119 protein-coding genes and 2 riboswitches (1 of these 121 running past the window's edge) are annotated in these 115,343 nt (G+C 42.3%); of the genes, 93 read left to right on the forward strand and 26 right to left on the reverse strand.

All coding sequences use genetic code 11. The features are described 5' to 3' along the window. Positions 1-150: 150 nt before the first annotated feature. Complete coding sequence (locus ACY8DT_RS08270; protein WP_462419834.1) at positions 151-459, forward strand: DUF3784 domain-containing protein; 309 nt, start codon at positions 151-153, stop codon at positions 457-459. A 302-nt stretch (positions 460-761) separates the two neighbouring features. Then, complete coding sequence (locus tag ACY8DT_RS08275; RefSeq protein ID WP_462419835.1) at positions 762-1,154, forward strand: hypothetical protein; 393 nt, start codon at positions 762-764, stop codon at positions 1,152-1,154. Between the two features lie 3 nt (positions 1,155-1,157). Here the strand turns inward: ACY8DT_RS08275 and ACY8DT_RS08280 are convergent, their stop codons facing one another. Beyond that, complete coding sequence (locus ACY8DT_RS08280; RefSeq protein WP_462422246.1) at positions 1,158-2,333, reverse strand: Bcr/CflA family efflux MFS transporter; 1,176 nt, start codon at positions 2,331-2,333, stop codon at positions 1,158-1,160. 314 nt (positions 2,334-2,647) lie between these two features. On the opposite strand from ACY8DT_RS08280, the gene ACY8DT_RS08285 reads away from it, so the two are divergent. From ACY8DT_RS08285 to gcvPB, 4 genes are all read left to right on the forward strand, one after another. Beyond that, positions 2,648-3,334, forward strand: coding sequence for a deoxynucleoside kinase (locus ACY8DT_RS08285; protein WP_462419836.1), 687 nt, complete (start codon positions 2,648-2,650; stop codon positions 3,332-3,334). A gap of 45 nt (positions 3,335-3,379) precedes the next feature. Further along, positions 3,380-3,481, forward strand: a complete 102-nt coding sequence (locus ACY8DT_RS14080) for a YlcI/YnfO family protein (protein ID WP_510177639.1) — start codon at positions 3,380-3,382, stop codon at positions 3,479-3,481. Positions 3,482-3,738: 257 nt separating this feature from the next. Then, complete coding sequence (gcvPA, locus tag ACY8DT_RS08290) at positions 3,739-5,091, forward strand: aminomethyl-transferring glycine dehydrogenase subunit GcvPA (RefSeq protein ID WP_462419837.1); 1,353 nt, start codon at positions 3,739-3,741, stop codon at positions 5,089-5,091. Further along, a complete protein-coding gene (gcvPB, locus tag ACY8DT_RS08295; protein ID WP_462419838.1) occupies positions 5,084-6,547 on the forward strand; it encodes an aminomethyl-transferring glycine dehydrogenase subunit GcvPB in 1,464 nt (487 codons plus the stop codon). The genes gcvPA and gcvPB overlap by 8 nt, the downstream gene beginning before the upstream one ends. A gap of 299 nt (positions 6,548-6,846) precedes the next feature. Here gcvPB and ACY8DT_RS08300 read toward each other — a convergent pair whose 3' ends face one another. Further along, positions 6,847-7,281, reverse strand: coding sequence for a DUF1801 domain-containing protein (locus tag ACY8DT_RS08300; RefSeq protein ID WP_462419839.1), 435 nt, complete (start codon positions 7,279-7,281; stop codon positions 6,847-6,849). Between the two features lie 127 nt (positions 7,282-7,408). Between ACY8DT_RS08300 and ACY8DT_RS08305 the strand changes: the two genes are divergently transcribed. Genes ACY8DT_RS08305 through tatC form a run of 4 tightly spaced genes read left to right on the forward strand, consistent with a single transcriptional unit; the run spans position 7,409 to position 10,618 of the window. Then, positions 7,409-8,242, forward strand: coding sequence for a hypothetical protein (locus tag ACY8DT_RS08305; protein WP_462419840.1), 834 nt, complete (start codon positions 7,409-7,411; stop codon positions 8,240-8,242). Positions 8,243-8,290: 48 nt separating this feature from the next. After that, complete coding sequence (locus ACY8DT_RS08310) at positions 8,291-8,722, forward strand: RDD family protein (protein WP_462419841.1); 432 nt, start codon at positions 8,291-8,293, stop codon at positions 8,720-8,722. Between the two features lie 24 nt (positions 8,723-8,746). Beyond that, entirely contained in the window at positions 8,747-9,751 is a 1,005-nt protein-coding gene (locus ACY8DT_RS08315) for an acrylyl-CoA reductase family protein (RefSeq protein ID WP_462419842.1), read from the forward strand. A 45-nt stretch (positions 9,752-9,796) separates the two neighbouring features. Then, positions 9,797-10,618 carry a twin-arginine translocase subunit TatC gene (tatC, locus tag ACY8DT_RS08320; protein ID WP_462419843.1) on the forward strand — a complete coding sequence of 274 codons (822 nt, stop codon included), beginning with the start codon at positions 9,797-9,799 and terminating at the stop codon, positions 10,616-10,618. A 437-nt stretch (positions 10,619-11,055) separates the two neighbouring features. Here tatC and trhO read toward each other — a convergent pair whose 3' ends face one another. Next, positions 11,056-12,039 (reverse strand): oxygen-dependent tRNA uridine(34) hydroxylase TrhO, encoded by a 984-nt coding sequence (trhO, locus tag ACY8DT_RS08325; protein WP_462419844.1) that lies wholly within the window; start codon positions 12,037-12,039, stop codon positions 11,056-11,058. Positions 12,040-12,234: 195 nt separating this feature from the next. On the opposite strand from trhO, the gene queC reads away from it, so the two are divergent. The 4 genes from queC to queF all read left to right on the forward strand — a co-directional run bounded on the left by queC (position 12,235) and on the right by queF (position 14,678). After that, entirely contained in the window at positions 12,235-12,915 is a 681-nt protein-coding gene (gene queC / locus ACY8DT_RS08330; protein WP_462419845.1) for a 7-cyano-7-deazaguanine synthase QueC, read from the forward strand. Then, complete coding sequence (gene queD, locus ACY8DT_RS08335; protein ID WP_462422247.1) at positions 12,893-13,306, forward strand: 6-carboxytetrahydropterin synthase QueD; 414 nt, start codon at positions 12,893-12,895, stop codon at positions 13,304-13,306. The genes queC and queD overlap by 23 nt, the downstream gene beginning before the upstream one ends. Beyond that, on the forward strand, positions 13,306-14,025 hold the full coding sequence (gene queE, locus ACY8DT_RS08340) for a 7-carboxy-7-deazaguanine synthase QueE (protein WP_462419846.1): 720 nt from the start codon (positions 13,306-13,308) through the stop codon (positions 14,023-14,025). The genes queD and queE overlap by 1 nt, the downstream gene beginning before the upstream one ends. 52 nt (positions 14,026-14,077) lie before the next feature. After that, a riboswitch (PreQ1 riboswitch) is annotated at positions 14,078-14,125 on the forward strand. A gap of 64 nt (positions 14,126-14,189) precedes the next feature. Then, complete coding sequence (queF, locus tag ACY8DT_RS08345; protein ID WP_462419847.1) at positions 14,190-14,678, forward strand: preQ(1) synthase; 489 nt, start codon at positions 14,190-14,192, stop codon at positions 14,676-14,678. A gap of 59 nt (positions 14,679-14,737) precedes the next feature. Here queF and ACY8DT_RS08350 read toward each other — a convergent pair whose 3' ends face one another. Then, entirely contained in the window at positions 14,738-15,022 is a 285-nt protein-coding gene (locus ACY8DT_RS08350) for a hypothetical protein (protein WP_462419848.1), read from the reverse strand. Positions 15,023-15,130: 108 nt separating this feature from the next. On the opposite strand from ACY8DT_RS08350, the gene ACY8DT_RS08355 reads away from it, so the two are divergent. From ACY8DT_RS08355 to ACY8DT_RS08370, 4 genes are all read left to right on the forward strand, one after another. Beyond that, complete coding sequence (locus tag ACY8DT_RS08355; RefSeq protein ID WP_462419849.1) at positions 15,131-15,640, forward strand: GNAT family N-acetyltransferase; 510 nt, start codon at positions 15,131-15,133, stop codon at positions 15,638-15,640. A 104-nt stretch (positions 15,641-15,744) separates the two neighbouring features. Then, positions 15,745-16,917 (forward strand): dicarboxylate/amino acid:cation symporter, encoded by a 1,173-nt coding sequence (locus ACY8DT_RS08360; protein WP_462419850.1) that lies wholly within the window; start codon positions 15,745-15,747, stop codon positions 16,915-16,917. A gap of 127 nt (positions 16,918-17,044) precedes the next feature. After that, a complete protein-coding gene (locus tag ACY8DT_RS08365; protein WP_462419851.1) occupies positions 17,045-18,187 on the forward strand; it encodes an MFS transporter in 1,143 nt (380 codons plus the stop codon). A gap of 19 nt (positions 18,188-18,206) precedes the next feature. After that, positions 18,207-19,097, forward strand: coding sequence for a Rossmann-fold NAD(P)-binding domain-containing protein (locus ACY8DT_RS08370; RefSeq protein ID WP_462419852.1), 891 nt, complete (start codon positions 18,207-18,209; stop codon positions 19,095-19,097). A 46-nt stretch (positions 19,098-19,143) separates the two neighbouring features. Here the strand turns inward: ACY8DT_RS08370 and ACY8DT_RS08375 are convergent, their stop codons facing one another. After that, a complete protein-coding gene (locus ACY8DT_RS08375; RefSeq protein WP_462419853.1) occupies positions 19,144-20,088 on the reverse strand; it encodes a CHAP domain-containing protein in 945 nt (314 codons plus the stop codon). Positions 20,089-20,352: 264 nt separating this feature from the next. On the opposite strand from ACY8DT_RS08375, the gene ACY8DT_RS08380 reads away from it, so the two are divergent. The 6 genes from ACY8DT_RS08380 (at position 20,353) to ACY8DT_RS08405 (ending at position 26,359) form a co-directional block, all read left to right on the forward strand. Then, positions 20,353-20,964 (forward strand): Bax inhibitor-1/YccA family protein, encoded by a 612-nt coding sequence (locus ACY8DT_RS08380; protein ID WP_462419854.1) that lies wholly within the window; start codon positions 20,353-20,355, stop codon positions 20,962-20,964. Between the two features lie 47 nt (positions 20,965-21,011). Further along, a complete protein-coding gene (locus tag ACY8DT_RS08385) occupies positions 21,012-21,731 on the forward strand; it encodes a YebC/PmpR family DNA-binding transcriptional regulator (RefSeq protein WP_462419855.1) in 720 nt (239 codons plus the stop codon). 64 nt (positions 21,732-21,795) lie between these two features. Next, entirely contained in the window at positions 21,796-22,569 is a 774-nt protein-coding gene (locus ACY8DT_RS08390; protein WP_462419856.1) for an SDR family NAD(P)-dependent oxidoreductase, read from the forward strand. Positions 22,570-23,083: 514 nt separating this feature from the next. Next, entirely contained in the window at positions 23,084-23,470 is a 387-nt protein-coding gene (locus ACY8DT_RS08395) for a GntR family transcriptional regulator (protein WP_462419857.1), read from the forward strand. Further along, entirely contained in the window at positions 23,467-24,372 is a 906-nt protein-coding gene (locus ACY8DT_RS08400) for an ABC transporter ATP-binding protein (RefSeq protein WP_462419858.1), read from the forward strand. The genes ACY8DT_RS08395 and ACY8DT_RS08400 overlap by 4 nt, the downstream gene beginning before the upstream one ends. Further along, positions 24,344-26,359 carry an ABC transporter permease gene (locus tag ACY8DT_RS08405; protein ID WP_462419859.1) on the forward strand — a complete coding sequence of 672 codons (2,016 nt, stop codon included), beginning with the start codon at positions 24,344-24,346 and terminating at the stop codon, positions 26,357-26,359. The genes ACY8DT_RS08400 and ACY8DT_RS08405 overlap by 29 nt, the downstream gene beginning before the upstream one ends. Positions 26,360-26,399: 40 nt before the next feature. On the opposite strand, the gene ACY8DT_RS08410 is transcribed toward ACY8DT_RS08405, so the two are convergent. After that, positions 26,400-27,086: an LrgB family protein gene (locus ACY8DT_RS08410; protein ID WP_462419860.1), complete on the reverse strand. Its 687-nt coding sequence runs from the start codon at positions 27,084-27,086 to the stop codon at positions 26,400-26,402. 5 nt (positions 27,087-27,091) lie between these two features. Continuing rightward, positions 27,092-27,451 carry a CidA/LrgA family protein gene (locus ACY8DT_RS08415; RefSeq protein WP_462419861.1) on the reverse strand — a complete coding sequence of 120 codons (360 nt, stop codon included), beginning with the start codon at positions 27,449-27,451 and terminating at the stop codon, positions 27,092-27,094. Positions 27,452-27,594: 143 nt separating this feature from the next. Here ACY8DT_RS08415 and ACY8DT_RS08420 point away from each other — a divergent pair, with 143 nt between their 5' ends. Next, a complete protein-coding gene (locus tag ACY8DT_RS08420) occupies positions 27,595-28,131 on the forward strand; it encodes a ribonuclease FAU-1 family protein (RefSeq protein WP_462419862.1) in 537 nt (178 codons plus the stop codon). 68 nt (positions 28,132-28,199) lie between these two features. Here the strand turns inward: ACY8DT_RS08420 and ACY8DT_RS08425 are convergent, their stop codons facing one another. Next, positions 28,200-29,081 (reverse strand): SDR family oxidoreductase, encoded by an 882-nt coding sequence (locus tag ACY8DT_RS08425; protein ID WP_462419863.1) that lies wholly within the window; start codon positions 29,079-29,081, stop codon positions 28,200-28,202. A gap of 113 nt (positions 29,082-29,194) precedes the next feature. Here ACY8DT_RS08425 and ACY8DT_RS08430 point away from each other — a divergent pair, with 113 nt between their 5' ends. Both ACY8DT_RS08430 and ACY8DT_RS08435 read left to right on the forward strand, forming a co-directional pair. Next, on the forward strand, positions 29,195-30,067 hold the full coding sequence (locus ACY8DT_RS08430) for a LysR family transcriptional regulator (protein ID WP_462419864.1): 873 nt from the start codon (positions 29,195-29,197) through the stop codon (positions 30,065-30,067). Between the two features lie 88 nt (positions 30,068-30,155). Further along, entirely contained in the window at positions 30,156-30,641 is a 486-nt protein-coding gene (locus ACY8DT_RS08435) for a DUF456 domain-containing protein (RefSeq protein ID WP_462419865.1), read from the forward strand. A 48-nt stretch (positions 30,642-30,689) separates the two neighbouring features. On the opposite strand, the gene ACY8DT_RS08440 is transcribed toward ACY8DT_RS08435, so the two are convergent. Genes ACY8DT_RS08440 through ACY8DT_RS08455 form a run of 4 tightly spaced genes read right to left on the reverse strand, consistent with a single transcriptional unit; the run spans position 30,690 to position 34,628 of the window. Next, positions 30,690-31,781 (reverse strand): ABC transporter ATP-binding protein, encoded by a 1,092-nt coding sequence (locus ACY8DT_RS08440; protein WP_462419866.1) that lies wholly within the window; start codon positions 31,779-31,781, stop codon positions 30,690-30,692. Next, positions 31,759-32,772, reverse strand: a complete 1,014-nt coding sequence (locus tag ACY8DT_RS08445; protein WP_462419867.1) for an ABC transporter ATP-binding protein — start codon at positions 32,770-32,772, stop codon at positions 31,759-31,761. The genes ACY8DT_RS08440 and ACY8DT_RS08445 overlap by 23 nt, the downstream gene beginning before the upstream one ends. A 16-nt stretch (positions 32,773-32,788) precedes the next feature. Next, positions 32,789-33,709: an ABC transporter permease gene (locus ACY8DT_RS08450; protein ID WP_462419868.1), complete on the reverse strand. Its 921-nt coding sequence runs from the start codon at positions 33,707-33,709 to the stop codon at positions 32,789-32,791. Positions 33,710-33,719: 10 nt separating this feature from the next. Next, on the reverse strand, positions 33,720-34,628 hold the full coding sequence (locus ACY8DT_RS08455; protein ID WP_462419869.1) for an ABC transporter permease: 909 nt from the start codon (positions 34,626-34,628) through the stop codon (positions 33,720-33,722). A gap of 268 nt (positions 34,629-34,896) precedes the next feature. Between ACY8DT_RS08455 and ACY8DT_RS08460 the strand changes: the two genes are divergently transcribed. From ACY8DT_RS08460 to ACY8DT_RS08490, 7 genes are all read left to right on the forward strand, one after another. After that, positions 34,897-36,579: a glutathione ABC transporter substrate-binding protein gene (locus ACY8DT_RS08460; protein ID WP_462419870.1), complete on the forward strand. Its 1,683-nt coding sequence runs from the start codon at positions 34,897-34,899 to the stop codon at positions 36,577-36,579. A gap of 21 nt (positions 36,580-36,600) precedes the next feature. Then, on the forward strand, positions 36,601-38,283 hold the full coding sequence (locus tag ACY8DT_RS08465; protein ID WP_462419871.1) for a glutathione ABC transporter substrate-binding protein: 1,683 nt from the start codon (positions 36,601-36,603) through the stop codon (positions 38,281-38,283). A 141-nt stretch (positions 38,284-38,424) separates the two neighbouring features. Further along, positions 38,425-40,116 carry a glutathione ABC transporter substrate-binding protein gene (locus tag ACY8DT_RS08470; protein WP_462419872.1) on the forward strand — a complete coding sequence of 564 codons (1,692 nt, stop codon included), beginning with the start codon at positions 38,425-38,427 and terminating at the stop codon, positions 40,114-40,116. Between the two features lie 153 nt (positions 40,117-40,269). Next, positions 40,270-42,003 carry a glutathione ABC transporter substrate-binding protein gene (locus ACY8DT_RS08475; RefSeq protein WP_462419873.1) on the forward strand — a complete coding sequence of 578 codons (1,734 nt, stop codon included), beginning with the start codon at positions 40,270-40,272 and terminating at the stop codon, positions 42,001-42,003. Positions 42,004-42,120: 117 nt separating this feature from the next. After that, positions 42,121-42,411 carry a hypothetical protein gene (locus ACY8DT_RS08480; protein ID WP_462419874.1) on the forward strand — a complete coding sequence of 97 codons (291 nt, stop codon included), beginning with the start codon at positions 42,121-42,123 and terminating at the stop codon, positions 42,409-42,411. A gap of 46 nt (positions 42,412-42,457) precedes the next feature. Further along, positions 42,458-42,799, forward strand: coding sequence for a hypothetical protein (locus ACY8DT_RS08485; RefSeq protein WP_462419875.1), 342 nt, complete (start codon positions 42,458-42,460; stop codon positions 42,797-42,799). A gap of 33 nt (positions 42,800-42,832) precedes the next feature. Further along, the gene (locus ACY8DT_RS08490; RefSeq protein ID WP_462419876.1) at positions 42,833-43,396 is read left to right on the forward strand and encodes a GNAT family N-acetyltransferase; all 564 of its coding nucleotides are present in this window, start codon (positions 42,833-42,835) and stop codon (positions 43,394-43,396) included. Here ACY8DT_RS08490 and ACY8DT_RS08495 read toward each other — a convergent pair. Together ACY8DT_RS08495 and ACY8DT_RS08500 are read right to left on the reverse strand one after the other, a co-directional pair. After that, complete coding sequence (locus ACY8DT_RS08495; RefSeq protein ID WP_462419877.1) at positions 43,391-43,987, reverse strand: LOG family protein; 597 nt, start codon at positions 43,985-43,987, stop codon at positions 43,391-43,393. The genes ACY8DT_RS08490 and ACY8DT_RS08495 overlap by 6 nt on opposite strands. A 32-nt stretch (positions 43,988-44,019) precedes the next feature. Then, the gene (locus ACY8DT_RS08500) at positions 44,020-45,030 is read right to left on the reverse strand and encodes a hypothetical protein (protein WP_462419878.1); all 1,011 of its coding nucleotides are present in this window, start codon (positions 45,028-45,030) and stop codon (positions 44,020-44,022) included. Between the two features lie 132 nt (positions 45,031-45,162). On the opposite strand from ACY8DT_RS08500, the gene ACY8DT_RS08505 reads away from it, so the two are divergent. Next, positions 45,163-45,873 (forward strand): DUF542 domain-containing protein, encoded by a 711-nt coding sequence (locus ACY8DT_RS08505; RefSeq protein WP_462419879.1) that lies wholly within the window; start codon positions 45,163-45,165, stop codon positions 45,871-45,873. A 52-nt stretch (positions 45,874-45,925) separates the two neighbouring features. On the opposite strand, the gene pnpS is transcribed toward ACY8DT_RS08505, so the two are convergent. After that, positions 45,926-47,716: a two-component system histidine kinase PnpS gene (gene pnpS / locus ACY8DT_RS08510; protein ID WP_462419880.1), complete on the reverse strand. Its 1,791-nt coding sequence runs from the start codon at positions 47,714-47,716 to the stop codon at positions 45,926-45,928. Continuing rightward, entirely contained in the window at positions 47,713-48,408 is a 696-nt protein-coding gene (locus ACY8DT_RS08515) for a response regulator transcription factor (RefSeq protein WP_462419881.1), read from the reverse strand. Before ACY8DT_RS08515 ends, pnpS begins: the two co-directional genes overlap by 4 nt. Positions 48,409-48,603: 195 nt before the next feature. Between ACY8DT_RS08515 and ACY8DT_RS08520 the strand changes: the two genes are divergently transcribed. From ACY8DT_RS08520 to ACY8DT_RS08570, 11 genes are all read left to right on the forward strand, one after another. Further along, positions 48,604-52,275, forward strand: a complete 3,672-nt coding sequence (locus tag ACY8DT_RS08520; RefSeq protein WP_462419882.1) for a nitrate reductase subunit alpha — start codon at positions 48,604-48,606, stop codon at positions 52,273-52,275. Beyond that, positions 52,265-53,818, forward strand: a complete 1,554-nt coding sequence (narH, locus tag ACY8DT_RS08525) for a nitrate reductase subunit beta (RefSeq protein WP_462419883.1) — start codon at positions 52,265-52,267, stop codon at positions 53,816-53,818. The genes ACY8DT_RS08520 and narH overlap by 11 nt, the downstream gene beginning before the upstream one ends. After that, positions 53,811-54,389, forward strand: coding sequence for a nitrate reductase molybdenum cofactor assembly chaperone (gene narJ, locus ACY8DT_RS08530; RefSeq protein WP_462419884.1), 579 nt, complete (start codon positions 53,811-53,813; stop codon positions 54,387-54,389). Before narH ends, narJ begins: the two co-directional genes overlap by 8 nt. Further along, positions 54,382-55,056, forward strand: a complete 675-nt coding sequence (gene narI, locus ACY8DT_RS08535) for a respiratory nitrate reductase subunit gamma (protein ID WP_462419885.1) — start codon at positions 54,382-54,384, stop codon at positions 55,054-55,056. The genes narJ and narI overlap by 8 nt, the downstream gene beginning before the upstream one ends. Positions 55,057-55,086: 30 nt before the next feature. Further along, a complete protein-coding gene (locus tag ACY8DT_RS08540) occupies positions 55,087-55,542 on the forward strand; it encodes a GAF domain-containing protein (RefSeq protein WP_462419886.1) in 456 nt (151 codons plus the stop codon). Beyond that, positions 55,539-56,582, forward strand: a complete 1,044-nt coding sequence (locus ACY8DT_RS08545; RefSeq protein WP_462419887.1) for a sensor histidine kinase — start codon at positions 55,539-55,541, stop codon at positions 56,580-56,582. Before ACY8DT_RS08540 ends, ACY8DT_RS08545 begins: the two co-directional genes overlap by 4 nt. Then, a complete protein-coding gene (locus ACY8DT_RS08550; RefSeq protein ID WP_462419888.1) occupies positions 56,579-57,229 on the forward strand; it encodes a response regulator in 651 nt (216 codons plus the stop codon). Before ACY8DT_RS08545 ends, ACY8DT_RS08550 begins: the two co-directional genes overlap by 4 nt. Positions 57,230-57,248: 19 nt before the next feature. Beyond that, positions 57,249-57,779: a hemerythrin domain-containing protein gene (locus ACY8DT_RS08555; protein WP_462419889.1), complete on the forward strand. Its 531-nt coding sequence runs from the start codon at positions 57,249-57,251 to the stop codon at positions 57,777-57,779. 94 nt (positions 57,780-57,873) lie between these two features. Next, positions 57,874-59,043, forward strand: a complete 1,170-nt coding sequence (locus ACY8DT_RS08560; RefSeq protein WP_462419890.1) for a nitrate/nitrite transporter — start codon at positions 57,874-57,876, stop codon at positions 59,041-59,043. Positions 59,044-59,055: 12 nt separating this feature from the next. Then, positions 59,056-60,060 carry a ThiF family adenylyltransferase gene (locus ACY8DT_RS08565; RefSeq protein WP_462419891.1) on the forward strand — a complete coding sequence of 335 codons (1,005 nt, stop codon included), beginning with the start codon at positions 59,056-59,058 and terminating at the stop codon, positions 60,058-60,060. A gap of 10 nt (positions 60,061-60,070) precedes the next feature. Then, on the forward strand, positions 60,071-60,577 hold the full coding sequence (locus ACY8DT_RS08570) for a MogA/MoaB family molybdenum cofactor biosynthesis protein (protein WP_462419892.1): 507 nt from the start codon (positions 60,071-60,073) through the stop codon (positions 60,575-60,577). 427 nt (positions 60,578-61,004) lie between these two features. Here the strand turns inward: ACY8DT_RS08570 and moaC are convergent, their stop codons facing one another. After that, positions 61,005-61,484: a cyclic pyranopterin monophosphate synthase MoaC gene (moaC, locus tag ACY8DT_RS08575; protein WP_462419893.1), complete on the reverse strand. Its 480-nt coding sequence runs from the start codon at positions 61,482-61,484 to the stop codon at positions 61,005-61,007. Positions 61,485-61,547: 63 nt separating this feature from the next. Between moaC and ACY8DT_RS08580 the strand changes: the two genes are divergently transcribed. The 9 genes from ACY8DT_RS08580 to fakB (ACY8DT_RS08620) are packed head-to-tail and all read left to right on the forward strand — an operon-like array spanning position 61,548 to position 69,631. After that, positions 61,548-62,807 carry a molybdopterin molybdotransferase MoeA gene (locus tag ACY8DT_RS08580; protein WP_462419894.1) on the forward strand — a complete coding sequence of 420 codons (1,260 nt, stop codon included), beginning with the start codon at positions 61,548-61,550 and terminating at the stop codon, positions 62,805-62,807. Then, entirely contained in the window at positions 62,808-63,263 is a 456-nt protein-coding gene (gene mobB, locus ACY8DT_RS08585) for a molybdopterin-guanine dinucleotide biosynthesis protein B (protein ID WP_462419895.1), read from the forward strand. Then, positions 63,260-63,703, forward strand: coding sequence for a molybdenum cofactor biosynthesis protein MoaE (locus ACY8DT_RS08590; RefSeq protein WP_462419896.1), 444 nt, complete (start codon positions 63,260-63,262; stop codon positions 63,701-63,703). The genes mobB and ACY8DT_RS08590 overlap by 4 nt, the downstream gene beginning before the upstream one ends. After that, positions 63,703-63,939, forward strand: coding sequence for a MoaD/ThiS family protein (locus tag ACY8DT_RS08595; RefSeq protein WP_462419897.1), 237 nt, complete (start codon positions 63,703-63,705; stop codon positions 63,937-63,939). Before ACY8DT_RS08590 ends, ACY8DT_RS08595 begins: the two co-directional genes overlap by 1 nt. Beyond that, entirely contained in the window at positions 63,939-64,526 is a 588-nt protein-coding gene (gene mobA, locus ACY8DT_RS08600) for a molybdenum cofactor guanylyltransferase (protein WP_462419898.1), read from the forward strand. The genes ACY8DT_RS08595 and mobA overlap by 1 nt, the downstream gene beginning before the upstream one ends. Further along, complete coding sequence (moaA, locus tag ACY8DT_RS08605; protein WP_462419899.1) at positions 64,523-65,548, forward strand: GTP 3',8-cyclase MoaA; 1,026 nt, start codon at positions 64,523-64,525, stop codon at positions 65,546-65,548. The genes mobA and moaA overlap by 4 nt, the downstream gene beginning before the upstream one ends. Positions 65,549-65,601: 53 nt before the next feature. Further along, complete coding sequence (locus ACY8DT_RS08610) at positions 65,602-67,170, forward strand: ATP-binding cassette domain-containing protein (protein ID WP_462419900.1); 1,569 nt, start codon at positions 65,602-65,604, stop codon at positions 67,168-67,170. After that, complete coding sequence (locus tag ACY8DT_RS08615; RefSeq protein ID WP_462419901.1) at positions 67,170-68,726, forward strand: amino acid ABC transporter ATP-binding/permease protein; 1,557 nt, start codon at positions 67,170-67,172, stop codon at positions 68,724-68,726. The genes ACY8DT_RS08610 and ACY8DT_RS08615 overlap by 1 nt, the downstream gene beginning before the upstream one ends. A 53-nt stretch (positions 68,727-68,779) precedes the next feature. Continuing rightward, positions 68,780-69,631 carry a fatty acid kinase binding subunit FakB gene (gene fakB, locus ACY8DT_RS08620; RefSeq protein ID WP_462419902.1) on the forward strand — a complete coding sequence of 284 codons (852 nt, stop codon included), beginning with the start codon at positions 68,780-68,782 and terminating at the stop codon, positions 69,629-69,631. A 14-nt stretch (positions 69,632-69,645) separates the two neighbouring features. Here the strand turns inward: fakB (ACY8DT_RS08620) and ACY8DT_RS08625 are convergent, their stop codons facing one another. Then, positions 69,646-69,957 carry a MarR family winged helix-turn-helix transcriptional regulator gene (locus ACY8DT_RS08625; RefSeq protein WP_462419903.1) on the reverse strand — a complete coding sequence of 104 codons (312 nt, stop codon included), beginning with the start codon at positions 69,955-69,957 and terminating at the stop codon, positions 69,646-69,648. A 444-nt stretch (positions 69,958-70,401) separates the two neighbouring features. Here ACY8DT_RS08625 and ACY8DT_RS08630 point away from each other — a divergent pair, with 444 nt between their 5' ends. The 3 genes from ACY8DT_RS08630 to ACY8DT_RS08640 all read left to right on the forward strand — a co-directional run bounded on the left by ACY8DT_RS08630 (position 70,402) and on the right by ACY8DT_RS08640 (position 72,556). Further along, on the forward strand, positions 70,402-71,745 hold the full coding sequence (locus tag ACY8DT_RS08630; protein ID WP_462419904.1) for a hemolysin family protein: 1,344 nt from the start codon (positions 70,402-70,404) through the stop codon (positions 71,743-71,745). 197 nt (positions 71,746-71,942) lie between these two features. Continuing rightward, entirely contained in the window at positions 71,943-72,230 is a 288-nt protein-coding gene (locus tag ACY8DT_RS08635) for a hypothetical protein (RefSeq protein ID WP_462419905.1), read from the forward strand. A gap of 11 nt (positions 72,231-72,241) precedes the next feature. Beyond that, a complete protein-coding gene (locus ACY8DT_RS08640; RefSeq protein ID WP_462419906.1) occupies positions 72,242-72,556 on the forward strand; it encodes a hypothetical protein in 315 nt (104 codons plus the stop codon). A 30-nt stretch (positions 72,557-72,586) separates the two neighbouring features. On the opposite strand, the gene ACY8DT_RS08645 is transcribed toward ACY8DT_RS08640, so the two are convergent. Then, entirely contained in the window at positions 72,587-72,844 is a 258-nt protein-coding gene (locus tag ACY8DT_RS08645) for a GlsB/YeaQ/YmgE family stress response membrane protein (RefSeq protein ID WP_462419907.1), read from the reverse strand. Positions 72,845-73,025: 181 nt separating this feature from the next. On the opposite strand from ACY8DT_RS08645, the gene ACY8DT_RS08650 reads away from it, so the two are divergent. The 6 genes from ACY8DT_RS08650 (at position 73,026) to recQ (ending at position 78,694) form a co-directional block, all read left to right on the forward strand. Further along, positions 73,026-73,604 carry an anthranilate synthase component II gene (locus ACY8DT_RS08650; protein WP_462419908.1) on the forward strand — a complete coding sequence of 193 codons (579 nt, stop codon included), beginning with the start codon at positions 73,026-73,028 and terminating at the stop codon, positions 73,602-73,604. Positions 73,605-73,606: 2 nt separating this feature from the next. After that, complete coding sequence (gene pabB / locus ACY8DT_RS08655) at positions 73,607-75,307, forward strand: aminodeoxychorismate synthase component I (protein ID WP_462419909.1); 1,701 nt, start codon at positions 73,607-73,609, stop codon at positions 75,305-75,307. 4 nt (positions 75,308-75,311) lie between these two features. Further along, complete coding sequence (locus ACY8DT_RS08660; protein WP_462419910.1) at positions 75,312-75,521, forward strand: hypothetical protein; 210 nt, start codon at positions 75,312-75,314, stop codon at positions 75,519-75,521. 16 nt (positions 75,522-75,537) lie between these two features. Then, on the forward strand, positions 75,538-75,795 hold the full coding sequence (locus ACY8DT_RS08665; protein ID WP_462419911.1) for a hypothetical protein: 258 nt from the start codon (positions 75,538-75,540) through the stop codon (positions 75,793-75,795). After that, positions 75,792-76,733: a 5-oxoprolinase subunit C family protein gene (locus ACY8DT_RS08670; protein WP_462419912.1), complete on the forward strand. Its 942-nt coding sequence runs from the start codon at positions 75,792-75,794 to the stop codon at positions 76,731-76,733. Before ACY8DT_RS08665 ends, ACY8DT_RS08670 begins: the two co-directional genes overlap by 4 nt. A 134-nt stretch (positions 76,734-76,867) precedes the next feature. Further along, positions 76,868-78,694 carry a DNA helicase RecQ gene (recQ, locus tag ACY8DT_RS08675; protein ID WP_462419913.1) on the forward strand — a complete coding sequence of 609 codons (1,827 nt, stop codon included), beginning with the start codon at positions 76,868-76,870 and terminating at the stop codon, positions 78,692-78,694. A gap of 49 nt (positions 78,695-78,743) precedes the next feature. On the opposite strand, the gene ACY8DT_RS08680 is transcribed toward recQ, so the two are convergent. Further along, positions 78,744-79,604 (reverse strand): DMT family transporter, encoded by an 861-nt coding sequence (locus ACY8DT_RS08680; protein WP_462419914.1) that lies wholly within the window; start codon positions 79,602-79,604, stop codon positions 78,744-78,746. Between the two features lie 384 nt (positions 79,605-79,988). Here ACY8DT_RS08680 and nrdI point away from each other — a divergent pair, with 384 nt between their 5' ends. The 13 genes from nrdI (at position 79,989) to ACY8DT_RS08745 (ending at position 92,440) form a co-directional block, all read left to right on the forward strand. Then, positions 79,989-80,396 (forward strand): class Ib ribonucleoside-diphosphate reductase assembly flavoprotein NrdI, encoded by a 408-nt coding sequence (nrdI, locus tag ACY8DT_RS08685; RefSeq protein WP_462422248.1) that lies wholly within the window; start codon positions 79,989-79,991, stop codon positions 80,394-80,396. Beyond that, positions 80,359-82,464, forward strand: a complete 2,106-nt coding sequence (nrdE, locus tag ACY8DT_RS08690; protein WP_462419915.1) for a class 1b ribonucleoside-diphosphate reductase subunit alpha — start codon at positions 80,359-80,361, stop codon at positions 82,462-82,464. Before nrdI ends, nrdE begins: the two co-directional genes overlap by 38 nt. Positions 82,465-82,484: 20 nt before the next feature. After that, a complete protein-coding gene (gene nrdF / locus ACY8DT_RS08695; RefSeq protein WP_462419916.1) occupies positions 82,485-83,453 on the forward strand; it encodes a class 1b ribonucleoside-diphosphate reductase subunit beta in 969 nt (322 codons plus the stop codon). A 154-nt stretch (positions 83,454-83,607) separates the two neighbouring features. After that, a riboswitch (FMN riboswitch) is annotated at positions 83,608-83,736 on the forward strand. Between the two features lie 122 nt (positions 83,737-83,858). Next, complete coding sequence (gene ribD, locus ACY8DT_RS08700) at positions 83,859-84,896, forward strand: bifunctional diaminohydroxyphosphoribosylaminopyrimidine deaminase/5-amino-6-(5-phosphoribosylamino)uracil reductase RibD (protein ID WP_462419917.1); 1,038 nt, start codon at positions 83,859-83,861, stop codon at positions 84,894-84,896. Continuing rightward, on the forward strand, positions 84,897-85,535 hold the full coding sequence (locus tag ACY8DT_RS08705) for a riboflavin synthase (protein ID WP_462419918.1): 639 nt from the start codon (positions 84,897-84,899) through the stop codon (positions 85,533-85,535). Continuing rightward, positions 85,528-86,715 (forward strand): 3,4-dihydroxy-2-butanone-4-phosphate synthase, encoded by a 1,188-nt coding sequence (ribB, locus tag ACY8DT_RS08710; protein ID WP_462419919.1) that lies wholly within the window; start codon positions 85,528-85,530, stop codon positions 86,713-86,715. The genes ACY8DT_RS08705 and ribB overlap by 8 nt, the downstream gene beginning before the upstream one ends. Beyond that, positions 86,712-87,179, forward strand: a complete 468-nt coding sequence (gene ribH, locus ACY8DT_RS08715; protein ID WP_462419920.1) for a 6,7-dimethyl-8-ribityllumazine synthase — start codon at positions 86,712-86,714, stop codon at positions 87,177-87,179. The genes ribB and ribH overlap by 4 nt, the downstream gene beginning before the upstream one ends. A gap of 67 nt (positions 87,180-87,246) precedes the next feature. Further along, positions 87,247-87,621 (forward strand): FixH family protein, encoded by a 375-nt coding sequence (locus ACY8DT_RS08720; RefSeq protein WP_462419921.1) that lies wholly within the window; start codon positions 87,247-87,249, stop codon positions 87,619-87,621. Positions 87,622-87,697: 76 nt separating this feature from the next. Next, positions 87,698-88,381 (forward strand): SDR family NAD(P)-dependent oxidoreductase, encoded by a 684-nt coding sequence (locus ACY8DT_RS08725; RefSeq protein WP_462419922.1) that lies wholly within the window; start codon positions 87,698-87,700, stop codon positions 88,379-88,381. Between the two features lie 128 nt (positions 88,382-88,509). After that, a complete protein-coding gene (locus ACY8DT_RS08730; RefSeq protein WP_462419923.1) occupies positions 88,510-89,478 on the forward strand; it encodes an ABC transporter permease in 969 nt (322 codons plus the stop codon). Beyond that, positions 89,471-90,430 (forward strand): iron chelate uptake ABC transporter family permease subunit, encoded by a 960-nt coding sequence (locus ACY8DT_RS08735; protein WP_462419924.1) that lies wholly within the window; start codon positions 89,471-89,473, stop codon positions 90,428-90,430. Before ACY8DT_RS08730 ends, ACY8DT_RS08735 begins: the two co-directional genes overlap by 8 nt. Continuing rightward, positions 90,427-91,236, forward strand: coding sequence for an iron ABC transporter ATP-binding protein (locus ACY8DT_RS08740; protein ID WP_462419925.1), 810 nt, complete (start codon positions 90,427-90,429; stop codon positions 91,234-91,236). Before ACY8DT_RS08735 ends, ACY8DT_RS08740 begins: the two co-directional genes overlap by 4 nt. Before the next feature lie 106 nt (positions 91,237-91,342). Beyond that, positions 91,343-92,440 (forward strand): siderophore ABC transporter substrate-binding protein, encoded by a 1,098-nt coding sequence (locus ACY8DT_RS08745; RefSeq protein ID WP_462419926.1) that lies wholly within the window; start codon positions 91,343-91,345, stop codon positions 92,438-92,440. A 213-nt stretch (positions 92,441-92,653) separates the two neighbouring features. Here the strand turns inward: ACY8DT_RS08745 and murB are convergent, their stop codons facing one another. Beyond that, positions 92,654-93,592 (reverse strand): UDP-N-acetylmuramate dehydrogenase, encoded by a 939-nt coding sequence (gene murB / locus ACY8DT_RS08750; protein ID WP_462419927.1) that lies wholly within the window; start codon positions 93,590-93,592, stop codon positions 92,654-92,656. A gap of 172 nt (positions 93,593-93,764) precedes the next feature. Here murB and ACY8DT_RS08755 point away from each other — a divergent pair, with 172 nt between their 5' ends. Then, the gene (locus ACY8DT_RS08755; protein WP_462422249.1) at positions 93,765-94,646 is read left to right on the forward strand and encodes an EMYY motif lipoprotein; all 882 of its coding nucleotides are present in this window, start codon (positions 93,765-93,767) and stop codon (positions 94,644-94,646) included. A gap of 10 nt (positions 94,647-94,656) precedes the next feature. Here ACY8DT_RS08755 and ACY8DT_RS08760 read toward each other — a convergent pair whose 3' ends face one another. Next, positions 94,657-94,896: a hypothetical protein gene (locus ACY8DT_RS08760; protein ID WP_462419928.1), complete on the reverse strand. Its 240-nt coding sequence runs from the start codon at positions 94,894-94,896 to the stop codon at positions 94,657-94,659. Positions 94,897-95,000: 104 nt separating this feature from the next. Here ACY8DT_RS08760 and ytxJ point away from each other — a divergent pair, with 104 nt between their 5' ends. Further along, positions 95,001-95,321 carry a bacillithiol system redox-active protein YtxJ gene (ytxJ, locus tag ACY8DT_RS08765; protein WP_462419929.1) on the forward strand — a complete coding sequence of 107 codons (321 nt, stop codon included), beginning with the start codon at positions 95,001-95,003 and terminating at the stop codon, positions 95,319-95,321. Between the two features lie 28 nt (positions 95,322-95,349). On the opposite strand, the gene ACY8DT_RS08770 is transcribed toward ytxJ, so the two are convergent. Both ACY8DT_RS08770 and ACY8DT_RS08775 read right to left on the reverse strand, forming a co-directional pair. Next, entirely contained in the window at positions 95,350-96,393 is a 1,044-nt protein-coding gene (locus tag ACY8DT_RS08770; protein ID WP_462419930.1) for a GGDEF domain-containing protein, read from the reverse strand. A gap of 38 nt (positions 96,394-96,431) precedes the next feature. Continuing rightward, positions 96,432-97,394, reverse strand: a complete 963-nt coding sequence (locus tag ACY8DT_RS08775; protein WP_462419931.1) for an LCP family glycopolymer transferase — start codon at positions 97,392-97,394, stop codon at positions 96,432-96,434. A gap of 128 nt (positions 97,395-97,522) precedes the next feature. Here ACY8DT_RS08775 and ACY8DT_RS08780 point away from each other — a divergent pair, with 128 nt between their 5' ends. Next, positions 97,523-98,581, forward strand: coding sequence for a glycosyltransferase family 4 protein (locus tag ACY8DT_RS08780; RefSeq protein WP_462419932.1), 1,059 nt, complete (start codon positions 97,523-97,525; stop codon positions 98,579-98,581). On the opposite strand, the gene ACY8DT_RS08785 is transcribed toward ACY8DT_RS08780, so the two are convergent. Together ACY8DT_RS08785 and ACY8DT_RS08790 are read right to left on the reverse strand one after the other, a co-directional pair. Continuing rightward, positions 98,578-99,057, reverse strand: a complete 480-nt coding sequence (locus ACY8DT_RS08785; RefSeq protein ID WP_462419933.1) for a hypothetical protein — start codon at positions 99,055-99,057, stop codon at positions 98,578-98,580. The two genes, ACY8DT_RS08780 and ACY8DT_RS08785, sit on opposite strands and share 4 nt — an antisense overlap. Positions 99,058-99,074: 17 nt before the next feature. Continuing rightward, positions 99,075-99,692, reverse strand: a complete 618-nt coding sequence (locus tag ACY8DT_RS08790; RefSeq protein ID WP_462422250.1) for a YigZ family protein — start codon at positions 99,690-99,692, stop codon at positions 99,075-99,077. A gap of 112 nt (positions 99,693-99,804) precedes the next feature. Between ACY8DT_RS08790 and fakB (ACY8DT_RS08795) the strand changes: the two genes are divergently transcribed. The 13 genes from fakB (ACY8DT_RS08795) to ACY8DT_RS08855 all read left to right on the forward strand — a co-directional run. After that, complete coding sequence (gene fakB, locus ACY8DT_RS08795; protein ID WP_462419934.1) at positions 99,805-100,674, forward strand: fatty acid kinase binding subunit FakB; 870 nt, start codon at positions 99,805-99,807, stop codon at positions 100,672-100,674. A 67-nt stretch (positions 100,675-100,741) separates the two neighbouring features. Further along, entirely contained in the window at positions 100,742-101,992 is a 1,251-nt protein-coding gene (locus ACY8DT_RS08800; RefSeq protein ID WP_462419935.1) for a DEAD/DEAH box helicase family protein, read from the forward strand. Positions 101,993-102,189: 197 nt separating this feature from the next. Further along, positions 102,190-102,663: a ComF family protein gene (locus tag ACY8DT_RS08805; protein ID WP_462419936.1), complete on the forward strand. Its 474-nt coding sequence runs from the start codon at positions 102,190-102,192 to the stop codon at positions 102,661-102,663. Positions 102,664-102,718: 55 nt separating this feature from the next. Next, complete coding sequence (hpf, locus tag ACY8DT_RS08810; RefSeq protein ID WP_462419937.1) at positions 102,719-103,279, forward strand: ribosome hibernation-promoting factor, HPF/YfiA family; 561 nt, start codon at positions 102,719-102,721, stop codon at positions 103,277-103,279. Positions 103,280-103,439: 160 nt separating this feature from the next. After that, a complete protein-coding gene (gene secA / locus ACY8DT_RS08815; RefSeq protein WP_462419938.1) occupies positions 103,440-105,965 on the forward strand; it encodes a preprotein translocase subunit SecA in 2,526 nt (841 codons plus the stop codon). A gap of 14 nt (positions 105,966-105,979) precedes the next feature. Continuing rightward, positions 105,980-107,081, forward strand: a protein-coding gene (gene prfB / locus ACY8DT_RS08820; RefSeq protein WP_462419939.1) for a peptide chain release factor 2 whose coding sequence is annotated in 2 segments (ribosomal slippage) — positions 105,980-106,051 and positions 106,053-107,081 — 1,101 coding nt in all. Because the reading frame shifts where the segments join, the coding sequence is not laid out codon by codon here. Positions 107,082-107,880: 799 nt separating this feature from the next. Beyond that, on the forward strand, positions 107,881-108,585 hold the full coding sequence (locus ACY8DT_RS08825) for a C40 family peptidase (RefSeq protein WP_462419940.1): 705 nt from the start codon (positions 107,881-107,883) through the stop codon (positions 108,583-108,585). A 154-nt stretch (positions 108,586-108,739) separates the two neighbouring features. Beyond that, positions 108,740-109,327, forward strand: a complete 588-nt coding sequence (locus ACY8DT_RS08830) for a TlpA family protein disulfide reductase (protein WP_462419941.1) — start codon at positions 108,740-108,742, stop codon at positions 109,325-109,327. A 1-nt stretch (position 109,328) separates the two neighbouring features. Further along, positions 109,329-109,967 carry a YfbR-like 5'-deoxynucleotidase gene (locus ACY8DT_RS08835; RefSeq protein WP_462419942.1) on the forward strand — a complete coding sequence of 213 codons (639 nt, stop codon included), beginning with the start codon at positions 109,329-109,331 and terminating at the stop codon, positions 109,965-109,967. 3 nt (positions 109,968-109,970) lie between these two features. Then, the gene (locus ACY8DT_RS08840; RefSeq protein WP_052255690.1) at positions 109,971-110,207 is read left to right on the forward strand and encodes a DUF2198 family protein; all 237 of its coding nucleotides are present in this window, start codon (positions 109,971-109,973) and stop codon (positions 110,205-110,207) included. Between the two features lie 80 nt (positions 110,208-110,287). Then, positions 110,288-112,255 (forward strand): excinuclease ABC subunit UvrB, encoded by a 1,968-nt coding sequence (uvrB, locus tag ACY8DT_RS08845; protein ID WP_462419943.1) that lies wholly within the window; start codon positions 110,288-110,290, stop codon positions 112,253-112,255. A 6-nt stretch (positions 112,256-112,261) separates the two neighbouring features. Continuing rightward, on the forward strand, positions 112,262-115,114 hold the full coding sequence (uvrA, locus tag ACY8DT_RS08850; protein ID WP_462419944.1) for an excinuclease ABC subunit UvrA: 2,853 nt from the start codon (positions 112,262-112,264) through the stop codon (positions 115,112-115,114). Further along, positions 115,104-115,343, forward strand: the beginning of a protein-coding gene (locus ACY8DT_RS08855) for a DUF4097 family beta strand repeat-containing protein (RefSeq protein WP_462419945.1). Its footprint extends 957 nt past the window's final position; the window shows 240 of its 1,197 coding nt (coding positions 1-240); its start codon is at positions 115,104-115,106; its stop codon lies beyond the right edge, outside the window. Before uvrA ends, ACY8DT_RS08855 begins: the two co-directional genes overlap by 11 nt.

The raw sequence follows: 115,343 nt of genomic DNA on the forward strand, positions 1-115,343 counted from the left end.
AACAAGCGATATGAATTGAATTAATCACTTGAACTTTCCGGCATTTTTAATGTACACTTCCACGATGGTTAGTACTGCCATGTCGGAATCAATTCCTGACTGGAGAAAAGAGGAATATTTAAGTCAGCAATTATTTTAAGGGGAACCCACATGATAGTCATGATTTTTGTAATAAGCATATTCATTGTCTTGGGAATCTTTCTAGTGAATGGCAAAGGCTCTTTCTTAATCGCAGGATATAATACAATGTCTGCTAAAGAAAAAGAGAAATATGATAAGACTGAACTGTCAAAGTTTATGGGAAAAATGATGTTTGTTCTGGCCTTCAGTATGATTCTCTGGGTACTTAGCGAAGTATACGGTATTGATTGGTTATTTGTTGCTGGTCTTATACTATTTATATTCATTACTTTCTTTATGGTTGTTTATATGAATATAGGACAAAAGTTTAGAAAGTAAGTTAGCGAGTGAATGTCACAACATAAGAATTTCCGAGGTATTTTAAAGCTTCGGATTCATAAAATATTAAAAGGACACCTGTTTGATTCTATAGGTGTCCCTTTTTTTATCGTTCTTACTTAAACATGCAACTTCACGTTCTGACTGCTTTGGTTTTAAGCGTGGCGAATGTGACAGCTGCGAACGATACAATAATCACTCATCCCTGTAAAAATACACCTTTTTAAGCTATACTCTGTAAAAAGGGGTTCCATATGGAAATGATTTGCAGATCACGTGATAAAACATTAGGAGGTGGGACGATGGAGAATAAATTAAATGAAATGGAAATTATCATTCCGAAAGGCTGTGACAATGCACCCAGAAAACAGATTGTCATTGATTTTACAGTCGCTGTACTAACAGGGCAGAGCGATATCATTGAGGAATACGCTCATGAAGACATCATATGGAATCATTTGAAAGAACAAAAAGAAACAGCAGGACTCAATGCCCTGCTGTCTGATCCGAATCATGAAAAAGAGAAAATCGATTCTCTTGAAATTTTTCAAGTCATCACACACGGTAAATTCGCTTCGATAAACGCTGTGATTACTCTATATGATGGTTCGAAAATTGATTTTTGTGACGTCTATACTTTCAGCAGTGCCGCAAAGTCGGGCAAGGTGGAAGAAGTAAAATCATACACATTGTAGAAGTCATTCTTCCACTGCCTCTCTTTTAACAAGCAGATGGAATACAGCAAAGCCTATCAGTACCGTGGAAAATAATATCATTCCCATCGGGACCGCAGATGTTTCATCAATACCGGCGAGCGGTGTGAATACAGCGCCGAGCGTCAATGGGAGCATTCCGAGAACAGCGCTGGCGCTGCCGGCGCGGTGTCCCTGTTTTGACATGCCGAGGGTGAAGGTGCTTGTTATCACCATTCCCATGGTCGTCATGTATATGAAGATCAGTATGACAATGGAAGCGAGCGGCCCTTCGATGATAGTCATGATCAGCAGAATGAAAGTTGTCACGAGTGCAATCGTCACTGCTGTATGAAGCAGTTTCCTTTCAGGAATGATGCCACCGTATCGTCCGATAATGAAGCTTCCTATTATGATGGCCAGGCCGTTTATCCCGAAAAGGATGCTGAATGTCTGCGGCGACACACCATAGATTTCCTGGTATATGAAAGGTGTGCCGGATACATAGGCAAAGCTCCCGCCATGGACGAAGCCGACAACCAGTGCGTAACCGATGAACGAACGGTCTTTAAGTAAATTTCCCATCGTCCTGACTGAAGCGCCAAGAGAGCTCGAAATCCGATTCTCAGGCGGCAGTGTTTCCTTTAACATGAGGGCGGTAATTACAACAATCAAAACACCGATAAAAGCTAAAAAGATAAAAATGCTCTGCCAGTTTGTAAACTCGAAAGAAAGAATCGCCCCGCCTGCTATCGGTGCCATCATCGGGGCGACTGCATTGATTACCATCAACAGAGCAAAGAATTTTGTCAGAGCTTTCCCGCTGAACACATCCCGGACGACCGCTCTTGACAGCACAACCCCTGCTGCAGCTGTGAAACCCTGTACAAAACGAGCGGCGATCAGAGTTGTTATATTGGGGGCGAATGCACATAGCACAGATGCCAGTGCAAACAGGGAAGTGGCTATTAATAAAGGCTTCCTTCTGCCCTGACCGTCACTGACCGGACCGATGACCACCTGACCGATAGCAAGACCGAGCAGACATGAAGTCAGGCTGGCCTGTACCATTGTTGCACTGGTGCCTAAATCCCCGGCAATACCGGGAAAAGCAGGCAGATACATATCAATATTGAGCGGCCCCAAAATAGCAAGCAGACCGAGAAGGAATGCAAGCTGCATCCTCTTTTTCCCTGTAGGGTTATGCAATAATGAATTCTGCTCTTCGTTATAGATAAGACTCCACTTCCAATCATTGTATAAATACTCAAAGGGTATGATTAACCTGTGTAATTATATCAGAAAAATTATCCAGAGGGCAGAGAATTTACTGTGTGAAATGGTATACTGAATAAGAAAAAATCAAAATGAAAATATTAATACAAATATTTGAACACAAGACTCCTTTGCAGAAATATGTGAAGGAGTCCATTTATTGTTCAGATTGAAGGCGTATCTCTTCGAGTACATACTGACGACATATAGGAGGAAAAACATTGATAACATTGGCAGGTACGATAGGCGCAGGCAAGACAGCATGGGGCGGGATAATAGCAGAACATTTTGGCACTGAATTACTGATAGAAAAAGTGGAAGGGAATCCTTTCCTTGCAAAATTTTATGAAGATCCAAAAAGGTACAGCTTCCATCTGCAGGTGTATTTCCTAAACCATAGGTTTAAAGCACTGAAAGAGGCAATGAACCATCCAAACACAGTTCTGGACCGTTCCATTTATGAGGATGCCATGGTATTTGCAAGGTTACAATATGAGAATGGATCCATGGATGAAGCGGAATACAATACTTATTTGGAATTGCATGAAAACATGATGCAGGAAATCCATGATCTGTATAAACAACAGGTCAAAATTAAAAAGTCTCCTGATCTGATGGTGTTTGTCCACGGGTCTTTTGATGAAGCGATAAGGAGAATAAAAAAGCGCGGCAGACCATACGAACAGATTGAAGGTGACCCGGGGCTGTATCAATATTATCAGGAATTGTATGACATTTATGAAAATAAGTTTATAAAAGAATATCAGAAAAAGGAAATTTCACCGGTGTATAATCTGGACATTGATAAATACGAGATTTCCAACCTGTCCGATGTCGAAGAAGTCCTGCAAGGAATTGAAAAAACTCTGAAACAAGAAAGAGGATTCGTGTTTCCGGATAAATTATAATCCGTCTCTCTTTGTGTTATAAAGTAACACAAAAGAGAGGATGTTATGGCTACAATTACGATTCGTGTGAGTGATGAGGAAAAAGAATGGCTTTCTTACATGGCTGATTTTTATGGAATTGCAATATCAGATTATAGCTGGAATTAAAGATGAACGTATAATCGTGCTTGCTGTGCAGGTGGGTCATAGAAAGAATACTTAGAATTTATTGTGTCATTATGCACTTAATTAATCATGAATATTATGTTTTTGACAAAATTTTAAAGATATATCAAATATACTGCTATTTTATTGTGAAAAAATTGTTAATCTCTTCGAAATCATTTATAATGACTAGTGTATGGCATAAACTAATCACATCAGAAATCAAATTATCTTGAATGATAAATAAGGAGGAAATTTTAATGGATTTTCGTTATTTACCAGTTACTGAAACTGATAAAGCAGAAATGCTTGAAAAAATCGGTGCAAAGTCCACTGACGAACTTTTTTCGGATATTCCTGAAAAAGTTAGACTGGACAGAGAATTACAACTTAAAAAACCTACCAGTGAGTATGAATTAAAGCAAGAACTCACAAAAATGGCGGCAAAGAACGCTAACTTGACAGAGTACACATCGTTCTTGGGTGCCGGGGTATATGATCACTTTATCCCATCAGTAGTGGACCACGTTATTTCAAGGCAGGAGTTCTATACTTCTTACACGCCATATCAGCCTGAAATGACGCAAGGTGAGCTACAGGCTATGTTTGAATTCCAAACAATGATTTCTGAGATTACAGCTATGCCTATTGTAAACTCGTCGCTCTATGATGGTGGTACAGCAGTTGTTGAAGCTGTAAACCTGAGTGTCGGCCAAAGTAAGAAAAAGAAAGTACTTATTTCGTCTGCTGTCCATCCTGAGCATCGTCAGTTGGTTAAAACAGCTTCAAAAGGTAAAAACCTTGAAGTAGTGGAAATCGATCTCAAAGATGGTAAGACAGACCTTGACCACTTAGAAAAAGAGCATGACGAAGATACTGCTGCAGTCATCGTTCAATACCCTAACTTCCTGGGCCAGATTGAACCACTTGAAAAAATAAATGAAATTGTTGAAAAACAACCTAAATCTATGTTTGTCGTCTCAAGCAACCCGTTGGCACTTGGCTACTTGACGCCTCCGGGAGAATTCGGAGCTGACATTGTTGTTGGTGATACACAAGTATTCGGTATCCCTGCACAGTTCGGCGGTCCGCACTGTGGTTATTTCGCGACAACTAAAAAATTAATGCGTAAAGTGCCTGGACGTTTCGTTGGTGAAACAGTGGACGAAGATGGCCAGCGCGGTTTCGTATTGGTTCTTCAGACAAGAGAGCAGCATATCAGACGTGAGAAGGCAACTTCAAACATCACATCAAACCAGGCATTGAATGCAGTGGCAAGCTCAGCTGCCATGAGTGCACTTGGTAAGAACGGTGTTAAAGAGATGTCCGAGCTGAACATGCAAAAGGCGAGATATACTAAAAATCAGCTGTCAGAAGCTAACCTTCCAGCTGTATTCAGCGGAGCGTACTTCAATGAGATTGTAGTTAAACTTTCTAAACCGGTATCCGAGGTTAATCAGAAGTTATTTGAAAAAGGATTTGTCGGCGGGTTCGACCTTGGCAGAGTATATCCTGAATTCGAAAATCATATGTTGATAGCTACTACTGAAATCCGTTCTAAAGAACAGATTGATGCATTTGTAAAAGAAATGGGGGATATCAATAATGGCTAATGAGAACTTTCCATTAATTTTTGAACGCAGTAAAGAAGGCAGAAACGGTTACAACCTGCCGGCGCTTGATGTTCCGGAAGTGAACCTGGAAGAAGAAGTTGGCGAAGCGTACGTACGTAAAGTACAAGCTAACCTTCCTGAAGTTGATGAACTGGAATTAATGCGCCACTATACTGGATTATCCAACCGCAACTTCGGTATTTTATCAGGATTCTATCCACTAGGATCATGTACAATGAAATATAACCCGGTAATCAACGAAGATGTTGTCAGATTACCAGGATTCAGTCATATCCACCCTTACCAGGATACAAGCACAATCCAGGGTGCTCTTGAAATGATGTACGATCTTCAGGTACACCTTGAAGAAATTACCGGAATGCATGAAATCACACTGCAGCCGGCTGCCGGTTCACAAGGTGAGTGGACAGCATTGATGATCTTTAAAGCTTTCCACGAAGCTAATGGTGAATCACACCGTAATGAAATCATCGTACCTGACTCCGCTCACGGGACTAACCCTTCATCTGCTGCTGTTGCAGGATTTAAAGTGGTTGAAGTTAAATCAAACGATAAAGGTCTTGTTGACGTTGAAGACTTGAAAAAAGTAGTTAACGAAAACACTGCGGGACTTATGCTGACAAACCCTAACACTTTAGGTCTGTTTGAAACTGAAATTCTTGAAATGTCAGAAATCGTTCATGAAGCGGGCGGTAAAATGTACTATGATGGTGCAAACCTTAACGCGATCATGGGTTACACTCGTCCGGGAGACATGGGCTTCGATGCGGTTCACTTGAACCTGCACAAAACTTTCACTGGCCCTCACGGCGGCGGTGGTCCTGGTTCAGGTCCAATCGGTGTAACGGAAGAACTGAAACCTTACCTGCCTAAACCTGTTGTCACTGAAAAAGACGGCGTCTATGATTTCGACTACGATCTTCCACAGTCAATCGGCATGGTAAAAACTTATTACGGTAACTTCGGAATCAACGTCCGTGCGTACACATACATCCGTACACTGGGTGCAGAAGGACTTAAGAAAGTCTCGGAAGGCGCTGTACTGAATGCCAACTATATCATGCGCGGCCTTGAAGACAAATTTGAGCTTCCGTTCACACAGCACTGTAAACACGAATTTGTAATTTCCGGAAATAAACAGAAGAAACAAGGTGTTTCAACATTGGATATCGCAAAACGTCTGATGGACTTCGATATTCACCCACCTACAGTTTACTTCCCGTTAATTGTGGATGAAGCACTCATGATAGAACCTACTGAAACTGAATCTAAAGAAACTTTGGATCACTTCATAGATACTATGAATCAGATTGCAGATGAAACTGAGAATAATCAGGACATCATCCACAGTGCACCACACAAAACTTCTGTCAAACGCCTGGATGAAACAAGAGCTTCACGTAAGCCTGTTTTACGATGGAATGCAGAAGCATAAAATTACAGATTTAAACTTAGAACCGGAGCATGCTGTCAATGTGCTCCGGTTCTTTTATATCTTAGGGAAAACAGTAAAGTCATTAGATAAATTAAAAACTTTTGATTTAGTGATTATAATCACATAGTCATGGCGGGCTATGTAATGATAATAGAGTTATAAACAAAACATCCAATGATTTTATATATATAGAAGCACCATCTGAAGTCACGAGCAGATGGTGCTTTCTTTATATTAAATTTGATTCTTTACCAGAAATGATCTTCCCGGGGTTCAATGCCCTTGACAGCTTAATGAAATTATTTCAGTTTAGATTCGTATAGTTCTATCCATTCCTCTACAGTTGTTTTTTCTGCCAGCTCTCCCAGCAATTCATACGGCACTTTTTTTGGGTTGGTGAAACGTATGCAGCTCTTTCCCATATTCAATTTGGTGTCCATATGCTTTGGATATTCATTGATGAACCAGTCATACAGCTCAGCATCCCGGTAAATTCCCATGTGATAGACGGCTAAATGCCTTTTTTGTGCGGCGACACCGATAAACGGAAGAGGTGTCTGGTCGACATGATAACCCTCGGGATATGTGGATTTTGGAACTGAGAATCCCGGCATGCCGTGCTGGATATCAACTGTAAATCCTTCAGGTAAATGTTCTTCTATAGTGGCCCATGTTTTTAAAAAGCTGTCTTTCCATTTTCCATCGATATTTTCTACATAATCATCGAATGTCATGATACTCCCCCTAAATTTTCTGTTGGTTTTATTATATACTAATAGTGAGGAATGTTTATTTGAAATTTTACCGCTGATCCATTTAAGAGTGTGGTAACATAACCATAAAACACAGAGGGAGCTACATATGAAACTAAAAAAATTTCGTTTAATGACTGTTCTATTTCTCAGCAGTATCATATTACTGGCCTGCAGCAATCCGTTTGATGAGCTTGCAGATGAAATCAATAATGCGATAGGCGGCGGATCTTCAACTGAAGAATCTGAGAACAATGATGAATCATCCGGAGAAGAAGAGACTGAGGTCCCGGAAGAAGAAACGACGGATGAAGAAGTTGCACAGGAAGAGCCGGATGAAGTACCGGCTGAGGAAACAGACGAAGAACTCGACCCTATGTATGAACAATTCGACTTCAGTCACTTATACGGCGAGGGTGAAGAGACAACCATAGAAGAAGGTGAACATACCGCTGGAGATGATATTGTGCCTGGCCGATACAGTATTACGACAACTTCGGAGTATGGTTCCTATTTAAGAATTTATAATGATGAAGACAGATATGTTGCTGGTGAAGTATTGACGGATGAAGACAGTGCGGCAGATCAAACCAGCTATCCTACAGAATTACTCGTTTATTTGAGTGAGGGGGATACTATAGAAGTCACTGGTGATGAAAGCTTCACGTTGACGCCTGTATCCACGGAATATGAAGATGAACTGCCATCCGGGATGCATGTCGCAGGTCAGAATATTGAAGCGGGAGACTATAGAATTTCAGCAGGAGAGACAGAGCTGGTCGGTTATATAGAAACTTCTCGTGCCGAGGCTTATGTGACATCAAGAAATGCCATAGGCAACCCCGGCGAGGGCGGCAGAGAATCATTTGTCATGACTATCGAAGATGGTGACTTAGTTGAAATCATCGGAGTGGGCAGCGTCAATTTGGAAAAACTGAATTAATTTAATGTATAATGAACAGACGTAGATAAGCATACAGGAGGACAGATTTTGATTTTTCCGGCAAAATTATGGCAGCGGTTTTTTGCCCGTATAATAGACGGACTGATGATCGGCGTGCCAATCGTATTTTTATTGAGTTTTACTGTTGGCTATGATTTTGTCATAGAACCAAGAGCGAATTTCGTATTTAATTTATTCATGTTATTGATTGTAACAGTGTATATGATTTCTCTGCCGGTGAACTGGTATGGCTGGTCGGTTGGAAAAAGGCTGCTGGGTATCAGGATTACGCAGGTGGATGGCCGGGATGTAACATGGCAGATCATGATGAAGAGGGAGCTTTTCATATTAGTTGTCTATATTCTGACATTTGGATTGTTTTTATTACTGTCAGGTGTGATGATGATTACAAGGAAAGATAAGCGTGCCCTTCATGATTTGATGGCAGGCACTAAAGTGAGAGATGAGAATGCTGAGTAATTATATTTAAAGGGGTGGATGAATATGAGCGACTTTGATGCATTGGTAGTAGAAAAGGTGGAGGGCAATCCTGAAATGTCCATAAAGACAATGACGACTGATCAGCTTACAGCAGGGGATGTATTGATTAAAGTCCATTATTCAAGTGTGAATTATAAAGATGCCTTAATTGCGGTGAACGGACAGTTTGCAGAAAAATTTCCAATGATTCCGGGTATAGATTTAGCAGGTGAAGTGGTGGAATCCGTGAGCGAAAAATTTAAACCGGGGGACCAGGTACTTGCTACAAGTTATTATATAGGCACGCGGAATTTCGGTGGATTCAGCCAGATGGCGAGAATTCCCTCAGAATGGCTGGTACCTCTGCCTAAAGGACTGACTTTGAGGGAAGCAATGACTTTGGGCACGGCAGGATTCACTGCAGCGCTGTCAATTGATAAATTGGAACAGAACGGATTGAAACCGGAAGACGGTAAAGTACTCGTAGCCGGTGCAAGTGGCGGAGTCGGCAGTTTATCCGTCAATATGCTGCATGATCTGGGATACCATGTGGAAGCGAGTACCGGACATACTGAAGAAGCACAATATTTAAAATCCATCGGTGCAAAACGGGTGATACACCGTGATGAAATTTTTGATGACAATGAGAAATCCATCCGTAAAAGACAGTGGATTGCAGCGATTGACCCGATCGGTGGCAAAACAACGCAGTTTATTTTAAGCAGTTTGGACTATGGCGGCTTTGTAGCAACATGCGGACTGGTCGGCGGTGTGGACGTGCATACGACAGTCCTACCTTTCATTTCCAGAAGCGTTCAATGGATCGGTGTGGATTCGGTTAAGTATCCGATGGAAGGCAGAAAGAAAATCTGGGACAGGCTGGCAGCGGACTTGAAGCCGTCCAAGCTCACAGATGATATTGTCAACGAAATTACTTTGCAAGATTTGCCCGGCACATTAAGAGAGATGTTAAAAGGGCAGGTCAGAGGAAGAGTCATTGTCAGTTTTAAAGAACCTTCAGATGAATGATGTAAAGCTGGAAATATCCTGTTTCTATGGCAGAGGTGAGTATTTGTGAGTGGAGAAGATAAAAACAAACGAAAACAGACACTGCAGCAGATTACGGATGACGGAATATCAAAAACTAAAAAAAGACACCGTGTGACGGTCGATCAGCCGGATGCCACCCTGGTCGAGCATCTGGATGATCTACGGGGCCTCTTAATAAAATCAGTCGTCATATTCATTATATTTTTCACTCTGATATTTTTAACAATACAGTTCTGGTTCCCTTATTTGACTAAAGGACACGACTTGATCGTACGGGGGCCTTTTGAAGTCATCCGTTTCTACTTGAGAACGGCAGGATCGCTCGGCGTCGGTTTAAGTCTTCCATTCATATGTTATTATTTATGGCAGTTTATGAGACCGGGACTGGTGGAGAAGGAGACGAATTTTCTAAAGTCATATTTTCCTTTGATGATGGGGCTGTTTTTACTCGGAATAGGTTTCGGATATTTTGTTGTCCATCCCATCAGTTACTACTTTCTGATTCAGATGGGACAACAGAACTTTGACGTGCTTGTCACCGCGGATGAGTACATGTCATTTTTGCTGATAACCACTATGCCGTTTGGATTGATATTCCAACTGCCGATCATCGTTTTATTCCTGCATCATATAGAGCTCCTTGATTCGGTAATCATGAAAAACGTGCGGTTATACGTCTATTTTGGGCTGCTTGTCATTACAGCACTCATCGCTCCGCCTGACTTTTTCACACATATGATTACAGTGTCACCTATGATCGTTCTATATGAAATCAGTATTTATCTAGTGAAAATAAAAGAAAACCGGCGACGGAAAAAAGAAGCGAAGATGAAAAGTGAAGAGTAGGCTACGTGTAAGGAGCGGGCCTGCTTTTTGTTTTGAGAATTTATGGTTGCTGTGTAGGCGATGAGGCTGCTCCTCTGAGGAGGGAGTTTTCACATAGGATGTTTTACATCCTATAGATGTTTAGATGGGTCAGAATTTGTCGCCAACTAAACGGTTGAGGACATATAGCGTTTAGATAGCTCAGGATATACCGCCAACTAAACGGCTGGGGACATATAGCGTTTAGATAGCTCAGGATATACCGCCAACTAAACGGCTAAAGACATATAGTGTTTAGATGAGTCAGAATTTGTCGCTAACTAAACGGCAGAGGCGATATAGTGTTTAGATGGGTCAGAATTTGTCGCCAACTAAACGGTCACCACGCGAAACCGCCAGCAAAACTCAGCCCAAAATAAAAAGAGCCTTATCAAGGCTCTTCATCTCAATCATTTGTATTAACCTTTAAAGTCGCCGATCATATCGAAATCAGCAAAATCTGAATTTCTTAATTCTTCAAGACGTGTTTCCACGTATTCTTTTGACAGTTCATTTTTCACGATGTAGCGGTTGCGTGAATTATCTGCGCATTCGAGTGAGCATCCGCCTAAATGGTATGCTTCGTTTTCTTCTGAAGCGATGATCTGGGCGTTGCATTCAGGATTTGCACAGTTTATATATCTTTCACATGGTGTGCCGTCAAAGTGATCTTTTCCTACAATATTGTGTTCAACCTGGTTGACGGGGACTGTCAGTCTTTCATCAAAGACATACATCATACCGTCCCACAGCTGTCCTTTAGCCACAGGGTCTTTACCATATGACGCGATGCCGCCATGGAGCTGTCCAACATCTTCAAATCCTTCACGCTTCAGCCAGCCTGAGAATTTTTCACAGCGTATGCCGCCTGTACAGTAGGTCAACACTTTTTTACCTTCGAACAGTTCACGGTTTTCGCGTACCCATTCAGGTGTGTCTCTGAAAGTATCCACTTCCGGCCGGATGGCGCCTCTAAAATGACCAACGTCATATTCATAAGTGTTGCGTACATCCAGAACGACTGTATCTTCGTTCTGCATTTCTTCATAGAATTCAGCCGGTGACAAGTACTCGCCGGTGATTTCATGAGGGTTGATGTCATCTTCCAGGCTCAAGTTTACAAGCTCGGGACGCGGCCTTACATGCATTTTCTTAAATGCGTGTCCATCTGCTTCGTCCACTTTGAAAGTCATGCCTTTGAATAATGGGTGATTTTCCATGTACTGACGGTATTTGTCAGTATCTTCTACAGTGCCTGATACTGTTCCGTTGATTCCTTCATTGGCGAGTAAGATTCTGCCTTTTAAATTCATATCTTTACAGATTCTCAAATGCTCTTTGCTCAAGCCGTCGGGATCGACGATATCAGTGTAGTAATAATAAAGTAATACTCGATATTCCATTGTCTATTCCACCTATCATTTATAATTGCAGGTTATACCTGATAGTTAATACAGTTTACTATTATATCAAAATGCATAACGTTTATGAAGTCAATTGTATGTAATTATTGTTATATAATTGTGACACGCATGGCTAAATCATGCTGAAACTGTTAGAATTTAATGATTAATGAATATTTAAAGGAACGGTGGATTATGAATCTTAAAAAAGCATTAGTCGTTTTTTCAGGCGGTCAGGACTCTACGACCTGCATGTTTTATGCCATGAAAAATTATGAAGAAGTCGAGCTCGTCACTTTTATGTATGGTCAGAGACACGCGCTGGAAATTGATGTGGCCAAAAATATTGCTGTTGAACACAATTTAAAACATCATGTTCTGGACATGAACCTGCTGTCTCAGCTCAGTCCCAATGCATTGACTTCACACGACATGGCCATCGAAGAAGATGACAAAGGCGTACCGAATACATTTGTACCGGCAAGGAACATGATATTTCTATCATTTGCCGCGGCGCTTGCATACCAGGTTAAAGCGGGGACGATCATGACTGGTGTATGCCAGACTGATTTCAGCGGCTATCCGGACTGCCGCGATATATTCATAAAGTCGATGAATATTACTGCAAATCTTGCGATGGATGAGGACTTTATTATAGAGACACCGCTGATGTGGCTCGATAAAAAAGAAACATGGGCGATGGCGGATGAACTGGGTCAGCTGGACTATGTGAGGGAACACACGCTGACATGTTACGAAGGTGTCATCGGCGACGGCTGCGGGGAGTGTCCAGCCTGCGAACTGAGGAATAAAGGTCTCGATGAATACTTGAATGAAAGAGGGGATGACCATGATGTACCCGATACCGAGTCATGATTACGAATATGAACTGAATAAAGATTTGAACTTTTCCGCTGCACATTTCATACCGGATAAAAGAGCGGGCAAATGCGAGCGGGTTCACGGGCATACATACCATGTGAATATTACAATTGCAGGGGATACACTGGATGAACTTGGTTTTCTGGTGAATTTTTCAGCATTGAAAAATCTCATCATGGAAGCTTTTGATCACAGACTGTTAAATGAACATGAAGCATTCAGTGAGATTCCGCCAACCTCTGAAACACTGGCGAAAGTGATTTATGAAATGGTGGATCAATATATAAAAGAAGAACAGCCGAACGAATTGAAATGCCTGCAGATCATACTGAAAGAAACACCGACAAGCTATGTGGTCTACCGCCCAAAGGAGAACGATAAGTAATGAAAATACCTGTATTGGAAATCTTCGGCCCCACTTTTCAAGGGGAAGGTGCGGTCATCGGTCAAAAGACGATGTTCGTCAGAACTGCCGGATGTGACTACCAGTGCAGCTGGTGTGATTCCAAGTTCACCTGGGACGGCAGTCAGAAAGAAAATATCCGGATGATGAGCGCTGATGATATATTTGAATCACTCGATGCACTGGCTGAAAATAACTATAATCATGTAACGATTTCCGGAGGCAATCCGGTGCTTCTTAAAAACCTTAAAGTTTTCGTTGAGCAGGCCAAGGAAAAAGGAATCAGGCTTGCTGTGGAAACGCAGGGGTCCATGTATCAGGACTGGCTCCAGCTGATCGATGACATCACGATCAGCCCGAAGCCGCCGAGTTCCGGAATGAATACCGATTACGGTAAACTTGAACATATATTCACCAGGCTGGATGAAAGTGAAGCATCATACAACTTGAAAGTGGTCATCTTTGACGAAGAAGACTTCGAATATGCCGCAGATATGCATAAAAGATACCCGGACAAAGCATTTTACCTGCAGGTCGGCAATCCTTATCTCGATGGTGAAAATGTGGATAATCATACGGAAAAACTGCTCAGCCGCTATGAACAGCTGGTTGAAATGACGATGAACGACCAGCGTATGAATAACGTCAGAATCCTGCCGCAGCTTCACACATTATTGTGGAGCAACAAGCAGGGCGTATAGCCGGGCGGCATTGTCATATGCAGAGCGTATATAGTATAATATCAAAGAAGATATGAAAGAGGTTCTTAGCTCCCAACCCTCTATAAAAAACTAAGTCACACATATAAAGTCATGTGCCTTAGAAAAGGACATGACTTTCTTTATTTTAAATAAGGCGGGATAATATGTCAGAAGAAAATACTGAAGATTTAACATTGCTCGGCAATCAGGAGGTCAAATACAGCTTTGATTACGATCCTGATGTTTTGGAGACATTTGACAATAAATTCCCGGGACGGGATTACTTTGTAAAGTTCAACTGTCCGGAATTTACAACGCTCTGTCCGATTACAAATCAGCCGGACTTTGCGACGATTTACATTTCTTATATACCGGATGTCAAGATGGTGGAGTCAAAATCGTTGAAGCTCTACTTGTTCAGCTATAGAAATCACGGCGGTTTCCATGAGTCCAGCGTCAATATGATCATGGATGATCTGATTGAACTGATGGACCCGCGGTATATAGAAGTATGGGGGAAATTCACACCGAGAGGCGGCATCTCAATCGACCCGTACTGCAACTACGGTCGGCCGGCAACCAAATATGAAGTGATGGCTGATAAAAGGCTGATGGAACATGACACGTATCCGGAAACGATAAATAACAGATAAATAAAAGTGCTTAAAGCCGGAGCTTTAAGCACTTTTCCCTTTTCCCATCCCAAGAACTATTATTCAGCTGCAGTTTTACTGCCTTTATTGTAAGTGATCAGTTTGTAAGCGTGATATACGGCTCCGTATAAAACCAGTAACGGTATTATTATAACTACCAGGAAGAAGAAAATCCCCACGATTTCTCCGAATCCTAAGTTGGCAAACATGCCGCCTGTATTTCCTTCCACCAAAGGCGGCAGGAAAGCAAAGTAATATAAGAGGCCGAGAAATGCCAATGTAAATAAATAGAATACCATGTTTGAGATGTGATAAGGGACTGTGTTTTTATCAAATTTGAACATTTTACAAATCCCCTCTACTATAATAGATAATTACATTATACAATAGTCCTGTCAAAAATAATAGACGGATACGTATAAAATATTGTAAAACGATATGGAGTGATGATTATGTTTTTAAGAAAAGCGGAAAAAAGAGACCTGCCATATATTTTGAATATCACAGAAAAGGTCGTCCCGATAATGCAGGCATCGGGCAACACGCAGTGGTCGGATGAATATCCCGATGAAAGAATATTCAGGGAAGATCTTGAAGACCGGTCGCTGTATGTGTACGAAGAAAATAACCTGATAAAAGGCTTTGCGGTGGTCGATAATAAACATCCCTATCCGTACGACGACATTCCATGGGAGCTGACGAGAGCCGATTCCAGAGCACTTCACCGAATGGCTGTGAGTCCGGAATTCCAGGGACAGGGCATCGCCTCCAAAATGATGAAAGAAATCGAAAGCAGATTAATTGCTAAAGGGATCAAAGGCATACATACAGATACATCACTTGAAAATGAAAAGATGCAATACCAATTTGAGAAGAATGGTTATGAATTTAAAGGGCAGTTGAATCTGGATGAAAACCTGGATGACTGGTATGCTGCTTATGAAAAAGTGTTTGAAGTGTAGAGTGGAAAAAGTTACGAAAACCTTTTCATGAATACATGAATTTTTATTTATTTTATAATTGTATAATGTATAATCGACTTAAGCTCTATTAAGGGGGAGAAATTTTGAAGTTAATAATCAGACTTATTGCAGGTATTTTAGTGGGGGTTACTGTTGGTACTTTGTACTATGCTTTCGGGGGCACCTTCTTTGAACTGCTTGCACGTTTATTTGTAACAGGTGAGGCGATTTTAGGATCAATCATATTCTTTACCATTCCATTCATCATTTTGTTCTTTATCGCCTCGGGTATTTCAAGAATAACAGGCGGTTCAGGAAGAGTAGTAGGTGCGACGCTGGGCGTTGCTTACATATCGACCATCGGTGCCGGGCTGCTCGCGTATTTTGTTGCGATATTGGTAATGCCCCGTATTACCGATGGTGGATCCGTACCGGAAGAAGGTACGGAACTGGCTCCATTTTTTGAATTTGAAATTCCGCCGGTAATGGACATTTTATCAGCACTTGTTCTGGCATTTGCGATAGGTATCGTCATTACAGTGACAAAGACGGATACGATGAGGAAATGGGTGGACGACGGCAAGGTGATTACAGAATATATCATTGAAAAAGTAATCATCAATATTTTACCGTTTTATATCGCAGGTGTATTTGCAGGAATGGCCGCAACAGGTACGGTGTTCGATACGCTGGCAGTATTCGGTGTCGTCTTATTAGTTGCAATTCTATTACATTGGGTATGGATTACTGTCCAATATACGATTGCAGGCATTGCAATCGGCAAGAACCCTTTTGTTATGATCAAGACCATGCTGCCGGCTTACTTTACAGCTCTTGGTACGATGAGCAGTGCTGCAACGATTCCGGTGACGCTCAAACGGGTCAAAGAAAATGGCATCCGTAACCGTATTGCCGACTTCGTTGTGCCTCTGTGTGCGAATATACACCTGTCAGGCAGTACGATTACGATCGTCAGCTGTTCGATTGCCGTCATGACAGTATTGCCGGATTACAGTCTGCCGGGATTTTTTGAGATACTGGGAACTATTCTGCTGCTTGGCGTTGTTATGATTGCAGCGCCGGGTGTACCGGGTGGCGCGATTATGGCAGCGAGTGGCGTTTTGATGGCAAACCTCGGATTCAATGAAGCGGCGGTGGCATTCATGATCGCCCTTTATATGGCGCAGGACAGTTTTGGTACTGCGACAAACATCACTGGAGATGGTGCTGTAGCAGCAATCATCGACGCATATGAACAGAAAATTAATAAAGCATAAACACAGAAAAGCTTAAGATAATTCTTAAGCTTTTTCTTTTGTTTTTTACTAAGTTGTTTTGAAATACTTATATCCGTAATTCAGTTATAATGGGATATGTATTTATCATACGGAGAAAGTGGTTTTCATGAGCAGATTATTGTTTGTTGTCGTCTTTATATGTTTTTTGGATTTATTTATAGAATTGCCGATTATTACACCATTCGCTCTTTCTCTCGGAGCAACTGAATATATTGCCGGTGTCATAGTCGCTACATATTCATTCTTCAACCTGATTGGAAACGTTTCGGGCGGATACTTGTCCGATAAAATCGGCCGCAGAAACATTTTGTTGACGGGTATGGCCGTGAATATCGTTGCTTTAATGACATATTCCCTTATCGATTCAGTGGAAGCTCTACTCTTTCTGCGAATCATCCATGGTTTTTCAGCCGGTATGCTGACTCCTGTCGCATTCAGCCTCGTCGCTGACTTATCAAGACGGGAAGCAATGGGTCGTTCGATGGCTTTGACTGGCATATCCATAGGGTCTGCTGCCGTGCTCGGACCTGCGCTCGGTGGTATCATTTCCAGTCTGGCAACTTATCAGACGGTTTATTTCGTGCTCGGTTGTATATATATTGCAGGAATACTGCTGGTGATATTTTTTATTAAAGAAAGTATGAGCAAGGAAGAGAGAGCATCTCATAATGTGACCAGTTACCGGAAATTATTATCACGTCCGTCGCTGATCATTGCCTATATTTCATCATTTACATTGATGGTGGCAAACGGTTCGCTTGCTTTCGGCCTGCCGATAAAGGTGAGTCTGATTGGTCTGGAGGACCATATTACAGGCATGCTGCTCTCCGTTTTCGGTTTAACTGCGATACTTGTTTTTGCGACCCGGATCAATGTAATCTACAGTAAAATCAAATCGATGAAACTGGTTATGTTCGGCATATTCATAGTCAGTATTGCGATGCTGATGCTTCATTTTGCGCCGAGCCAATCATTAGTTCTAGTGGTGATGGTTATTTACGGTGCGGGTTTTGCGCTGATATTTCCATCTATGAATAAAATTATTGCGGAGAATACAGAAATATATGAACGTGGAAAAGCCAACGGCATTTTTTACGCCTTCTTTTCAATAGGTTCGGTCTTCGGATCATATTCTTCAGGTATATTTACGACATATTTTGATATCCCGTTTGTGTTTATAGGAATAATTTTAATGGTAATGCTGATTATTATCGTCGTGATGGATGGAAGATATGTAGCAAAAGAGTGACTTGGGAAGGAATGATTTTTTGAAAAATGTTTTATTGATGGGCATAAGCGGAAGAATAGGAAAGAACTTATACAAAGAATTGAAATCAGAATATAACCTGTTTGCGTTTTCAATCCCGAATCAGAAAGAAGATGTTCCCGGCATCACTTTATTGAAGAAAGATCTGTTCATCCTTCCTGAAGTGGAGGAAGCCCTGAAAGGCATTGACATCGTCATATTTTTTGAAGACCCTATTATGAGACTGAACCGTCTGACGCAGGGAAAGTTTTATGATATCTATTCATTGATAGCGGATAATATTGCACGCGCCTCAAAATTGAACGGCGTGGAACAGGTGATCTATGTTGCTGATGAAATCAGCTCGGGTGAAACCATGAAAATCCTGGGTGCATACGGCACACCTGTAGAAGTGACTGAAACACCTGTTAAAAGGTATGGTAAAAATCTGTCCTATAAGGCATCGGATTATAACAATGTGAGAAGTATTCAAAAGGCGCCGCTGCCTGAAGGGTGGCCGGTAAAAAGAGTTGCTGAATATTATTTTGAATGGCTGAATGAAATCTTATACAATGTAATGAATGTTGTTGCCGAAAATGGTGAATATAAAATCTATCTCTCTCATGTGGAACATCCGATACTCGTCGTAACTTATGATCGAGAGGAAAGTGTCGATGATATCGAACTCTACCAGATTACCGGCGGCATACTGTCCAAAAGACAGCCTAATAAGATCGCCAGGCTGGAGTTCAGAAGACTTGGGAATCAGGAAGAGTTTATCATGGCCCTGCATGATTTTGAACCGAATCTCCCTTGGGGCATATATATATTCACTCAAGCCCCGCTCAATGCCCTGGTCAATAGAATCTATCAGGTTGAAATGATCATAAGCAGGCACGAGTCCAGAGAATGAAAAAAAGAGAGAAATCACATGTATATGCGATTTCTCTCTTTTTATATTAGTGAATGAAATTGTGGTTTGCTGCCTGAGAAGCACTTAGTGTTCTGTGACCTTTGACACCTACGCCAGTGCCGAAGTTCATTTCTGAAATCAGGATTGATCCATCCGGATTGATTCTTTCAACAACACCGACGTGGCCCATTCCCCATGCGTTATTCGTCCATGCATGTGCCTGGATGATTGCACCCACTGAAGGGCTGTTGTTTACACTGTAGCCTGCTGATCTAGCCTGGGCAGCCCAGTTGCTTGCATTGCCCCAGCCGTTTCCGACCGGTTTGCCAAGCTGCTTACGTCGTTCGAATGCATACCATGTGCAGTCTCCCCAGTAGTACCAGTTAGTGCCCCATGATGAAGCACTGCTCGGAGCCGGTGCATTATAGCTTGAACCTGAGTCAGAGCTGCTTGAGCTTGATGCACTTGAGCTGTTATCTGAAGCTGATGAAGCGTTTGAACTTGTGTTTGAGCTTGATGTGTTGCTTGAAGAAGAGTTTGAGCTAAGCTTCAAAGTCTGTCCAGGATGAATGATATGACCTGAAATATTGTTGATGCTCATTAATGTTCTGTAGTTCATTCCGTTGGCACGTGCGATACTGCTTAAAGTATCACCGGATTTTACCGTGTAAGAACCGCCGGTTGAAGTGTTTGAGCTCGTTGATGTTGATGAACTTGTGGAACTGCTGCTTGAACTGCTTGATGTGCTGCTTGAAGAAGAGCTGTTCGAGCTTGAAGAGCCTGAAACTTTCAAGCTTTGATTTACAAGAATCAGGTCAGATGATAAGTTGTTCCATGACTTTAATTGAGATACTGTTACATTGTTATTTTGAGCGATGGACCATAGTGTGTCTCCGCCTTTTACAGTATGTGAAGATGCTTCTGCATCATCAGCAAATGCATATGTAGAAATTGCAGCTGTTGCTGTCAGCGCTGTGATTACCTTTTTCATGAGATGATATCCTCCATAGTATAATGTTAATATATATATATGTGTATGACTGATATGTATGTTTTATGTATGTACTTTCAGTACAGAACTAATAATATCAAAATTCATCTCGAATTTGAGCAATGTAATCAAATTGTAATACAATTTAAATATTAGGGCATTTTTTGTCATAATTGAAATATTTAAGTATATAATTACACAAAATGCATGATTGTGCTCATGCAGGGTATTAAATTTTATAGACATTATTCAGAGGTGAAAAAATTGATAAAAAATCACGGCAAAGTCTGGCTTTTCTTTCTATATTACTGGTTGATATTTGGTGTCGGCACCTACTTTGGACAATTTTTACCTGAAGAATGGCGGCCGACATTATCAATGTCGCTGTTTGCTATTATTATGATTTCATTCTTTGTTAGAGGATTTAACAGATCAGGGCCGATACTCAGCCATATTTATGCGATTCTGATCGGCCTTGTATCATTTGGTACGTTTGAAGGCTTTATCAATCAATTCGATGCGGAGATTTTTTATCAGGTCGTCATGATAGCCGTTGCCGTCTTTATATTTTTTGGTATAATCGGTTATTTTTATTTGAAAGATATATCTTCATGGGGAAAATATTTGTTCATGGCATTACTGATACTGATATTTTCATCGCTGTTAAACTTCTTTATCCAGCTGGACTGGCTGGCATTTGCAATCACAATCGTGGGTCTGTTGCTATATCTCGGATTCACAATGTATGATTTTAACAGGATGAAAAATAACAAGTATAGAAACCCGCGTGTCATGGGCTTCAACTTATTCATAGATTTGATAATCCTGATCAAACGGATACTTCAGCTATACCGCCGTTTTGGAAATAAAAGATGAATGATGTTATATTATAGGAGAATTTTTGAAGAGAGAAGATGAAATAATTGGGTAGAAAATGGAACAATATTAAAGAAAAGAAAGCTCAAAAGGATCAGAATACGAGCCGTATCTATGCAAAGTTCGGTCGCGAAATATATGTTGCTGCACGTAAAGGAGAACCGGATCCGGAAACCAACCAGGCGCTTAAGGCTGTGCTGGACCGTGCACGAACCTATTCTGTGCCGAAACATATTGTGGATAAGGCCGTTGAAAAAGCCAAAGGCGGAGATGACGAAACGTTTGATGAGCTGCGTTATGAAGGTTTCGGCCCGAACGGCTCGATGATCATTGTCGATGCCCTGACGAATAATGTGAACAGGACGGCATCAGACTTAAGAGCTGCATTCGGTAAAAATGGCGGCAACATGGGTGTGAGCGGTTCTGTCAGCTACATGTTCGATTCCGTTTCAGTGTTTGTCTTTACAGGATTCGACAGTGAAGAAGCACTTGTTTATTTAATGGAGAACGATGTGGATGTCAATGATGTCACAACTGAAAATGATTTTACCGTCGTCTATGGTGATACGCACAGTTTCCATGAAATAAAAAGTGCGTTGGATGAAATGGGTGTCGATGAATACGAAGTTGCAGAGCAGTCCATGCTGGCACAGAATGAAGTGGCACTGGGAAGTGATGACCGTGAACAGTTTGAAGAACTGATTGATGCCCTGGATGATCTTGAAGACGTGTCGAATGTATATCACAACGTCAATCTGGAATCATAAAACTGTTGGTATCGTGCCCATAATGGTAACTTAGAATCAAAGACAATGATATGGGGGCGTTATGATGGATTTTGGGTATGAAGGTAAAGTGGTCGTTATTACTGGTTCCAGTAAAGGGATCGGTAGACAGACAGCTGAAGAGATGTTGAAACTGGGAGCTAAAGTGATGCTTGTTGCCAGAGGTGAAGATGCTCTGAAAACGGCACAGCAGGAGCTCAGTGAATACGGTGAAGTTGAATATATCGTTCAGGATGTCACTGGAGCGTCTGCCGGCGGAAACATAATCGATGCGGTCATTGATAAATTTGGCCGTCTGGATGTTCTGGTGAATAATGCTGGAGGAGCCTTTGCCGAAAGTTTTGAAGATGTTGAAGTCAGTGACTGGGAAGATGACCTCAACCTGAAACTTTTATCAGCAGTGAAGATGTCAAAAGCGGCTTTGCCTCATTTGAAAGAGAACGGCGGAGCAATATTGAACCTGACGGCAGTTGCCGGGAAGGCCCCGGAAGCATCGACATTGCCGACTGCAGTTTCAAGAAGCGCAGGCCTCTCCATGACAAAAGCGATGAGCAAAGATTTAGGGAAGTATAATATACGTGTAAATGCAGTATGTATCGGCCTGATTCACAGTGATCAGATTGAGAAGATGTGGCAGGAAAAAGCACCTGAACTTACATGGGAAGAATTTGCGACGACAGGTCATGAAGATATTCCGCTCGGTCGGATCGGAGAGACAAAAGAAGCGGCGAACGTGATTACATTTTTATGTTCAGATCTCGCATCATATATAACAGGAGTAGCCGTAAATATTGACGGTGGTGCGAGTCCGGCACTGTAAATTGAGTTGAATGAGCAAGCCCCCGGGTTAATGATTATTAACCCGGGGGCTTTTTGTCGTGGCTAGAGGCGTTCTCCCGACATGGCGTAGAAACGATGTCGGGGCAGGGGCGTTCTCCCGACATGGCTCGAAAACGATGTCGGGGCAGAGGTGTTCTCCCGACATGGCTTGGAAACGATGTCGGAGCAGAGGCGTTCTCCCGACATGGCTCAGAAACGATGTCGGGGCAGAGGTGTTCTCCCGACATGGCTCGAAAACGATGTCGGGGCAGAGGTGTTCTCCCGACATGGCTTGGAAACGATGTCGGAGCAGAGGTGTTTTCCCGACATGGCGCAAAAACGATGTCGGGGCAGGGGCGTTCTCCCGACATGGCTCGAAAACGATGTCGGGGCAGAGGTGTCTTCCCGACATGGCGTGAAAACGATGTCGGGATGCAATATAATAATTTATTATTGCTATTATATCGTATTAACTGTATTATTATGGCTAATACAGTTTGAACGGAGGGATAATCATGTTTGATATAGATGTGAGAAGCCGTGTGCCAATCTATGAACAGCTCGTTGATAATATCAAGATGATGATTATTCAAAATGTACTTGAAAAAGATGAAAAATTGCCATCAGTCAGAAAGATGGCGCAGGAGATTACAATCAATCCCAATACGATTCAGAAAGCCTACCGTGAACTGGAAAGTGAAGGGTATATTTACTCTTTGCCCGGGAAGGGAAGTTTTGTCAGTGATACGAAAAATACAGTCAGCAGTCAAAAAATCGAAGTGTTGAAAGACAATTTAGAAGATATTGTTAAAGAACTCATCTATCTTCGGGTGCCTGTCGAAAAAATAAAAACATTGGTGGACGAGGCTGAAGCTGAAATGAAGGAGGATGGAGATCAATGAAAGTTAATGTCAGAAATGTAGATAAATCTTTTGGAGCAAAAAAGGCAGTCAGCAATGTGGATCTTGTCATTACACCGGGAACGATGCATGGTCTGCTCGGCTCGAATGGAGCGGGTAAAACCACATTCATGAAAACTCTGATGGGAATTTATAAGACGGACAGTGGAGAAGTGCTGTTTGATGACAAAAATATCTATGAGAATACTGAAATGAAATCGGAAGTCATATTCATACAGGATATCCCTTTCTTTTTTGCATCCGCCACATTGAATAAGATGGCTGAATTTTACCGTGGGATCTACCCGCGGTGGTCAGAAAAAAGATTTCAACAGCTCACCCGTCATTTCAAGCTGAATCCGAATCAGAATTTAAATGCGCTGTCCAAAGGGATGAGGCGTCAGGCATCATTTATTCTCGCCATTTCTTCACGGCCAAAAGTGATGCTTCTTGATGAGCCGTTTGACGGTCTGGATCCGATCATCCGGCAGCAGATTAAAAATATTCTTCTGCAGGATATTGCGGGTCACAATATGACAGTCATCGCCTCCAGCCATAACTTGAGAGAGATGGAGGATATATGCGATTCCGTATCCATTATGCACCATGGCGAGCTGTTGTTTAACAGAGATCTGTCGGAGATAAAAGGCTCCCATTGCAAACTTCAAATAGCATTCAATCAACTGCCGGACGATGAATTTTTTGAAGATATCGGTGCTGTCCACAAAAATGTGAAAGGCCGTATTATTACATGCATCATTAAAGGAGATATTCTGGACGTGGAAAAGAAAATCACAAAATACAATCCTTTGATGTACGATATCCTGCCGCTTACTTTAGAAGAAATATTCACTTATGAAATGGGGGAAAAAGGCTATGAAATATCTAACATCATTGTGGAATAGTACTCTGATACGGCATTTTACGGGCCAGACTTTCTGGATTGCAGTATTATATACAGTGATTTCCCTGGTGGCACTGCCGCTCAGCCTGTGGGTCGCCTCATCGAATATGGGTAATGTGGAAAACATGACAGACTTTGAAAATACTAATATCGTTCAGACATTGATGCAGGTGAATCTTGTTTTAGGTATTATTTTCGCAGTGACACTGGCAATGTTTACAATGAATTTTAAAAATAGTGAAAGTATATCAGATTTCATACACAGTCTGCCCGTCGGAAGAGGTTCAATCTTATCGGCGGTATACATTGTTGGCATATTGCTTATGACTCTGCCGGTTATATTCATATCAATCATACTGATGTTCGAAAGATATATTCTGGTCTTCGATCTATCTTTCGGAGAAATCTTTTTTTGGATGATATATACGGTGATTATAATGATCATTACCTATATATTCGCTGTGTTCACCGGTTTTTTCACGAATAAACTGTTCATACATCTTCAGCTTATCGTAATTTTATTTTTCCTGCCGCTTGCGATGTGGACGGCAATGGTCAGCACTGCAAGCATGATATATGACGGTGTCGCCGTGTACAGCAGCATGAGAGGCGATGATTTGCTGTCGCCGGTGATAAATAATACTTTTCCGATATTTGCGGTTTCACAGAATTTTGACGATTTTTCACTGGTGAAGTCTGTAGTCTGGGCAGTGGTTGGAATAGTGATTATGGCAATCTCATACTTTATATATATGAAGCGCAGAAACGAATATGTGAATTCGAATTTCACTTATTCTTCTGTAAGATATGTCCTTTCTGTAATCATTACAATTCTCGGTATGCTCATTTTAGGCAGTGTGCTTGGATATGTATTATCCGGTAATGACGTTGTGAAAGTAATATCATTTGTACTTGGCTGGCTGGGTTCATATATCATTGTGGAAATGCTTTTTCAAAGTACAGTTAAAATAGATATTAAACTGAAAACGATGATAATTTCAGCCATTAGTGCTGTCATATTTATGGGCGTTTTTTATGCAGGATGGAATTCATATACTTCATATGTACCTGAAGCAGAAGATGTCGACTCGGTCATGGTCTATTCATCGGATGCAGGCTCGTCCTACACCAATTTTGAAAAGCAGGAAATTATGAATGATGACTATTTGACGAATGACGATAGGGAGTTTATCAACGACACGGTAGAGGCTCACCAATTTGCTGCAGGGCGCAGCATGGAGGAGGAAAGACAGGGTTATTACCGGACGCTCGAAGTGGCTTACAAAATGAATGACGGCAGCATGGTATACCGTTCATTTAACCATTACCCTGACAGTGATGAAGCACTTCAGGCTCTGGAGCAGCTGGATTCGGTACAGAATTTGAGAACGACGGATCTCATACTCAACATAGAGGAGCATGAATGGATGACTAATATCATGCTGAGTTCTTTTGCAGGTGATACCGTCTATATCAACGGCGAAGATGATATGAACCGATTTGCCAATGATTATAAGAGCAAATATCAAAATTCTGCAGATGGCAGCCTGGAGCTGATAAACCTTGCATCAGGAAATCTGTTCAACATGGAGATCGAGTATCATCATACCGGGAACCAAAGAGAGTATATTTATGGGCAAGGCAATCTATATAACCCGGCTGTCATTGAAAAAATATCAGAGGAGATGCCGCTCAGTGAATTCCTGGCTTTATATGAAGCTGAAGAAGTTTATGAATATGAGATTGTAAATTCCGATGTATTTTATGATGATTTCAAAAATTCATCGATGGAAGCATTCAACAACAAGTATGATTTGAAATTACTGGAGCCGGAGGAGAGAAAAAATCTGGAAGAGGAGATAGATTCCGGCAATCTGAGTACAGAGAGCGGACGGGTCATCATTTTCAGAAGTCCGTATCATTATCCGGATGAAAATAGTAATGAACTTTCGGCTCAGTACACACATTACATCATCGGAGTCGAATAACTGATAAAAGAGATATGCAAAATTGCATATCTCTTTTATTTCATACGAACCAGGACACCAACCATGGCGTAATGATTGATACCACAAGCGCACTGCTGACCATGGCCACCGTACTGATCGAGCCGGCGAGCTGACTTTCCTTCATCACTTCGGCAGTGCCTATGGCATGGGCGGCGCTGCCCATGCCGAGTCCGCGGCCGAGCTCTGAGTGGATGCCGAACAGCTTAAAGATATATTTATGAACAATCACACCGCTTATACCGGCAATGACTACCATGATCGCTGACAGTGAGGTGATGCCGCCAAGCACTTCAGTAATCACTACGGCTACGGGTGTAGTGACGGACTTTGCGGAAATGGCATATAAGATTTCTTCAGAAAAACCTGCCCAATATGTTAAAAGCAGACCGGATATTACACCGGTAAATGCTCCGGCTGTCGTACCGATCAACAGGGGTGCTGCGAGTTTCACCAATGTTCTCCGCTGTATATAAAGCGGATAGGCCAGGGCGACAACGGCAGGTCCGAGCAGCTGGTTGATCCAGTCCCCGCCGATCATATACTGCTCGTAGGAGAGCTGGAAGATTAAAAGGACGATAATAATAAAGATCGTCGACAATAAAACGGGCAGGGTGAACGGATGCGGCCATTTTCTATGTATATGCAGTGCTAGCTGATACATCAGAATTGTAAGAGCAATAGTTAATATGCCTATCATTACAGTCATTGAACTCACTCCTCTCTATGTTTGAATCGTTCACCGATCAGGCCGGATACCACCATTACCAGTACAGTGCTGAATATGACTATGATAAGTAAAAGAAAGCCTTTACCTGCAAAAATTTTGTAATATACCATCAGTCCTATAAATGCCGGAATGAAAAAGAAAGGGAGATGTTTCACCATGAAGCCGGCACCTTCTTCTATCCATTCAACTTTTAGCAGTCTGGTGAAAAGCAGGATGATCAGCAGGACCATCCCGATGACACTGCCTGGTATTATCAGGTTGAAAGCGTCGGCAATCCATTCGCCGATCCGGTACAGCACATACAACATTACGATTTGAAAGACAATCTTCAAAAACTTGGTCATTTGAATTCACCTCTGGTTATCTACTATGTATATTACATGATTAGTCCGATGGAAAGAATAACAAAGTACAGAGATATTCGATTACGTATCCCTTCACTTTTCTTTTAATAATTATGTATAATGTAAAGAAGGAGATGAGAGCCATGAAAATGAAGTATTTGGATAAACGCGGATGGCGTCGTTTATTGAAATCTACTTATGATGAAAAACTGACTTATTTCAATGGTGAAGAATTTCTAGTCAGTCTCATTGACATGAAAGAAATACGCTCACCTCTCGTCGTTCCAGTTGTCAATAAGGAAGTAAAAGTCGTTGATACAGATTATAAATGGATGCAGATCCTGCCGGGGGACCGGGATTACAGTATTACAGTGATGTATAATGAAAAGTGGGAGACGCTTCAGTACTATTTTGATGTCAACACAGAACATTATCTGGAGCTTGGTAATGCAAGAAGAAAAGATATTTATCTGGATGTACTGGCACTTCCGAACGGCGAATATGAGCTGGTGGATGAAAAAGATATACACCGCGCGCTGAAAAACAACAAGATTACAGAAGCGGATAAAGATAGAGCATACAGCGTTGCGGATCATATTATGAAAGAAATCAATAATGATTTCTCCCAATTTGAGACACTGGCAGAGTACTGTCTGAAGACAATAAGAAAAAGAAGGTAATAAAATTACATATATAAAAAAGACAGACCGGATTAGTCTGTCTTTTAGCTAAAATGAGACGAAGTGAATCAGCTTGAAGTGAAGTCGCCGCCGTTGATATGGAGGACTTCTCCTGTCATATAGCTTGAATCATGTGCAGCGAGGAAGACGTAGCTCGGGCCGAGTTCACTCGGTTGTCCGCGCCGTCCCATCGGTTTATCAGCGCCGTGTTCTTCGACGCCTTCTGCATCAAAAGTGGCAGGTATCAAAGGTGTATATATCGGGCCGGGTGCAACAGCATTGACACGTATTTTTTCAGGCGCAAGGTTTTGAGCGAGTGATCTTGTAAAAGAAGTGATTGCCCCTTTCGTTGAAGAGTAGTCGATGAACACGGGGGAACCTTTAAATGCAGTTACACTCGTTGAGTTTATGATTGTGTCGCCTGCTTCCAAATGCGGGTATACTTCCTGCGTGAGCAATATCATACTGATGATGTTCGTTTCAAAAGTTTCCCTCAAATTTTCTTCTGTAATGCTGAGGAAGTCTTTTTTCGGGAACTGTACATCGGCATCATTGACAAGAATATTGATTGTTCCCAATCTCTCCACGATATCTTTTACGGTATTTTTTCTCACTTCCGATACATTGATGTCACCGCTGTAAAGAAGACATTCCACACTTTCGTTTTCAATCAGTGATTTGGTGTATTCGGCATCTTCTGTTTCTTCCTGAAGATGCAAGATGGCTACATCTGCACCTTCCTTTGCAAAATGTACCGCCACCGAGCGGCCGATTCCAGAGTCACCGCCCGTAATCAAAGCAACTTTACCCTTTAATTTTTCACTGCCTTTATAATCATCAGCGATGATTATCGGTTTCGGATCCATATCTTTTTCAATGCCTGGCTGTTTTTTCTGCGTATATCCTTCGACCTGCTGGTCTGCTTTTTCATAGTCCTTCTCATTATTCATACATAAGCCTCCCTGCTTTAAATGTTATTTACATATACCCTCAATCTGAAGTGTTATTCAAATATCATTAAGTATGATAAGATTTTCTTATAGATGAAAGAAAAGGTGATTCAATGAAAGTTGACGATTATAAACTACTGGTAACACTTAATGAAGCGAAAACATTGAGACAGGCGGCTGAAAGACTCTTCATATCCCAGCCTGCAGTCAGTCAGCGATTGAAATCGATAGAAGAAGAGTGGGGGGTTGATATTTTTATCCGCACAAAACGTGAACTGTTCGTCACTGGTGCGGGCGAAAGAATTATCAGCCATGCATATAAAGTAGTGGAGAATGAAACACTGCTTAAAGAATATCTTGTGGCTCATGAAGGTGCGGTGGAAGGTAATCTTAATATCGGTGTTTCGTCCTTGATCGGAAGTACGATCTTAGCAAGGGTTATCAGGGAATATACGAGATTGTACCCTGATGTCAACGTCAATATTCAAGTAGGTTCTTCACCTCAAATATCTAATGACGCCAAGGACTATCATATATCCATCACCCGGGGCAGACAAATTCTAAATAAGGAAAATGAGGTTTTATTTACCGACAGACATTATTTTGTAGCTCCTAAAAGTTTGGCGGGAGAGGATGATTCACCGGTAATTGAATTTTTTTCAGAACCGATTTATATCCGGGCTATAGAGAAATACTTCGAAGAAAGGTTCAATAGGAAATATGAACCGCAGTTCAGTGTCGACCAGATTGCCACTTGCCGTGCACTTCTTTTGGAAGGTGTAGGTGTGACGGTTCTGCCGGAAATTGTGGTCAAAGATTTTGATGCCAACCTTTTCAATATTGAAGAAGCACTGGTAGATAATGAACCGATTACAAGGGATACATACATTTCATACGATAAAAATGTGGTGGAGCTCCCTCAGGTTAAAGCGTTTATCACTGTAGTCAGAAGCTATATTAAAAATTTTGAAATGAAAATGGAATGAGTGGCTTGTGCTTGCAAATATTTCTGATGTATTGTTAGGATTAATTACCAGTTAAAGTACGTATATTGAAATGAAAAGGAGTATTTTGATGGAGATTTTATGGTGGATACTCATTATTATCAGTTTTGGCCTCGGTTTTGTCGGTGTGATTGCACCCGTCATTCCCTCGGTCGTAATGTTCTGGATTGGGTTTTTAATCTATCACTTTTTAATCAACAGTGAAACACTGACCTGGATGTTCTGGATGGTCGCAGCAGTTCTGACATTGCTTGTCTTTCTCAGTGATTTCATGGCGAACAGCTATTTTGTCAAAAAGTATGGCGGATCCAAAAAGAGTGAAGCTGCCGCAATCATCGGTGTAGTGGTGGGGATGTTCATCTATCCGCCGTTCGGCGTCATTTTTGTGCCTTTCGTCTTTGTTCTGGCACTTGAATTTATACAAACAAGAGATGTTAATGCCGCCTTCAGGGCAGCGCTCGGTTCATTGCTTGCATTTTTTGCGAGCTCTGCATTCAATCTGGTGATATATGTTCTTCTGATCATATGGTTTTTACTGGATGCATTTCTATTTTAAAAGAAAAGGTGATTACAAAATTAAATTTTGTAATCACCTTTTTTAATTTTACTGCCTTACATCTTCTTTGGATGCTGCAGCATCTTCGCTTTCATCATCAAGTACTTTGCGCACATTTTTCATTTCATGGGTCGGCTTGTGTCTGCCTTCCTGAATGTCAATCGCATAATGGCATGCGACATCGTGCTGTCCGGCATAAGTTTCATCTTTATGTTCCAATACAGGAATATCTGTTTTACACTTCTCTGTGGCAAACGGACATCTTGTATGGAATCTGCAGCCTGTCGGCGGATCAATCGGCGAAGGCACATCACCGCGCAGGAAAATACGTTCGCTCTTATTTTTTGGATCCGGCACAGGAATTGCTGAAAGCAGTGCCTTTGTATAAGGATGCTGCGGGTTATCGAAGATGCTCTTCGTATCACCCATTTCAACAATTTTACCGAGATACATTACAATGATCCTGTCGGATATGTGTCTTACGACACCAAGGTCATGTGCGATGAATAAATAAGTCAGTCCCATCTCACGCTGCAGTCTCTGCAACAGGTTCAATACCTGTGCCTGAATGGATACGTCCAGGGCACTCACAGCTTCATCGGCGATGATGAGCTTTGGGTTTACTGCAAGCGCACGTGCGATACCGATGCGCTGCCGCTGACCGCCCGAGAATTCATGAGGGTAACGGTCGATCTGGTGCTTTTGCAGGCCGACTGTTTCCATTATCTCAAGTGCACGTTCAGTTCTTTCCTTTTTAGGTACGACATTCTGTATATCCATTGCTTCAATCAGAGTCATCTTTACAGTTTTCCTTGGATTAAGTGAAGCGAAAGGGTCCTGGAAAATGATCTGCATTTCACTTCGCATATCCCGCATTTCTGATTTACTCAGTGAAAGAATATCTTTGCCTTCGAAAGTGACAGTACCTTCAGTCGGCTCGTCGAGGCGGAGTATTGCACGGCCTGTAGTGGATTTACCACAACCGGACTCTCCGACGACAGAAACCGTCTCACCTTCTTTGATCTCAAAGCTGATATCATCAACAGCTTTGACATTGTTCACAGTACGTCCGAAGAAACCGCCTTTTATCGGGAAGTACTGCTTAAGACCTTTAACTTCAAGAAGAGTGTTCTTTGTCATATACTTTTACCTCCTCTCCATCCCATTCATCAGTGTAGATCCAGCATCTGACTTCGTTGCCGTCTTCCTGGACTTCAAGTTCAGGTAATTCAGCACAGATGTCACTTGCAAATGGACAGCGTGGCGCAAATCTGCAGCCCTCCGGCATCTCATCAGGTGCAGGTACGTTGCCTTTGATGGGAATCAGCTCATCCTGATCCTGGTCATGACGCGGCAGTGAATTTAGCAAGCCAACCGTGTAAGGGTGGCGTGGATTTTCAAATAATGTTTCGACATCTGCAAATTCAACAACTTTACCACAGTACATGACTGCCACGTAGTCACAAGTCTCTGCCACTACACCGAGATCGTGAGTGATCATTACAACACTCATACCGATCTCTTCCTGCAGCTCTTTGATCAGTTCAAGAATTTGTGCCTGGATTGTAACGTCCAGTGCAGTTGTCGGTTCATCAGCAATAAGCAGTTCAGGTTTACATGCAAGTGCCATTGCAATCATGACACGCTGTCTCATACCGCCGGAAAGCTCATATGGATATTGATCCACACGTTTTTCCGGGGAGGGGATGCCGACAAGTTCAAGCATTTCGATAGAACGTTTCGTCCCGGCCTTTTTACCGAGACCCTCGTGTATTTTAAATGACTCTCTCAGCTGCTGACCGATAGTATAGACAGGATTCAGTGAAGTCATCGGTTCCTGGAAAATCATTGATATTTCGTTGCCGCGTATTTTTCTCATACGCGATTCTTTTGCAGTTGTGAGTTCTTCACCTTTAAAGCTGATTGTACCGTCGACGATTTTACCCGGTTCTTCGACCAGTTTTAAAATCGACAATGCCGAGATACTTTTACCTGAACCGGATTCACCGACAATGCCGAGTGTTTTTCCTTTAGGTACAGTAAAGGTAACGCCATCAACTGCTTTTATTTCACTTCCATCAACAAAGAAGGAAGTTTTTAAATTATTTACATCAAGTATGTTTTCTGACATTTTTGTCACTCCCTACCTAGTTTAGGTCCACACGCTTGTTCAGCATTCTGTATGATATATCAACAAGTAAGTTGACGAATACGAAAGTGACAGCAATTACGAGAACTGCACCCTGCACGACAGGGAAGTCCCTTTGTAAGATTGAATCGATGATTAATCGTCCAAGACCATTAATCGCAAATACACTTTCCGTCAATACCGAACCAGCAAGCAAGTAACCGAACTGCAGACCAACAACGGTTACGACTGGAATTAATGCGTTTTTAAGAGCGTGGCGGAAAATTACAACACGTTCTTTGACACCTTTTGCACGCGCAGTACGTATATAATCCTGCGTAATGACATCAAGCATTGAGCTTCGGGTCATACGTGCAACGATTGCCGCCCCTGCAGTGCCGAGTGCAATAACCGGCAGCACTATCTGATCCAGGTTCCCCCAGCCGGTCGGTGCAAACCATCCAAGCTCAATAGAAAACCACTGGATAAGCATGAGGCCCAGCCAGAAGTTTGGCATTGAAAGCCCGAAAAGAGTAAATACCATAAGCGAAACATCCGATACAGAGTAACGCTTTACTGCAGAAACGATACCGACTAGCATACCAAAAACGACAGTGAAGATTGTCGAATAGAGTGCTAATTCCAAAGTGATGAAAAATCTTGCCTGGATATGGCTCATTACAGGAATGTTATCTCTGATAGAAGTACCAAAATCCAGTTGTAATGCACTTGTTAAAAAGTTCCAATACTGTACATACAGAGGATCATTCAATCCTAAACGCTGTTCAATAGCCTTTACAGTTGCTTCAGGCGCACTTTCACCTGCCATGATGACTGCAGGGTTACCTGGAGTGAGGTGCATCAGACTGAACACGAGTATTGAAACCCCGATGAGTACAGGGATCAGTTGTAAAATACGTCTTATAATAAATGTTGTCATGATTTACCTCCTATTTCCTTTGTTTAGGATCAATTGCATCTCTCAATCCATCTCCAAATAAGTTAAATGCAAGTACTACAATTACAATCATCATACCCGGGAAGAAAGTAATGTGGCCTGCCTGATACATATAGTTACGTCCGTCATTCAACATCGCACCCCATTCTGGTGTAGGTGGTTGAACACCAAGACCCAGGAAGGAAAGACCTGCAGCAGAAAGAATTGCAGAAGCGATGAATAATGTTGTGTTGACAATAATCGGTGACATGATGTTCGGTAAGATATGCTGGAAAATAATTTTACCGTCTCTGGCACCAAGTGCACGGATAGCATCGACGTACTCAAGCTTCTTAGTGGTCAGTGTGGAACCGCGTACAATTCTGGCAAACTGAGGTAATGAACCGATAGCGATGGCAATAGTAACGTTAATCGTACTGCCGCCAAGGACGGAAACGATTGCAAGAGCAAGCAGAATGCCAGGGAATGCAAGCAATACGTCCATTATACGCATGACGATAGTATCAAGCCATCCACCATAGTAACCTGCAAGAATGCCAAGTGGCACACCAACAAGTGCTCCCATAAATGTAGCTGCAAAGCCCACACCGAGTGTTATGTACATACCATGAAGTATACGGAAGAAGATATCCCTGCCGAGATGATCCGTTCCAAACCAGTGTGCAGCTGAAGGACCCTCCAGTTTTTCTGTCAGACTCGTAGCATTCGAGCTGACCCCGAGTAAATTGTAGTTAGCGTCTATTGCGCCGAAAATTGACACAAGGAATAGAAAAGCTAATACATAAAAACCGATCAGGGCTGACTTATTCTTTTTAAGCCGTTTGTAAAACTCTTTATAACTCTTAATTCTTGGGTTTACAGGTTTCGTATCCTGAACCCTCTCTTTAGAAGCGACCGCCATTTAAGAGACCCCCTTATCATTGAAATTTAGGAATAGTGTGAAAACTATACTTATAATATAGCTATTAAATAATGATACATACAAGACTGCATAATATCAATGTTAAAAATAGAGAATTAATTCACATACTTAATAGTTTTAAGATAAATAAGGACTAATATTGTACTTATGGAAATAAAAAGACAGTTTACAACCTTTAATTCCTAGTGTTATAATATAGATTAATTCCTAGCGTATTGATAGGGTATTAAAACGGGAGGTTGAAAAAATGAAATACATATTCAGATTATCTTTGTTGGTGCTGTTCGTTGTAATTCTTTCTGCATGTACAGATGACAGTGATGTAGATGAGGAGGCCGAAGGTGGAGCAGCAGAAAATACTGCTGATGAAGGAGGCGGAGATCTTGTCTTGTCTACAGGCAATGATGTCGTTTCTATGGATCCGCATGCGAGCAATGATCTTTATTCAGACCAGGTTAGAAATACAGTATATGAAGGTCTGGTCACTCAGGATGAGAATCTTGAAATCCAGCCTTTACTTGCTGAGAGCTGGGAGCAGGTCGACGATTTGACATGGCAGTTCATTTTGAATGAAGATGTCACTTTCCATGATGGCAGCGAGTTTAGTGCTGAAGTGGTCAAAGCGAATTTGGAACGGGTACAGGATCCGGCAGTGGCTTCGCCGAGACTGAATCTCTTTGATATGATTGAAGAGGTGAATGTCATCGATGATTATACTGTTGAAATTGTAACGGAATATCCTTTTGCACCTCTCCTCAGTCACCTGACTCATGACGGTGCAGGTATGATCAGTAAGGAAGTCATAGATGAAGATTATGAACAAGCACTGGAGAATTCCAATTTTGCATACTCGGTGGATGAGTATTATGAACTGCGGGCTGAAAATTCAGATGAGTTTGAAGAAGTGGCGGATGAGATTTCAGAGGATGTCGGTGCAGTAGTCGATCAAAAACCTGTAGGTACTAATTATGCAGCGTTTGAATCGAGGACACCAGGAGAGCGTACTGTTCTCAAAAGATTCGATGATTATTGGCAGGAACCGATGAATCTGGATACGATCACCTTCAAGATTGTAACAGAAACCGGCTCGAGAATTGCAGAGCTTGAAACTGGTGAGTCACATGTCATCACAGGTTTTGAACCGAACAACCTCCAGAGGATAGAAGATAATCCTGAAACGGAACCTTATACACTCTATAATATAGCGATGGAGTTCATCGGATTTAACACACAAAAAGAACCACTCGATGATGTCAGAGTGAGGCGAGCAATCTCACATGTGGTGGATAGAGAGGAAATCATTGAAGGAATCTACAGCGGTACAGGCAGAATTCCTGAAGGGCCGATAGTTGAAGGCTTAACCGGGCACGATGAAGATGTAGAAAATCTGGAATATGATTTGGAAGAAGCCGAGAGACTGATGGCAGAAGCGGGATATGAAGACGGCTTCGATATTTCTATAATTACCAACGATGCACCTGAACGTGTGGATGCAGCAATTTATCTGCAGGAAGCACTAGAACAGATTAACGTCACGGCGACAGTTGACCAGATGGAGTGGGGCGCTTACCTTGAAGAAGCTTCTACAGGGGATCATGATATATTCCTATTAGGCTGGCCGAATGCAACGGGGGATCCGGACCAGTCACTGTGGCCTTTATTTCATTCAAGCATGTTAGGGGCACAGGGTAATAGAACGTTCTATGATAACCCTGAAGTTGATGAACTTCTCGAAGCGGGACGCCAGGAATCCGACGAGGAAGCACGCGCAGAGATATATGAAGAAGCACAGGAAATCCTGGTGGAAGATGCACCGATGATTTATATGAGACAGGCACTCAGCATGAATGCGCACAGGCAGGAAGTGGAAGGTTTATATATCAGTGATTACAATAAACCGGATTTCAGAAATGTGACTTTAACAGAATAAATTTAATAAAGGAGGGTTCGAATGAAAGATATATTTAGACTATCTTTGTTGACACTGTTCACGGTGGTGCTTGCTGCATGCGCAGATGACAGCGGTGTTAATCAGGCAGCCGAAGGCAGTGAGTCTGAGGAGAGCAGTGACAACACAGGCGGAGACTTGATATTATCAACCGGCAATGATGTTGTGTCACTGGATCCGCATGCCAGTAACGAACTATATTCAGACCAGGTCAGAAATACTATTTACGAAGGTCTGGTGACGCAGAATGAATCGTTCGAAATTCAACCTTTACTTGCTGAAGATTGGGAGCAGGTCGATGATTTAACATGGCAGTTCAACTTAAAAGAAGATGTTATTTTTCATGACGGCAGTAAATTTAACGCAGAAGCAGTTAAAGCGAATCTTGATAGAATTCGGGATCCGGCAGTGGCTTCTCCCAGATTAAATATCTTTGAAATGATTTCAGAAGTGAATGTTATCGATGATCATTCAGTTGAAATTATAACTGAATATCCATTTGCACCGCTTCTTAACCATCTGTCACATGATGGCGGTGGTATGATAAGCAAGCAAGTCATCGATGAAGATTACGAACAGGCTTTACAAAATTCGGAGTCCGACTTTTCAGTGGACGAGTATTATGAATTGCGGGAAAATAAAGATGATAAGTTTGAAGAAGCAGCAGAAGAAATATCAGGAGAGATCGGCGCAGTAGTAGACAGGAATCCTGTGGGAACGAACTACGCACAGTTTGAGTCGAGAGCGCCAGGAGAAAGCATAGTTATAGAAAAGTTTGACGATTACTGGCAGGAACCGATGAATCTGGACACTATCACCTTTAAAATCGTTACAGAAACAGGTTCAAGAATGGCAGAACTTGAAACAGGAGAATCCCATGTAATATTTGGGTACGAACCTGACAGTGTAGAAAGAATTGAGAATAATCCAGAAACGGAAACTTATAATAACTCCAATGTTGCGATTGAATTTATCGGGTTCAATAATCAGAAAGAACCACTGGATGATGTCAGAGTGAGGCAGGCAATAACTCATGCAGTGGACAGAGAAGAGATTATAGAAGGCATCTACAGTGGCATTGGCGAAGTACCGGCCGGCCCTTTAGTAGAAGGTCTGACAGGTCACAATGACGATATAGAGAATTTGGAATATGATTTGGGAAAAGCTGAAAAACTTATGGCAGAAGCAGGCCATGAAGATGGTTTTGAACTCAGCATTATAACGAATGACACACCTCAGAGAGTAGATGCTGCTATTTATTTGCAGGAATCCCTGGCTGACATAAACATAACAGCAACTGTCGAGCAGATGGAATGGGGCGCTTACCTGGAAGAAGCTTCAACCGGTGAACATGATATTTTTCTTTTAGGATGGCCAAATTTTACGGGAGACCCGGATCAGTCACTTTGGCCGTTATTCCACTCGAGTATGATGGGCGACGAGGGTAACAGAGTATTTTATGATAACTCTGAGGTTGACCAATTGCTTGAAGACGGCCGGGAGGAATCGGACGAAGAAATAAGGTCAGATATATATGAGAAGGTGCAGAAAATTTTAATTGAAGACGCACCGATGATTTACATGAACCAGGGAATAAGTATGAATGCCTACCGAAGTGAGGTGGAAGGTTTATATATTGATGATTATATAAAGCCTGACTTCAGAGATGTGACTTTAAATGAATAATTGATATTAAAGCTGTGACAACTCATGCGTGAGGTGTTACAGCATTTTTATTCCTGAGTATTTATCTGAAAATTCTTTATTGATTGAATACGGTGAATAAAGTATCATGTTGATAACCATAAAAAAATGGAGGGGACTGGAATGAAAAATATTTGGACATTATTTTTACTCAGTATTATGGTTATAGTGCTCGCAGCGTGTACGGATGATGACAGCGTCGAGGAAGAAGCGGCAGAGGGGACTGATTCTGATGATCAGACAGAAACTGCTGCCGGAGGGGATTTAACAATAGCAATTCCGAGTGACGCAGTGTCGATGGACCCGCACGGCAGTAACGATGTACCATCTGAACAAGTCAGAGATGAGATTTATGAACCTCTGGTAACGCAGGACGAGAATTTGGAAATTGTACCATTGCTTGCTGAAGAATGGGAAGAGATAGATGAAACAACTTGGCAGTTCACATTGCAGGAAGGTGTATCTTTCCATGACGGCAGTGAATTTAATGCAGAAGTTGTAAAAGCGAATATCGAACGTCTGTTGGACCCGGCAGTAGCCTCGCCAAGATCGTTTCTGCTGGAAATGGTTGAGGAAGTCAATGTCGTGGATGACTATACAGTGGAGTTTGAACTTGAATATCCATATTCACCATTGTTAAACAATCTATCACATGGTGCAGGCAAAATGATCAGTAAAGAGTTGATCGACGCCGATTATGAAAACGCTTTATCAGAAGCCGATGAAGAGATGTCAGTCGATGAATACTACGAACTTCGTGACGAAGGTGGAGATGCTCATGAGGAGGTTGCGAATGCTATCGCAGGAGATGTGAGTGCTTTGATTGAACAAGGGCCGATCGGAACGAATTATATGGAATTCGACTCCAGAAACCCTGGAGAAAGCACAGTATTGACCAAGAATGAAGAATACAGGGACGGGGAAGCGACAATCGACAGCGTGACTTATAAGGTCGTTACTGAAACAGGTTCGAGAATTGCAGAACTGGAAACAGGCGCTTCAGACTTTGTACTCGGTGTTCAATCCAGCAATATCGACCGGGTGGACGGTAATGATGAGATGACATTGGAGCGTAATGAATCGGTATCAATCGACTATATCGGTTTCAATACGGAAAGCGAGCCTTTTGATGATCCGCTGGTCCGTCAGGCAGTGACACATGCATTTGATAAAGAGGCAGTATTGTCCGGCGTTTATAATGATTCCGGCAGACCTGCCGTAGCACCGCTTGCGCCTGATGTTTTAGGCCATTCCGAAGATTTGGAAGGTCTGGATTATGATATGGACAGAGCAAGGGAACTTCTTGAAGAAGCAGGATATGCAGACGGCTTTGATGTCACTTTAATGGTAAATGATGATAATCCCGAGCGTGTGGATATGGCTGTCTTCTTGCAGGAGTCGCTTGCAGATCTCGATATCAATGTGAATGTCGAACAGGTTGAGTGGGGTGCATATTTGGATGCAACAGCAAATGGTGAACACGATATGTTCATCCTGGGCTGGTCAAACTCGACAGGCGACCCGGACAACGGCATAGCTCCGCTGTTCCACTCTGAAAACATGGGTGATACAGGAAACCGTTCATTCTTTGATAATGAGGAATTGGACAGTCTGCTTGATGAAGGTAAACAGGTTACGGATGAAGATGAACGCCAGGAAATATATGAACAGGCACAACAGGTGCTGGTAGACGAGGCACCGGCGATTTTTGTCAGGCACGGCGAAAACTTGAATGCATATAATAATAATGTCGAAGGTATTCACATTGACAGTTACAACATCTTTGATTTCAGAGAAGTCACTTTTACAGAGTAATATTAGTCAAAAGGGGGATAACCCCCTTTTTTTAATTTTCTTATATCTCAATTATGAGATATTTCAAAAGTTTCATTGAAATAAAAAAACTATTAAGGTATATTAAAAAAAGGTTAAGATTTTCATTTAATTTTAATAATAGGAGGTAAATAAATGAAAAATTTTAAATTGTTGTTCATGATGGCAATGATTACAGTTCTTTCTGTAGTTCTGGTTGCCTGTGCAGATGACAGTGATGTAGAACCTGAAGCAGACACTGAAGAAGGCACAGCAACTGAAACTGAAGAAGGTACTGAGGACGCATCAGGGGAAGGGTCCGGCGGGGGAGATCTGGTCATATCTGAAGCAGCAGACATTGTAAGTTTAGACCCTCACGGAAATAACGACGTCCCTTCAAGTAACGTCCGTAATAATATTTATGAAACACTTGTTTACTTAGATGGAGACATGGAAGTTCAGCCGAGACTCGCTACAGAGTGGGAAGAAGTAGATGACACGACTTGGGAGTTTACTCTTAAAGAAGGCGTAACATTCCATGATGGCTCAGAATTTAATGCAGAAGTGGTTGAAGCAAACTTGGACCGTGTTCTTGATCCGGCTGTTGCTTCACCGCGTTTGTTCTTATATGAAATGATCACTGACGTTGAAGCAGTCGATGATTACACAGTGCAAATCACTTTGGAATATCCATTCGCACCTATCTTGGCGCACCTTGCACATGATGGAGGCGGCATGCTCAGTAAAGAGGTCATCGACGCAGACTATGAAGCGGCTTTAGCTGATGCAGGAGAAGAGATGTCCGTTGAAGAATATTATGAGCTTCGTGCCGAAGGCGGAGATGAGCATCAGGAAGTTGCGGATGCAATCACAGAATCCACTGGTAACCATGTAGCTGAAAATGCGATTGGTACTGGTCCGTTTACACTGGAATCACGTTCTTCAGGTGAAGAAGTAGTTCTCGCGAATAATGCAGAGTATCATGATGAAGAAAGTGCAGCACAGCTTGATACTGTTACATTTAAAGTCGTTCCGGAAACAGCGGCACGTATCGCTGAAATTGAAACGGGATCGAGTCACGTTGCCGGTGCAACAGAGCCGACAAACGTTGAACGTATCGAGTCTCACGACGCAATTGAATTAGATCAGACACCATCACTGGGTCTGTCCTATGTCGGCTTTAACGTCGAAAAGGAACCTTTGGATGATCCATTAGTACGTCAGGCGATTTCTCATGCGATTGACCGTGAATCAATCATCGACGGTATCTATGATGGAGTCGGAACACCTGCTGAAGGTCCGCTTGCTCCAGGCGTATTTGGGTACGATGAAAGCGTTGAAGGAATTCAGTATGATTTAGATCGTGCGAAAGAATTGATGGCTGAAGCCGGTCAGGAAGATGGTTTCGAACTTGAAATCCTTACAAATGACGATAATCCACAACGTGTTGATACAGCAATCTACATCCAGGAGGCTCTTGAAGAACTGAACATTGATGTTTCTGTTCAGCAGCTTGAGTGGGGTGCGTATTTAGAAACGACTGCAGCAGGCGATCATGATATGTTCGTACTCGGATGGTCCACTGTAACTGGTGATGCAGACTACGGTATGTATGCACTACTGCATTCATCAATGCATGGTGACCCGGGTAACCGTTCATTCTTATCCAATGATAATGTGGATGAACTGTTAGAAGAGGGGCGTACTGAAACCGACCCGGATGCACGTCAGGAAATCTACAGTGAACTTCAGGCAGGATTAGTAGACGTTGCACCAATGATCTATATCCACCACCAGGATTTCTTAACTGGTATAAGTTCAGATGTTGAAAACTTTGAAATTGATGCATTGGGTATTTATCAGCTGAGAGAAACAACGATCTCAGAATAATCAATGCAAATTTAAACAGATGATGTCATTTCGACATCATCTGTTTTTTTATCTTAAATAAAGAAAAATATCCTTTTAAATGATATAATGACAACATTGGTAAAAGGAGAGTTCATCTTGAAAAGAGCGATTATACTTGTATTGTTGACGGTGTTCTTAAGTGCCTGCAGCAGTGAACCATCTCAGGCGGAAAAAGACTTGGAAGAAGTGAATGAGGATATCAACGAACTTCAGGGAGAGGTACAACAGGTCCGGAGTGAAAATGAAACTGTAGAAAGTGATATCGAAAATAAAGAAAGAGAACTGGAAGAATTATCATTCGATGGGACAGATGCTGACGCTGGTGAAGAGTCAGGTGAAGAAGAGAATACTGAAGGTGAAGAAGAGTCAGCAGAGGAGTCAGAATGATAAATTATCCATGTGACTAATTATATTAATAAGGGAGAATGATAATATGCATGAGAAAAAATTTTCATTAATCGAAGGAAGAACTTTCACAATAGATGAACTGGGTAAGGAAATAGAGGAAATCGTCGATTCAAACCTTGTCAATTTAACTGGTACTAAAGAAAGGGTCGTTGCTCAGAAACCGAGTCCCGACCAGGATTTTGAAACATTTACCATCAAATTCAACCTGGATGACCTCCCTGACTTTGTGGATGTTATTGCAACTACAGAGAAAAAAGAGAACTTTGAAGATTATGACTTTGATAAAGATAAATTAAAAGTCCGTCTGATCAGTTATATCAGACAGGAATCTCCTGATGACAACCAAAGTGAACATGTGAGTGAATAGTTACAAAGTAATTAACAGTGATTGAGGGTCAATATGAAATATATTAAAACAAAGCGATTAATATTACGTGACTGGAAAGAAAGTGACATTCCCAAGTTCATCAAATTGAACGGCGACAAAGATGTTCGCCGCTATTTTCCCAATATCGCGACACCTGAAGAATCAAAAGATTTTGTCTTGAGTGCACAAAGTGATATCGATGCCAGAGGATTTGGCTTGTTTGCTGTCGAGCGCAGAGATACAAATGAATTTATCGGGTTTACAGGTATTCAGGTATGGGAAGAGGAGGGGCCGTTGAAACTTCATTTTTTACCGACCATTGAAATAGGATGGCGCTTTGCAAAGCGGCATTGGAATCAGGGCTTTGCAACTGAAGCGGCTCTCGGAGTTGTTAAATTTGTTGAGCGTAACACTGATATAAAAGAGGTTTATGCCTATACTTCAAGCATCAATTATCCTTCAATCAACGTCATGTTGAAATTGGGGATGAAAAAAGTGCAGAGTTTCGAACATCCTCAGATATTGGAGGGGCATTCACTTAAAACCCAGGTGGTATATAGGAAGGATATTAAAAAAAGGCATCGCTTCAGATTATGAGCGATGTCCTTTTTGTAAGTCTTTATATGTTCTGACTTCTACAGGTTCAAAATTTTTAAATTGATCGATCAGTGATGGAAAATCATTACCAATGAACAATTGTTTCATATATTTTTCATCCAGGTATTCCTCAGAAATCATTTTATCGAACATGGTGAGGAGGGGATCAAAATAGTTTCTCGTATTGATCAGGCCAAGTGGCTTTTCATGAAGTCCGACCTGACCCCATGTATACATCTCGAAAAATTCTTCGAGCGTACCCGCACCGCCCGGCAGGGAAATAATTGCGTCACCCAACTCATTCATTATAGCTTTTCTTTCATGCATCGTTTCCACGACTTCCAATTTATGCAGACGCTGATGAGCAAGCTCCCGGTCAACAAGGAATTGTGGGATGACGCCTGTCACCTTGCCCCCATGGTCCACAGCGCCGTTTGCAACAGCACCCATCATACCGGCAGAACCGCCGCCGTATACCAACTCATAGCCGCCTTCTGCAATGTCTTTACCAAGCTGGTAAGCTGCCTCTTCAAATTCAGGCAGACGTCCTGAGGTTGCACCGCAGAACACAGTAATACTTTTAAACTCCACTGTCCATTCACCCGCAATCTGCTCTTTTCAACTTAAAATTGTTGACGTTTTTTATTAATTTTCTTTTCAAGTTTTTGTTGTTTTTTACTTTTGCGCAAGTTTTTCTCAATGCCTGTTTTGCGTCCGTACTCTTCATAATACTGTTCAGCCTGCCCGCGGTGTTTCTCGAATAATGATTTTTCTGGATTGTCGTCACCGTCTGCCGATGACTCATTTTTAGGAGAGTCGTAATTTACAGTATAATCAAGTGCGCTGTGATGTTTTTTGAAAAGGTCTCCTGGTTCGAACCCCTCTATGTTTTCCTCGTGGTTTTTGACTTTATCGAAGTATAATTGCTGTACGTCCTGTGTCATGTTAATCTCCTTGTCATTTGATTGCTCTGTATCCATTCTAGCATTATTCATATCTTCAGTGTATTCATCATTTTGAATATCCAGACGTTCCTCGTCCTGTTTTGACAGGGAAACACGGCTTAGGGACTGATCTTCTTCATAGAATTTTGCGGCACCCTGATTATCAATATTCGTATCCAGGACAGCTTCTGTCTGAGGATCGATTTTGTTCACTTCCATTATTAAATCGTCGCTCACAGTCATGCCTGCCATTTTTTCTTCGTTGGACATGCCCGGATTGGACTGCATGATTTTAGGCACTTTAGGTTTGTCCGTCTGTTCACTCTCAAGTCTCTTCTCGCGGTGTTTGTTCTTGTCCTTCTCAAATTGTTCGAGCAGCTTGTCCTCTTTTCTTATGCTGCGCTGGTAGGACTGCATATCTTTTTTGTAAGAGCGTTCCTGTCTTTTATCATTGATTTTACTGCCGACTGTACCTACAGCAGATTTACTTGTCTGATACACATTGCTGCTTGTCGTTTTTACAGACTGATAAGCTTCTTCACTTTTATCTTTTACATTGCGATAAGTATTGCTTGAGAAATGTCCCAATTTCTCAATATCGGGATGTTCTTTTATATGTTTTCTTTCGGTGAATAAAGGAATTAATATGATGGGCAGGACATTTAAAAGTGTTTTGATATTTTTATTCATGTATAGACCTCCATGGCATTTATTAATAATTATATAATACCCTGAGATAACTTTCATTAAACTGACTGCAATAGGTTTTAAAATTATAATTATGGTAATAATACTAATAACGAGACAAGGAGGCACCACTTTATGAAAATTATTACATCCGACATGTCATTAAATGAAATTGTCAGCGAAGCGCCAGGAGCAGGAAACATCTTCAGGGAATTGAGAATAGATTTCATCCACAGCGGTGATAAAACTTTGAAAGAAATCGCGCTTGAGAAAAATTTAAACCTTGATAATCTGATTTATGAAATCAATGAACTGGGTCCGACAAACGAGGACGGTATTGATTTGAAATACATGGATGAAAAAAGTGTTTTGACATATATCCAAAGAAAATATCATGACGATTTAAAAGACGAGCTGCCTGTACTTGATGAATATCTGGAACAGGCCGTCAAGCAGAATAAAAAGCAGCAGCCGGAATTGGAAGAGGTCGGGGAATTATTTAAAAATATAAAATCAACTTTCCTGGAGCATATCGACAATGAGGACAATACAGTATTTGAAATGCTTGAAACATACTTGGATGCTCCGAATTCCCATCATTTTGAAGCTGTGAAACCTCATATTACAAGCTTGAAATCAGAGCACGAAAATCTTGCGAAAAACTTTTACGAATTAAGAGCACTGACTAATGATTACACATTGGACAGCAGCGCAACGGCTGAGCTCAGACTTGTCTACCATCGTCTTGAAAAGCTGGAAAAGGATTCATTCAACCATTTCTATCTGGAAAACAATAAACTTTTTGAAGGGATTTACGACAAACAGAAAGCAATATCCGATTTTTAAAAAGGAACCCCTGATCTATAAGAAAAACTTCATTTACAGATCAGGGGTTTAATTATGCTTGCTGGATGGGGAATGTAACTTTGAATGTTGTACCTTCTCCTTCGATACTGCTGACTTCGATATCACCTTGATGGGAATCTACGAGGTGTTTGACTATCGCGAGCCCGAGTCCTGTTCCTCCGGAGTTTCTGGAACGTGCTTTATCAACTCTGTAAAACCGTTCAAATACGCGGGGTACGCTTTCTTCCGGGATGCCGATACCAGTGTCACTGATGTATATACGGACATCGTCCTCGGTCACTTCCATGGAGATGTCAATCTTGCCGCCTTCTGACGTATAGTTTATTGAGTTGGCAATCAGATTCAACAGAATCTGATTGAGCCTGTCGCTGTCACCTTCGATAATGACTTCTTCCGTTGACAAAGGCAAAGTCACTTCCAAAGATTTTTCTGAAATGGATTTGGACAGAGTCTGGGTAATTCTGTGTATAAGAGAAACAAGGTCCACATTGTTTAAATTCAGAGGTGTGACTTTATTTTCAATTCTTGAAAGGTGCAGCAATTCGCGTATCAGACGGTCGAGCCGCTCACTTTCATTGTATATGATCTCAAGAAAAGATCTGGCTGTCGCTTCATCTTTCACTTCTCCGCCGAGCAATGTTTCTGAAAACCCTTTGACCGATGTGACAGGTGTTTTCAACTCATGGGAAACGTTGGCTACAAAATCGCTCCGCATTTTTTCCAATCTTTTAAGGTTGGTGATGTCATGAAGCACAATGATGACACCGCGCTGCTTCCATCCATTTCCGTAAAAAGGACCAAAGTGAGAATCGTATACGTTTTTGGAAAGATTCTCAGAAGTGATCTCCTCATGTATTTTTTCGTTATCTTCAAAGACTTCTGCAATATATTGTCGAAGATTGAGATTGTCACTAAAATCAGTATAATGCTGACCGACAATATGCTGGTTATGCTGCTCTAAAAAACGCTCCATCGCTGAGTTGATCATTAGAATTCGGCCTTCCTGATTAACAAGCATCACACCGCTTACCATATTGGATAATATCGTGGACAGCTGTTGTTCGTTTTCATGAAGTGCACGCATCTGATTTTGCAGGTTTGCTGCCAGCTCATTCACTGAATGGGAGAGCTCTCCGATTTCTCCTGTAACTTCGGTATGTACTCTGCTGCTGTAATCTTTTTCACCCAGACGTTTGGTCACTTTGATAATATCAGTGACCGGCCGTGTAATACTCCTGGACAGTATAGTTGCAGTAAAAGCCGCGATGACCAGGATGATGGCTAAGAAAACAGCCAGTCCGCGCCAGAACACAACCATTGTTTCATTGATGCTGTTCAAGGGGAGGGAAGTTCTGATCATGCCGATGAGTTCCCCGCTGTCATTATGGATAGGGTTGGCGACATACATCATATCTATATCTTCCGTCACGCTGTATCTGACGGATTCACCGATATTCATATCACGGTTCAAAATGTCCTGGATTTCAGGCCGGTCGATATGATTATCCATCGTTGCCGGATCTGACTCAGAGTCCGCCAGAACGACACCTTCCGTGTTGATGACTGTAAAGCGCATATTGACCGGCTCTTTAAAAAGTTCGATTCTGGACTGCAGTGCACCCGAGTCATTTTCGAGTTCTTCTGCATCAATCAGCTGAGCAACCAGTTCAGCATTTTCGTAAAGATGTTCACCCGTCATCTCCTCAAAAGCATTTTCACTGACATTAGCGACAAAGAACCATAAAAATATTAGTAAAGTTAATGTTAATAAGGAGAAAGATAACGTGATCTTAAACCACAATCGATCGATCAGCCGAGTCATTCAGCCGGACCTTCCAATTTATAGCCGAATCCGCGTATCGTCCGGATATATATCGGTTTTTTCGTATCCGTTTCGATTTTTTCACGCAGATGGCTGATATGTACGTCCACTATCCTGGTATCACCATCATATTGAAAATCCCACACACCATTAAGCAGTTGATCCCTGCTTAATACTTTACCTCTATGGTTGGCTAAATATAAAAGTAATTCAAATTCTTTTGGAGTGAGAACGAGCTGCTCACCTTTAAAAAAGACATCATACCTTTCAAGATGTATTTCCAGATCACCGATTTTAATCACCTGCTCGGATTGTTCGACGTCTTCAAATTGGGAACGCCGTAAAATTGCTTTTACACGGGCCACGACTTCACGTGGACTGAATGGCTTGGTCAAATAATCGTCGGCGCCAAGTTCCAAACCTAAAATTTTATCGAATTCATCATCTTTAGCTGTCAGCATAAGGATGGGTGTGTTTACTTTTTCCTGACGCAATGTTTTACATACATCCATACCGTCCATTCCAGGCAGCATTAAATCAAGAACTATCAGATCAGGCTTTTCTTTAAGAGCTGTATCAAGACCTTTGCGGCCGTCTTCTGCTGTTAAAACGTTATAACCTGCCTGCTCTAAATTGAATTTAAGTAAAGTTACAATAGATGGTTCGTCATCGACTACAAGAACTGTGCGCATCTAAGCGCCTCCTTTCAATTTTGAACAGCTTATACCGCTTATATTTTACCATATTGTAATGACTTAATTGACTTTCTTTACATACCCTTAACAATCTAATTTTTCAATGATTAGGACTTTCCCTAATATTATTTTGCAAAATAAAAACAGATAATAAGAGTATCTTGAAAGAAATGTATTTGGAGGAGAACGCTAATGGACAAACTCTTTGGTCTTCATTTCTTTAAACCGACAGAGAAGTTTAACGGGAATTGGTCAATATTGGAAGAAAAAAGTCGTGAATGGGAAAAAATGTATCGGCAGAGATGGAGTCATGACAAAGTCGTCAGAACGACTCATGGTGTTAACTGTACCGGTTCATGTTCATGGAAAGTGTTCGTTAAGAACGGCATCATAACATGGGAAAACCAGCAGACGGACTATCCTTCATGCGGTGCGGACATGCCTGAATATGAGCCGAGGGGCTGTCCCCGCGGTGCATCATTCTCATGGTATGAATACAGCCCGATGCGAATCAAATTTCCATACATGCGCGGAAAATTATGGCGTTTATGGCAGAATGCACTCGAGGAATTCGAAGATCCAATCAAAGCCTGGGGAAGCATCGTAGAAGACCCTGAAAAGGCAAAATTATATAAACAGGCCCGTGGCATGGGCGGCCACGTAAGAGTGACATGGAAAGATGTCACAAAACTTATTGCGGCCCAATTAATTTATACAATTAAAACACACGGACCGGACAGAATCGCAGGTTTTACGCCAATTCCTGCAATGAGCATGCTCAGCTATGCTGCAGGTTCCAGGTTCATCACCCTGCTTGGCGGAGAGATGTTGAGTTTTTACGACTGGTATGCTGACCTTCCGAATGCCTCGCCGCAAATCTGGGGTGACCAGACTGACGTACCTGAATCAGCCGACTGGTATAACTCGAATTACTTAATGATGTGGGGTTCAAACGTGCCTTTGACAAGAACTCCGGATGCCCACTTTATGACTGAAGTACGTTATAAAGGGACGAAAATAGTGTCTGTAGCGCCCGATTATGCTGAAAACGTCAAATTTGCCGATAACTGGCTGGCTCCGAATCCGGGTACGGATGCGGCACTGGCACAGGCGATGACCCACGTGATACTGGACGAATTCTACTATCAGCGCGAAGAACCAATGTTCATGAATTATGCCAAGAAATTTACGGATCTTCCTTTCATGATCATTTTGGATGATTTCAAAGATTCACTGAAGGCAGGACGTTTCCTGAGAGAAAGCGATCTTGGCATCGACAGTGAAAATGCGGACTGGAAACCGGTAATCATAGATGAAAATACCGGTGAAATGATCGCACCTAACGGCACGATGGGGCAGAGATGGGAAGAAGGCAAGAAGTGGAACTTGAATTTAAACCGTGACGACGGCTCTGAAATAGATCCGGCAATGTCAGTTGAAAAATTCGAAGGTGAACAGATCAACATTGAATTTCCATTCTTTGATAACAGCGGCAACGGCACATTCACCCGTCCGATAATGGCGAAGAAAGTGACTTTGGCCGATGGTACAACAAAATACGCTGCAACGATTTATGACTTGATGCTGTCACAGTACGGTGTGAACCGATTTGGCTCTGAGTTTGAAGCCAAAGGCTATGACGATGAAGAATCCGTATACTCACCTGCATGGCAGGAAAAAATCACATCTGTCAAACAATCCATAGTAGTACAGATCGCCCGTGAATTTGCACAAAATGCGGTGGACACTGACGGACGCTCAATGATCATCATGGGTGCCGGCATCAACCACTGGTTCAACTCCGACACCATTTACAGAGCAATTCTGAATCTGGTCATGCTGTGCGGCTGTGTCGGTAAAAACGGCGGCGGCTGGGCTCACTACGTGGGTCAGGAAAAAGTACGTCCGTATGAAGGATGGGGTCATGTTGCATTTGCCAAGGACTGGCAGGGGCCGCCCCGTCAGCAAAACGGGACAAGCTGGTTCTACTTTGCAACTGAGCAGTGGAGATATGAAGAATCCGGCGCGGACACATTACAATCGCCAACTTCTGATGATATAGATTACAAACATCCGGCCGACTACAACGTGTTGGCAGCAAGACTCGGATGGCTGCCGTCGTATCCACAATTCAATAAGAGCAGTCTTGATTTCTATGAGGAAGCGAAAGAAAAGGGTGATGATTCGGATGAAGCGGTCATCGATCTTGCAGTCGAGCAGTTGAAAAATAAAGAAACCAAATTTGCAATCGAAGATCCGACTGCACCTGAAAACCATCCGAAGACATTGTTCGTATGGCGTTCGAATTTAATATCTTCTTCAGCAAAAGGGCAGGAATACTTCATGAAACATCTGCTTGGCACGAAAAGCGGTTTGCTTGCATCTCCGAACGAGGACTTTAAACCGGACGAGGTCGAGTGGGGAGAAGATGTTGAAGGGAAATTAGATTTACTTATTTCAATAGACTTCAGAATGACAGCAACACCAATTTACTCGGACATAGTATTACCTGCTGCCACATGGTACGAGAAGCATGATATTTCAAGTACGGATATGCACCCGTTCATTCATCCGTTCAACCCGGCAGTCGACCCATTATGGGAATCCAAATCAGACTGGAACATATTCCGTGACCTGGCTAAAGGATTTACAAATATGGCAGAAGAACACTTACCGGGTAAATATAAGGATTTAGTCACATCACCTTTGGCGCATGATACAGATCAGGAAATTTCACAGCCTTTAGGTTTGGTGAAGGACTGGTCGAAAGGTGAAATCGAGGCAATTCCAGGCAAGACGATGCCGGCATTCAAAGTTGTCGAGAGAGACTTTACACAAGTGTACGATAAGTTTATTACAGCAGGACCTGGATTCAGAGGAAAAATCGGTGCACATGGTGTATCCTTCGACGTAACCGAGCAGCATGAAGAACTTAAATCTATGAATGGTGTCTACACTGACGGTTCAATTAAAGACGGTCTGCCAAAAATGGATACAGCAAGAAGAGCGGCCGATGTCGTTCTGCATGTTTCATCATGTGCCAACGGTGTGGTATCCCAAAAATCATATGCAGATCTTGAAGAGCAGACGGGTCAGGAGTTACGGGACATTTCGAGTGCACGTGAGAATGAAAAGATCACATTCAATAATATTACTGCCCAGCCGAGAGAAGTGATTCCGACGGCGGTATTCCCAGGGTCCAACAAGCAGGGCAGACGCTACAATCCATTTACGACAAACATTGAAAGAGATGTACCGTTCAGAACTTTGACCGGCAGACAGTCATTCTACATCGACCACAATATGTTCCTTCAATTCGGGGAAGCGTTGCCGGTGTATAAACCGACATTACCGCCGATGGTCTTCGGTTCTAAAGATAAGAAAATCAAAGGTGGAGTGGACTCATTAGTCCTACGGTATTTAACACCGCACGGTAAGTGGAATATTCATTCGACTTATCAGGATAACTTACACATGCTGACACTGTTCAGAGGCGGGCCGACAGTCTGGATATCCAATGTGGATGCTGAAAAGCACGACATTGATGACAACGAATGGCTGGAAGTGTACAACAGAAACGGTGTTGTTGCAGCAAGAGCAGTAGTGTCACACAGAATGCCGGAAGGTACGATGTTCATGTATCACGCTCAGGATAAACACATTGAAGTACCCGGCTCAGAAATTACAGATACACGCGGCGGAAGCCACAACGCACCAACGAGAATTCATATGAAACCTACTCAGATGGTAGGCGGTTATGCACAGATAAGTTACGGATTCAATTATTACGGTCCGATTGGTAACCAAAGGGATGTATACGTAGCTGTAAGAAAAATGAAGGAGGTCAATTGGCTTGAAGATTAAAGCGCAAATTGCAATGGTGATGAACTTGGACAAATGTATTGGATGTCATACGTGCAGTGTAACTTGTAAGAGTACTTGGACGAACAGACCTGGTGCTGAATATATGTGGTTCAACAACGTTGAGACTAAACCGGGGATCGGTTACCCGAAACGCTGGGAAGACCAGGAGCACTACAAGGGCGGATGGAAACTTAAAAATGGCCGCCTGGAACTGAAAAGCGGTACTAAATTATCCAAGATTGCTTTAGGTAAGATTTTCTACAACCCTGACATGCCTGAAATGAAAGAATACTACGAACCTTGGACTTACAATTATCAGGATCTGATCACCAAGGAAGAAAGTGAACACAGTCCGGTTGCCACAGCACGTTCTGTAGTATCCGGTGAGAAAATGGATCTGGAATGGGGACCGAACTGGGAGGATGACCTTGCAGGCGGACATATTACAGGCCCTCAGGACCCTAACATCCAACAGATTGAAGAAGAAATCAAATTCAACTTTGAAAAAACATTCATGATGTACCTGCCTAGACTTTGTGAACACTGTCTGAACCCGAGCTGTGTAGCGAGCTGTCCATCAGGTGCAATGTACAAACGTGACGAAGATGGAATTGTTTTAGTTGACCAGGAAGCATGCCGCGGCTGGAGATATTGTATGACCGGCTGTCCGTACAAGAAAGTATACTTCAACTGGAAAACAAACAAAGCTGAAAAATGTACGTTCTGTTTCCCACGTGTGGAAGCTGGACTGCCGACAGTTTGTTCTGAAACATGTACAGGCAGAATGCGTTATTTAGGCGTTCTTCTCTATGATGCTGACCGTGTGCTTGAAGCGGCATCTGTAGAAGATGAAAAAGACCTTTATGAAGCTCAGCTTGATTTGTTCCTTGACCCTAATGACCCTGAAGTTATTGCACAGGCAGAAAAAGACGGCATCTCCGATGACTGGATTGAAGCGGCACAAAACTCACCGGTTTATAAACTGGCAGTGGAATATAAGCTTGCATTCCCGCTTCACCCGGAATACCGTACAATGCCGATGGTCTGGTATTGTCCACCACTGAGCCCGATCATGAACTATTTTGAAGGTAAAGACTCAATCAAAAATCCGGATGCGATTTTCCCTGCAATCGAAGAGATGAGAATTCCGCTCCAGTATCTTGCAAATATGCTTACAGCAGGCGATGTTGAACCTGTTAAAGCTGCCCTTCAGAAAATGGCGATGATGCGTCAGTATATGAGAGCAATATCAAGCGGTAAAGATTTCGATGAAAGCAGATTAGACCGTGTGGGCATGACAGCGAATGAAACGAAGATGATGTATCGTTTACTTGCAATTGCAAAATACGAAGATCGTTTTGTGATACCGACTTCCCACCGTGAGCAGTATACAGATCCATACCGTGCGCAAGGGTCGACAGGGTACGGCTTTGGCGGAGATGATTGTGATGGCTGTGGTCCGGTAATGGCATCCACTACAAGCAATCAGACCGGCAAAGAGATTTATGAACAGAATTTCTATGGGGGAATTTGGCGTGATTAATCTTGAAGAACTTCATAAATATAAAGGTTCATTTGGATTTTTCTCAAATCAGCTGACTTTTCCAAGTGAAATAGATTTTCATCCAAGGGAGTTTGATGGGGCGTTCGATGCGTCCCATCCCGCTTACCCTTATATCAAGCAATACTGGGAAGATATGCATGACATCAGTCTGGATGATATTCAGCAGGTCTATACACAGACCTTTGATTTTGACAGAGATACCAACCTGTATATGACATATTTTAAATTTGAAGATCAGAAAGAACGGGGCCAGATGCTGGCCAAGCTGAAAGTATTATATGAAATGTTTGGTTTGAAGATGCCTGATAATGAGCTGAGTGACTTCCTGCCTCTTATGCTGGAATTTCTATATGCTGCAGAATGGCGCGGAGACGAACGCGCACAGGAAAGCCTGACACTTTTAATCATGGTGTTGGAAGATGGTACATATCATATGATCCAAGCTTTAGAAAGAAATAAAAGTCCGTACTTCAACTTGATTAAAGGCTTGCGGGAAACTTTTAAAGCATGTGTAGATGAGTCGACGAAAGAGGGCGAGCAAAATGTTTGAGCAATTTTTGTGGGTGATTTTTCCCTATCTATGTATCGCTATTTTTATCGTCGGTCATATTTGGCGGTATAGAATCGACCAATTTGGCTGGACGGCAAAATCAAGTGAATTTATTGAAAAGAAACAATTGATGATTGGAAGCATTATGTTCCACTTTGCAGTAATACCTGTATTTATCGGCCACATTGTAGGTTTGTTCATACCTGCCCACTGGCTGAGTGCAATCGGTGTCACTGATCATATCTACCATTTGGGTGCGCTGTATGTAGGTGGTTTTTTTGGAGTCGTTTTGTTGGTGGGCATGTTTTTACTGACATTCCGCAGAATTACCAATAAGTCGATTCGCCGTTTAAGTTCAGCTTCGGATATGATTGTAAATTTCCTGCTTCTTTTTATAACTTTCATGGGTGTGTATGCTACACTGATAACAAATAATATTGTGACAGATTTCGATTATCGTCAGACGATTTCAGTGTGGGTAAGAGGTCTTGCTACATTTTCACCGGATGCTGCAGTAATGTCAGATGTACCTCTGTCATTTAAAATCCATGTTCTTGCTGCATTCGTAATCTTTGCACTATGGCCTGCAACCCGGCTTGTGCATGCTTGGAGCTTACCGTTCAACTATGTTGGTAGAAGTTATATAGTCTATCGCAGGCACAAATAGGCGATGGATTAAAATTGGTGGGAGATACTTATGAATCAATCAATAAGGGATACATTGCATTACCTAAAAGAAAAATACCACTTTGAAATCATTGCTTTGACTGACACTACCAACAGTCGTGGAAATTTTACATTTAAATGGAAATACGTTTTCGGCAGTGAAAATCAACGCTGGAAAAGGATGGAGCTTAGAAAAGGGGCCGGCGTACCCGGATTGGTATTGAAAACCGGTAAGTCACTGGTGGTGCAGGATGTCAGAGAAATATATGATGATGAGGCATTATTCCGGTTTCCCATCTTATATTTTGAGAAGATAAGGACCTTTATAGCAATGCCAATCTGGAGCGATGATGAAGTGGTTGTAGGGGTGCTTGTTTTAGGTAATAGAAAACCGGGTCAGATCAGCGAATCGGTGTACGAGTCATTAAAAACTGATGTGGAAGAAACATTACGCATAGAAATATTAAAAGAGATGATGGCTATATGAAAACACATGACTTGACGTCGCTCTTAAAAGCGATGTTTCATCAATCAAAAGAGATGATTATATTTGTAGACAGACATGGCGAAATTGTATATATGAATGAAGAAGCACAAATTACATTAGACGAACGAGATTATGACCGCAATCAATTTGTAAATATTTGCGGTCATTGTTTAGGTATGGGCGATGATGCCACTTATGATTGCAGTAACTGCTTTCTAATGTCTAAAGAAAAATTGACATTTCAAGTATATATGCGCACCCGCAGTGGGGAGAAAGTGGCATATGTAGCTAATTTCCAACAGATCGATCATGAAAATAGCATCAGTGTTTTTACTTTGAATCCTTTATCGGAACTTATGAAACAACAGGAATTTGAACATCAGAAACTGCTGACACAAAGAATCATCCAGGCGCAGGAGAATGAAAGAAAAAGGATATCAAGGGATTTACATGACGGTGTGACCCAGGAATTGTTGAATCTGCTGCTGGAGATGAGATTGTTCAAATATACTTCAGACAGAGAAGAACTGGATGAGAAAATAAAAAATTCCGAGGACACGCTCAGCTATCTGTTGGATTATGTGAGAAATATCTCAGTGGAACTAAGACCGGCCAGTCTGGATGATTTAGGCATAGAAGCGGCTTTAAAAACGCATTTTAAATGGACTGAAAAACAATACGGAGTACTGGTGGACTTTGATACCAATCTAAAGCGTCAACGCTATCAGCCTGAAATAGAGACGGTCGTCTACCGTGTGATTCAGGAAGCTGTATTCAATGCTGCAAAGTATTCAGAGAGCGATGAAATATCAGTCAAACTCCAGGAAGTTTTATCATACAACACTGTGCACATCCATTTTGAAATCAAAGATGAGGGTGCAGGCTTTATTATGGAAGATGATCCCAAAGGCTCAGGGCTTGGTTTATTTGGCATGCATGAAAGGATCAGTGGCGTTGACGGTTCGTTGAATATTAACAGTGAACCGGGAATCGGCACTACGGTTGAAGGATTTATACCGGTGGAGGAGAGTATAGTATGAAACTAGTTATTGCAGATGATCATGCTGTCGTCAGAACCGGTTTTACCATGCTGCTCAATTATCAGGAAGATATGGAAGTGATCGGTACTGCAGCAGATGGCACGCAGGCTTTCGAAAAAGTGAAAGAGCTCTCTCCTGACGTCCTTCTGTTAGATTTGAGTATGCCTCCTGGTGAATCCGGGCTGTTTGCGGCAAGTAAAATACATGACGTTTTTCCGGATGTAAAAATTTTGATTCTCACCATGTATGATGATGAGGAGTATATCACCCATACATTTAAAAGTGGTGCATTGGGTTATATATTAAAGAACTCACCGGATGACGAATTGATCCGTGCGATAAGAACAGTTGCCAAAGGAGAAAGATATATCGATCCCGTGCTGATGAATGAATCGTTTGAAAAATTTCTGAGCAATGATGAAACTCTGGAGCATGAAAGAGAACCATTTAACATACTGACCCAGAGAGAATTAGAAATCCTGCCGCTTGTAGCAAGAGGCTACGGCAATAAAGATATTGCTGAAATGCTTTATATTTCGGTTAAAACTGTAGAAGCGCATAAATCCAGAATTATGGATAAGCTCGATTTATCATCGAGACCGGAATTAGTGGAATATGCTGTAAAAAAGAAGCTTTTTGATATTTAATGATAGGTGATGGATATCCGTGGGGACAAATGAATTTAAATTTAAAGTTAAGGCACTTCGTGTTTTAGAAAATGAACATCATTATATCAGGCATCTGATGAATGAATGGTTCCAATTTGTATTGAAGTTTGAGAATGATGATGTATACAGCCGTCTTGAAGGCATGATGGCGATTAAAGAAATCAGAGAAAAACTAAAAGCTTTCCGCATTCCTTTAAAAAAGCACCAGGAAAAAGAAGAAAAGTATTTTTTTCCGATGCTCGGCGTTTATATCGGCTATGAACAAGGTCCGATTTTATCAATAGAAGAAGAGCATGCAGAGATTGATTCCTATATCGATCATTTCCTTCACCATTCTGAACAGGTGTCTACAGAGATGAGTATCAGTACGATGCAGGATATGGTGGGAGATGTTATGGAAGCGTATGAAGTATTGATGGTACATATGGTAAAGGAAGAGGCTGTACTGTTCGATATGGCCGAAAAGATGTTAAAGGAAATTGATGAAGAAGTTTTACTGGAACAAGTGAATACATTAATTGTAGAATAACAGGATTTTTATAGGGATTTCCCTCTTTCAACGCTTTCTGATTCGTTTTATAATAACATTGTAAATAAAATCACAAACTAGTGAGGTTGATCGTATGTCAGAGACTATGGGAAAAAAACAGTTATTTCTTCAAACGTTCAGTTTATTGGTTGGATTTATGGTGTGGACACTGCTCGCACCGCTATTTCCGGAAATTGTGAAGGATATTCCGGAAGCTGCTTCACAGCAGGCGTTAATCATTGCTTTACCAACTATACTGGGCTCTATTTTGAGAATACCGTTCAGTATAATGACGAATAAAATTGGAGCAAGAGTAGTATATTTGGCGAGCTTTATCTTTTTGCTGATTCCGGTCTTCTATTTGAGTATAGCGACGACGACGACTGATTTGATCATTGCGGCTGTATTTTTAGGAATAGGGGGAGCGACCTTCAGTATAGGTGTTACTTCCTTACCTAAATATTATGAAAAGAACAAACACGGTTTCGTCAACGGCGTTTACGGCATGGGTAATATCGGTACAGCGGTAACGAGTTTTGGTGCCCCTGTGCTGGCGGGTGTGTTAGGCGGCTGGCAGGCAGCTGTACAGACTTACCTGATTGTCCTTGCACTATTCGCCCTCTTGCAGTTCTTCCTCGGAGATAAGGGTGAGAAGAAAGTCAATCTGCCGCTTGGTAAACAGTTTAAAGAAGCAATGTCTGATTACAGATTCTATTTCCTGAACTACTGGTACTTCATTACATTCGGGGTATTCGTAGCATTCGGTATTTTCCTGCCGAACTACCTGGTGCAGTTTTTTGAACTGTCCACTGCTGATGCCGGATTCAGAACAGCGGGTTTCATTGTCATTGCGACACTGCTAAGGCCGGTCGGCGGTATGCTTGGAGATAAATTCGATCCGATTACCATGGTAATGGCTTCATTTATCGGACTGACAATTTCAGGGCTGCTGCTGTCATTTACTTATGAAAGTCTCCTCATGTTTACAATCGGCTGTTTACTGACATCGGTATTCGCAGGTATCGGAAACGGTCTTGTGTTTAAGTTCGTACCAATGTACTTCTCGAAGCAGTCTGGAATCGCAAACGGTTTTGTAGCAATGATGGGCGGACTCGGTGGATTTTTCCCGCCACTTGTCATGCAGTCGACTTTCGAAGCGACAGGCACATATATGCTTGCATTCCACCTTCTGACAGGTGCGTGCGTGATCGCTTTGTTTACAATGCTCTACTTGCGTAGTAAAGTTAAGGCAAATAGTATTTAGAGAGTGAAAATGATGAATAGATATTCAAGACAGACTTTATTCAACAAAATAGGAAGTGAAGGACAGCGCCTCATCCAGTCCCGTACGGTACTCATCGTCGGGGTGGGGGCGCTTGGTTCGCTTTCAAGCGAAATGCTTGCGAGAGCCGGTGTCAAGAAGATGATTCTGATTGACCGGGACTATGTCGAAATGTCAAATTTACAGAGGCAGACATTGTATACAGAGGATGACGCCAATGAAAAAGTGCCCAAAGTCATCGCTGCGAAAGAACGTCTCGAACATATCAGGAGTGATATGGAATTAGAGACACATATCGCTCATGCCGACGCCATCTTGATGGAATCTCTTGCAAATAAGGCGGACATCATATTGGACGGTACGGATAATTTCGATACGAGAATGCTGATTAATGACGTGGCATTCAAGCTGAACAAACCATGGGTGAATGCAGCATGTGTGGAAGCATCTTATTCCAGCTGCGGTTTTGTGCCGGGGATGACTCCGTGCTACAGATGTCTCGTGCCGGTGCTGCCGACAACGACATTGACTTGTGATACTGTCGGTGTTATTTCTCCTGCAGTGCACATGGCGGTGTCAGAGCAGGTGACCACAGCATTCAAAATCATGACAGAGCAGTTTGAAGCGCCGTATTATATGCGGATGGGCAACACATGGGACATGGATCACATGAAGTTCAAGATAGACGGTATGAAAGATCCGGAGTGTCCGACATGCGGCACACATGAGTTTCCTGAGCTCAGAGCGGGGAGTAGAGGCCAGATGTCGATGCGTCTATGCGGCAGAGATACGGTACAGTATATAGATGAACGGCTGACGAAGGATACTGTAGTGAAAGCACTCGCGATCCGCGATATAGCCATGAACGAAACACCATATTTTGTCGAGTTCAAGTATGATGACTACCGTATAGTAAGTTTCAATAACGGGCGTTTATTAATCCATGGTGCAGATCAGACGAATAAAGCAAGAACCATAGTGAATCAATTATTCGGATAGGAGAATATACATGAGCATTGTTGAAAGAATTGATCGCGATATTAATGTTGCGGTGATTACTGTAAGTGATACGAGAACTGTAGAAACTGACAAAGGCGGTAAGCTGGTCCAGGAATACCTGGCAGATATCAACACTGTGATTGAAGAAGACAACTACGAAATTGTCAAAGACGACATCGCATCGATTAAAGAAGCCGTGTCCGGAATGCTGGACAAAGGCGTAGATGCGGTTATTACAACAGGCGGCACAGGTATTGCGAAAAGAGATGTGACAATCGAGGCGGTCAGAACATTCTTCGATAAAGAAGTTGAAGGATTCGGAGAGATTTTCCGTATGCTGAGCTACACGGAAGACATCGGTTCAAGAAGTATCCTTTCCAGAGCGGTGGCAGGAACACACGCCAACCAGATAATCATTTCAATGCCAGGTTCAAGCGGTGCAGTGAAGCTGGCAATGGAAAAGTTAGTCGTACCCGAACTGAACCACCTCGTGTTCGAAGTGACTAAAGAAGACTGACATCTAAAAATGGGTCCCTGTCATATGCAAATTATGGTGGGGTTTTTGTATTTTGCTACGTCCTGCCGTGCAGCTGAGCCAGGAATTATCTCTAACTAAACGTTTGAGACAAGCAGCCGTGCAGCTGAGCCAGCAATCGCCTCTAACTAAACGTTTGAGACAAGCAGCCGTGCAGCTGAGCCAGCAATCGCCTCTAACTAAACGTTTGAGACAAGCAGCCGTGCAGCTGAGCCAGCAATCGCCTCTAACTAAACGTTTGTGGCAGTCAGCCGTGCAGCTGAGCAAGATAAAACGGCCAACTGAACGGCTGCGGTAAAACCCTGCTCACACAGCCATGGGAAATTTGCCAAGTGAGCAGAAAAATAAAAAAACTGCTCACTCAGAGACGAAATGTACTCCAGGTGAGCAGGCAGAAATTACTATTCAGTTATTCGGCTGTATAGTCTCCTGACTTGCCGCCGGACTTCGAGATGAGTTTCGTCTCGTGAATGATCATGCCTTTATCGAGTGCCTTACACATGTCGTAGACGGTGAGTGCTGCGGCGCTCGCTGCTGTCAGTGCTTCCATTTCTACACCGGTCTGTCCTTTTGTCTTAACTTCCGTAATGATGTTCAGAAGATAACCTGAATCTGTGTTCCAGCTGAATGAAATATCGACGCCTGACAGTGAGAGCGGATGGCACATCGGTATTATCTGATGAGTATTTTTTGCTGCCATGATTCCTGCGATCTGTGCAACGGACAGGACGTCTCCTTTCTTGATTTTATCTTCGGTAATTGCATCATATATATCTTCAGTGACTTCTACAGAGCTTGATGCTCTCGCGATTCTGGTAGAGACCTCTTTATTTGAGACATCAACCATTTTGGCCCGTCCTTCTTCATTAAAGTGAGTAAAATCTGTCAATTCAACCATCCTTTCTAGTACAATAGATTATAACAGAAAAAGTTTTAGAAAGTAGGAGACTTAATGACTTTAAATAGAAAACCGATTCAAGTGAGCGAAGCAGTGGGACTGGTGCTGGAGAATACAGCGGTAACGGATACGGAAGTCGTATCCTACCTTGAGGCACACGGACGCATTCTGGCAAATGATCTTGTCGCAACGCATGACGTGCCTTTATTTACGAAGTCGGCGATGGACGGTTTCGCCATCAGGGCGAAGGACTCGGAAGGGGCAAGCGGAGATAATCGTGTGCCGTTCAAAGTGGTCGAAGAGGTACCGGCGGGTTCTACGAGTGATTACGAACTGCAGGAAAACGAAGCGTTCAGAATCATGACGGGTGCAGAGATTCCTGAGAGTGCGGATACTGTCGTGATGTTCGAACAGGCTAAAGAAACAGACGATGGATTTACAGTCCGTAAAACTTTTAAACCGGATGATAACATTGCCGTGCAGGGAGAAGAGAGTTCCAAAGGTGATATCATTTTAGAGAAGGGTGCTCTCATCAATCCGGGAACTGTCGCTGTTCTGGCAACATTCGGATACAGCGAAGTTGAAGTATTTAAAAAGCCGGTCGTCGGTGTTTTATCGACAGGCAGTGAGCTCTTGGATGTCGATGACGAGCTGGTCCGGGGTAAAATCAGAAACTCGAATACACCGATGATTCTTGCGCAGCTTAAGAGGGCAGGCGTAGAAGGTAAGAGGTATCACATGCAGAGTGATGATCTGGATACGCTGCATGACAATATAAAACAGATGCTGGAAGAGGTGGATATGATCATTACGACCGGCGGTGTTTCTGTCGGAGATTATGATCTTCTGCCGAAGATCTATGACAAGCTCGGTGCGGATGTACTGTTCAACAAAGTTGCGATGAGACCCGGCAGTGTGACGACAGTCAGCAGGCTGGGTGATAAATTCCTGTTCGGTTTAAGCGGCAATCCATCTGCATGTTATTCAGGATTTGAATTGTTCGTCCGTCCTGCCATACAGGCGATGATGTCTTCTGAAAATGTGCATGCACCGTTTATCGATGCGACACTCGATGAAGATTTTACAAAGCCGAATCCGTTCACGCGCTTCATTCGTGCAGAAGTTCAATATATTAATGGACAGGTGTATGCAAAACCTTCCGGATTCAATAAGTCCAATGCGGTCACTTCGATTGCAAAAAGTAATGGTGTCATCGTCATGCCGGGCGGTACCCGTGGATTTGAAAAAGGTGATGCAGTCAAAGTGATGATGACTGATGTGACTTCAAGTGCTGACCGTTTCGGAGTGGAATAGATGAAGATTCTGCAGGTGACCGGTTTTAAAAACAGCGGTAAGACGACGACCGTGAACCGCATGGTCGAATATTTGAAAGAACAGAATTACAAAGTGGCCGTCATAAAACATCATCATCGTGACGAAGTGCATGACGCGTCGACCGATACGGGGAAATTTATCGAAACCGGCTCGGATTACACAATTTTGAATACACCCGGCACCGTGATGACTGTTGAAAATAAAGAGCCGGATCTGAAACAGCAGATAGACGAATTTTCCGGGCTTGTGGATTTTATTTTGATAGAAGGCTATAAAGAAGAGGGGCATCCTAAAATTTTTATGGAGTATTCTTTCAAAAGCGGTCACACAAATTTAAAAAATATCAGTCTTCCGAATGTGTTAAAGTCTTTTGATATACGTTATGATGAAGAGGCTATCATGACTTGGTTTAAAGAATGGAGTATAGATGAATGAAACAGTTTGAAGTAGTTGAAACACCACTTGAACCGATGGAGTATCACGATTTTGTCTTAAATGAAAAGCAGGGTGCAATCTGTACATTCACCGGGCATGTCAGGGAATGGACAAAAGGCACTCAGACGATATATTTGGAATATGAAGCATATGTTCCAATGGCTGAAAAGATGCTCGCCCAGATCGGCGACGAGATTTCAGAACGCTGGCCGGGAGTGCTGACTTCAATCGGCCACCGTATCGGCAAACTGGATATATCCGACATTGCTGTAGTCATTGTCACCAGCTCACCGCACAGAGCGGACAGCTACAGGGCAAATGAGTACGCAGTCGACCGTTTGAAAGAGATTGTGCCGATATGGAAAAAAGAAATATGGTCTGATGGTGAAGAGTGGATCGGAGATTCCCGTCATTATCATTCCAGTATAGAGGAGAAATAATGATGAAAGTAATGCTTTTTGCCGGTTTGAAGGAAAAAGTGGGCAATGACGTTATCGAATTGGACACGGATGATTCGATGAAAGTTATAGATTTGAAAAACAGGATTTATGCAGACTACCCGGCCCTCGACGGAGAGGTATTCCAGGTTGCGAGCAATGAATCATTCGTTAAAGATGATCATACTTTATCAAGCGGAGATATGGTTGCTCTGATACCTCCTGTGAGCGGCGGCTGATGAAGACAATCGGTGTCGTGCTGGCGGGCGGCAGATCGACCCGTTTCGGCGAACAGAAAAGTCTGTATGAATTCAACGGTAAGAAGATGTATCAGCATGTCTACGATGTTTTATCGGATGCTGGATTATGTGATGAAATTGTTATCAATACAAACAAGGCTCTTGCACCGTATTTTGATTATGAGACAGTCATAGATGATGAAAACTATCAGGATTACGGACCGCTCGGCGGTCTGTATGCAGCAGCGAAAGCCTTTCCCGGAGACAGATTGTTGGTCGTCTCATGCGACACGCCTTTTATTACAGCGGAATGGCTGAAAAAGCTGCATGATTCGGCAGTGTCCAATCCAAATACTTTCATTGTCTCAACAGAAGATGATAAAATGCATCCAACAATCAGTGTCTTCCAGTGTACTGATTTAAAAGATGAATTGGAAGGCCAGCTACAGTCGGAACGGTTGAGCTTCAAGGCGTTCTTCAATAATAAGGATGTCAAAATGCTCGATGTATCCGAGACAGAAGAGAGCCCCGAAATATTCAGGAATATAAATTATAAAAGTGATATAGAACAAGGAGGGATGCTATGACTGAACAGATTACAGATAAGTTTGGCAGGCCGATAAGAGACCTTCGCATCTCTGTAACAGATAAATGTAATTTCAGATGCCGCTACTGCATGCCTAAGGAGATTTTTGGCGATGATTTTCAATTCATGAAACAGGATGAACTGCTGTCCTTTGAAGAAATTGAACGGATCGCAAAAATATATGCAGGTATGGGTGTTAAAAAATTACGGATTACCGGTGGTGAGCCGCTCCTCCGTAAAGATTTACACGAGCTGATAGCAGTATTGAATGATATAGAAGGTATTGAAGATATCGGACTGACGACGAACGGTCTGTTATTGAAGAAACATGGCCAAAAGTTGTACGATGCCGGACTTCGCAGATTGAACATCAGCCTTGATGCACTGGATGATGAACTGTTCGGACAGATAAACGACAGGGGCATCGGTACATCGAGAATACTGGAACAGATCAAATACGCACAGTCCATCGGTTTTGAAATCAAAGTGAACATGGTGGTCCAAAGAGGCCTGAATGAACACGAAATTGTACCAATGACACGTTATTTCAAAGAGCTGGACGATGTCACACTGCGCTTCATAGAGTTTATGGACGTTGGTAATGATAACGGCTGGAATTTCGATAAAGTGGTCACTAAAAAAGAAATTATGGAGATTCTGGACAAAGAGTTTGATCTGGAACCGCGTTCTCCGAAATATTACGGTGAAGTGGCCAAAGTGTACCGCCATACAGATGCAAAATCATATTTGGGCTTCATTACAAGCGTGTCAGAGAGCTTCTGTTCTACATGTACACGTGCGAGACTGTCATCCGATGGTAAATTCTACGGCTGTCTGTTTGCTGTAGAAGGGTTTGATATCAAGACTTTAATGCGTGAAGGCATAGACGATTCAGAGCTCCAGGATATTCTGGTCGGCGTATGGAATAAGCGTGACGACCGTTATTCTGAAATCAGGACTGAAATCACTGAAGAGAGACGACAGGCACGTAAGAAAATTAATATGAGTTATATTGGCGGATAAAACGTGAAGATTACTTCGCGTTTTTTTCAAATCTATTATAGGAAGCGTTAAGAATGAAAATGGAATTTCCAAGGAAATGGCTGATGATTTATGCATTAATCTCTTTAGTGATGATCATATTTTATGTCTTTTTTGGACATCATCTGTCAGTCATTTTATCTGATTTCATTGTTGGAGATCAGACATTATCATATACTCTGCTCATATGGATGCTCGTATATTTCACGGCATTCATATCTTTGCGTGCAATTTATCAATACAGTACAGCCCATGTCGCACATAGACGCATGGAGCACTACGGAAACCGGTTGTTATCCAAAGTGAATGATACGACAAATAAGAAATCAGAGTCCTTCTTAAATGCATTATATGTACATTTGGAAAAATACCGGCCGTTTGAGCAGGTGTTCATACCGACAATAGTCAATACGATGGTGAAGCTGACGGTCATCATCATCGTCCTGTTTTTCATCCACAGGAATGCGGCCGTCATCCTGCTTCTGACAGCCCCCTTCGTACCGCTCTATTACGTGCTGGTGGGGCTGCAGACAAGGGATGAGTCATATAAACAGGCCTCTCAATTCGATGATATGGGGACTTTATTTTTAAATCTCGTGCGCGGTAAGGATACCGTCCGTTACACAGGTTCGAGAGCGTCCGTCAAAGAGAGGCTGGAAGAGAATAATAAAGATTTCGTAACACAGACGATGAAAATTTTGAAATATGCATTCCAATCCTCTTTGATGCTCGAGTTCATAACGATACTCGGTATCGGCCTTGTGGCACTTGAAATCGGACTCCAGATCATCATATTTGAAAATATCACTTTCTATGCAGCCTTCTTCACACTGCTGCTCGCCCCGGAATTTTATAATGCACTTAAAGTGTTGGGCGTTGAATTCCATAACGGCCAGCTGGCAAGAGGACACTTGGACAAAGTGGACGAATGGCTCAAGTCACCGGCAAAGCATGAAGAGTACAGAACCATATCAGGCTCAGATTCATATGCCGTCGAACTTGAAAATGTGGATATCGGCTTTGGTGAAAGAGTGCTGGCCGAAGATATAAATATCAGGTTCAGGCCGCAGACGATCAATGCCATTACCGGTCCTTCCGGAGAGGGGAAGACGACACTTTTAAAAACGATTGTCGGTCTACTGCCGCCGGAGAGTGGGAATGTCAAACTGTCCACAGTGGATATCGGCTATATTTCCGATGAACTTTATTTTAATGACAGTACATTATTCGACTACCTCTCCGACGGAGAAGCCGGCGAGGAAGCGGTGTTGGATATACTTCGGAAACTGAAGCTGATGGACAGTGTGAATAAGCTGACCGAAGGCATCCATACGGCGATCGTCAATAATAATGTGCCGTTTTCAGGCGGTGAAATCGTCCGTTTGAAAATAGCACGCGTTCTTTTAAAACGGCCGGGCATCATCGTCATGGATGAGCCGACCGAATTTCTGGATGCTGAAACAGAAAGTATAGTGCTTGACCATTTGAATGAATTCAAAGAATTCTCAACAATCATTGCGGTCGTTCACAGACAGAGACTGCTGAATATCAGTGACACACATTATCACCTTGAGAATAGAAAGCTCGAAAGGGGTGATATATGATGGAATATTTAAGAGATGAAAAAAAGCATGTCATCTACAGTATACTGCTCGGAGTCGCCGGCAGTCTGATCGGCATATCGATTTTCGGACTCAGTGGCTATATGATCAGCCTGAGCTTTTTCGAGCCGCCGATATTCGTCATCCTGCTGATCATTTCAATGATAAAATTATTCGGAATGACCAAGGGCGGATTGAAATATTTAGAACGGCTCCTGTCGCACAACTCAACATTTAAACTCATTTCAAGAATGCGCACACGGTATTTCGAATCGACTTTATCAGATGATGAAGACAGGCACAACGTCCGTTTCATCCAGACATTGAGCCGCCACTTCGAAGATATTGAGAATTATTATATTACCATCATCTATCCTTACGTCGTCGCGGCACTGCTGTCGATCGTCATCATACTGTTATCGGCATTGCTGAATACCGTCATGGTGGTCATCTCATTGATTGTTGCATTGCTGATGCTCGTCATCCTGCCATTTGTATTCAGCAGATGGGATGACAAAATCGATGCGGAATACGATCGACTGGATACAAATGCATTTCTTAAAACGTATCAGTTCATCCATGGTTTCACGGATCTTTTCATCGATGGCAAAAATACGCAAGTTCAGTCGGATATTGATAAGCAGTTAAAATCAATCAGCCTGAATAAAAACCGGAAAAGCTTTAAAGATTCAATGATTGATTTTTTGAGCGGTATGATACAGCTCGGTGTCATCACTGGAGTAATCCTGTTGATGCAGGATGATCACATATTTTTAATTCCGATGCTGATATTGCTGGTCATCAGTTACTTTGAAGTGTTGACGCCGGTTGTTGAACCGGCAAGCCAATACTTCAATACAAAGCAGAAAGTTGAGCAGATTGAAAATGACGCGTCGAATATCGGAAGTGAACCGAAGTACTCCGGGCGGGGCTTGACTTTAAGCAATGTTTCTTTTAAATACCCTGCCGGTGCATACGACGCACTGACAGACGTCAGTATGACGGTGAATGACGGAGAGAAGCATGTAATCATCGGCAGCAGCGGATCTGGTAAGACCACACTCCTCAATCAGTTGATCGACAAACGGAAAATGGGCGTCATGCCGCAGCATCTGGACTTTTATAATGCGACCATCCGGGACAACTTGACGATGTTCAATCATTTTAAAATATCTGATGAGCAAATAAAAAGCCTGCTCGTTGAGTTTGGCCTGGGACACTTCAATCCTGAAGATTTTGTTTATTATACAGGCCAGCTGTCAGGCGGCGAACAGAAGAGACTGCATTTTATCCGGATGATCATAGAGGATAGAAATTGGTGGATACTGGACGAGCCTTCGGCCAAGCTGAATAAAGAACTGCAGAAAAAAGTCTGGCAGACAATTTTAAGCAGACAGACCGTCATTGTAAGTACACATGATCTGTCTTACATTCATGAATTTGACCGTATACACTTTATTGAGAGAGGCCGCATCATGGAAAGCGGCACGTATGAAGACTTGATGGGGCGTAAAGGTGCCGTCTATGAAGCGGTTAAAAGATTCAGGGATTATTTGTAGATGGGCTGTGCATCATGCTACACTCAACATGATATGTATTGAGGAGGAAAATTGTGAAAAAATACGCGATCGTAACTGATTCTGCATCAGGTCTGGAACAATCTTTTATCGAGGAACATGATATTAAAGTATTGCCGATGTCTGTCATCGTCGATGGGATTGCATATAAAGACGGTGTGGATAAATCTGTCACAGAGATTTATAACCTATTGAAAGAAAGTGGTGAAGGCGCAAAGACTTCACAGCCGACCATCGGTGAATTCATGGAGATATATGAAGAGATAGAACAGGATGACCAATACGACTCTGTGATTTCAATCCATGCATCAAGCGAACTCACGGGAACATACCAGAGTGCGCTGAGTGTCTCTAAAGAAATTTCCAAACCGGCGGTCGTCATCGACTCCAGAATCGGCAGCTATCCCATGAGAAAAATGATCGATCGTGTGGTGGAGGGCAGAAAGAATGGAGAAACTTTGGAAGATGTTGAAGCTGAGATTGAAAAAATGATTCAAAATACTCAGTTGTATCTGCTGCCGCACAGTTTTTCACAGCTGAGAAAAAGCGGACGGGTGTCTGCATCACAATCTGTACTTGCAACGTTACTGCAGGTTCAGCTCAAACTTGAGTTCGAAGAAGGAAAAGTGATTGTGGGACATAAAGTCAGGACGAAGAAAAAGATGATCTCGCATATTCTGCAGACTTTGGAAAGTCACATTAAAGATGATGCGATTAAAACACTCGCTATTGTTTATGCCGGACATGAATCACTTGCGTCAGAATGGAAAAATACCATCCAGAAGCATTTGCCCAACTTGAATTTAGTATTTGAACCGCTCGTGCCGGTCGCCGGCGTCCACGTCGGACACGGCACAATCGGTTTCGGGTTGGTCAAAGGACAATAAAAATAACTCAGCCGTTACGGCTGAGTTATTTTTAATTTATTTAAATCTGAATTTATCAGTCTAAGTGTCTCCAAAAGTTCATCATTCTTTTCCCGGCTCAATGAAAGATGCTCGGTAAATAATGAAAATCTATGCCCGATTTTTTCTTCTAAACGGCTGCCTTCTTCAGTTGCTGATACATATACATGCCTTTGATCGTACATATCTCTTTCACGCTTGACGTACCCCAGATTTTCAATTCTTTTAATCAGGGGCGAGATAGTGGCATTGTCGAGCTGAAGCATCTCTGCTATTGTTTTTAAGTTTAACTTTTCGTGTTTCCACAAAAGAGTCAAAACCAAATATTGTGTATATGTCAAGTCAGTATCGTGCAGAACGTGACTCGAATAGAAGCGGTTCACTTGTCGCTGTATATTGTATAGATTGAAACAAAGGCGTTCATCTAAATTGGAATAACACATTACTACACCACCTTTAAAGTTCACAAATATCATTATAAAACAAAACTATATGCATTTTCAATACAAATTTCAATGTGTAAAAACATCTCCGAATTTAAGTGGTTGGATTTGTTAGTAAAACTATCCCTATATATGGTAAAATACTCTTAATAATTAACTTTTGGTGGAGGTGACTACAATTGGGAAGGCGATTTTGAAAATTAACTTATCACTTACGTTGTTAAGTGATAATAAAATCAGTATAAATAATTCAATATTGCACAATCGTGGTCAAAAATTACCGGAGGTGAATCCCTTTTAGGGAACATTTTGGACATATCAACCTTAATAAATTTAGTTTTATTTGCAATTTTAATTTTACTTACGATGCTCTTTGTAGGATCAGAATTCTCGTTAGTAAAAGCAAGACAATCGCGTTTGGATAACCTTATAGATGAAGGAAACAAAAAAGCGGCATTGGTCAAGGCGATGACACAGAAGCTGGATTATTACTTATCCGCCTGTCAGCTTGGTATTACAGTGACGGCTTTAGGTCTGGGGTGGATTGGTGAATCGACGTTCGAGGTGATTCTTCATCCATTTTTTAATCTGATAGGCGTACCTGAAGATTTGACAACGCCGCTTGTTGTGGCATTTGCGTTTGCAATAGTCACATTCATCCACGTCGTAGTGGGTGAACTGGCACCAAAGACAGTTGCAATTCAATATGCTGAACAGATGGCGATGGCCTTCTCGAGACCGATGTATTTCTTTGGAGTGGTCATGAAACCTTTGATCTGGTCCATGAACGGCACTTCAAGATTTTTATTGAGACTCGTCGGCTTTAAAGATATGCCGACAGAACAGGCGCACTCAGAAGAAGAATTGAAAGTCATCATGACGAACAGTTATCAGAGCGGGGAAATCAACCAGACTGAACTTGCCTACATGCAGAACATCTTTTCTTTTGATGAGAGGCTGGCAAAAGATATCATGGTGCCGAGAACACAGATGATTACATTGACCGAACCGATAGAGATTGATGATGTACTCGGCGCTGTTCAGGAACACAACTTTACACGTTACCCCGTCACGGATGACAGCGGAGATAAAGACCAGATCATCGGCTTTATCAACGTGCGTGAATTTTTAACGAATCATGTATCGAACAGCAATGCCGGACCGGATAACTATATACATGAAATTCCGTTGATTACTGAAGTATCACGCATCAGTGATGCACTGATAAAAATGCAGCGTGAACGCGTGCATATCGCATTGATCATTGATGAATACGGCGGGACTGCAGGGATGATCACCATGGAGGACATCTTAGAAGAAATCGTCGGTGAAATCAGAGATGAATTTGACGAAGATGAAGTTCCGGACATCGTTAAAGTTGAGGATAACATCTATCATATTAACGGACGTGTATTAATTGATGACATTACTGACGACTTTGGCATTGAATTTAAAGACAGTGAAGATATTGACACCATCGGCGGCTGGATGCAAAGCGTCAATGCAGATATCGAAGTCGACGATTATATCAATACCGAAAAAGATAAATGGATTGTTCTGGATACAGACAATCATACAATCAAACAGGTCGCCCTGCTGAAAGGCTACAATATAATCAGCGGCGATGAGTCAGAGAATGATGAAGGCAACTAAAATATAAATGTAAGAAACCGTCGGATATCAAAGGATGCCCGGCGGTTTTTAATATTGTGGGTGTATCCGGTCATCATCGCAGAGGGTTTTATTTTCAGGAACCAGTCATTTTTATAATATGAGCGGCGAAGAAATATTATTTACATGCAATTTAATGATAAAATGAAAACAGCGATAAAATCTATGGGGTGAAGGGTATGGGGATTTTAGAATTTCTGGTGGCGACGGTACCGGTCGTATTGTTTTTCGCAGTGCCGTTATATGCGATAAAACGCCGTTCGGATCAAAAGGATGACCGGTTGAAGATCGATCATATACGTGAGCAGAAAGAATTGGAAGAAGTGCGTCAGGAAAACTATTTGCTTGAAAATAAACAGATGCGCATTGAATTGGATAAGATCAAAGAGGAAAGAGCTTTGAAGGAAAGTAACGGCCGTAAAGAGGACAGATGGCTGATAGAGGAAAGTAAAGAACGTGAATTGTAGGTGTTGAAAAGATGGGGATTTTTGATGTCATCATGGGGCTTGTCGGGCTGGGCGGCCTCGGGATTTTAAGCATTGCCGGCATCGTATTTTATGCGATAAAAAGAGATTTCGGACAGGAAAAAGAAAAACTGGAATTAAAGAAGATGCAGGAAGAAAGAAAACTGGAACGGATCAAACAGGAAAATTATTTATTAGAAAATGAAGATATGCGTCTTGAATTGAAGAGAATCAAGGAAGAACGGCTGTTGACAGAGAAGAAGAACAGCGATAAAAAACGCTGGCTGATAGAAGAAACAGAATATGATAAAGAAAAACCTGAGAATTAAGATTCTCAGGTTTTATAGTGTACAAAATCATCAGGCTTTGTTGCCGCCGATCGCTTTCATAATAAATGATACTATCAATATGAGAATAATTGCGCCAATCAGGCCGCCGATAAGACTCACGCCGCCAATCTCGGGACCTATGCCAAGACCGAGTGAGTTACCTATTGAAGCGCCGACCAGACCGGCAACGATGTTGCCGATGATACCGAACGGTACATCTTTACCCACGATTCCACCTGCAATCCAGCCAATCAGGCCGCCGACGATAAGTGTTATAATCCAACCCATAATAATATCCTCCTTAACAAATTGAAATAAAAATAGAAAACATTGAATCAATTTCATTCTAAAATCTAGTTACCCTTTTAAATGATTTTTAAACCATAAAGCCGGATGAATGGAAGAACAAATATCAACATTAAATGATATATGCTAAAATATAGGAAAACAAAAGGAATACGGACTACTTATGAAAATATTAATGATAAATAACTACGATTCATTTACATACAATCTCGTCCACTATATGGAGGGGAATCCATACGATGTGGAAATTTTAATAAAAACACCTGATGAACTGGCTGGAGTGTCGATTGATCAGGAGAACATCATCGGCACGGTTATCTCCCCCGGACCATCGCATCCGAAAGACCGTCAGGATGTGATTGATTTTGTTGGACAGAATTGGGAGAGGGTGCCGATATTTGGAATATGTCTCGGGCATCAGATGCTTTGGCATATGACCGGCGGCGATGTAGTCAGAGGTGAACGTCCAATCCACGGACATACTTACGAAATCCCGCATACCGGAAAATTTATATTCGAAGGTGTCCGACAGCCTTTGACGGTGACAAGGTACCATTCTCTTGTATGCGCCGGGGAAAGTTTGGAGTTTGATGTGACTGCACAGTCTGCTGATGGTGTGAACATGGCCATTCAGCATAAAACTTTGCCGATATTTGGTGTCCAGTATCACCCTGAAGCGATTTTATCCGCTGACGGCAGAAAGCAGCTATTCAACTTTATCAAAATAGCATTGGAGGCTTAGAAATGCAGGTACATGCCAAGTTTAAAAAACATTCACGGGTGGAGGATCTGTATTTTACAGATCCGGTCCTCGTTATGACAGAACAGACACACAGCCTTCATGCAGCGCTGGAAGCAGGTGAGAGATACATGGCAGACGGCTATTATGTAATCAATGCCGTTACATATGAGTCTTTCGATAAGGAGAATGAGCAGTTCATCATCGGTGTCTTCTCTGATGCAGTGGACTACCGGACATTCATATCTGGCAGAAAAATATCAACGTATAAAATGACTGAGCCCGAATTTACGGAAACCCGGGAGCAGATCATTAAAAATATTCAGCAGGTCAGGGAATATATACGGGACGGCCATACTTACCAGGTCAACTATACGACGAGGCTGAAAGGTAATTTTTACGGTGACGGGCATACTTTATTCGAAACACTGATGTCTTCAAATAATGGAGATTATGCGATGTATATAGAGTACGGCGATGAGCAGCTTGTCAGTTGTTCACCGGAATTGTTTTTCGAAATCGACCAGGACAGGACGATTCGTACTCGTCCGATGAAAGGTACTGCGCCCCGCGGACAGGATGAAAGTGAAGATGATGACAACTATCGTTTTTTGAAAGAGTCGAAAAAGGACCAGGCTGAAAATGTGATGATAGTGGACCTGCTCAGAAACGATCTTTCCAAAGTCGCTGCGAAAAACAGTGTGAATGTACCGAAGCTGTTCACTATAGAGGAATATGCTACGGTCTTTCAAATGACTTCTACAGTGGAAGCGGACCTTGCCGATGATATGAATATCACCGATATAATGGAAGGGTTATTCCCGTGCGGTTCCATAACGGGTGCACCAAAACTTTCGACGATGAATATCATCAACGCCCTGGAATCGACTCCAAGAGGTTATTATTGTGGAACGCTGGGAATCATGTATCCAGACGGGGAATGTGTTTTCAATGTTCCAATCAGAACGCTTTATATAAAGGGTGAAGATTACGTTTACGGTGCAGGCGGCGGGATTACATACGATTCAATCCCCGCTTCAGAGTATGATGAAATTGTTGATAAAACTGCATTTCTAAAAAAGGCGCAGTTTGAACTGATCGAATCGATGCGCCTTGAAGACGGCCGTGTGCCAAGACTTGAGTATCATGCAAAACGGCTGGCAGCATCTGCAGAAACGTTTGATTACAAGAGAGCGGATCTGACTGCAGCAGTCGGCAGTTATATGGAAAAGATGGACATATCTGAAGGCTTGTATAAACTGAGGGTGACTCAGAACCGGCCGGGGGAACTTGTACTATCCCATACGCCGATTGATGATCGTAAGGAGGGTTCCGCAATTCTGTACGATGAGCCGATTAAAGCCCCACCTGAATTTATTGAGAATAAGACAACAGTAAGGTATCATTACAAAATGCCAAACGATGATTTCAACATCGTTTTATATTATAATGAACAACAACAGCTGACCGAGTTCAACATCGGGAACATCGTCATTTCAGAAAATGATAAATTTTATACGCCATCAGAGCAGACAGGCATTTTAAATGGTGTGATGAGACAATCTTTATTAGATGATGGAACGATTGAGGAAAAAGACTATTCAGTTGATGATTTCATCGAAAAATATAAAAATGGGCGGATTTCCTTATTTATGATTAACAGCGTCCGTGGCTGGCTTCAGATCAGACTTACAATACAGAGGTGAAAAAATGATAACTTTTTTACTGATAATACTACTTGTTGGTATCGTCTTATTTACACATTTCGTAGTAACTTATTTAATAGATAATGACTTGAAGATAATTGGTGTTTTGATTGGTTTCGTCGGTCTGGTCGTGGCTATTATCATCACGTATTTTATCATTACAAATATTACCGAGTTTCTGACGGCTGAATTAGATTTTTTCTATAATAATTAATATAAGGAGGACTAGGATGTTTTTTGCTAATGGGGACCATGCAGTTACATACCAACAGAACGAAGTCATCGACCCGGCGGTTCTTGAACGGCTGGAAAAGGCATTTGACGCTGAATCACATGAGTATTTAACAGAAATACTCATTACCGGGAACACTTTGACTTTCATGTATGAACCGATAAAAGTGATGGAAAGCCATGATACTATTGAGCCCTGCGGGCTTGTAGTCGAAGAGGCACAAAGATTTTTAGTTGAAAAGGGGTTTTTAAAGTGAGTTTAATCATTCAGGACAGTGGTCTTTATTCAATCGTCCAATCGTTGAACAAACAGCCCTCACCTGAAGGTCAGGAATTCAAAGGTGCCTGTGACAGACTGGCCCATCAGCTGGCAAATCAGCTGGTCGGCAATAAAAAAGATGAATTGACAATAGAAATGACTGTCAAGCCGGCCATCATCAAATTCACCGAGCCGACGATCATCGCTTTCTCCGGTGCTGAATTTACAGGCCGGTGCAACAACCAGGAAGTGCTTCCGAACAGAATTTATCTTTTCGACCGCGGCGATGTTTTAAAGTTTGTGGACACGCCCCGCGGCAACAGGATATATATCGCTGTTGCGGGCGGCATAAAAGTCGAAGGATCCAACATATTAAAGTCCGGTGATGAAGTGATCATGTGCCGTGATTATACAGTCCAGCATGATGAGCTGTTCAATATGCTCCGCAATAAAAATATGGTGAGCTGGGGAGTGGATACATATTCGCTCGTTGAAATTTATATATCAGATCTCTTTCATGTGGTCAAAAGACCGGACATCAGTGACGAAGTATACGAACAGCTTGAAAGTGTCGAGTTTACAGTATCTAAAGAGAAGAACAGAGTCTCCCTCCATCTGGAAGGCAGACATCTGGAAACAGAGCTGTCGGACATCACCCATCCTGGCATCGAGGGGGGCATTTACATCGCGGGCGGCGAGCCTGTGCTCGCTCTCAATGATTTTGACCAGCCGACAACAGCAGAGCTTATAGGGACCATCCCTTCATATCATATGCATAAGCTGTCCCAGAAGAGGCGGGGGTCAAAAGTGAAATTTAAGGTGATTGACTGTGATGATGCCCATGCGAACCTGTATGCACAGAATCTATGGGTGAAAAGTTTATTCAAAGCGATTGATTACCGCTTGTCCAAAGAACTCGTCAAAGAAAAAATGTAAAGTGGAACATCTGGAGTATTTCCAGATGTTTTTTTTGTGGAAAAATTCATTAATCCAACAAATCATCATGGAAATCGGGTATAATATATATCATTAATTATTGAGTTATTCAGTTTTAAACGGTGGGATGAAGAATGATAGAGACGACATTACAAAAATATTTTGGATTTAAAACGTTCAGACCTAAACAACGTAATATCATCAACTCTGTTAAGAGTGGACAAAATACTTTGGGCGTTTTACCGACCGGTTCCGGTAAATCGCTCTGTTTTCAAGTGCCGGGATTGGAGCTGGAAGGCATCACTCTCGTAATATCTCCATTGATTTCCCTGATGAAAGACCAGGTCGAGCAACTTAACAGAATCGGTATTCCTGCGGAATACTTGAACTCTACCTTGAAGAAAAGTGAAATCAGAGACATTGTGCAGGATGGGCTGAAGGGGCGCTATAAATTTTTATATGTCGCACCCGAGCGCTTTAACAATGAAGAATTCCGCCAGTTTGTAAGGAAGCTGGATATACCGCTGGTCGCATTTGACGAAGCCCACTGTATTTCCAAGTGGGGTCATGACTTCAGGCCGAGCTATCAGGATGTAATACCATCCATCCAGGCATTGATACCTGAAGCGACGTTTGTCGCTTTGACGGCAACTGCTACAGCAGAAGTCCAGGAAAATATCCAGGAACTGCTGAATATCAAAGATGAACATGTAGTGCTCCAGAGTATAAAGAGGGACAATCTGCATTTGACTGTGAACAAGACATATCAGCGTGAGCAGTTTATTCTATCGTATATAGAAGAACGTAAAAATATGTCAGGCATCGTCTATGCAGCGACAAGAGCGGAAGTTGAAAAAATAGCATCCTATCTCAAAGATCAGGATATAGACAATGTGATCTATCACGGCGGACTCGGAAAAAAAGAGCGGGATGACAACCAGCATGCATTTGTCTCGAATGACGTGAATATCGTAGTCGCGACAAATGCTTTCGGCATGGGTATAAACAAACCCGATATCCGTTTCATCATCCACCACAACCTGCCGGGGGACGTGGAAAGCTATTATCAGGAAATCGGGCGTGCAGGACGGGACGGTCTCACCAGTGAGTGTATACTGTTATCCAGTGAACGGGATGTCAATTTGCATCAGTTCTTCATTGACCGCTCGAACGGGAGCGACCAGCATAAAGATCATATGCGCAGCAAACTGGATAAGATGATCCAGTACAACAGGACATCAAAGTGTCTGATGAGTTTCATGGTCAAGTACTTCGATGCGGATGAATATGTGAAATCATGCGGACATTGCGTGAACTGTTTGAGCAATGACCGCACTTACAATATGAAGCAGGAAGCAAAGACCGTTCTGAACGTTATTCAGGATACCGGGACACCTTTGACGAAAGAGCACATCATCCAGATTTTGAGAGGGGAAAGAAGCGAAAATATTCTTTTCAACGGGCTGGACCGGTCCCGCTATTTCGGACTCATGAAAAATTATCTGACCGGAGAAATCCACCATATTCTGGATGAACTCATTTTAAACGGTCATGTGCATTATAAAAATGATTATTTATATCTCGTGGATCTCAGTTTCTATATATTGAAAGAGAACAAAGATATATATACCGTGCCTTTCAGAAAGCAGTTCAAGGAAAAAGTGAATGTTTCCACAGCCTCTTCACCGAATGAAGCACTTTTTCAGAAACTGTTGGAGAAAAGAGGGTCACTGGCTGAAAAATACGGAGTGGATGAGGAAAGTATATTCAGTGATTCCGTTCTGAAAGAGTTTGCAAAAAAGCTGCCGATGTCAAAACAGGACATGGTGCATCTGGCAGGCGTGGGTAACTATAAGCTGAAGCATTACTGTCCGCATTTCCTGAAAGTGATCAGGCAGCACAAAGAAAGGTTATCAGCACATAATAAAAATTCAAAGCATAAGTCACCGCAGAAAAATTAAAATAACGATCAAATTCAAGTTCGAATTGATCGTTATTTTAATGGCCGAATCAGAATTCTTCTTTTGGCGCACGGTTTTTCATGAACATGTAGTAGCTGGCGCCAAATATGATGAAGTATCCGATGACCGACATCATGTCCGGCACTTCATTCAGAATGAATATGCTCAAAAGTGCAGTGAATATGATCGTCGAATAGAAAAATATCGATATTTCCCTGGCCGGTGCGAAGCTGTATGCGATTGTCAGTCCGAATTGGCCGAAGGCTGCAAATATGCCTGCAAGAATCAGCATGATCCACTGTTCGAAAGTCATCGGTTCATATTGAAAGATGAAAAACGGGAGCAGGGCTACCGTTGAAAACCCCGAAAAATAAAAGACGACGGTATAGAACTTTTCACGGCTGCCCAGTACACGCAGCACCGTATACGCACCAGCAGCCAGAATTGCACCGAGTATACCGAGCAGAGCATATACGGTGTCGCTCGACATTGACGGCTTGATGATGAATACTGCCCCCACCAGAGCGACAATGATTGAAATCATCTGGAATCTTCTTATGTATTCCTTTAAAAAGATTGCACATAACAGAATGGTGAAGAACGGGCTCAGTTTGTTCAGTATTTCGGCATCGCTCAAGACCATGCGGTCGATGACGAAAAAGTTAAGCAGCACACCAAGCAATCCCAAACTTGATCTGAGCAGCAGCAGCCCCTGGTTTTCTTTGCGGCCAAAAAGCTTTTCTTTATAATAAATGACCAGGGCTAAAGAAATGGCCATGGAAATGAAATTTCTGAAGAACGTTTTCTGGACAGTCGGCAGGTCACCGCTGTATTTCACAAAGAAGGACATGAGGCTGAAACCAAGCGAAGAAATCAGCAATGCAATAATGCCTTTTGTAGTATTGCTCATAAAACATCAAAGCTCCCTTATTTTATGATTGCATTAAATTTCATTAAAAGTAATGTAAATAAAAATGCAAAAAAAATTATTAAAGATTTACTGAATCAGTATATCATAGATATCCCAACGATTAGATGAATTCAGTGACAGAAATAAGCGATGAAACTTATTGAAATTCCAGTCTTTTACCATTGATAAATTATTTTTATTGTGGCAAGATAGAACATAAGAAAACAATATATGGTGTGCCGAAATATTTCCAAACACCACATATTGTGTTAAATTAAAATAAAGTACTGTCTGTCGAAAAGACGGGATGGTTGGAATGACTTCGAACGTATGTTCGATTTCTTTGTTTTATGGTAGGATTATCTAAGGAGGGAGATGGATGGTATGCTGATCGCATTCTACTCCATGACCGGCAATGTCAGGCGATTCGTAAATGGCTCTGATATTGGAGACCGATTTGAATTATACGAGATTAAAGCGGCGAACAAAAACGAAAAGATAACAGAACCTTATATACTTGTCACGAGCACTTATGGATTTGGCGGTGTACCGGCTCCGGTAGAACATTTCCTGGATGTTAATGGTGAAGGATTACAGGCTGTGGCAGCCAGTGGAAACCGTAACTGGGGCAGCAACTTCGCTAAAGCAGGGGAGCACATCCAGCAGAAATATAAAGTGCCGCTGCTGATGAAATTTGAATTGCATGGCACCGGGAGCGAAAGAGAATCATTTAAAGAGAAGGCAGGGAGTATTAATGAAAGTATTAGACGAGAAGAAGTACAATCATATTGAACTCAATAATGAAGTGACGAAGAGAGATGAATCAGGCTTTTACCAACTCCATAAAGATATCGAAGCATTGGAAGTATTTATGGAGGAAGTGAAGGATAAAACGATTCATTTCGAGACAGAGCTTGAGCGACTGCATTATTTGGTGGACAATGACTTTTACTATGACTTGTTCGAAGAATATACAGAAGAGCAGGTTACTGAGATTGTAGACTATGCAGATTCACTTCCTTTTCAATTCAAGAGCTATATGGCGGCAAGTAAATTCTTTAAAGACTACACTTTAAAAACAAACGATAAAAAACAGTATTTGGAAGATTACAAACAACATGTCGTCATTGTGAGCCTGTATCTGTCCAAAGGTAACACAGACCAGGCGAAACGTCTGATCAATTCAATGATTGAACAGCGCTATCAGCCGGCAACACCGACATTTTTAAATGCCGGGCGTGCGCGCCGCGGTGAAATGGTGTCCTGTTTCCTTCTTGAAGTGGATGACAGCCTGAACTCGATCAACTATATCGATTCAACTGCCAAGCAGTTAAGTAAGATTGGCGGGGGTGTGGCAATCAACCTGTCCAAACTCCGTGCACGCGGTGAAGCGATCAAAGGCATTGAAGGCGTGGCAAAAGGGGTGCTTCCTGTAGCAAAAGCACTGGAAGGCGGATTCGGCTATGCCGACCAGCTCGGTCAGCGTCCGGGTGCAGGTGCCGTCTATCTGAACATCTTCCACTACGATCTGCCTGAATTCCTGGATACTAAAAAAGTGAACGCAGATGAAGACCTGCGTCTGTCCACGATTTCAACCGGCCTTGTAATACCGTCCAAATTTTTCGACCTTGCTGCAAATGACGAACCGTTCTATCTGTTCGCTCCGCATACGGTGGAAAGAGAATACGGCGAAACATTGGACGACATGGATATTGACAAGATGTACGATCAGCTCGTTGCAAATGACAATGTCAAAAAGCGTAAATTTGATGCACGCGATATGTTGAACACAATTGCACAGACTCAGCTGCAGTCAGGCTATCCTTATATCATGTTCAAGGATAACGCGAATAAAGTTCACCCATTAAAAGATGTCGGCGATATTAAGATCAGTAACTTATGTACTGAAATCTTCCAGCTTCAGGAAACTTCGACAATCAACGACTACGGTATCGAAGATGATATCAAGAGAGACATTTCATGTAACCTTGGTTCACTCAATATCGCAAACGTCATGGATTCAAAGAAGGTACGTGAATCCGTTCATGACGGCATTGAAGCATTGACTGTCGTCAGTGATGATACTGCAATTGCGAATGCGCCGGGTGTCAAAAAAGCAAATGACGAGCTCCATTCAGTCGGGCTCGGTGCGATGAACCTCCACGGTTATTTGACGAAGAATAAAATTGCCTATGAATCAGAGGAAGCAAAAGATTTCGCGAATGTGTTCTTCATGCTGCTCAATTACTATTCATTGGAAAAATCAATGATGATTGCGGTGGAACGCGGTCAGACATTCAAAGATTTCGAACGTTCCGACTATGCAACGGGTGAGTATTTCGATAAATATGTTAGCAATGCATATGAACCCGCAACAGATAAAGTGAAGCCTTTATTCGAAGGTATTTATATTCCGACGAAGGAAGACTGGGCGGAACTCCGTGATCAGGTGAAGGAAAATGGGCTTTACCATGCCTACCGCCTGGCTATCGCGCCGACGCAGAGCATTTCCTACGTCCAAAATGCAACAAGCTCGGTAATGCCGATTGTAGATACGATTGAACGCAGAACTTACGGCAACTCGGAAACATTCTATCCAATGCCGTTCCTGTCAAAAGAAAATATGTGGTTCTACAAGAGTGCGTTCAACGTCGACCAGATGAAATTGATTGATCTGATTGCAACAATTCAGGAGCATATCGACCAGGGAATCAGTACAATCCTTTACGTAAACTCGGAAATTTCAACGCGTGAATTATCAAGACTATATATTTATGCACACCATAAAGGTCTTAAATCCCTGTACTATACAAGAAACAAGTTACTCAGCGTTGAAGAATGTACAAGTTGTTCAGTTTAATAGATAAAGGAGTCTTATAAATGATAGCAGTTAACTGGAATAAAGAAGATGACATGACCAATGTATTCTGGCGCCAGAACATCTCACAGATGTGGGTGGAAACGGAATTCAAAGTATCAAAAGACTTGAGTTCATGGTCAGGCATGTCTGATAACGAGAAAGACACTTTTAAAAAGGTATTGGCAGGACTTACAGGTTTGGACACACACCAGGCAGATGACGGCATGCCGCTCATCATGCTGCATACGGAAGACCTGCGTAAAAAAGCAGTTTATTCATTCATGGGAATGATGGAGCAGGTGCATGCGAAATCATACTCCCATATCTTCTCAACACTGATCTCATCAAAAGAAACAGATGAGCTGCTTGATGTCTGGGTATTGAATAACAAACATCTGAAATATAAGGCAGATAAGATTGTGAGCCGTTATCACAAGCTGTTCAACAAGGACGCATCGTTATACGATCAGTACATGGCACGCGTTGCATCAGTATTCCTGGAATCATTCCTGTTCTATTCAGGTTTTTATTATCCATTGTATCTGGCCGGCCAGGGACGTATGACGACAAGCGGAGAGATCATCCGTAAAATCTTACTGGATGAATCCATTCACGGCGTGTTTACAGGTCTTGATGCGCAGGCGCTCAAGCCGCAGCTGACCCAGGAAGAGCAGGAACGTGCAGATAAAGATATGTATGAACTTCTTGAGGAGCTCTATGCAAACGAAGAGGAATATACGAGAGAACTTTATGACAAGATCGGACTGACTGAAGATGTGATGAACTATGTGACGTACAATGCGAACAAGGCGCTTGCGAACCTCGGGTTTGAACCTTACTATGAAGAAAAAGGATTCAACCCAATCATCGAAAACGCACTGGATACGTCAACGAAAAACCATGACTTCTTCAGTGTCAAAGGTGACGGCTATGTACTTGCATTGAATGTTGAACCTTTACAGGACGAAGACTTCGTTTTTGAAAATTGATTACTTTTGAAAGGCCGGGCAACCGGCCTTTTTTTATTGTTTAATATAGTAATATATGAATGCACTCATTAAAATGATTTTGTACATTCAACATGATTTGATTGACAATCATTATGATTGATATATGATTAAATTAGAGTTTTTCAACTGAATACAATTCTTTCGGGGCAGGGTGTAATTCCCAACCGGCGGTTAAAGCCCGCGACCTGTACGCTTCCTGCGTATGGCTGATCCAGTGGAAATCTGGAGCCGACAGTTAGAGTCTGGATGGGAGAGAGAATGTTGCAAGCGTATATGATACGTTTATTTTGTGCTGATTACATACAGCACATTATTCAGCATACAAATTTTTAAGCGCCGATGAATATTTTTTCATCGGTGCTTTTTTTGTTCAGGAGGGAAAACTTGAATATTTATATGGAAAAAGCAATTGCCGCAGCGAGTATTGCAGGCGGCCAGACAGAAAAAAATCCCACAGTAGGTGCAGTTATCGTCAAAGACGGTGTGGTAATCGGAATGGGCAGCCACCTTTTAATGGGGACTGACCATGCTGAGGTGCAGGCAATAAAGTCATGCATCGATGACCCTGCCGGTGCTGATATTTATGTGACTTTGGAACCTTGTTCACATCACGGTAAAACACCACCATGCACAACTGCGATCATCAATGCAGGTATAAAAAGAGTGTTCTATGCCGTCAGGGATAAAAATCCAAAAGTGACGGGACATTCAGTACTGGAAAAAAATGGTGTGACAGCCATTCATACGCCTCATGAAAAAGCTGAAAAAATATATGAAAGATTTTTCAATCATCTGTCTGCCGGAAGACCGAATGTCACTTTGAAAAGTGCAGTCAGTCTGGATGGCAAGCTCGCCATGGACGACGGCACAAGCAAGTGGATTACGAATTCCGAATCCCGGCGTGATGTTCATCACTTAAGGCATGACCACGATGCGATTCTTATCGGCGGCGGTACTCTGCTGAGCGATAATCCCCGGCTCACTGCAAGAATAGAAGGCGGCGGAAATCATCCGAGACCGGTCATACTGTCAGGCAGCGGAAAGCTGAAAGAAGGGCTTGAAATTGAAGAACATCCTAAAAAGCCTGTCGTATTTACGAATAACAGTGAAAATGAAAAATTCAATCATCAATATCATATTGAATACGGTCGGTTTTCCAATGCTGAAATACTGGAAATACTTTACCGGGATTATGATATCAGCAGCGTTTTGGTCGAAGGCGGTGCCAAAACGAATACTGCTTTCATCAAAGAAAAATTATACGATCAAATAATCATATATATTGCCCCGAAATTATTTGGTAAGTCAAAACATGAATTGTTTCAAACTTCATTTTCAACGATGGATGAAATCATTCATTTAAAACTTACAGACGTCGAAAAACTCCAGTCAGATTTAAAATTGACATACAGGAGGAATTAGATGTTTACAGGATTGATTGAACAAAAAGGTAAAGTGATTAAAGTGAACGGTACGATAGATGATACGGAACTGGAAATAAACAGCGATGGTTTCGATGATTTGAAAGAAGGCGACTCGATGGCTGTAAACGGTGTATGCTTGACCGTTTACGATATCGATGGGCATTCATTCAAGGTCACGATGATCAACGAAACTAAACGGATTACAAGCCTCAAAGATATCAGTGCCAATGACGAAGTGAATTTAGAGCGGGCATTGAAATTATCAGACCGGCTCGGCGGCCATCTTGTCAGCGGTCACGTCGATGCGACAGGGACGATCACCGATATATTAAACGACGGCAACGCAGTCGTCATGAAGATAAAGTGCCCGTCCCGTCTGATGAAATATATGGCGGATAAAGGGTCCGTAACGATTGACGGCACCAGTCTGACTTTATTTGAAGTGGATCATGAAGAAGAAACAATCACTTTGAACTTAATTCCAGAAACGATGGAACGCACCATTTTAGGCAGCAGAAAAATGCAGGATACTGTAAATATAGAGGCGGATCAGGTGATCAAACATATCGAGCATCTTCTGCAGCACGGCAATCTGGATATTAAAAAATTAAGTAAAGCAGGTGTTCTGGATGTTTGATTCTATTAATGAAGCGCTGGCATCACTTAAGAATGGTGAACTGATCATCGTGGTCGATGACGAGAATAGAGAAAATGAAGGTGATCTGGTCGGTATCGCAGAATATTTAAAGCCGGAAGCCATAAACTTCATGGCGACATACGGCCGGGGCCTGATATGCACGCCGATGGATGAAAGTATTGCACGCAAATTGGAACTGCCTCCGATGGCTGATGAGAACAGCGATCCACATTCCACTGCTTTCACAGTTTCTGTCGATCATCATACGACCACAACAGGCATCAGCGCATTTGAGCGTTTTGACACAATAATGGCGTTGATTGATGGGAATTCGAAACCTTCACATTTCAACATGCCGGGGCATATTTTCCCGCTGGTTGCAAAGCCGGGCGGTGTCATTGAGCGTATGGGTCATACGGAAGCATCGGTGGACTTGAGTAAACTGGCCGGTGCAAAACCCGTAGGTGTCATCTGTGAAATCATGAATGATGACGGGACTATGGCCAGAGTGGATGATTTAAACATTTATAAAAGGAAGCATCAGCTGAAGATGATAACGATAGAAGACTTGAAAAAATATATACTGAAAGATCAAAGAGTGGAACTGGATAGTGAAGTCAATCTTCCTACAGCATTCGGCATATTTAAAATGCACGGTTTCAAAGACAGGCTGACCGGTGAAGAACATGTTGCACTTGTCCACGGTGACATCAGGCAAAACATGAATGTAAGAATCCATTCTGAATGTCTGACCGGCGATGTCTTTCACAGTGAACGCTGTGACTGCGGTGAGCAGTTGGAAAAGGCGATGAAAATCATCAGTGAAGAAGACGGCATCATTTTATATATGCGCCAGGAAGGCAGAGGCATCGGCCTTTTGAATAAATTGAAAGCATATGAACTGATAGAGCAGGGTTTTGACACGGTTACTGCAAATGAACATCTGGGCTTCAATGCAGATTTAAGAACGTATGATGCTGCGGGCGGCATGCTGAAAATACTGGGCCTGAATGAAGTGACGCTGCTCAGCAACAACCCAAAAAAGGCGGCGGGGCTTGCTGATGACGGTATTCAGGTGAACAGGCGCAGCCACATAGTCGAAGCGAACATATACAATGATGATTATTTAAAAACTAAAAAAGAAAAACTGGGACATCAGTTACAGGAGGATATGAGATGAATACAATTCAAACAACGATGACAGGTGCAGGTCTGAAAATAGGGATAGTGGCAGGCAGGTTCAATGATTTCATTACAAACCAGCTTGTGAGCGGGGCGGAAGCCACATTACTCAGCCATCAGGTCAAAAGTGATGATATAGATCTTGTTTATGTTCCCGGAGCATTTGAAATACCGCTTGTGGCGAAAAGAATGGCGGAATCGGGTAAATATGATGCAATCGTGGCTCTCGGCTGTGTCATCCGCGGCAGTACGACACATTATGATTATGTCTGCAACCAGTCGGCAAAAGGGATACTTGAAGCGGGCCTGTCGACGGATGTACCGGTAATATTCGGTGTTGTCACGACAGAGAATATTGAGCAGGCGATTGAGCGTGCCGGAACAAAGATGGGCAATAAAGGTGTAGATTCAGCCAACTCTGCAATCGAGATGGCCAATTTAATGAATGAATTAAAGTCATAAAATGTATAAAAATCAATATTATCTAACTTTAAAGTAATGTTATAGTATTGTGGAGAGGAGTTATGAGATGAAGATTAAAACTTTATTGCTGGCGGTTCTGGCCAGTGTATTTTTAGCTGCATGCGGCAACGGAGAAAGTGAAGAGATGAGAACATTGGATGTTGAATTGTTCACACCTGACCATATCATGGCTGGTGATACTGCAGAGATGACGGCACATGTCACATCGAATGATGAAGATGTCACAGATGCAGATCATGTCATGTTTGAAATCCAGGATGAAAATGAAGAGACGATAGAGGAAATAACTGCTGAACATTCAGAGAACGGAGAGTATGTCGTCGAGTTCACTTTTGATGAAGCAGGCACATACACAGTAATTTCCCATGTGGATGCATTCTCATTGCACACAATGCCGAGTGCAGAGGTTATTGTAGAGTAACTGAAAAGCATATTTATCCGTGTAAATGAATGTACATTTGGGTATACTATTGTTACCACGGTAACAGGAGGTTAACATGAGACTGGAAGATAAAACTTATATAGTGGCTAATGCGACATCACCTCTTGGCTCTGATTTATCCAAGCATTTGGCAAGTTTCGGCGCAAACTTGATACTTACAAGTTTGAACCATGTCGAACTGGATGATTTATTGGAAGAGATAAAAAAAGAATCTACAGGGCAGCACAGTGCTGTGCTGCTGCAGCAGTCGAAAGAGATTGACTGGCTGAATGTACTTTCAGAAATAGAAAAGGATTTTGACAGCCTTAACGGTATCATCCTGGTGCATACCATTCATACGGAGAGTAAATCAATCTATGACTTAGGTTTCGAGGAATTCAGTGAAGTGGTGAATGAACATGTATGGGGAACATATCTCGGTACGAGAGTGTTACGCCCTTTATTGAAAGATGAGAGTGACGCCAAAATCATCAATGTGATCGAGCCGGCTTTTGAAGAAATATATGAACGCAACTTATATTATACAGTGACCGGCGCTATAGAAGCATTGACACATTCGACAGCTATTGAGCTGAGCAAAGAAGATGTGGATGTGTACGCACTGAGTTACAGACCATCGTTCAAAGAGTCGATGGAAGAGTCGCTGGAGAGATCGAATCCCCAGGCGATCGACACTGTGATGGATATATTATCGGGCAGTGACGCACAGCCCACAGGAGAAACAATCATCATAAATTAAAAGACTACCTTTTATACAGGTAGTTTTTTATTCTTATAATTGATCCTTCCGCTTGAAAAACGGCATATAGGGTGTATAATAATAATTACGCCAGTAATGATAATCATTATCAGTTAAGGATGGTGGAAATGGCAAAAAAATTATTTCGTCTTGATATACTGATTATCATACTTATAGTCTTATCTATAATTTCTATGTTTGTAGGAGTAATTCCACTATCTATAAATGAGATATTTAGTTTATCAGAACAGCAGAAAAACATATTGGCATCCAGTCGATTTCCAAGGACGATTTCGATCATCATTGCCGGAGCTTCGCTTGCAGTCAGCGGTCTGATCATGCAGCAGCTCACAAGAAACAAATTTGTATCTCCAACCACTGCAGGAACGATGGACTGGGCGCAGCTTGGTATTCTAATCGGTATCATATCATTCCCCGCCATTAACTTATTCGGCAGACTGGCATTTGCTTTAATACTGTCCTTGCTGGGTACGATGCTGTTTATGCAGATTATCACCCGGATTAAACTTAAAGATGTAATCTTCGTTCCGCTGATCGGCTTGATGCTTGGCGGTGTTGTTTCAAGTATCGCGACATTCATCGCACTCAGGACGAATACACTGCAAATCATCACAGGTTGGATGCATGGCAGTTTTTCAACAGTTATATCAGGAAGATATGAGATTTTATACATAAGTATTCCACTGCTCATCATTGCGATATTATTTGCAAATCAATTTACGGTTGCAGGTATGGGCGAAGATTTCTCCAAAAACCTTGGTATGAACTATACAAGAATTTTGTATACGGGATTATTCATCACCGCGGCAATCACAGCACTTGTTGTCGTAACTGTCGGTATGCTGCCATTTCTCGGTTTGATCATACCCAATATCGTCTCAATGTTCAGGGGAGACCATCTCCAAAAGACGATATACTTAACCGCGGTTCTAGGTGCGATTTTTGTAATGATCTGTGATATTTTAGGCAGAATCCTCATCTATCCATATGAAATCTCAGTCGGTTTGATGATTGCCATATTTGGCAGCTCTATCTTCTTGTGGATGATATTCAGGAGGGTCAGGGCAGATGCTTAAAGATCAAAAGAACAGACTCATTTTAGGTCTGTCAATCGCAACAATTCTAGTAGTCGTTTTTTATATGTTCTACCAAATTGATTTTGATATTATATTTTATCAATTACCGTCAAGAGGCAGGCGGATTCTTGCAATAGTTATTGTCGGGGTTGCAATTGCGGTTTCGACAGTGATTTTCCAGACTATTGTCAAGAACAGAATTTTAACACCGTCAATAATGGGTCTTGATTCGGTTTATGTATTCATACAGACATCGATCGTATTTATCGCAGGCGTGAGTTCTCCATTGTTGCTGAACTCACACTTCAACTACTTTCTCAGTCTTGGACTGCTGACGTTGTTTACGCTTTTCGTTTTCAAGTATTTATTTAAATTGACGAAAAGCAACGTGTTCATACTTCTGCTGATCGGTATCATATTAGGCACCTTTTTCGGAAACCTGTCAACGTTCATGCAGCAGCTGATCAGCCCGGATGACTTTCTGGTATTGCAGAATACACTGTTTGCATCATTTAATGTTGTCAATGAAGAATTGATGCTGCTGACAGCAGTAATTCTCATCATTATGCTGATCATCGTCCTGAAGGATTTTCACTCTCTGGACGTGTTGGCACTCGGCAGGGACGGCGCGATAAATCTTGGTGTAAATTACGATAAGAAAGTTTCACAGCTGCTCGTCATTGTGGCGATACTTGTGTCGGTTTCCACAGCACTTGTCGGCCCTATAATGTTTCTTGGTCTGCTGGTCGTGAATATCGCACACGAACTATTCAAAACATATAAACATATATATCTGATCATCGGAACATCGTTGATCAGTATCATAGCTTTAGTTGTAGGACAGATGATAGTACAGTTCGTTTTCCAGAACAGTGTAGAAATCAGTGTTATAATTAACTTGGTTGGTGGCGTTTACTTTATTTATTTAATGCTTAGGAGGGGACGCGAATGATTAGCGTCAAAGGAATCACAAAGTTGTATGGTGACAAAAAAGTGGTTGACGATGTATCGTTATCGATAGCTAAAGGCAAAATCACTTCTTTGATCGGCCCGAACGGAGCAGGAAAAAGTACTGTGTTATCAATGATTACGAGATTACTGGACAATGACAGTGGTGAAGTACTGCTGGAAGGCGACAATATATTCACTCAGCCCAATACGGATTTGGCTAAAAAGATATCCATCTTGAAACAGTCGAATCATCTTGAATTGAAAATTACTGTTCGTGAGCTGATAGCATTCGGACGTTATCCATATTCAAAAGGCCGTCTGACAAAAGAAGATAATGCTCTGATCGATGAAGCAGTCAACTATATGGAACTGGAACAATTCGAAGACCGGTATATAGATGAGCTTTCAGGCGGACAGAGACAGCGTGCCTATATTGCAATGACAATTGCACAGGATACAGAGTATATATTTCTGGATGAGCCGCTCAACAACCTTGATATGAAGCATTCAGTACAGATTATGCAGATATTGAGAAGGCTTGTGCGCGAAAGAAACAAAACAATTATCATCGTTATTCATGATATCAACTTTGCGTCATGTTATTCAGATAATATTGTTGCGCTTAAAGATGGCGAAGTTGCAATCAGCGGCACTAAGAACGAAGTGATCAAAAAAGATATTCTGGAAGAAATTTACGAAATGGAAATAAACATCGAATGTATCATGGGTCATCAGATCTGTATTTATTTTGATGAACATGCCGATGCTACAGTGGATGACTTTGTTAAAGAGCAGGCGCAGATATAGATTCTGTTTCGTACTTTAAGGAGGTGATGGACTAATATCGGATGTAATATAGTAGTATTTTTTAGTGGGGGCTAAAAATCACTATTATTTGGAAAGAGGTAAAGGAATGAAATTAAGAAATTTATACTTAATGTTAACATTTGCACTTGTTTTAGTATTGGCAGCGTGTGGTAATTCAGATGGCGGAGAGGACAGTGATTCTTCCGAAGAATCTACTGCAGGTGCTGAGGAATCAGCAGAAGAAGGTTCAGAAGAAACTGTAAGCTTTGAAAACACATTTGAAGTATCACCAGGAGACGGTGGAGACCGTGGTGCAGAAGGCGAAGAAGTGAGTGAGACAATCGAAGTACCAAAAAATCCGGAAAAAGTAGCTATTTTTGACTTGGGTGTCGTATCTACATTCCAGGCACTGGGTGTAGAAGAGAACATAGCAGGCCTGCCTAAAGGTGAAGGCAATGGATCTTTATCTGATACTTTGTCAGAATTTGAATCTGATGAATATGCAAACCTTGGTGGATTGAAAGATCCGGACTTCGAAGAGATCGCAAGAATACAGCCTGATGTCATTATGATCCACGGCCGCCAGGCAACAGAAAACAACTTGGCAGAGTTTGAAAGAGTCGCACCTGATGCTGACGTTTTATTCGTAGCTGCTGATAATGAATCATATTTTGATGATATCAAAGAAATGACAAACCTTATTGGTGAGTTATACGGTGAAGAAGAAGCGGCAGACACTTTAGTTGAAGATATGGATAACAGAATAGAAGAAGTGAGCAGTAAAGTAGCTGAGATTGAAGATAATTCTATGCTGTTTATCCAGACTAATGGTGAAAGCTCAGTATCTTTCCATGGTACAGGTGGAAGATTCGGTTACCTTTATGACACATTCGGTTTTAGTTCAGCCGATGAATTTGATGATGCAAGTGACAGCCACGGCTCACAAGTAAACTATGAGTTCATAGCAAATGCTGATCCGGCCCTGATGTTTGTAATGGACAGAGGTGCAGTAGCCGGCGGTGGAGAAGCGACACCGGTTGATACATTGATCAACTCGACTACAGAATCAGCAACAGCTGTACAGAATGAGAATATATTCTCACTTGACCCGCAGGTTTGGTACTTGAATGCCGGCGGTTATGAAACGGGAATGATTCAAATTGATGAAGTCGAAGAAGCTGTAGACAGTCTTTCTGAACAATAAATAAAGAAGGATCCGTATATACGGATCCTTTTTTGTATGCGTAAATACAATGCTGCTCACCTGTGATGATTTTCGAAGGCAAGTGAGCAGGGTTCCGGCTTTGCTGCTCACCTGTGGTGATTTTAGGAGCCAAGTGAGCAGGAGTGTCATTTCAAATGCTCATTTACTCGAAGACGAAAAAAAAGACACCTCAACCGGTGCCTCTAAAAATGCTTATTTATATTTTTCGACTCTCTTATAAACGGGTTCCCCTATAACCCTCACTTCGGTATCCAGTTCGATGCCGTAGTTTTCCTGAACTGTATTTTGGACGAAGTTGATAAGGTCTTCGTAATCACCGGCTGTGCCGTTGTCGACATTGACCATGAATCCTGCATGTTTTTTGGATACTTCGACCCCGCCGATACGATGGCCCTGAAGACCGCTGTCCTGGATCAGTTTTCCTGCAAAATTTCCGGGTGGTCTTTGGAAAACACTGCCGCAGGAAGGGTATTCAAGAGGTTGCTTGCTTTCCCGGCGATCAGTCAGATCATCCATTATGTCATTGATATCTTCAATTTTGGCAGGTGTCATCTTAAATTTCGCTTCTAAAATGACATAGTCATTTTCCTGGATTATACTCCGTCTGTAAGTGAGTTCCAGCTCCTCATTCGACAGAGTGAGCAGTTCGCCATGCTCTGTTGCAACTGTGGCTTCGAGCAGACAATCCTTCACTTCACCACCGTATGCACCGGCATTCATATAGACGGCGCCACCGACGCTGCCGGGGATGCCGCACGCAAATTCCAGACCGCTGACTGAATTGTCACGTGCGAACCTTGAGACATCGATAATTGCTCTGCCGCTTCCGACGGTGATTACATCATCCTGGATGCTCAAGTGTGTCAGATCAAGAAGGTTTAAAACGACTCCTCTGATACCGCCGTCCCTGATTATGATATTGGAGCCGTTGCCGAGGTAGGTGACAGGAACATGATTTTCGCTGCAGTACTTCAAAACTTTACATGCATCATCGAAGTCGCCTACAGTGACATAGAAATCTGCCGGCCCTCCTGTTTCGGTATAAGTGTATTTTTTTAAAGGTTCATTAATTTTTATAGTTGAGTTATTTAACTGCATTCTCAAGTCTTGCTCGATCAGCTTCTTGTCCACAATTACAAATCCTTTCGAATTATGCTATTAATCATTATAAATCAATATTCCCCATTTTGGAACTGAGACTCATGAAATTTGTATACAAACAGTGAATATGATATATTTTTACTATAATTTTGCTTTACCGTTCTATATAAATAAGGATGTGACTCATGTGAAAGTGAAACAAATGGTCACCTTTAATTTATTGCTTATTTTTATATTAATATTAAATGGATGTGGCGATCGGTTGGCTGAAGAAACTGAAGAGTATCAGCAACAGATGGATGAAATTTATGCTGTAAATGACGAATTGACCAATCACCTGGATAATATAAATAGTGATAAAATACAAAATCATATTTCCGATCTGGATAATGATTTTGAAAGTGAAGAATTGGAAGATATGATTTCTGAACTTGAAGGTGAAATATTACCGCTTGCGGAATCATTGAATACAAAAGTGAATGAAGTAGAAGTGAGCAATGAAGATATACAAGAACATCATAATACTTTTGTGGAAAGTGCTCAGGTGAAATATGATTTTGCAGAGCAGTTGAGTGATTACTTGACTACTTATCAGAGTTCGATTCAGGCAAGTGAACGGCTGATTGCTCTCAGCCAGTCATTTATGGACAATCAAAAAGAGAGAGATGACATTATAGAAAATGCTTCAGATGAGGCGGTCGTGGAAGAAATTGATCAGCTGATCGATCAGCTGAACTCAAACAGTGAAGAACTTGATGAAGCATCCAAAATTCTCGAAGGTGATGAATCCATACAGAGTAAGCAGGTGCAGATTGATGAAGTGCTGCTGCCTATGCTTGATGAACATGTGGATTCACTCAACCAGATAAATTTGTCCACACAGAAGGCCAACAGGGTGCGTACTGTCAGTCTTGAAATGTATTACGGTTATATTTCCTATTATGAGGAAAGAAAGAACACGATGCTTTATAATGAAAAACTGCAAAATATCCAGCTGCAGAATATATTATCTCTGCAGGAGAGCTATCAGGGGCTGGATGAAGATTATACAAATCAATTGGAAGAGTTGGAGAGTGGTGATTGATATGACCACTCTATATTTTTTTCTTTCCTTTGACCTGAGTTTCATGCAAGCTGTGATTCGGGTCATTTTCAATTTTACTGATGAATACGTTGCGGAATATGAGTGTTACAACCCATAATGCAAATACGCCGAGTAACAGGTAGGATACTGTCGCATTATTATTGAAGTCTAAAAAGAATAGGATGACGACAACAAATAATGCCAGGTTTACTGTATCGAGTATGTTCCAGCGTTTAATAGGCTTGTTCATAATACTACACCTCCAATTCGGAAAATTTAATGTGCAAAATATCCCATTTGCTATATAATTGAATTAATGATAGATTATACTAAGTTTAATAAGAAGGTGATGAAATGTTAACTAAAATAACAAATATTGATTCATTTGATAAACTGTTAGATTCAAAAGAATTTTTCTTCTTTCTTAAACATTCAAATACCTGTCCAATTTCTGCAGGAGCTTTTGAAGAATTTCAAAAATTCCATTATGAAAGAGATATCGATGGATACTATTTAATTGTACAAGACCACAGAGAACTATCCAACTATATTAGTGAAAAATACGATATTAAACATGAATCCCCACAAGCTTTTTACTTTGATGACAGTGAAGTAAAGTGGCATGATTCCCATGACAGAATATCATTGACAAATCTTGCTTCAGTTGAAGATTGATGATAAACCCAAACATTGCGTTTGGGTTTTATTTGATTACTGGTGAAAACATTACCTGGTTCTGTCCCATCTTCTTTGCAGCGTGCAGCATGTTATCCGCATCTTTGAACAGCTGTCTTCTCGTCGTATCCGGAGTTTTAAAACCGATACCTACAGAAACGGTCAATTTGATGACTTCATTCTCACCAACATGGAAATTGGTGTTCTCGACTGCGTTGCGTATCGCCTCGGCAAGACGGACCGTCTTATCGAAAGAGATATCCGGGATGATCATGGAGAATTCTTCACCGCTGTTCCTATAGATGGAACCGCCGGTCGGTACATAATTTTTAAGGAGTCCCGTAATCTGTTTAATTACAGCATCACCTGCAGTGTAGTCGTGCAGATCGTTGATTACTTTGAAGTGATCGATATCAATCAGCAGCATGCTTATTGTTTCTGCTTTATTGTTAAGCCGGTTGACTTCATTATCCAGTGCTTTAATATTGCCCAGCTGTGTTAGATGGTCGACATAATCCTCGGTATTCAGACGTTTGAGAACTTTTACCATTGAATTCATATCCTGATACATGGTACTTGCCGTGACCATCACAGCTGAGCTCATCGCACTGATGATAATAAACTGCATCAACCCGAGAGGCTCGATGAAGACATGTATGCCTGCCAAAAAGAGCAGTGTGAATATCAGGTTTAACCATGTGATGATATTGGTGTTCATCGACTTGAAAAATGGTACGCTGAAAATAACTATCATATACAATCCGGCAAAAATTGCGGTTTCAATCAGGCTGTGACCGGTCATAAAGTAGTGGGCGGCCCCCACTATGATCAAGCTTGCAATCTTATTATATATTTTACTCTGTATCAGCAGCATCGGGACAAAAAACAGACTGAAGCTGTAGCCCATGTAATCAATCGGTACAAATAAAAGAAGGACGGCTAAAGTAGTCATCAACGTCACTTGGAACATCGGTGAAGATAACTTTGCTGAGTCCTCCGTATATTGGATGCGATGGAAGAGATAGATGCCGCTGATGGTCAATGAAATATTCAACACAAAATCTATTAGCATGTCATCACTCTCCCATCAGAAATATATTGTCACTTGATTTATTCTTCTATTTCAAGATTCCCCTTCAGTTCAGAAGTGACTTCGTTATATGACGCTTCATCAGGGAAGAAGTAATACAATCCGTCATCCTGTGAACGTTCGTCATAACCTTCAAGCAGCAAACGGTCCAGATTTTCAGCCGGATCCTGATAGGTTGAACGGAGTTTATTCATTTCATTAAACTGGATGTTGGTACGGATATTTTCGCCAAGCACGTCTAAAATGGAATTGAAATTGGTTACTGTCTGAACACTCATCAGTTCATCTGCGATGCTTTGTACCACCTGCTGCTGTCTCTGCTGACGTCCTGAGTCACCACCGGAGCCCGGGTCGTATCTTGCTCTTGAGAATGCAAGGGCCATATCGCCGTCCATTTCGTATGTTTCTCCAGCCTGGAATGAGTACTCGGATTGTTCAAAAGTGTCTTCGCTTGTGACTGAAATGCCCCCGACTTCATCTATGATGTTTTTAAATCCGTCCATATTGATGGAGACGAAGTAGTCAAGCGGTACATCTAAAAAGTTTTCAACTGTATCTTTTGCCATTACCGGTCCGCCGTATGCATAAGCATGATTGATTTTCTCAGTGGAATCACGGCCGGCAATTTCTGCCTGTGTATCCCTCGGAATACTTACGATGTTGCCTTCACCGGTATCAGGATTCAGAGTGACGACCATGATCGTATCTGAGCGCCGGCCTCTCATATCTTCATTACGGGCCTGGTCATCGTCTGTGCCGAATAATACTACTGATATAGGGTCGCCGTCGCTGATTTCAACTTCAGTCTGTCTGAGGTTGGACTGTGAGCTTTCAAATTCATCGTCGTACATATTATTTGCTGTACTTCTAAGCTGGAAGTATACATATGCCATTATTCCACCTACAATAAGGATGAACACTAATAGTAGAACGATCATGACGGTGAATACGGGATGCAACCCTTTGCGCCTGTTTTGTCTCATAAATTTAACTCCTTTGTTTGATTGATATAATTATACAATGAAAAGAACTTTATTTAAATAAGATTCAATTCGATTTCATATTTTGAATGTGATATATTAAATTGAAAATATAATGAACGGTGATGGGTATGTATACATTCTTTTTACTCCTGATGTCATTTATGATATCACTTATTTTAACCCCTATATTCATATGGCTGGCAAAAAAGCTGGGATTTGTAGACCATCCGAATTTGCGCAAGGTCCATAAAATGCCTGTTCCGCATCTTGGGGGCGTTGCGATTTTAATTTCATTCATAATCGGTGTCCTTGTATCACGGCCGATAGAAATAGAATTCAAACCTATCATCATCGGCGGTATTCTGATTGTTCTTCTGGGACTGATCGATGACAAATTTGATCTCAAACCCATCTTTAAATTGATTGGACAAATATTAGTGACGCTTGTTCCCATCTATTATGGAATTGTCATAGACAGAATTACACCGTTTGGTATTGAAATAGAGTTCGGTATCTTTTCGGTTCCGATAACGGTACTGTGGATGGCGGCCATCATCAATGCCATTAACTTCATAGACGGTCTGGACGGCCTGGCAACCGGCGTGTCGATCATCGCACTTTCAAGCATTGCATTCATAACGATCCTTCAGGGTGATATATTCGTCATGATGATCTGCGTAATACTGATCGGTTCATGTGCAGGGTTCCTGGTGTACAACTTTAATCCGGCTAAAATATTTCTTGGTGATAATGGAGCAATGCTCCTCGGTTTCGTCATCAGCGTCGTTTCCCTGATGGGCTTTAAAAACATTACGCTGCTCTCTTTATTTTTCCCGGTCATCATTTTAAGTGTACCGATACTGGATATGCTGTTTGCAATATTCCGCAGGTACCGGAAGAAAGTATCCATCGTCAGTGCGGATAAAAGTCATATCCACCATAAACTGCAGAGCCTGGGTTACACACATGTAGAAAGTGTCATCCTGATATATTTCATGGCGCTGCTCTATGCGGGTGCCAGCATCATTCTCTTCCTGTCCACGGTGCCGGGCGCAATCATCATTTCGTCACTATTGATCCTTACGACAGTGATCATCGTTGAAGTGACCGATCTGACCGATAATAATAAAAAGCCGGTGCTCAATTTCCTGCGTAAAATGGTGCATAAAATTGTTTCTGTAAACTAGGATGCCAGATGCAGGGCGACGAGAATGAACAGCGACAGGCCAAGCCGTCTGTGCAGATTCCTGGTCATCAGATCGTGACGGATCAGCAGGCTGTACCATCCGGACAGGACTAGAGCAAGCATGGTCAAAGCCGCGAGCAGTCCCGTCAAAATTTTCATGTTTGTCAGATCAAAGTTATACAGATAAAGAACGGCTGTACCGTGCAGCACTATGAAAATGATAGATAATGTCCCCGTCCATCTGTGATAGGGCATTATTTTTTTTGAGAATTTTGCCAAACGGATTTTCTTCTGCCTGTCTTTAGTATTGCGAATGGTCGCGAAGACCGCATTCCGCGTCCAATTGAATATGAAGAATATAAAACCGGTGAAGCCGAAGAGAAAATGATAGTAAGTCGTATGGACTGCCAGGCTTTCGATTACATTCCATAAAGCCCAGATCAAAAGTGCACCATTCAGTAAAAACCATATGCTCATCATGAACCTCCCGATGTTTATGCCAGTACATTTTCAGAAGTCACTTCATCACCCTGCACCAGATTGTGGGTGCCCTGTGTAATTTCACTGATCAATTGCGTCAGTGCATCCGCCTCTTCTTTCGGTGTATGGACGGTGTATGTGACTTTGTCAGTATATGCAGTATCTTTTATCGTGTGGGGACTTGCCGTGAGCACATGCTCAAATTTACTTGTGTAAGTATAGTCCATCGTGATTTGAAAAGGTATCATGGCGACTTCATATACCTTGCCTGCACTTTGGACGACTTCGCTGGCCGAACTTGAATATGCGCGGATCAGGCCGCCGGCGCCAAGTTTTATGCCCCCGAAATATCGTGTGACGACAACAGTGACATTATACAGCAGTTCCCGCTTTAACACTTCAAGAATGGGAACGCCTGCAGTGCCCGACGGTTCTCCGTCGTCATCCGCCTTTTGTATGAGGGCGCTTTTCCCGATGATATAGGCGCTGCAGTTGTGCGTGGCATCTTTGTGTCTATTTTTAATTTCCGAAATGAACGCCTTGGCTTCTTCTTCGGTATCTGTTCTTTTTATATATCCGATGAACCTTGATTTGTTAATGACTGACTCTTCAGTTTTTGTATGACGGTTCATATACTTCTGTTCCACAAAATATCACCTCTTAAAAATATAGTAACACATAGACTTTACACAATGAATTTAGTAAGATATTCATGAGTGTGTTGGTTTGAATGGAGGATGCTAAATGAAGACAGCGGTCATTACAGATTCAACGGCGTACCTGCCTGATGAATTGCTGGAAAAATATGAGATATTTACAATCCCATTGAGTGTTGTTATGGGCGATGAAACATACAGAGAAAACGTGGATATTACCACGGATGAGTTTTTTGAAAAGATGGCGGCTATGGATACTTTACCGACGACCAGCCAGCCGTCGATCGGCGATTATATATTATTGCTTGAGTCGCTGTACCGTGACGGTTATACGGATGTAATCAGTTTTCATCTTTCCGCTAAAATCAGCGGGACATACCAGAGTGCAGTATCCGCAGGCGAAAACGTCGAAGGGATAAATGTACATGTGATCGACAGCGAAGTGGCTGCTTATGTTCAGGGGTTTCTCGCTCTGTATGCGGCACAGAACAAAGATAAGCTGAGTCTGGAAGAGATAGTCGAAAATGTCGAAGAGATGAAAAAGAAGGAAAATACAAATGCCTACTTTATCGTGGACACTTTGACGAACCTGCAAAAAGGCGGGCGTCTGTCGAATGCCCAGGCGCTTGTCGGCAGTCTTTTGAAAGTGAAGCCGATACTTGATTTCAAAGACGGTATGATCGTTCCATATGAGAAGGTCAGGACGAAGAAGAAAGCCAAGAAAAAAGTTCAGGAAGTTTTCGGCAAGGAAATTGAAGAGCATCAGGATAAAAACATTACAGCGGTCATCATTCACAGCAATGCAGAAGAAGAGGGCCGTGAATGGAAAAAGGAAATGGAGTCACTGTATCCGCATGTGACGTTCACACTGAGCTACTTCGGACCGGTGATTGCCACTCATCTGGGTGAGGGGGCGCTTGGTCTCGGTTATACAACATTTGATGTAGAAGTTGAGTAAATAAAAAATAAATAAAATGATAATGGACGCAGCTTATTTGCTGCGTCTTTTTTTATGGGGGATGAAGATGTATTTTAACAGCAAAGGAGAAGTTGTTTATAAAGAATCGGGAGTGGACATGGTTAAAAATATATGCTACCGGTGCCATAACAGGGATAAAAAACTGTTTTATGAATTTTATTCAGAATTGTACGGACAGACTGTCAAATACTGCCTGAACTGTATCGGCCTCGGCCGTGTGGACAGTATGACGCCGCTTCGGGGGACAGAAACACGCCGTAAAAAAGAAAAATGTGATTATGAACTGAACTTCCAACTGACAGATATTCAAAGGGAAGCTTCAAAAAAAGTCGTTTCTGCAGTCAAGGGCCGCCGTAACCTGCTGCTTCATGCAGTCACCGGCGCGGGCAAGACAGAAATCATTTTTGAAGGGATAAAATATGCGAGGGAACATGGTCTGAATGTAGCCGTCGTCAGTCCCAGAATTGATGTAGTCAAGGAAGTCCATCTCAGACTCGGTGATGCATTCAGAAAAAGCCGGATCGATTTGATGTTCGCAGGTGTCAAAGTGAAGTTTGAGCATCATTTCACTGTATGCACGGTCCATCAACTGTATAATTTTCATAGTCATTTTGACTGTATCATCGTTGATGAATATGATGCATTTCCCCTCGCGGATGATAAGCATCTGCTCGGGGCGATTGATAAGGCGGGTACAGCTGACGGGAATACCATCATCATGACCGCAACACCCACCAGAAAGATGATGAAGTATGTCGGGGAGGGGAATATATTTCAGATCACCCGGCGGTATCACGGCCAGGATCTGACCGTCCCGTTGATTCATTACGGCAATGTCAATAAGGAAACCGGACGGCAGAAACTGAATGGAAAGCTGAAGCGGCTGCTGCAGACGATTACAGATGAGGACAGGCGGGTGCTGGTCTTCTTCCCGGAAATAAAAATGATGTATGCCGCTTATCCTCTGATATTAAAATATTTCGAAGATGTTGAAACAGTTTACAGCGGTGATGGAGAAAGATATTCAAAAGTCGGGCGCATGCGGGAAGGCAGCATTAAAATACTGCTGACTACAACCATTTTAGAAAGAGGCGTCACCTTCAAAGATCTGGATGTCATCGTCGTCCATACTGAATATTTTCCATCAGACACATTGATTCAGATCTGCGGGCGTGTGGGCAGGAAACCTCAGGACCCGGCGGGGAACGTCCATTTCATCACCTTGTATAATACGCATCATATCCAAAAGACGGTGCGGACGATCAAAGCATTCAACAAAGGGAGCGCTGTCATATGATCTGTCTGTACTGCCACGGGAAAATAGAAGACGAGCTCAACTTGCTGAATATATTTTCTGCGCGGAAAAAGATTTGTGAAAGTTGTCATTCCAGGCTCACCGAGTGGAGGAGCGGACAGAGGTGCGGACGCTGCCGGAAAATTATGGACAGCGGAGAAAAGGACTGCAAAGACTGTATTTTCATCAGTCGGAAGTTTATGCCTGTCCGTAATATCAGATGTCTGCTGGATTATAACAGTGAAGTGAGAATGATGATGCACCGGTATAAATTTGTAAGAGACGTCGCACTTGCAGAAGTGATTGCGGGGTTTATTGATATAAAGGAATGGCAGTATGATCATATCGTGCCGATTCCGGTTTCGGATTACCGGATGCAGGAGAGGGGCTTCAATCAGATAACAGAAGTATTGAAGCATTCGGGGACGTCCTATACGGAACTTCTGGCGACAGATAAGATCAAATTGCAGTCAGAGCTCTCTAAATCTGAAAGAATGAACAGTGATAATCCTTTTTCTTTTGACGCGGGGCATAAGGATGTTAAGATACTTGATAAACGAATATTGATTGTGGATGATATATACACAACAGGTATTACTGTTCATCATGCGGCTGAAACCATAATGCAGCGGAATCCGGAATATGTTGATGTGTTAACGTTTTCAAAAGCGTGATTGGATATGATATAATAAAAATGAATAGAAATAGCAATATAAGGAGGCGTGCATCATGATAAGATGTGAAATCAGAGGAGAAAACATTGAAGTAACGGATGCAATCAGAACCCATATCGAGGATAAAGTCAGCAAATTGGAACGTTATTTCAATGATGCACTAAACACTCATGCGCATGTAAATATTAAGACTTACAACAATAAGAAGGGGAAAGTTGAAATCACCATCCCTATGAAGAACCTTACTTTACGCGCAGAAGAAAGCCACGATGATTTATATGCAGCTGTAGATCTCATTGTAGATAAACTGGAAAGACAGATCCGCAAGCATAAAACAAAAATCAATCGTAAGTTCAGAGAAAAAGATCCTGAAATAGAGCTGTTCAGAGCGATTGAAAACGAGAAATCCGACGAAGGAGAAGAACAGAATGACGATGGCATTGAAATCGTCCGTACAAAAGAATTCACTTTAAAACCGATGGATTCTGAAGAAGCGGTACTGCAGATGAACATGCTGGGGCATGATTTCTTCGTATTCAACGATCGTTATACTGAGGGGACAAGCATAGTTTACAGACGCAGAGACGGTAAATATGCAGTGATCGAAACAAATTAAAGGTGCAAAACAATTAAATTATATTGATGAAATTTAAAAAGTGGCAGGACGTGCAACCTTCTGGATATGAAGATGTGCGTCCTGTTTTTATTTTTACAAAAAAAGTGGTAAAATTATGTGATGTATTAATACTTGTTTAAAGAATGAGGAGAGAGCTATCGTGGGCGTATTAAACAAATTATTTGATGGCAATCGGTTTGAAGTAAAGTCATTGCGTAAGCAGGCTGAAAAAGTTGATAGTTATCGATCTGACATGATGGAGCTGAATGATGCAGAGCTTCAGGCTAAAACTGATGAATTCAAAGAACGTCTCCAAGGCGTTGAAGATGATGATAAAAAAGAAGCGAAAATACTGGATGAAATGTTACCGGAAGCATTTGCCGTAGCCAGAGAGGCTTCAAGAAGAACTTTGGGTCTTGAACCGTACCTGGTCCAGATCATGGGCGGCATCTCATTGCATAAGGGCGATATTTCAGAGATGAAAACCGGTGAAGGTAAGACTTTGACAGCAGTTCTGCCTGTATATTTGAATGCTTTAACCGGTAAGGGTGTTCACGTCATTACAGTGAACGAATATTTATCCGCGACTCAGATGGAAGAGATGTCGGTGCTTTACAACTTCCTGGGCCTGACGGTCGGTTTAAACCTGAACCAGAAGAACAGTGAAGAAAAACGTGAAGCATTTGCTCAGGATGTGACTTATACAACTAATAATGAACTGGGCTTCGATTATTTAAGAGACAATATGGTAACTTACAAAAAAGACCGTGTACTCCGTGAATTAAATTATGCAATCATTGATGAAGTCGACTCGATCTTAATTGACGAAGCGAGAACACCGTTGATCATTTCAGGAAAAGCGGATCAGTCGGATACTCAATACCTTCAGGCAAATGCATTTGTCAAAATGCTTAAAATAGATGACGACTTCACATATGATGTGAAAACTAAAGGCATCCAGCTGACCGAAGACGGTATCGGAAAATCTGAGAAATGGTTCCAAATTGACAACTTGTTCGATGTGAAGCATGTAAACCTACTGCACCATATCAACCAGGCATTGAAAGCCCACTTCTCAATGGAAAAAGATGTGGATTATGTCATCGAAGAGGAAAAAGTCGTCATCGTCGATCAGTTTACGGGACGTACAATGAAGGGACGCCGGTTTTCGGATGGACTGCATCAGGCGATTGAAGCCAAAGAAGGTGTGGATATTCAAAATGAATCCAGAACGATGGCATCGATCACTTTCCAGAATTTCTTCAGACAGTTTAAAAAACTGGCCGGCATGACAGGTACAGCGAAGACCGAGGAAGAAGAGTTCATCAACATTTATAATATGAAAGTCACTCAAATTCCAACAAATGTGCCGATTGCCCGTGAAGACCGGACAGATAAGATTTTTTCAAGCAAGGATTTCAAGTTCAACGCGGTCATCGAGGAAGTCGTTGAAAGACACAGAAACGGCCAGCCGATCCTGATTGGTACCGTAGCCGTCGAGACCAGTGAGCTGATTTCCGAGTTCCTTCGTAAAAGGGGCATACGGCATAATGTACTGAATGCGAAGAACCACGAAAGAGAAGCCGAGATCATCCAGAACGCCGGTAAAAAAGGCGCGGTCACGATCGCGACGAACATGGCCGGCCGTGGTACGGACATCAAACTGGGTGAAGGCGTCAAAGAAGCGGGCGGCCTTGCGGTCATCGGTACCGAACGTCATGAATCACGCCGTATCGATGATCAGCTCCGTGGACGTGCAGGACGTCAGGGGGATGTCGGCGTCAGTACATTCTATCTGTCGCTTGAAGACGATCTGATGAGACGTTTCGGTTCGGAGCGTATTCAAAGCACGATGAACCGTTTCGGTATGTCCGGTGAAGAACTGACTTCCAAAATGATATCAAGAGCGGTGGAATCATCACAGAAGCGTGTTGAAGGGAACAACTTCGATGCACGTAAACGCTTATTGCAGTATGACGATGTACAAAGGCGCCAGAGGGAAATCATCTATCAGGAACGTAACGACATCATAGATAATGAAGATGTGCGGGACCAGTTGATGGGAATGATCGAGTCCTCAGTTGAACGCACAGTCGAATTTTATAATATTGACGATTCAGAGCATATTGATTATGAACAATTCATCAATACGATCAACGATCTTTATTTCCGGGAAGGTACGGTGACGGTTGAAGAAATTCAGCACAGGGAATCAGAAGAAATTTTTGAAATTTTAATGGACAAAGTGAATCAGGAACTCGAATTGAAAGAAGAGAAGCTCGGCGAAGAGAAGATGCGCCTGTTCGAACGTATGATGATGCTCAGGACGATGGACAGGAAATGGGTAGAGCATATTGACAGCATGGACCAGTTGCGGACAGGAATCCACCTTCGTTCCTACGGTCAGATCAACCCGCTCCGTGAGTACCAGAATGAAGGACTTCAGATGTTTGAGGATATGCTGGTTGCGATAGAAGATGACACGGCTAAATATGTTCTTAAGACGGAAGTGAAGTCTGATGAAGAGTTGAAACGTGAACAGGTAATAGATAAAAAAGAAATGCAGACAGGCGACGGCAAAGCCAAAGTGAAAAAAGCGCCGAAGAAGCGCGAAGTGAGAGTCGGCCGTAATGACCCATGCCCTTGCGGTTCAGGGAAAAAATATAAAAACTGTCATGGCAGCTAAAGGAGTATGATGTAATGGAACTATCAGATATTAAGAACTTTATTGAAGCGAAAAAGGAAAAACTAAAAGACTTCAGGGGGTCTCTTTGACTTAGAAGATATGGAAACCCAGATTCATGAAAATGAAGATAAGATGGTCCAGCCCGAGTTCTGGAATGACCCGGAAGAAGCACAGAAAGTAATCGACAGTAACAATCATTTAAAGAAAATCGTGGACGGCTTTAATGACCTGAAGGATTCAATCGATGATATTGAAGTATCTCTTGAATTGTTGAAAGAAGAAGACGATGAAGATATGCAGGAAATGATTGATGAAAATGTCAAAGAAACAGAAGAGAAGTTTGATGAGTATGAATTGAATATCCTTCTCAATGATGAGCACGATTATCTGGATGCAGTACTTGAACTCCATCCGGGAGCCGGTGGTACAGAAAGTCAGGACTGGGCAGAAATGCTGCTCAGAATGTATCAGAGATACTCAGAACAGCAGGATTTCAAGATTGAGACGATGGACTATCAGGCCGGGGATGAAGCAGGAGTTAAAAGCGTCACCCTGTCAATAAAAGGACCGAACGCCTATGGTCTGTTAAAGGCTGAAAAAGGCGTACACCGTCTGGTGAGAATATCACCATTTGATTCATCCGGCCGCAGACATACGTCATTCGTATCATGTGAAGTGACACCGCAGTTCGACAATGACGAAATTTCAATAGAAGTGAAAAGTGAAGATATCAGTGTCGACACATACCGTTCCAGCGGAGCCGGTGGTCAGCACGTCAACACCTCAGACTCCGCAGTGCGGATTACACACCATGACACAGGCATAGTTGTGACATGTCAGAATGAACGTTCACAGATTAAAAACCGCGAACAGGCGATGAAAATGCTGAAATCAAAACTGTATCAGAAAGAGCTGGAAAAACAGCAGGCAGAAATTGATGCAGTAAAAGGAGAACAGAAAGAAATCGGCTGGGGTTCCCAGATCCGTTCATATGTTTTCCATCCATACTCAATGATCAAAGATCACCGAACGAATTACGAAGTCGGAAATACCAGCAAAGTTATGGACGGCGACCTCAATCCATTTATAGAAGCATATTTAAGAGAAAATATATAAAGTTTTGAGAGAGGCACCTGTGGAGGTGTCTCTTTTTGTGTCTTTTCGGATAGGGGAGCTGTTTTTTATTCAGCTGTTTAGTTAGGTAATATATTGATGCCATCTGCACAGCTGACTGTCCCAAACGTTTAGTTAGAGATAATTCCTGTCTCATTTGCACAGCTGACTGCCCCAAACGTTTAGTTAGGTGATATTTTGATGCTATCTGCACAGCTGACTGCCCTCAGCCGTTTAGTTAGAGATGATTATTGCCCTATCTGCACAGCTGACTGCCCCAAACGTTTAGTTAGAGACAATTCCTGGCTCATCTGCACAGCAAAGAGCCTCTGCCGGTTAGATGACGATGAAAAATACTCCAAATAAACGTCAAAGTGTTGAAACTCGTCCAACACTTTGACATTTAACACTACAACACAATAATAACTACACAGTTAACATTCAATGGCCGCAGACTCATTAAAAACAATCTGTCAGTGCTGTCAATACAGTGAAGAGAATCATGAAAATCAGAGCAGCATCTAAATTTCCTCAATAAATTCATTTGTAATATTCATGAGATATAAATGTGTCTAAACTCATTTAAACATTGATATGACAATGATTAACCATGTAATATAACTTGTCATATATTACATGATCACCATTCAAATTTCGTTTATTTTACAATCTCTTTACATTGCCCACAAACAAAAAAATCTGTGCTATAGTTCTATTCATGGATTTAACAAATTGTGTACGGCCCATCAGTTACCGTACAAAAAACAATATTGTTATGTATTTATTAGGAGGAAATTTTATTATGAAAAAGACTTTACTATCAGTAGCAACTGTTACAGCTTTAACAGGAATCGCTTCTGCAAATATATCAGCAAATGAATATGTACCGGAAGATGTACAGCAAAACCATGATTATACTTATAACTATGATACAAATGGTGACAATTATTCTTACTACTGGTATTACGGCGACACGGACGGCAGCCAGTATGCGAATGAGTACTCTCTGGATGAAACAGCTTCAGCACCTGCTTCAACAACACAATCTGCACCTGCAGTAAATGAAGCTCCGGCTGTAGAAGAAGTTCAAGCTCCAGCAGTACAGCAGTCACAAAATACTACAGACGTTCAAGCGCCTGCAGTAACTGAAGCTCCTGCAGCAAGCAATGGTAATGCTGCAGCTACAGCTCACAACGTAGCAGCTGGCAAATCATATGTATGGGGCGGCAACTCTGCAACAGCAGTTGACTGTTCAGCGCTTACTCAGCAGTTCATGAAACAGTACAAAGGAATCGATATTCCAAGAACTGTTGCGGGTCAGCAGGCAGCTGGTACGCAGGTAAGCAACCCTCAGGCTGGTGACCTTGTAGTATTCAACGGCGGAACTCACGTTGGCATCTACATCGGTAACGGCCAGATGGTAGATGCACTCAACCCTTCTGAGCACGTCGGCGAACGTTCTGTAAGCTACGTAAACGGTTCAGTAGACGGTTACTACAGATATTAATATATAGTTGATAAATAAAATGATTATATTCCAATTCCTGGGGCAACAGCTCCAGGAATTTTTTGATGCCATAAACTTTCCGTTATTGAATCATGTTTCACACCTGAACCTATGTTAAAATAACGGCAATAACTATACTGAGGAAGTTGAAAAGATGACTAAGAAACGAGTGCTGGTTTTATTATTGATAGCAGCGGCCGCTCTTCTGACCGGTGCGGCAATCGGTGCGGTGCTGAATTACTCGGATGATCAGTTTGAAGAGCAGGCACTTCAGACTCTGCAGTCGACAGAAGGCAGGGATAATCATCATGCTGTAGGTGAAAATATTCTAAAGGGCAACCTCACCGAGGTTATGAATGCAAACGAAGAGTTTAATGATATTATAGGTAATAACGAGGTCACTGTAGTGAACTTTTTCGCTTCATGGTGTGAACCATGTAAACGTGAGACCCCGGCGCTTAACGAATATCATCAGGAACACATGGATGAACCGATTGATATTATCGGTGTCAACATAAGTGACAGCAGGGAAAACAGGAACCATTTTTTAGAAGAGTATGAAGTGGAGTATCCGATTTTTGAATTTGAAGATGAGGACCAGGCACTTGATGACTATAAGATCCAGCTCATGCCGACGACGTTCTTTGTCGACAGCGAAGGCGAAGTCATCAGAGCTTATATAGGAGAAGTATCGCCTGAACTGGTAACCAACTATATCAATTATGTTAAGGAGGCATCCTGAGATGGGTGTACATCAGTATTTCAAAAGCTTGAATGATTTAGAAAAGTTAATACGCTGTCCGGGAAAATTTAAATATCAGGAACATAATGTTGCGGCACACTCTTTCAAAGTGACTAAAATTGCACAGTATTTCGGTACGGTGGAGGAACACAGCGGCACGGATATCGACTGGAAAAGTCTATATGAGAAGGCGCTGAACCATGACTACCCTGAAATTTTTACAGGGGACATCAAAACTCCTGTCAAATACGCTTCGAGTGAGCTCAACACTCTTTTCCGTGAAGTGGAAGAGACGATGACGGTCAAGTTCATAGAAGAAGAATTTCCGGAGGAATATCATAAAGAGTATAAGAGGCGCCTGAAAGAGGGCAAGGATGATTCGATTGAAGGACAGATTCTTTCCGTGGCGGATAAAGTCGATCTGCTGTATGAATCGTTCGGTGAAATACAAAAGAGGAATCCTGAGAAACTGTTCTTTGAAATGTATGAGAATTCATTGATTACGATAAAACAGTACTCACATCTTGCATGTGTACAGGATTTCATGCACAATATTCTAACCGAAATGCTGAAGGAGCCCTTTATTCCAAAAACTGAACTGATGGATATTACGGAATCAATCATTAGCAAGGAGTTATAAGCCATGGATTTGTACTGGTTGATGATGGCTTTGGTTGTTCCTGCAGTAACAGTGGTGGTCTTTGCCAGATTGACACGGAACAAATATGTTGCGGTGATACTGACCTTCATATTATACGGCGTGTCGATATACAGAGGCTTTTATAACTCGGAATGGGTCATTTATCTGGATGCAATCTCACTGGTTATCGGTTATATATTAGTTGAATTATACAATATAGATCAAGTTGAAGAAGAGTAGAAATGACCGAACAAATGTTTGTCGTCACTGCTCTTTTTTTGTTAAAATAAGATAGATGAATAATATACGGAGGCGTATCTATGGCTAAATTTGAATTGGTTTCCAACTTTGAACCGGCGGGTGACCAGCCGAAGGCGATCGAGGAACTGACTAAACAGATTGAATCCGGCCAGCGGCACCAGACATTGCTCGGTGCGACGGGGACCGGTAAAACATATACGATGAGCCAGGTCATTCAAAAAGTGGGAAAGCCGACTCTGATCATCGCTCACAACAAAACATTGGCAGGACAGCTTTATGGGGAATTCAAAGAGTTTTTTCCGAATAACAGGGTAGAGTATTTCGTAAGCTATTATGACTATTACCAGCCTGAGGCATATGTGCCGCATACGGATACTTTCATAGAAAAAGATGCTTCGATCAACGATGAGATTGATAAACTCCGACACAGCGCGACGAGTTCTTTATTTGAACGGGATGATGTCATCATCATCGCATCGGTGAGCTGTATTTACGGCCTTGGCAACCCTGATGAATACCGGGATATGGTACTGAGTGTGCGCGTCGGCATGGAAATGGACCGCAACGAATTTTTAAGGAAGCTCGTCGATATCCAGTACTCGAGAAATGATATAGATTTCCAGCGCGGTACATTCCGTGTGCGCGGGGATATTGTGGAGGTGTTCCCGGCCTCCCGCGATGAACAGTGTATCCGTGTTGAGTTTTTCGGAGATGAAATCGACCGTGTGAGGGAGATTAACTATTTGACGGGCGAAGTGCTTCATGAGAGAGAACACTTTGCAATCTTCCCGGCATCCCACTTCGTTACGCGTGAAGAAAAGATGCGCGTTGCAATCGAGCGCATTGAAAAAGAGCTTGAAGAACGCCTTAAAGTGCTCCGGGATGACAATAAACTGCTTGAAGCACAGAGACTTGAACAGCGGACGAACTATGACCTCGAAATGATGAGGGAAATGGGGTTCTGTTCGGGCATCGAGAACTATTCCGTACACCTGACACTGAGACCGATGGGGTCGACCCCGTACACACTGATGGATTATTTCGATGATTTCCTGATCATGATAGATGAATCCCACGTGACACTGCCGCAGGTGAGGGGAATGTACAACGGCGACCAGGCGCGTAAACAGGTACTGGTGGACCACGGCTTCAGACTGCCGAGTGCATTGGATAACAGACCGCTCCAGTTCAGCGAGTTTGAATCCAAGGCAAGCCAGCTGCTCTATGTGTCGGCGACACCCGGTCCATATGAGCTTGAGCATACTGAAAAAATGGTCGAACAGATCATCAGGCCGACCGGGCTCCTGGACCCGCCCATTGACGTGCGTCCGAGCGAGCATCAGATTGACGATCTGCTCGAGGAAATCGTCAAGAGAAGTGAACGTAACGAAAGAGTACTGATAACAACGTTGACGAAGAAGATGTCAGAGGATCTGACGACCTATCTGAAAGAATCGGGAGTGAAGGTACAGTATCTCCACTCCGAAGTGAAGACGCTTGAGCGTATTGAAATCATACGTGAACTCAGACTGGGCACTTATGACGTGCTTGTCGGCATCAACCTGCTGCGCGAAGGACTCGACATACCTGAAGTTTCACTGGTTGCGATTCTGGATGCTGATAAGGAAGGTTTCCTGAGATCGAACCGTTCACTCGTCCAGACGATCGGCCGTGCGGCGAGAAACAGCGAAGGCCGTGTCATCATGTATGCAGATAAAATTACAGACTCGATGCAGTATGCGCTGGACGAAACGGAAAGACGCCGTGAAATACAGATTGCATTCAATGAGAAACATGGCATCACTCCGACAACCATTAAGAAATCAGTCAGAGATTCAATCAGCGCAGAAGTCGATATTAAAGAGGACAGAGAAAAATCGAAGAGCAAGAAGAAGATGACGAAGAAAGAAAGAGAGAAAACGATGGAACAGCTCGAACAGGATATGAAGCAGGCAGCAAAAGATCTGGACTTCGAAACAGCTTCAGAGCTGAGAGATGCATTGTTTGAACTGCAGGCAGAAGGGTGAATATAAATGAGAAATAAAAATATAAGCATTAAAGGCGCAAGGCAGCATAATCTTAAAGGTGTGAACCTGGATATACCCCGCGACCAGCTGATCGTCATGACCGGTCTGTCGGGGTCCGGGAAATCGTCCCTGGCATTCGATACAATTTACGCGGAAGGCCAGCGCCGCTATGTGGAATCTTTAAGTGCCTATGCACGCCAATTTCTGGGGCAGATGGAAAAACCGGATGTGGACTCGATCGAAGGATTGTCACCTGCGATTGCCATCGATCAGAAAACGACAAGCAATAACCCGCGCTCAACCGTATCGACCATCACCGAAATCTATGACTATCTGAGACTTTTATTTGCACGGGCAGGCACACCGTACTGTCCGAACCACGGTGTGGAAATTACATCCCAGACAGTCCAGGAGATGGTGGACAGGGTGATGGAACTACCCGAACGTTCAAAGATCCAGGTATACGCCCCGATCATCCACGGACGTAAAGGCCAGCATAAAAAACTGCTTGAGTCGCTTGGTAAGGAAGGTTTCGCCAGAGTGGTCATCGACGGCGAAGTTTATGATATAGAAGAGGTTCCCGAGCTCAGCAAAAATAAAAAGCATAGTATCGATGTCGTAGTGGACCGCCTTGTCGTCCGGGACGGCATTGAAGCGAGGCTCGGCGATTCACTGCAGACGGCGCTGAGTAAGGGAGAAGGCAATATTACCGTCAATGTCATTGACGGTGAGGATCTGTTCTTCTCTGAAAACTACGCATGTCCGATCTGCGGCTTTACAATTTCAGAAATGGAACCTAGATTATTTTCATTCAACGCCCCTTACGGCGCATGTAAAGAATGTGATGGACTCGGAATGAAAATGGCGGTGAATAAAAAGCTCGTCATTCCGGACGATACTCTGACGCTCAAAGAAGGGGCGGTCGTTCCCTGGGAACCGATTTCATCCGGCTATTACCCGCAGCTGTTAAAACAGACATGCGAACATTTCGGCATAGATATGAAAGTGCCGTTCAAGGATTTGAGTGAAAAGGAACAGGAAATTGTACTTTACGGCTCCGGCGGGAAAGTGCTGACATATAAATTCAAGCAGGAAAACGGTGTTGCAAGAACGAGAGAGATGCCATTCGAAGGCGTCATCAATAATATCGAACGCAGATACAGGGACAGTCCTTCTGAATATACGCGTGAAGTCATGAGCCGCTACATGAGAGAGACGACTTGTGAAACATGCCATGGCTACCGTCTGAATGACGAAGCTCTGTCAGTCAAAGTCGACGGACGACATATCGGGCACAGTGTGGATCAGCCGGTGGGAGACGCACTGGACTTTTTCAACACCCTTGAGCTGTCTGAAAAGAACCGTACGATCGCGGCGCCGATTTTGAAGGAAATCAATGAGCGTCTGTTATTTTTACGCAATGTCGGTCTCGATTATTTAACGCTGAACCGCAGAAGCGGAACATTATCCGGCGGCGAAGCGCAGCGGATCCGTCTGGCAACCCAGATCGGTTCCAGACTGAGCGGTGTGCTGTATATTCTGGACGAGCCGTCGATCGGGCTGCACCAAAGAGACAACGAGCGCCTGATCAACACGCTGAAAGATATGCGCGACCTCGGCAATACGCTGATCGTCGTCGAGCACGATGAAGATACGATGCTCGCGAGTGACTATTTGATTGATATCGGCCCGGGTGCCGGTGAACACGGCGGAGAAATCATGGCATCAGGGACCCCTGACGAAGTGAAGCAGAATGATAATTCGGTTACCGGTCTTTATTTGAGTGGCAAACGTCAGATTCCTCTGCCGGAGAATTACCGTGAAATCAACCCTGACAGAATGATTGAAGTGAAAGGCGCGCGTGCAAACAACTTGAAGGATATCGATGTGAAAATACCGATGTCGGTGCTTAATGTCGTGACCGGTGTTTCAGGGTCGGGAAAGAGTACGCTCGTCAATGAAATCATCTATAAGGCGCTGCACACGAGACTGTATAAATCCAAACAGATTCCAGGAGAACATGACAGCATAGAGATTGCGGATGAACTCGAAAAGATCATTGACATAGACCAGTCGCCGATCGGACGTACGCCGCGCAGTAACTCGGCTACCTATACGGGTGTGTTCGATGATATAAGAGATGTCTTCGCCCAGACGAATGAAGCGAAAGTCCGCGGCTACAACAAAGGCAGGTTCAGTTTCAACGTCAAAGGAGGCCGCTGTGAGGCATGCCGGGGGGACGGCATCATCAAGATAGAGATGCACTTTCTGCCGGATGTGTTCGTGCCGTGTGAAGTATGTGACGGCAAGCGCTATAACCGCGAAACGCTCGAAGTGAAATATAAAGATGAAAGTATCGCAGATGTACTGGCGATGACAGTGGAAGAAGCATTCTACTTCTTTGAAAACCTTCCGAAGATCAAACGGAAAATAAAAACGCTTGTGGATGTCGGTCTGGGTTATGTGAAGCTCGGCCAGCCTGCAACGACCCTGTCGGGTGGTGAGGCACAGCGTGTAAAACTTGCTTCCGAACTGCACAAACGTTCAAATGGACGTTCACTTTATATACTGGACGAACCGACTACGGGCCTGCACTCTGAAGATATCGGCAGACTGATCAAAGTGCTGCAGAGACTTGTGGATAACGGTGACACTGTAATCATCATCGAACATAACCTGGACGTCATCAAAGTGGCCGATAATATCGTCGATCTCGGGCCCGAGGGTGGTGTCGGTGGCGGAACAATTGTAGTTGATGGTACAATAAAAGATGTCATTAATGAACCGGCAAGCCATACGGGTTATCATTTAAAAAAATGGTTGAACAGAAACCATCAGGGGGCTAATCATGGACAGTAAAGAACGAATTTTGAAGATGTTGGAAGAAGGCAAAATCACTTCCGAAGAAGCAATTCGCCTAATGGAAACGATGGACAAAAAAGATACAGCCGGCCAGTCCGATTCCTCACAGGAGAAAAGTGATGAAAAACAGAGAAATGACGAGCAATATTGGGACGGCAACATGTTCAACGATTTATACAAGCAGTTCATGGGTGAAGTCAACAAATACGTCAACTCAGATAAAATC

This window comes from Salinicoccus sp. Marseille-QA3875, from assembly GCF_054950095.1.

What these genes read in the sequence shown, in the direction of transcription:
- ACY8DT_RS08270 (WP_462419834.1), top strand. Translation starts at nt 151, where the DNA reads ATGATAGTCATGATTTTTGTAATAAGCATATTCATTGTCTTGGGAATC.
- ACY8DT_RS08275 (WP_462419835.1), top strand. Translation starts at nt 762, where the DNA reads ATGGAGAATAAATTAAATGAAATGGAAATTATCATTCCGAAAGGCTGT.
- ACY8DT_RS08280 (WP_462422246.1), bottom strand. Translation starts at nt 2,333, where the DNA reads ATGCAGCTTGCATTCCTTCTCGGTCTGCTTGCTATTTTGGGGCCGCTC.
- ACY8DT_RS14080 (WP_510177639.1), top strand. Translation starts at nt 3,380, where the DNA reads ATGGCTACAATTACGATTCGTGTGAGTGATGAGGAAAAAGAATGGCTT.
- gcvPA (WP_462419837.1), top strand. Translation starts at nt 3,739, where the DNA reads ATGGATTTTCGTTATTTACCAGTTACTGAAACTGATAAAGCAGAAATG.
- gcvPB (WP_462419838.1), top strand. Translation starts at nt 5,084, where the DNA reads ATGGCTAATGAGAACTTTCCATTAATTTTTGAACGCAGTAAAGAAGGC.
- ACY8DT_RS08300 (WP_462419839.1), bottom strand. Translation starts at nt 7,281, where the DNA reads ATGACATTCGATGATTATGTAGAAAATATCGATGGAAAATGGAAAGAC.
- ACY8DT_RS08305 (WP_462419840.1), top strand. Translation starts at nt 7,409, where the DNA reads ATGAAACTAAAAAAATTTCGTTTAATGACTGTTCTATTTCTCAGCAGT.
- ACY8DT_RS08315 (WP_462419842.1), top strand. Translation starts at nt 8,747, where the DNA reads ATGAGCGACTTTGATGCATTGGTAGTAGAAAAGGTGGAGGGCAATCCT.
- trhO (WP_462419844.1), bottom strand. Translation starts at nt 12,039, where the DNA reads ATGGAATATCGAGTATTACTTTATTATTACTACACTGATATCGTCGAT.
- queC (WP_462419845.1), top strand. Translation starts at nt 12,235, where the DNA reads ATGAATCTTAAAAAAGCATTAGTCGTTTTTTCAGGCGGTCAGGACTCT.
- queD (WP_462422247.1), top strand. Translation starts at nt 12,893, where the DNA reads ATGTACCCGATACCGAGTCATGATTACGAATATGAACTGAATAAAGAT.
- queE (WP_462419846.1), top strand. Translation starts at nt 13,306, where the DNA reads ATGAAAATACCTGTATTGGAAATCTTCGGCCCCACTTTTCAAGGGGAA.
- queF (WP_462419847.1), top strand. Translation starts at nt 14,190, where the DNA reads ATGTCAGAAGAAAATACTGAAGATTTAACATTGCTCGGCAATCAGGAG.
- ACY8DT_RS08350 (WP_462419848.1), bottom strand. Translation starts at nt 15,022, where the DNA reads ATGTTCAAATTTGATAAAAACACAGTCCCTTATCACATCTCAAACATG.
- ACY8DT_RS08355 (WP_462419849.1), top strand. Translation starts at nt 15,131, where the DNA reads ATGTTTTTAAGAAAAGCGGAAAAAAGAGACCTGCCATATATTTTGAAT.
- ACY8DT_RS08365 (WP_462419851.1), top strand. Translation starts at nt 17,045, where the DNA reads ATGAGCAGATTATTGTTTGTTGTCGTCTTTATATGTTTTTTGGATTTA.
- ACY8DT_RS08375 (WP_462419853.1), bottom strand. Translation starts at nt 20,088, where the DNA reads ATGAAAAAGGTAATCACAGCGCTGACAGCAACAGCTGCAATTTCTACA.
- ACY8DT_RS08390 (WP_462419856.1), top strand. Translation starts at nt 21,796, where the DNA reads ATGGATTTTGGGTATGAAGGTAAAGTGGTCGTTATTACTGGTTCCAGT.
- ACY8DT_RS08395 (WP_462419857.1), top strand. Translation starts at nt 23,084, where the DNA reads ATGTTTGATATAGATGTGAGAAGCCGTGTGCCAATCTATGAACAGCTC.
- ACY8DT_RS08400 (WP_462419858.1), top strand. Translation starts at nt 23,467, where the DNA reads ATGAAAGTTAATGTCAGAAATGTAGATAAATCTTTTGGAGCAAAAAAG.
- ACY8DT_RS08405 (WP_462419859.1), top strand. Translation starts at nt 24,344, where the DNA reads ATGAAATATCTAACATCATTGTGGAATAGTACTCTGATACGGCATTTT.
- ACY8DT_RS08410 (WP_462419860.1), bottom strand. Translation starts at nt 27,086, where the DNA reads ATGACTGTAATGATAGGCATATTAACTATTGCTCTTACAATTCTGATG.
- ACY8DT_RS08415 (WP_462419861.1), bottom strand. Translation starts at nt 27,451, where the DNA reads ATGACCAAGTTTTTGAAGATTGTCTTTCAAATCGTAATGTTGTATGTG.
- ACY8DT_RS08420 (WP_462419862.1), top strand. Translation starts at nt 27,595, where the DNA reads ATGAAAATGAAGTATTTGGATAAACGCGGATGGCGTCGTTTATTGAAA.
- ACY8DT_RS08425 (WP_462419863.1), bottom strand. Translation starts at nt 29,081, where the DNA reads ATGAATAATGAGAAGGACTATGAAAAAGCAGACCAGCAGGTCGAAGGA.
- ACY8DT_RS08430 (WP_462419864.1), top strand. Translation starts at nt 29,195, where the DNA reads ATGAAAGTTGACGATTATAAACTACTGGTAACACTTAATGAAGCGAAA.
- ACY8DT_RS08435 (WP_462419865.1), top strand. Translation starts at nt 30,156, where the DNA reads ATGGAGATTTTATGGTGGATACTCATTATTATCAGTTTTGGCCTCGGT.
- ACY8DT_RS08440 (WP_462419866.1), bottom strand. Translation starts at nt 31,781, where the DNA reads ATGACAAAGAACACTCTTCTTGAAGTTAAAGGTCTTAAGCAGTACTTC.
- ACY8DT_RS08445 (WP_462419867.1), bottom strand. Translation starts at nt 32,772, where the DNA reads ATGTCAGAAAACATACTTGATGTAAATAATTTAAAAACTTCCTTCTTT.
- ACY8DT_RS08450 (WP_462419868.1), bottom strand. Translation starts at nt 33,709, where the DNA reads ATGACAACATTTATTATAAGACGTATTTTACAACTGATCCCTGTACTC.
- ACY8DT_RS08455 (WP_462419869.1), bottom strand. Translation starts at nt 34,628, where the DNA reads ATGGCGGTCGCTTCTAAAGAGAGGGTTCAGGATACGAAACCTGTAAAC.
- ACY8DT_RS08460 (WP_462419870.1), top strand. Translation starts at nt 34,897, where the DNA reads ATGAAATACATATTCAGATTATCTTTGTTGGTGCTGTTCGTTGTAATT.
- ACY8DT_RS08465 (WP_462419871.1), top strand. Translation starts at nt 36,601, where the DNA reads ATGAAAGATATATTTAGACTATCTTTGTTGACACTGTTCACGGTGGTG.
- ACY8DT_RS08470 (WP_462419872.1), top strand. Translation starts at nt 38,425, where the DNA reads ATGAAAAATATTTGGACATTATTTTTACTCAGTATTATGGTTATAGTG.
- ACY8DT_RS08475 (WP_462419873.1), top strand. Translation starts at nt 40,270, where the DNA reads ATGAAAAATTTTAAATTGTTGTTCATGATGGCAATGATTACAGTTCTT.
- ACY8DT_RS08485 (WP_462419875.1), top strand. Translation starts at nt 42,458, where the DNA reads ATGCATGAGAAAAAATTTTCATTAATCGAAGGAAGAACTTTCACAATA.
- ACY8DT_RS08490 (WP_462419876.1), top strand. Translation starts at nt 42,833, where the DNA reads ATGAAATATATTAAAACAAAGCGATTAATATTACGTGACTGGAAAGAA.
- ACY8DT_RS08500 (WP_462419878.1), bottom strand. Translation starts at nt 45,030, where the DNA reads ATGAATAAAAATATCAAAACACTTTTAAATGTCCTGCCCATCATATTA.
- ACY8DT_RS08505 (WP_462419879.1), top strand. Translation starts at nt 45,163, where the DNA reads ATGAAAATTATTACATCCGACATGTCATTAAATGAAATTGTCAGCGAA.
- pnpS (WP_462419880.1), bottom strand. Translation starts at nt 47,716, where the DNA reads ATGACTCGGCTGATCGATCGATTGTGGTTTAAGATCACGTTATCTTTC.
- ACY8DT_RS08515 (WP_462419881.1), bottom strand. Translation starts at nt 48,408, where the DNA reads ATGCGCACAGTTCTTGTAGTCGATGACGAACCATCTATTGTAACTTTA.
- ACY8DT_RS08520 (WP_462419882.1), top strand. Translation starts at nt 48,604, where the DNA reads ATGGACAAACTCTTTGGTCTTCATTTCTTTAAACCGACAGAGAAGTTT.
- narI (WP_462419885.1), top strand. Translation starts at nt 54,382, where the DNA reads ATGTTTGAGCAATTTTTGTGGGTGATTTTTCCCTATCTATGTATCGCT.
- ACY8DT_RS08540 (WP_462419886.1), top strand. Translation starts at nt 55,087, where the DNA reads ATGAATCAATCAATAAGGGATACATTGCATTACCTAAAAGAAAAATAC.
- ACY8DT_RS08545 (WP_462419887.1), top strand. Translation starts at nt 55,539, where the DNA reads ATGAAAACACATGACTTGACGTCGCTCTTAAAAGCGATGTTTCATCAA.
- ACY8DT_RS08550 (WP_462419888.1), top strand. Translation starts at nt 56,579, where the DNA reads ATGAAACTAGTTATTGCAGATGATCATGCTGTCGTCAGAACCGGTTTT.
- ACY8DT_RS08560 (WP_462419890.1), top strand. Translation starts at nt 57,874, where the DNA reads ATGTCAGAGACTATGGGAAAAAAACAGTTATTTCTTCAAACGTTCAGT.
- ACY8DT_RS08565 (WP_462419891.1), top strand. Translation starts at nt 59,056, where the DNA reads ATGAATAGATATTCAAGACAGACTTTATTCAACAAAATAGGAAGTGAA.
- ACY8DT_RS08570 (WP_462419892.1), top strand. Translation starts at nt 60,071, where the DNA reads ATGAGCATTGTTGAAAGAATTGATCGCGATATTAATGTTGCGGTGATT.
- ACY8DT_RS08580 (WP_462419894.1), top strand. Translation starts at nt 61,548, where the DNA reads ATGACTTTAAATAGAAAACCGATTCAAGTGAGCGAAGCAGTGGGACTG.
- mobB (WP_462419895.1), top strand. Translation starts at nt 62,808, where the DNA reads ATGAAGATTCTGCAGGTGACCGGTTTTAAAAACAGCGGTAAGACGACG.
- ACY8DT_RS08590 (WP_462419896.1), top strand. Translation starts at nt 63,260, where the DNA reads ATGAAACAGTTTGAAGTAGTTGAAACACCACTTGAACCGATGGAGTAT.
- ACY8DT_RS08595 (WP_462419897.1), top strand. Translation starts at nt 63,703, where the DNA reads ATGATGAAAGTAATGCTTTTTGCCGGTTTGAAGGAAAAAGTGGGCAAT.
- mobA (WP_462419898.1), top strand. Translation starts at nt 63,939, where the DNA reads ATGAAGACAATCGGTGTCGTGCTGGCGGGCGGCAGATCGACCCGTTTC.
- moaA (WP_462419899.1), top strand. Translation starts at nt 64,523, where the DNA reads ATGACTGAACAGATTACAGATAAGTTTGGCAGGCCGATAAGAGACCTT.
- ACY8DT_RS08610 (WP_462419900.1), top strand. Translation starts at nt 65,602, where the DNA reads ATGAAAATGGAATTTCCAAGGAAATGGCTGATGATTTATGCATTAATC.
- ACY8DT_RS08615 (WP_462419901.1), top strand. Translation starts at nt 67,170, where the DNA reads ATGGAATATTTAAGAGATGAAAAAAAGCATGTCATCTACAGTATACTG.
- ACY8DT_RS08635 (WP_462419905.1), top strand. Translation starts at nt 71,943, where the DNA reads ATGGGGATTTTAGAATTTCTGGTGGCGACGGTACCGGTCGTATTGTTT.
- ACY8DT_RS08640 (WP_462419906.1), top strand. Translation starts at nt 72,242, where the DNA reads ATGGGGATTTTTGATGTCATCATGGGGCTTGTCGGGCTGGGCGGCCTC.
- ACY8DT_RS08645 (WP_462419907.1), bottom strand. Translation starts at nt 72,844, where the DNA reads ATGGGTTGGATTATAACACTTATCGTCGGCGGCCTGATTGGCTGGATT.
- ACY8DT_RS08650 (WP_462419908.1), top strand. Translation starts at nt 73,026, where the DNA reads ATGAAAATATTAATGATAAATAACTACGATTCATTTACATACAATCTC.
- pabB (WP_462419909.1), top strand. Translation starts at nt 73,607, where the DNA reads ATGCAGGTACATGCCAAGTTTAAAAAACATTCACGGGTGGAGGATCTG.
- ACY8DT_RS08660 (WP_462419910.1), top strand. Translation starts at nt 75,312, where the DNA reads ATGATAACTTTTTTACTGATAATACTACTTGTTGGTATCGTCTTATTT.
- ACY8DT_RS08665 (WP_462419911.1), top strand. Translation starts at nt 75,538, where the DNA reads ATGTTTTTTGCTAATGGGGACCATGCAGTTACATACCAACAGAACGAA.
- recQ (WP_462419913.1), top strand. Translation starts at nt 76,868, where the DNA reads ATGATAGAGACGACATTACAAAAATATTTTGGATTTAAAACGTTCAGA.
- ACY8DT_RS08680 (WP_462419914.1), bottom strand. Translation starts at nt 79,604, where the DNA reads ATGAGCAATACTACAAAAGGCATTATTGCATTGCTGATTTCTTCGCTT.
- nrdI (WP_462422248.1), top strand. Translation starts at nt 79,989, where the DNA reads ATGCTGATCGCATTCTACTCCATGACCGGCAATGTCAGGCGATTCGTA.
- nrdE (WP_462419915.1), top strand. Translation starts at nt 80,359, where the DNA reads ATGAAAGTATTAGACGAGAAGAAGTACAATCATATTGAACTCAATAAT.
- nrdF (WP_462419916.1), top strand. Translation starts at nt 82,485, where the DNA reads ATGATAGCAGTTAACTGGAATAAAGAAGATGACATGACCAATGTATTC.
- ACY8DT_RS08705 (WP_462419918.1), top strand. Translation starts at nt 84,897, where the DNA reads ATGTTTACAGGATTGATTGAACAAAAAGGTAAAGTGATTAAAGTGAAC.
- ribB (WP_462419919.1), top strand. Translation starts at nt 85,528, where the DNA reads ATGTTTGATTCTATTAATGAAGCGCTGGCATCACTTAAGAATGGTGAA.
- ribH (WP_462419920.1), top strand. Translation starts at nt 86,712, where the DNA reads ATGAATACAATTCAAACAACGATGACAGGTGCAGGTCTGAAAATAGGG.
- ACY8DT_RS08720 (WP_462419921.1), top strand. Translation starts at nt 87,247, where the DNA reads ATGAAGATTAAAACTTTATTGCTGGCGGTTCTGGCCAGTGTATTTTTA.
- ACY8DT_RS08725 (WP_462419922.1), top strand. Translation starts at nt 87,698, where the DNA reads ATGAGACTGGAAGATAAAACTTATATAGTGGCTAATGCGACATCACCT.
- ACY8DT_RS08730 (WP_462419923.1), top strand. Translation starts at nt 88,510, where the DNA reads ATGGCAAAAAAATTATTTCGTCTTGATATACTGATTATCATACTTATA.
- ACY8DT_RS08735 (WP_462419924.1), top strand. Translation starts at nt 89,471, where the DNA reads ATGCTTAAAGATCAAAAGAACAGACTCATTTTAGGTCTGTCAATCGCA.
- ACY8DT_RS08740 (WP_462419925.1), top strand. Translation starts at nt 90,427, where the DNA reads ATGATTAGCGTCAAAGGAATCACAAAGTTGTATGGTGACAAAAAAGTG.
- ACY8DT_RS08745 (WP_462419926.1), top strand. Translation starts at nt 91,343, where the DNA reads ATGAAATTAAGAAATTTATACTTAATGTTAACATTTGCACTTGTTTTA.
- ACY8DT_RS08755 (WP_462422249.1), top strand. Translation starts at nt 93,765, where the DNA reads ATGGTCACCTTTAATTTATTGCTTATTTTTATATTAATATTAAATGGA.
- ACY8DT_RS08760 (WP_462419928.1), bottom strand. Translation starts at nt 94,896, where the DNA reads ATGAACAAGCCTATTAAACGCTGGAACATACTCGATACAGTAAACCTG.
- ytxJ (WP_462419929.1), top strand. Translation starts at nt 95,001, where the DNA reads ATGTTAACTAAAATAACAAATATTGATTCATTTGATAAACTGTTAGAT.
- ACY8DT_RS08770 (WP_462419930.1), bottom strand. Translation starts at nt 96,393, where the DNA reads ATGCTAATAGATTTTGTGTTGAATATTTCATTGACCATCAGCGGCATC.
- ACY8DT_RS08775 (WP_462419931.1), bottom strand. Translation starts at nt 97,394, where the DNA reads ATGAGACAAAACAGGCGCAAAGGGTTGCATCCCGTATTCACCGTCATG.
- ACY8DT_RS08780 (WP_462419932.1), top strand. Translation starts at nt 97,523, where the DNA reads ATGTATACATTCTTTTTACTCCTGATGTCATTTATGATATCACTTATT.
- ACY8DT_RS08785 (WP_462419933.1), bottom strand. Translation starts at nt 99,057, where the DNA reads ATGAGCATATGGTTTTTACTGAATGGTGCACTTTTGATCTGGGCTTTA.
- ACY8DT_RS08790 (WP_462422250.1), bottom strand. Translation starts at nt 99,692, where the DNA reads ATGAACCGTCATACAAAAACTGAAGAGTCAGTCATTAACAAATCAAGG.
- fakB (WP_462419934.1), top strand. Translation starts at nt 99,805, where the DNA reads ATGAAGACAGCGGTCATTACAGATTCAACGGCGTACCTGCCTGATGAA.
- ACY8DT_RS08800 (WP_462419935.1), top strand. Translation starts at nt 100,742, where the DNA reads ATGTATTTTAACAGCAAAGGAGAAGTTGTTTATAAAGAATCGGGAGTG.
- ACY8DT_RS08805 (WP_462419936.1), top strand. Translation starts at nt 102,190, where the DNA reads ATGCCTGTCCGTAATATCAGATGTCTGCTGGATTATAACAGTGAAGTG.
- hpf (WP_462419937.1), top strand. Translation starts at nt 102,719, where the DNA reads ATGATAAGATGTGAAATCAGAGGAGAAAACATTGAAGTAACGGATGCA.
- ACY8DT_RS08825 (WP_462419940.1), top strand. Translation starts at nt 107,881, where the DNA reads ATGAAAAAGACTTTACTATCAGTAGCAACTGTTACAGCTTTAACAGGA.
- ACY8DT_RS08830 (WP_462419941.1), top strand. Translation starts at nt 108,740, where the DNA reads ATGACTAAGAAACGAGTGCTGGTTTTATTATTGATAGCAGCGGCCGCT.
- ACY8DT_RS08835 (WP_462419942.1), top strand. Translation starts at nt 109,329, where the DNA reads ATGGGTGTACATCAGTATTTCAAAAGCTTGAATGATTTAGAAAAGTTA.
- ACY8DT_RS08840 (WP_052255690.1), top strand. Translation starts at nt 109,971, where the DNA reads ATGGATTTGTACTGGTTGATGATGGCTTTGGTTGTTCCTGCAGTAACA.
- uvrB (WP_462419943.1), top strand. Translation starts at nt 110,288, where the DNA reads ATGGCTAAATTTGAATTGGTTTCCAACTTTGAACCGGCGGGTGACCAG.
- uvrA (WP_462419944.1), top strand. Translation starts at nt 112,262, where the DNA reads ATGAGAAATAAAAATATAAGCATTAAAGGCGCAAGGCAGCATAATCTT.